Origin of the sequence: Puniceibacterium confluentis (genome assembly GCF_007923445.1) — a bacterium.
Lineage (GTDB): Bacteria > Pseudomonadota > Alphaproteobacteria > Rhodobacterales > Rhodobacteraceae > Puniceibacterium > Puniceibacterium confluentis.
In genome coordinates, this window is sequence record NZ_VOJI01000007.1 from 1 (window position 1) to 115,343 (window position 115,343).

The window sequence follows — 115,343 nt, forward strand, 5'->3', positions numbered from 1 at the left end:
GCCGACGCCAATGGCGCAAGGTCCATCTGGCCATGGACCCGGCCACATCCGGCATCCGTGCCGTGGAGTTCACCCCCGGCCGCGACGGCGACAGTCCCGTGCTGCCCGATCTGCCCGGCCAGATCCCAGAGGCAGGGCAGATCGCCAGCGTCACCGCCGACGGCGCCTGCGACACGCGCCGCTGCCACAAGGCCATCATCGAACGGCAGGCCATTCCGATCATTCCGATCCGCAGGAACGGGCGGCTATGGAAGGAGGACTGCCCGGCGGCACGCGCCCGAAACGAAACCCTGCGCGCGACGCGATATTACGGCAGGGCTTTCCGGAAACGCTGGACGGGATACCACGCCCGCAGCCGCACCGAGGCGAGGATGCGCTGCCTGAAAGCCATCGGCGAGCGCGTCATGGCAAGAGACCCCGACCGCCAGACCGCCGAAATCCACATCCGCATCGCCCTTATAACCACTTCAACGCCCTCGGCAGCGCCGAGACCGTCCCTGTGGCATGACGTCAGTGGGCTAAGGGGCTGTCACCCCTCAAGCGCGACTTGCGCAACAACACCCATCGAACACCATCCGGACCGCACGGGTGCAAAAATCAGGCGCGTACCGATTTGCCAATTCACTTTTTTTCCTAACCGTCATCCTTGCGTAACTTGACGGTCTCCTGCAGACCCGGGGCGATTCACAGGCGCCTTAAGACTCTTGGCATCAGACACTTCCATCCCGCCGAATGCGGACCGCCATTTGTAGATGGTCGCATCGCTGACACCGTGCATGTGGCGCACTCCTTTGCACCAGGGCCAGCTAGATGCTTTTCAAAATCGCAAAGATTTGTTCTTCGTTGAAAAGGTTTCTCTTCATCGTCTGTCTGCTCGGTTCGAGAACAGGCTGATCCTGAACGCCGGACTTTCCAGGGGAGCAGGTCACAGGTTGAATGCACCTGACCCAGTCCGGCGATCAGGTCTCGTATCTGTCCCGTGGGCGCTGACGTCAGGCATTCATCAAACTCAAGGCCGCTCAACAGGTTTGGGCGCTGGGAAAGATGGTCGAATACCGTGAACCGACATGCTCTACTCGCCGGTCGGATGAAGGCGACCGCTGCGACGGAGGTGCATGTAAGGGTTGCGGTGTGCGTAAATGTATCTCGCTAAAGGGTAAATTTCCAAGCTCCTTGTGACTTCGCCCGGGTCTCGCGAAGCGTGGAAATGTCTTTTCAGATCGCCGCATCTGGTCGTTTCGTCGGGCCATCTGCGACGAAAATGCCATATTACAAGAGGTTTTTCGCGCTTTTAGCGGCTGTCAACCTGATTGCTTCCCGCGGCGCCGGGACAAACCGTTTCCGATCGCGACACGGTTAATCCTCGCTATCGAGGAAGGATGCCGCCTAAGGTCTTACGAAGTTTGTCCAGCTGTGTTCGAACAGATTCTGTTTCTAGTAAAGTTTAATCATTAAAAGGATTTCTCAATGGCCGACGGGATTATTGCGCCGTTCGATTATCTGTTCGACCTTGAGAATCGCGTCTGGGCCTCGCTTGGTTCTCTTGACAGTGCGGCTCTGGTCGCTGCTACGGACAACGGCACGTTCAGCGCCTTTTCGCTTTGGTCGGTCACGCCGTCCTCCGCCGGAGTGTCCAATTTCGTAGAGGTTGACCCGGCCACCGGTGATTACGAACTGCGCCTCGATCCGGATGACATGGCCGTCCACGATATCGGTGTGCTCAGCAGGACAGATCAGTTCACCTATGACTTCACTTTCGACACCTCGGTGGCCAACGCCCCTCTGACAGTCGCGCTGCTGATCAACGGCACGACGGTACAGTTAGCGTCCGTGACCTATGACCCTGCGACGCCCAATGCGGCCATGGCGTCATTTGACATCTCAGGCGTGAACCTGTCTGCCTTCCGTCCCGGTGTCTCTCCGGTCAGTCTGAAAATCACCAACGCCGACCTGACCGCCGTCCTGCTGGACAACTTTGCCGTAACCGGGGCAACTCTCGACACGCTCGAGGCCATCGGCGAGGATGAGATCCCGCTGGCGGATGCCCCCGGTGCGCCGACCGTCAGCGTCACGACCGCGGATTTTGCCACGCATCCCGAGGAGGTTCAGGCAGCTCTCGGTGGATTGACATTTGTGGTCGGTGATGTCGATGCGGTGAGCGGCGCGTATTTCTGGACATTCCAGGCGCCGCCATTCCTGTTCGACTTTGTGCCTCAGGGCGACATTCTGCAACTGGACATCCTTATCACCTTTCCAACGGCCAGTGGCCCGCCGATCGAACGGACCGTCACCATCGGAGTCACAGGCCGCAACGACCCGCCAGATGCCGACAACCAGAACTTTACCGGCGTTGCCAAAACCCCGTTTCACGGGCAACTCGACGGCGCGGATGTTGATGGCGACACGCTGACATTTGCGCTGGTGACAGACGCCACGGATGGAACGGCCACCGTCAACCCCGACGGCAGCTTTGTCTTCACGCCGGGGGGCGGATTTTCAAATTTCGACAGAATTACGTTTCGGGTGACCGATGCCAACGGTGCGTCGGTCGAACGCACTGCCGCCTTTTACGAACATTTCTTCGACCTGTCCGATCGCAGCTGGCCGAGCCTTGCCACTCTGGACAATGCCGCGTTGGTTGCGGCAGCGGACGACCCGGCATTCGATGGCTTTTCGCTGTGGCGGGTGGCGCCTTCCGCCGGCAGTCTTGCCGCCAATGCCGCAACGCCGGGCGATTTCGAGCTTGAGTTGCTGGCGACCGGAAGCGCGGTACATGCCATCGGGGTTCTGAACCCGGATGTGACCGAGAGCTACGAGATCGGGCTGGAAGCCAGTGCACCGAATGCCGACCTGACACTGGAACTGCTCGTCGACGGCGTGGTCGTGCAGGCCCGTGCCGCCACCTACGAAGCCGGGGCCGAAACCGCCGCAAGCGCCGTGTTCGATCTGTCGCTTCTGGACCTTTCCACCTACACGGTCGGTGTCACGCCTGTCAGCTTGCGGGTGACCAACAACGATGCCGCCAACGCCGTGCGGCTGGACAATTTCGCGGTGGCCGGTGCGACTTTCGCCCAGATCGAAGAGATCGGATCAGAGACTTTCGACGCCAGCGGTTTGACCGGCACCGTGCGCGTGTCCGAGATCGCCGTATCCCAGCAGGGTGCGGGAACGGCAGCCATTTCGACCGAGGCACTTGCAGCCTTTGCAGTGCACCTCCTGGATGCGTCTGCCGGGCGATTTTCCTGGAATTTCTCCGCGCCCACCGGCCTTTTTGATTTTGTGCCGCTCGGGCAGTCCGTGGTTCTGGAATACACCGTACGTCTCGAAGACGAGGACGGCGTGTTCGTCGAAGAGGTTGTGCCGCTGACCATTGTCGGCAGCAATCAGGCGCCCGAGTCGACATCCGCCCCCCGCGATACCGCCGAAGATGTCGCGATCACCGGAACGCTTGTGGCCTCTGACGTCGATGGTGATGCCCTGACCTTTGCTCTGGTCGATGCCTCCAGGGATGCAACGGTCACGGTCGCCGCCAACGGCACCTATACCTACACGCCCAAGACCAATGCCAATGGCGTCGATACCTTCACCTACAGCGTGACCGACAGTCACGGCGCCCGTATCGAACGGGATTTCACCGTCAATGTGTCGGCGGTCAACGATGCGCCGTTGAACCTGTTTGACCGCGACATCGCTCAGGCGGCCGAACTGAACGTGAACGGATCCGTGCGGATCCCGCTTGCCGCGCTGAAGCTGTCCGACCCGGACGCCCCCGCCACGCTGACAGTGATCTTTGATTCCGCCGGAGCCGGAACCTTCACCTTTGTGGGCCTGACCGATCCGAGCATCATGGTGAACGAGGTCGCGGGCGTTGCAACGCTGACCGGAGCCCCTGCGGCGCTCAACGCCTATTTCGCACGCGTCGGGGCCGCGGCCAGCTATCAGGACACCTCGGCCACCGAGACGGTGATCAATGTCTCGGTGAGCGACAACGGTGCCACCGGCACGCCGGGACCGCTGGTGACGCCGCTTGGCACGGTCATCATCACGCTCGATTCCGCACCCGTGGCAGGGGATGACACCCTGTCCGTCACCGAAGACCTGCAGATCGCAGGGGATCTGCCCGGCATGGATCCGGATGGCGATCCGCTGACCTTTGCACTGGTGACCGGTCAGGGACCGGCTAATGGCACACTGAAAATCAAAGCGGATGGCAAGTTTACCTACATCCCGGACCCTGGCTACATCGGCGACGATTTCTTCGACTTCAAGGTCTCGGGCGGCGGGGCCTTTGACATCGGGCGCATCACCCTGAACATCACTGCCGCCGATCCCGGCGCGCCGCGCGTCTATGCCGAGAATGCCCGGGTGAAGGAAGACGGGACGCTTGCCGACACCTTGCAGGCCTTTGTCCCCGGCGGTGCGACGCTGGGCTTTGCGCTGGATGCGGTCGGTGGACCGACCAAGGGCACGGTGACGCTGGCGGCTGACGGGGCATATCAATACATCCCGTTTGCCGATGCCAATGGCACCGATTCCTTCCGTTACGTGGTCACGGGCCCCTCGGGCACGACCACGGCCACAGCCATCATCACCATCATCCCGCAGCAGGACGCGCCGGTCGCGTTTGCAGGCACTGCCGTCGCCGACGAAGACGTGTTCTTCACCGGCCAGTTGACCGGCACGGACGTCGATGGCGAAACCCTGACGTTTGCCCTTGCCGCGGGGGGCGAGCCTGCATCGGGGTCGGTCACGATTCTGGCGGACGGGACGTACTCCTACACACCGAACCCGAATTTCTTTGGCGAGGACAGGTTCACATTCACGGTGACAGACGGAATCGACACTGCGACCGAACAGGTGACCATTACCGTCAACCCGGTGAACGATGCGCCTGTTGTCGCGAATGACAGCTTCGAGATGGACGAGGACGGCACGGTCACCCGCGCCATCATCGCTTCGGACATTGACGGCGATGTGCTCGGCTTTGCCCTGGGCACGGCGCCGACCCGTGGTGCGGTCACGATCAATGACGACAACACCTATTCCTACACCCCGTTCGAGAACCAGAACGGCAGCGACAGCTTTACGCTGACGGCCTCTGACGGAACGGATGTGACCACGGCGGATATCAGCGTCGAGATCCTGCCGGTCAACGATGCGCCCGAGGCCACCGACGACTCTGTTGTCACGCGCGAGGATCAGAGTGCCGTTCTGAGCCTGATCGACAATGACACCGATGTAGATGGCACTGATCTACTGAGCGTCTTGTCGGTCGGACCCGCGGACAACGGTGTGACCTTGCTACAGGGCGACGGCACGGTGCTTTACACACCGGACGCGGATTTCTTCGGTATCGACACCTTCACCTACCGTCTGAGTGACGGCAACGGCGGCACCGCTGCAGGTTCGGTTCGCGTCTTTGTGCAGTCGCAGGGTGAAATTCCGGTGCTTGGCACCGACAACGACGATGTGTTTGAGGTCCGCGATTCCCTGGGACGCGACCGGGCGTTTGACGGGATGGATGGCTACGACACGGTGCAAAACACCCGGCGTGGACGTGACTTCAATCTCACCGAAGCCAGCTTTGACAGCATCGAAGAGCTCGACGGCAACGGTGGCGCCATTGTTGTAGACGAAGACGGGCGGCTCGACCTGTCGCTGGTGTCGCGCGTGACCGATGTTCCGCAACTCCAGGGGCGCGGTGGCAACGAGACGATCTTTGGGTCGCAGGACGATGACCGTATCGAAGGCAAGGATGGCCAGGACGCGTTGTACGGCGAAGGCGGCGATGACACCGTCGTCGGCGGCGACGGGGCCGACCTGATGGAGGGCGGCGAGGGCGACGATTCCTTCGAGATCGCGGGCCGCGACGGCGAAGGTGACACCTTTGTCGGCGGGGCGGGCACGGATACGATCCGCAACACCGACCGGAACCACTACCTTTATCTGACCGGCGCACAGTTCGACGGGATCGAGGTGCTCGACGGCAACGGCGGAGACATCCGGGTTGGCCAGGATGGCACACTTGATCTGTCGGCGGTCGGCACATTGGTGGGCGTGCCGCAGATCCGTGGCAGCTCAGGCAACGAGACCATCACCGGAACCGCCCTTGCCGACCGGATTGACGGTTACCGGGGCGATGACATGCTGTCCGGCGGCGACGGGAATGACACCGTCGTGGGCGGAGACGGCGCGGATGTTCTGGACGGCGGCACGGGCGACGACCTCTTCGAGGTCGACGGCAGCGAGGGGCAGGGCGACAGCTTTGTCGGCGGCGATGGAAATGATGTTGTCCGCAACACGCATCGCGGCCGCGATCTGTATCTGACCGGTGCGACCTTTGACGGCATCGAGGAAATCGACGCCAATGGCGCGGCGATCAGGGTGGCGCGCGACGGCACGCTGGATCTGCGTGAGGTCACCGCATTGACCGATGTGGAGCAGATTCTCGGCGCACAGGGCGATGAAACGATCACCGGATCGCAGGGGGACGACCTCATAGATGGCGAGCAGGGGCATGACACCGTGATCCTGCCCGGGGTTGTGGCGGATTTCGAGATCGAGATCCTGAATTCCGGCCATGGACCCGACCATTACCACGGCAAGGGGCACTCGCATGACGACACCCGCGTGATCGTTTCCGGGCCGGACACCGGCACCGACGATCTGCAGGACATCGAAGTTGTGGTTTTCGACGACTACACACTCTTCCTCGACGGGCGCAACAACCTCCCGATCACCCGGCCGGATGTCTTTGTGACCGATGAGGACTCCGGCTTTGGCCTCACCGATGCGGACCTGCTGCTGAACGACTACGACCCGGACGGTGACACCTTTGCCGTCACATCCATCACGAGCGACGCTGTCGAGGTGACCCGCACGGCGACGGGTGACATCACGCTGGATCCGGCCGGTGGTTACGAACACCTCGCTCAGGGCGCGACCACAACCGTTACCGCGCAGTATACCATCGAAGATGCCCACGGCGCCGTGGGCACGGGAACCATCCTGCTCGAAATCACAGGGGTCAATGACGCCCCGGACGCCGACGACGATCAGGCCGAGACGTCCGAGCAGATCGTGGTCAGTGCCAATGTGCTGGTCAATGACACCGATGCTGACGACAACGCGGTGCTGCGCGTGGTTCAGGTGAATGGCCAGCCGATCACCAGTGCGATCACGCTCGCCTCTGGCGCCACCGTGACAATGACGCCCGAGGGCGATTTTATCTATGATCCCGGCGACAACTTTGCCAGCGTTGCGCTGGGCGACACCGCAACCGACAGCTTTTCCTATACGCTGACCGACGAATTCAACGCCACCTCGACCGCGACCGTCACCCTTGCCATCCACGGCGACAACGACGCCGTCACCGCGCTGCCCGACAGCAACGAAGGCACCGCCCGGCGGGTCCTGTTCCAGGATGCGGCAAGCGGCGTGCTGGCCAATGACAGCGATATCGACATCGGCGACACCCTTCAGGTTTCGGGAATCGCGGGCGGATCAGACCGCCCGGGCTACGTTTTCCGGGACGGCGCGTTCGAGCAAGTCACGCGGTTCGCGGCGGCCGGGGATACCGGCGGCGAATTTGCGATCCAGGCGGACGGGGCGTATGTCTTTGACGCCGGAACCGACTTTGACGACCTGTTTCAGGGGCAGTCGCGCACCACATCCGTGACCTATTTCGCCAGCGACGGAAACGGCGCGCAGGATTCGTCGACGCTGACGGTGACGGTCCATGCCAGCGAACTGGCACCGCCCGATCCGTCAACCGCGCCGCCCTCCGGCCCGCCCGATGGCAGCCGGATCCTGACGGTCGAGGGAGACTTTGACCAGTTGGGCGGTGTCGATGTCCTTGAGGAGCTGGCCCGACGGTTGAGCGGTGACGAAAGCATCGACCTCGACACGTTGTTCGACCTCAATCTCGTTGACATTGATACGACGCTCGAAGTCGCCTTTGACCCGACAACGGGAGTGGCCTTTACCGCGACCGACAACAATCCCGGATCCGATGCGATCCTGACCAATTTCGGCGATGAACTTCAGACCGGCGCCGATTATGTCCTCGGCAAGGTCAATCCGTTCATCACCTCGCCGACAAGCCCGGTGTTCTTTGGCCCGACGTTTGATCTGCTGGCGACGATCCAGGCGCAACTTGGCTGGGACATCTCGGCCTCGACCCTGGGCAAGACGGCGGTGTTCCAACCTGCCGCCTTTGATCTCTTCATTCCGCAGGATGCCGTGGAAGAAAACGGCCAGTTCCAGATCTACACCGGCGATATCACCAACGGCACGCCGACTTCGGCGGTGCAGACCGTCGGCCTGGGCGATATCCGGGTAGACGCCGGATTCGCGCTGGCCGAACTTCAGGTCAGCGACGTCGGTTTCACCATCGGCACGCAGGATTTCCTCGGTCTCGACCTTGACGGCATCTTTACCGGCTTTCTGGGTCTGGCTGGCGAAATCGACCTGCTGGAAGCGGCCGGAGACCTGTCGCCGGTGCCACTGGCCGGAACCATCTCGTTTTCGGCCCGGGATGTGATCGACGGCATCGCCACCATCGGCGTGAGCGAGTTCACGACCGCCATCGCATCAGGCGACGCAAAAGAGATTGCACAGGTCGTCCAGCGCGCGGTCACCGCCATTGGCGAGGTCGCGTCGACCACTTACCCAATTTACAGCGCAGAGCTGCGCGCCTCGGAACTGCTGACACTGGTCGACCGGGCAAAATTCAACGAATACGACGGATACTTCGACGACGGCACCGGCTTCTTCGAAGTGACCGACACTGACGACGAACTGATCGAAATCACCCGTTCAGAGGTGGAATCGGTCATCGACTTCAACGGCATCGACGACATCATCGAAGACCTGAGCCAGCTGCTGGGGGAAGACGGGTTCACCGTCATGGACGGGCTGGTGATCAAGGCGACCCTGCCCATCGGCAACATCGAAGAGATCGAAGGTTTCGGCACCACCGATGGCGCTGGCCTACCGGTCGTGGCCGGGGCGCAGGGCGAGCAGACGATTGCCGTCGAACAGGTCACGCGGCTTGTCGGTGTCGAACTGGATTTCGAGGCTCTGGGTCCGGCTTTGGCCGAACGCGCGATTGATCAGGCGATCGAAAAGGCGCTTGTCGCGCCGAACGCATCCACGCCAATGGTGATCGGCGCCGGGCTGGGGGCCAAAGTCGCGCTTCTGCTCGGTCCCGAGCTTCGGGACTTTGTCGAAGACGGGTTCAATTCAAATTCACACATCAAGCCGCTGGCTCTGGTGGCGGCAACCTTCAACCCGCTGATAAAGCTGCTTAACGGCATCAGCGACTTGGTGAACGAGATCCTGTCCGCTGTGGGTCTGCCCACCATTCCGCTGATCCCCGAGCTGACCGAAAACAATCTCGAAAGCGCCTTCGATACCGTGATGGACAGCCTGGGCAATGCCATCGTGGGGGCGTTGACCGGGTTTGCTTCGGTGGCCGAGGATGTGCTGGACTTTCTGGCCAACAATCCGCTGACAGAAGCCATTGACGCGGCGCTGAACGTGGTAAAGGGCATTGTGACCGGCGGTGTCGGTGGCGCATTGAACGCCTTGGGCGATGCCATCGACACTGTGGGAAGTTCCCTCGGTTTGGGCGGGGCGCTGAACTTTCTCAACAAGATCATAGAGGTGGCCAACTCGGGCGTGACCGCCGTTGCCGAATTCGACAACATTCTGAACAGCCTGTTTTCCGAGCTGGCAGGCTCGGTCGCGGATTTTGCGGATTTCCTTGAAACCGGCGTCGATACCTTTGTCGATACCATCAAGAACATCGCAAAGGGCGTGGAACTGAACATCGCGGCCGAATTCAACCTGTTCGATTTTACCGTCGATGCAGGGGTCGATCTGGTCCAGATCGCAACCTTCAATCCCTATGACGTGACCACCACCTACAATGTCGGCGGCTTCGAGGTCGAGACAGGTCTTGGCCGCGCGGCCACCTTTACGGCGGCCGGCGGCGCAGGCGAAACTCTGGAAGGTCAGGTCACATATGCGTTCGGCGGCGAGGTCGATTACGACTACATCCTGCGGCTCGAGGTAACTCCGGACCTGACGATGTACGGCTTTTCCGTCGATGGCGCGCTCACGCTGGGCGATCCCGAAGACCCACGCCAGAGCACCAACAACACGGTGTCCTTTGACTATGCCGGAGTGAAGATCACCGATGACTTCGGCTTTGATGAACTGGGCAGCCTGCCAATCACCGAGCTCTTTGACGATGCGCTGATCGAGCTGCCCTTCGGGCTGGCCGAAGATGTGGCCGCGTTCCTGTCCGATCAGCTTCGGGCGGGGCTTGGCAGCCTTGCGGGTGACAGCGCGGGTCTGGACTTCAACGAAATCCGCCTGTTCACGGTCGACGGGGTCGATGTGCCCGCCGAACAGTTCACCACGATCACCGACACCTTCAATGTCCAGATCGGAGGCATTGCCCCGACGTCCATCGGCAATCTGAATTTCTCGGAAGATGCGACCGCCGAACTGTCCGACATCAACCTTCTGGACATCGACGGTGTCGACGGCACCCTGTCGCAGGTCGCGGGATCGGCGCTCAACATCGACAGCTTCATCAGCCTCGAAACCGGCGGTCAGGTCTTTGTAAACCGGGCCGGTCACGTGGTCTTTGACGCTGGCGGCGACTACGAAGCGCTGGCGCTGGGCGATGTGGCATCCACGGATGTCGAATTCTCGGTCGATGCCCCGGACGGACTGCAGAAAGTCTATATCGCGACAATCGTGGTCAACGGCGAAAACGATGCGCCTGTGGCGCTGCCGGGCGAACAGGTGATGACCGAAGGCGGCACGCTGACCTTCGATCCGCTGGCCAATGTCACGGATGTCGACAACGGCGCCATTCTGCGCCTGGTCGCGGCCAGCAGCGAACATGGCGCTGCCGCGGTGGTGGATGGTCTGCTTCAGTTCACGCCCGAGGTGGATTTCTTCGGCGACGCCACAATCGACTACGTGGTGCACGACGAACATGACGCCCCGGCGACCGGCCGCGTCACGGTTTCGGTGTCGGGAACGCCTGACCCGGTCACCGCCGTCGCCGACGTTCTGGATGCGGCGGAGAACGGCATATCGGTCATCGACGTCACAGCGAACGATTACGAGCCCGATGGTGATGTGGTGCGTATCGTGGGGTTTGACCAGCCGACGCAGGGCACACTCAGCCTGACAACGGACGGCGCGCTGGCGTTTGATCCTGAAGGGCTGTTTGAAACCCTCGCCGTGGGCGAGGTTGCCACGCAGGTCGTGACAGTCACGGTCGCGGATACTGACGGGCAGTCCACCGAAACCCTGACCATCAATGTGCAGGGGGCCAACGACGCGCCTGTCGCCGTCGACGATCAGGCGGCAACCTGGGAGGACAGGCCGGTCATCTTCGAACTTGCCGGCAATGATTCCGACGTCGACAACGGTGATGCCCTGCGCATCACATCTGTCGGCACTGCTGAGCACGGTCTGGTCGAGCTTCTGACCGATGGCACGGTCCGCTATACGCCGGATCGGGATTATTTCGGCGACGATGCCTTTGCCTATACCGTCAGCGACGACCAAGGTGGCGCGGATACGGGCACCGTCTCGATGTTGATCTGGGCGCAGGGTGAAATCCCGGTGCTGGGCAATGGCGACAACAACGTCTTTGATATCCACTACGATTCGGGCCGCGATCACGCCTTTGACGGCATGGCGGGCTATGATGTCGTCCGCAATACCAGGGTACGCCGCGACACCAATCTCACCGACGCCAGCTTTGAAAGCATCGAAGAGATTGACGGTAACGGCGGCGACATCACCGTCGATTCCGGCGGGTGGCTGGATCTGTCCATGGTCGCGACTCTGACAAACGTGGCGCGGATACTGGGCCGGGACGGGAACGAGACGATCACCGGTTCGCAGGACGATGACCGGATCCTGGGCCGCAAAGGCGAGGATTCGCTGTTCGGCGTCGGCGGCAACGACACCATGACCGGCGGCGAGGATGCCGATCTGATCGACGGTGGCGACGGAGACGACCTGTTCGAAATCGAGGATGACGACGGCGCGGGCGACACCTTTGTGGGCGGAGCGGGAACGGACACCATCGTCAACACCGATGCCCGCCATGATTTCGACCTTGCGAATGCGCAGTTCCACGGGGTCGAAGTGATCGACGGCAACGGCGGCGAGATCCGGGTGGGCCGCGACGGCGTGCTGGACTTGTCCTCGGTCGGGACACTGACCGACGTCGAGAGGATCCGGGGCGCTTCCGGGGACGAGACGATCATCGGCACGGATGGCGACGACCTGATACTCGGCGACCGCGGCGCGGATGTGCTTGGCGGTGGCGCGGGCAACGACACGATCGACGGTGGCTACCACGCCGACCGGATGGAGGGTGGTGACGGCGACGACGTGTTCACGATTGGCGGCAAGCATGGCGTCGGGGACACCTTTGTCGGCGGCGATGGCCAGGACGTGATCCGCAATACCAAGCAGGACCAGTCCTTCCACCTGACCGGAGCGGTTTTTGACGGCATTGAAGAGATCAATGGCAATGGCGGCGAGATCCGGGTGGGCCGGGACGGCGTGCTGGATCTGTCAACCGTGGCCGTTCTGACCGATGTCGCGGGCATCCGCGGCAACTCGGGGAATGAAACGCTCACCGGCTCTCAGGGTGATGAGGTCATCGACGGTGAAAACGGGTTCGACACGGTGATCGTTCCTGGGTCGGTGGTCGATTTCGATATCGAGGTTCTGGACACGCGGCACGACCATGATCATGGCAACGGTCATCGTCACGACGACACCCATGTCATCGTTTCTGGCCCGGATACCGGAACCGACACCCTGCTGGACATCGAGCAAATCGTGTTTGACGACTACACGCTTTACCTTGACGGCCGGAACAACGCTCCGATCATCCGCGCCGATGCCTTCGGTACCGACGAAGACACCGCCTTGCTGCTGACCTATGCCGATCTGCTGGCCAATGATTACGACCCCGATGGCGACCCCTTCGGGATCACCTCGGTCAGCAGTGCCGACGTCGCGGTTCTCTTCGACGCGGCAGGCGGGATCACGCTGGATCCGCGCGGCCTCTACGACACCCTGGCCCAGGGGGCATATCAAGACGTCACCGCGACCTACACCACTGCGGATGCCCACGGGGCCGTCGGTTCGGGCAAGATCAGCCTCGTGATCACCGGTGTGAACGACGCACCTGTGGCCAACAGCGATTCCGGCGAAACTACCGAACAGATCATCGCGACCGGCAATGTGCTGGGCAATGACACCGATGTGGACGATGGCGCAACGCTGCGGATCACCGCGGTCAACGGACAGCCGATCACAACACCGATCACACTGGCCTCCGGTGCGATTGTGGTGATGACCTCCAAGGGCGATTTCGCCTATGATCCGGGCGACAATTTTGCCAGCGTCTCGCTGGGCCGCACGACAACCGACAGCTTTGTCTACACCCTGCGCGACGAACACGATGCCGAGTCCGAGGCGACGGTCTCGATCGTCATCCACGGTGACAACGATCCGGTCAGCGACAGCGATGAAAGCTACGCGGTCGAAGCCGCGGGCGCTCTGACGGTTTCTGCCGCCGAAGGATTGCTTGCGCCGGGCAACGCATTTGACATCGACGCCCACGACGTGCTGCGGATCGTGGATGCCGACGGGGTGACGCCGTTTCTGGGCGACAACGGCGGCACCTTCTACATCAATGCTGACGGGTCTTTCAGCATAGACACGGGAACCGATTTCAACGGTCTGGACCGGGGAGCAACGCTGACCACCTCGGTCACCTACAGGGTGACGGACGGCAACGGCAGCTTTGACACCTCGACCCTCAGCCTTGTCGTGACCGGATCGCGCTTTGACCCCTTCACCGAGGACGAGCCGCGGTTCGACGAGGAATTCGGCCCCGACGACTGGGCCGCACTGCAACCGATCCTGGTGGAAGGCACCTTTGAACAGCTTGGCGGCGTCGATGTCGCGACCGAACTGTTCTCGGACCTTGTCGGGGCCGAGGTCGATCTGGCGACGATCTTCGACTTCACCTTCCTGAACGTCGACAAGACCATCAGCTTTGTCTCGCTGCCCGGCAATGCCTTTGACGTGACCGTGACCGACAACGGATCCGAAACCCCGCTGCCCGGCTTTGACAGCGCCATCGAAAGCCTCGAAGGCGTCGCCGGACGGTTCCTGCCGCTTGATCTGGGGCCGGTGACGGTCAAGCCGACCTTCGATCTAGATATCGAGCTGGACATCAACTTCGGAATTGACGTGGACCTGCCCACCCTTGGCAAAACCGCGTTTTTCCAGCCAATACAGCTGACCCTTCTCGCGCCGAGCGAAGTTGCGGCAAACCAGGCGTTCATTCTGACCTCGGGCGATCTGACCAGCCTGAGTCCGGAAACCGTGATGGAAACCATCGGACTTGGCTCCTTTGCCATCAACAGCGCGTTTTCCATCGCCGACAGCACGATCAGCCAGCTGGGCTATGAAGTGGCCAGCAGCAATGTCGACGCCATCGGCCTGGAACTGGATGGGCTGGCCGGGCAATCGCTCACCTTCAATGCCGAGCTGCGGCTGGGCGATATCGTCGAACAAACCAAGGAGTTCGTCCGCGCCATCGTCGAGGATGTCACCGGCGTCTTCGGCCAGGTGTTGCCCTTCGATCCCGAAGAGGTATTCGACACCCTGATGTCCCTGGACGTGACCAAGGTTGTGAGCAACATCATCACCGGGGTGGTGGATTTCGAAGCATTGATCGAGCGGGTGCAATCGTCGGACGCTGCGACGGCGCTGACGGCGGTGGGGGATCTGGTTTCGGCACTGTTGCAGGAGCCCGAGGATCCGGCACCGCTGGCCAAGATCGACGTGGACGGAGTCGAAGGTGCGGCCACGGCAGTCGAGCTCTACGATCTGTTCCGGCGCGGTCTGTTCAACGAATTCGACCGCTTTGATGAAAACAACGTCGGTCTCTTCACGCTTCCGGTTGTCGATGATGCCGGTGCCCCCACGGGCGCGACGGTCGAGGTCAGCGCGCAGCAGGTGATCGACACCATGGATCTGCTGGGCATTCCGGACCGGATCGAATCCGCGGTGGATGCGCTGGGCGGGGCCACTTTCAGCCCGTTCGACGGAATTGAGGTCACCTTTGCCATGCCGGTCGGCAACCTCGACATCATTGACGGTTTTGGCGAGGACAGCGCCGGAGTGCCGATCACCGCACCGCAGACCGGCACCCACAGTATCACCGTCACGCAGGAAACCGCGCTGGTCTCGACCTCGATCGACTTTGAAGCCGTGGCACTGAGCCTGGTGGATGCCCTGCTGGACGCCACGGCGGACTCCAGTCCGCAGGCCAGAGCGCTGCAAACCTATCTCGGCGTCGCCACGCAACTGGCGGCGGCGGCTGAACAGGGGATCATCGCAGAGCTGGAACTGGATCCGGCGAAACTGGTGCAGACGGCAGTGAACGGTGCCGTGGACGCACTGAACGCCGCTGGCGACGCCATCGACTCGATCATTCCGGGTGGCGATACCTTTGGAGATATCCCGAGCATCGGCGAGGCGGACACGCTCGAGGCGATCGACGCCTTTATCGACACGACCGTGGGGGCCTTCACCCGCGCCTTTGACATGGTGTCGGATCTCATTGAGGGCGTGGCCGATTTCCTGGGCCAATTCCTGTCCGGCGGTGCCATGACGCTGAATGCAATCGCGGATATACTTGGCGTGGCCACCGGTCTTGTCGGTGATGCGATACAGGGCGCGATCAACACTCTGAACAGCGTTGCCGATTTCGGCATCACCATTCCGCTGCTCGTTACCGAAATCGAGATCTATCCCTTCAGGGACATCGTCCAGGTGCCAATCGACCTGCTGAATGGCCTGAAGTCAGGGGTGGACGCGGCCAACCGGGGTGTCGATGCCATCGGAGATTTCGCGGATGAAATCCAGACGGCTGCCAATTCGCTTACCGACTTTGAAATGGGTGACGAGGTGCAGCGAGGCCTGGAAGAATTCGCCGATTTCCTCAAGGATCTGACACGCGGCGCCTATCTGGGGGCGGAGTTGCAGGCTGACATTCTCGAAGCGACGATGGATGCCAGCCTGAGTGTGGTGCAGGAGGCAACCTTCGATCCCAACGAAGTGACCGTTGACTATGCCATCGGCGGGTTCGAGATCGGCACCGATCTGGATAAGGCCGTTGGCCTTTATGCATTGGGTGGGGCCGGCGATCAGATCACCGGCACCGCGACCTACAATTTCTCCGGGAATGTGGATTACGAATATTCTCTCAAGCTCGATCTCGATCCTCACTTCCAGTTCCTCGAGACCACAATTCTGGGTCAGCTTCTGGTCGGTGACAGCATCAACGAAAGCTTCAGCGAAGATCTCACCCTGATCGAAGTGCGCGACAAGGAAACGTCGGCGGATCTGCCGGACGATGGCGAGGAACGCCTTGTCGATCTGCAGTTCAACTTCACCGCAGCGGTCACACAGGCCGTCGAAGACGCATTCGCAGCCAGCCTGGGCACGCTGGTGCCCACGGATCTGGACCTGGGTGACGGTGACGTGTTCCTGTTCCGGGTCGAAGACGTGGATCTGGGCGAAGATCGCTTTCTCCCGATCACCCAGGATTTCACAGTGGACCTCCTCTGATCCGGGGCGTGGTCAACGCCCAAGAAGGGACAACAGCGAGCGGGGCAGTGCAGGGCGGCATTACGGATATCGCTCGTGCCATCGGCGGTGACGCTGGCGGTCACCTGCTCCGCCGAAAGCTGGCCAGGGGGTCCGACAACGCGGACGCCTCCATTGCATGGCGGGCTGACTCCGGAAGCGGCTTGGGAGACCCACGGCCCGGGCCTGAAAGCCGCTGCTTGATGTGAATTCAGGGCATCGCTCATCGCGGCCGAAGTTTGGTCCGTCAACCGGGACAATCCTAGAACCGGACCGGGTCAAGCTGCTCGACCGGGGAAACCGGGAAGTGCGACGGGTCAATGAAGCTTTCCGCCGCGCGTCGGCTGCTTCTGCTCTCGTGCGCGCAGGCAGGCACTGTCGGCCAGCGGGGCGGGCACCATGTGTCCAGTCAACACACCGCGCGTATGGCCGGGGTCGCGCCATTGATGGGCAGGGAGGGGACCGCCATGGCCCGGCTTTCGCCGGAGCGACCGATGGCCTGCAAATGTTCCTGCGGACGGGGTGGGAACAGGGGTGATCAACGTCGGCCTGCAGCGGCCCTGGTCGATGGTCGGGCGGATGTGGACGAAGCCGGAGTGCCGGTGCCCGTCGTCGCCCGCCGGAGCAGCAGCCTCAGGCGGGCAAAACTGTTGGCTGTGCTTGTTCCTTCCGCCTCGGCCAGAAATGCCTCCAACTCCGGCCAGGCCTTGATCGCCTGATCCAGTAGCGGGTCACTCCCCTCGCGATACAGGCCTGCCCGTATCATTTTTTCGGACCTGGAATAAGCGCCCAACAGGTGCCGGGCCAAAGCGATCTGCTTGTTTTCGTCCTCGTTTGCCGCTTCGGGAAGGCTGCGAGACACGGACCGGAGAACATCCACAGCCGGAAACCGCCCGCGTTCCGCGATCTGCCGATCCAGAACCACATGCCCGTCCAGGACACCGCGCAGGATATCGGCAACCGGCTCTTCCATATCTGATCCGGCCACCAGAACACTGAAAATAGCGGTGATATCACCCATCCCGGCGATGCCTGGCCCGGCCCTTTCGGCAAGCGCCATGATCTGGTGCGCGGTTGAGGGCGGATAGCCACGCAGGGCCGGTATTTCCCCTGACGCGATGGCGACCTCGCGGTGCGCTTCGGCAAAGCGCGTTATGGAATCCACTAGGTAGAGCACGTGTTTGCCGGTGTCGCGAAAATGCTCGGCAATGGTCATGGCCGCCTGCGGGCAGCGCCGTCTTTCCAGCGGCGAGCGGTCCGAAGTGGCGGCCACGACCACCGCCCGCGCCATTCCCTCGGGTCCGAGAACGTTGGTCACAAAATCGCGCACCTCCCGTCCGCGCTCGCCGACCAGAGCGAGCACCACCAGATCGGCCTGCATCCCACGGGCGAACTGCGCCAGCAAACGGGATTTGCCCACACCCGAACCGGCAAACAGACCGATACGCTGCCCCTGCGCCACCGGCAGCAAGGTGTTGAAGGCCGACAGCCCGGTTTCAAGCCGCGCGCCAAGCCCACGACGTCTTGCGGCCGGAGGAGGGGTCGCGCGAAACGGGCGCCGCTGCACGCCGACAGCCAGTGGCGGCCCGTCGAGGGGCACGCCGTAGGGGTCGATCACCCGCCCGATCCAGGCGTCGCACGGGGCGAGCGTCGGCGGCCCCAGCACCGCAACCCGATCGCCCTGCGAGACGCCTTCGATCCCGGAATCGGGCAGCATTCCCACCAGATCCTCCCGGATACGCAGGATTTCGCCGCTCAGAGAGTCGCCTGTGCGCCGCAACAGCCGCACGCGGTCACCGATTGACGCGAGATGCGCCAGACCCCGCACCCAGATCACCGTACCGTCCACCGAGAGCACCCGGCCCACGGCCCGCACACTTTGCAATGCGTCCAGTTGCCGGCGCAGGTCCGCTATCTCGAGTCGCTCCATCGTCCGATCCCTTCATCTCCTGAACACAGTTTTTAAAGGAATCAGAGTTAAGCCTTGGTTGAAGATGAGCAAAATCGAGGGAGAAGCCCCGGTGTTTCAGAATTTGACAGTCTTGAAAACCGCCATGGCCCTGGCCCGCCATTCGGGCACGCAACAGGCGGCCAGCGCGCAGAATATGGCCCATTCCGACACACCGGGTTATCGTGCCCGCGATGTCCTGGGATTTGCCGAGATGATGCGGCAGCGGTCGGGGCCGGACCTGCAGCGGGCAACGCGCCCGGGTCATTTGGCGGGGCAGACCGAGACCGTCGTTCCAACCACAGAACGCCGCCAGTCCGCGGATCCGAACGGCAACAGCGTCTCTTTGGAGACAGAGATGCTGATGGCCGTGGATGCCAAGCGCGCACATGACATGTCGCTGGCAATCTACCGCTCCAACCTCAACATCCTGCGCACCAGTCTTGGTCGCGGCTGAATGCCGGGGGGCCCATGTCCGATTTTTCAAATGCCTTATCCACCTCTGCAAGCGGATTGCGTGCGCAGGCACTGCGCTTGCGTCTGACGTCGGAGAACATCGCCAACGCCGACACGCCCGGCTACCATCGCAAGACGGTTCCCTTCAATTCCGAGGTCGATGCGCGCACGGGCGCCGCAGTGGTTGAAACCGGGCGAGTCAATCTCGACCGATCCGACCTGGAGAAGATCCATGATCCGGCACACCCCATGTCGGATGAGAGCGGAAATTACCACGGGTCCAACGTCGATCTCATGATCGAAATCGCCGATGCCCGCGAGGCGCAGCGCAGCTACGAGGCAAATCTGAAGATGTTCGATCAGGCCCGGCAGATGTCGTCGAGCCTGCTTGATCTGCTGCGCCGCTGACATGAACCTGAATGGAGACCAGCATGGACGTTCGTTCCCTTTTCGCCGCACAGACCTACGCGGCATCCCGCCCCGCCACGGAAGCACAGCCCGACACGGCGCCGCCGAAGCCCGAAGGTTCCATCGGGCACATTGCCACTGAATTCGCGCAGACCCTGCGCAACGGGGAAGAAGCCGCGCTGGCGGCGATGACCGGTGATGCAGACCCACACGCGCTGGTGCAGGCGCTGGCGCAGTCCGAAATCGCGGTAGAGGCCGCGGTGACCGTGCGCAACAAGGTTGTCGAGGCGTACCAGGAAATCCTCAGGATGCCGGTCTGACATGCTGACCGAAGCAATATTTTTCGACACCCTGCGTCAGGGGCTGTGGATCGCCACGATCACGTCGGTTCCGATCCTGTCGGCGGCGCTGGTCGCGGGCGTGACCGTGGGCCTGTTCCAGGCTCTGACCTCGATCCAGGAAATGACGCTGACCTTTGTGCCGAAACTGGCCTGTATCGTTGGTGTTTTCTGGGTCTCGATGAGCTTCATGACCGAAACCCTGGTCGCCTTTTTCCAGGACCAGATCATCCCGATTATTGCCGGAGGCTGAACATGGAAACCGCAGGTTATACCACGCTGACCCGACAGTCGGGCCTGATGCGTGAAATGCAGGTGATCGCCAATAACATTGCCAACACCGCAACCACGGGTTTCCGCCAGGAGGGGGTGATCTTTTCCGAGCATGTGGCGCGAACCGATCTTGGCAGTATCTCGATGGCCACGGCGCAGATCCACAACACCTCGACACTTCAGGGCACGCTGACGCAGACAGGCGGGCAGTTCGACATCGGCATTCAGGGCGAGGGCTTCTTTCTGGTCCAGACGCCGCAGGGAGAAAGGCTGACACGGGCCGGGGCGTTCAGCCCCAATGCCGACGGCGACCTGGTCACCCCGGACGGGCATCCGGTGCTGGACCCCGGGGGCGCGCCGATTTTCATCCCGCCGGACGCCACAGACCTTGCCATTGCCCAAGACGGCACCCTCAGTTCGCGGGGCAGGCCGCTCGGCCAGATCGGCGTGGTACAGCCGGTCGATTTCAACGGCATGGTGCGTCAGGACGGGACCCTGTTCGAAAGCACGGACGGCTTCGATCCGGTGGTGCAACCCAAAGTGATGCAGGGATTTCTCGAAGCCTCGAACGTGAATGCGGTCGGCCAGATTGCCCGGATGATCGAGGTGCAGCGCGCCTACGAGATGGGGCAGAGCTTTCTCGAGTCAGAGAACCAGCGCATCACGGATGCGATCAAGACCTTCATAAAGTGAACCCACAAGGAGCCGTGACATGCGAGCACTGAAAATTGCCGCGACGGGCATGAGCGCCCAGCAGATGCGGGTCGAGGTCATCTCGAACAACCTCTCGAACATGAGCACGACCGGCTACAACGCGCGGCGCGCCGAGTTTTCGGATCTGCATTACCAACAGCTGATGCGGGCCGGGACGGTGAACGCCAATGATGGCACCGCCCTGCCCACCGGCGTACAACTTGGGCTGGGGGTGCGGCCCGCTGCCGTGTCGATGCAGCTCGCGCAGGGCTCACTGTCTGCGACAGGCGGCGACCTGGACGTGGCGATCGAGGGCTCGGGATATCTGGAGGTGACCCTGCCATCGGGGCAGGCGGCATTTACCCGCGATGGCGGGCTGAAACGCAGCGCCGAGGGATTGATTGTCACGTCAGACGGCTTTGCGGTGGCACCGGAAATCACCATTCCCAACGATGCGCGCAGCATCTCGATCAACGGTTCGGGTGAGGTCTATGCCTATTTCTCCGGAGCTGCCGAGGCCCAATTGCTGGGGCAGTTCACCATGGCCGGTTTCACAAATGCCAAGGGGCTGGAGGCAATCGGCTCGAACCTGTTCACCGAGACCGAGGCGTCGGGACCGGCCCTGGTGACAACGCCCGGTCTCGACGGGCTTGGCACGTTGCGGCAGGGCTACCTCGAGGACAGCTCGGTCGACGCCGTGCGCGAGGTGACCGAACTGATCGAAGCGCAACGCGGCTATGAACTGAACGCCAAGGTCATTTCCGCCGCCGACCAGATGTTGGGCGCAACGACGCAGATCCGATGACCGGCCGCGCTCTGGCTCTGGCCTTGTTGCTTGCGGGGGCGGCGCAGGCGGACGTCGTTGTCACGAACCGCACCGTCCGGGCGCAGGAGATCGTGACAGCCGACGCTCTGGGACTCATCCAGGGGTCTCTGGCCGCCGGATTTTCGGATCCCCTGGACGTGGTGGGGCTGGAGGCGCGCGTGTCGCTTTACGCCGGACGCCCTGTTCTGCAGGCCCATGTCGGCCCCGCGGCGCTGGTCGAGCGCAACCAGATCATCCCCCTGATCTTCGAGGAAGGCGGCCTGCGCATCACTTCCGAGGGCCGCGCCTTGGACCGCGGCGGCCTCGGGGAACGAATCCGGGTGATGAATCTGGCCTCGCACACCACCTTGTTCGGCGCCGTCCGGCCAGATGGCGCGGTCCAGATTTCGCAATGACCCCAACAGTGAAAGCACAGACCATGATGCCCAAGCCCCTGATCGCCCTTGTCGCGGCGGTTCTGCTATTTTCCGGATGCAGCCGCTTCGGGCATATCGGCCGTGAACCGAAATTCACGCCCGTTACCGCAGGTGCGCAGCATGATGCCATGGTCTATGCCAGTCTGCCTCGCAGTCTGCCGGGAGAGAACGGCATCAACCGGGCCAGTCTTTGGGACGGCGGGCGTCAGTCGCTTCTGGGGGACCGGCGTGCGATGAACCGGGGCGATATCCTGACGGTGGTGATCGAGATTGACGACAAGGCCGAGATTTCCAACACCACCGCACGCTCGCGATCCGGGTCCGAAAGCCTGGGGATACCTGATCTGTTCGGCGTGCCGGAACGTGTCAACCAGTCCATCACCGACGGGGCATCGCTGGATTCGGCGGTCGCGCTGGACAGCGCCAGCCAGTCCCGCGGCGACGGATCGGTCAAACGCAACGAAAAGCTGACACTGCGCGTCGCGGCGACCATCACCGAAGTGCTACCGAACGGCGTGCTGGCCATCCAGGGATCACAAGAAGTGCGGGTAAATTTCGAACTGCGCGAACTGTTGGTGACCGGCTTCGTGCGACCTGCGGACATCTCGCGGCAGAACGAGATCACCTATGACAAGATCGCTTCCGCCCGCATTTCCTACGGCGGGCGCGGGCAGATTTCGGACATGCAGCAGCCGCGGATCGGCCAGCAGGTTCTTGATGCCATCCTGCCCTTCTGAAGGAGTTCAAAGATGCAAAAGCTGTTGCCGATAATCCTTGCCCTGATCGGTATCGGCGGCGGCGTCGGGGCGGGCATCCTGCTCAAACCCGCCGCGCCTGAAGCGGCGGCGCTGGCCGATAACTGCATTGTCCCCGAGGCCGACCCAAATGCCGAAACCGCGCCGGACGCAGTGGACACCGCGACCCGGGATTACGTCAAGCTGAACAATCAGTTTGTGGTGCCCGTCATCGCCGATGGCCGGATTGCGGCGCTGGTGGTCCTGGCGCTCAGCCTTGAAATCGAAAATGGCAGTTCCGACGTGGTCTATCAGCGTGAACCCAAGATCCGGGACAGCTTTTTGCAGGTCCTGTTCGATCACGCCAATGTCGGTGGATTCGAAGGCGCTTTCACCGAGTCCAACAAGCTTGATCCCTTGCGCCGCATTTTGTTGGCAACGGCGAAGGACACTCTTGGCGGCATTGTCAGCGATGTTCTGATCACCGAAATCAACCGCCAGGACTCTTCAACGCGGCTCTGAACCACAAAGCAGGGAACGACTCCCGCGATGCAAATACGGGCAAAAATATGCCAATTTTTTAATCAAGCAGTTGCCGGGGTGTGGCGAAACACACTGTGTCACATTTACATTTCGCCGCGAGTCAGCACCGCTGGGGCATGGCTGACCGTCTTTCCGTAATCGTGGTCGAAAACGACAGAGACCGCGCGCTGCTCATTGTGGACAGCTTGCGCGAGGCCGGTGATTTCGACATCCATGTCATCGGAGAAGCCACCGGTCTTGGGCGCAGGGTCAAGGCGCTGTCGCCGGACATCGTGCTGATCGACATTTCCAATCCCTCGCGGGACATGCTCGAGGAACTCGCGCTTGCCTCGGGTCCGATGGAACGCCCGGTGGCGATGTTCGTGGACCGCTCGGATGACGGCATGACCAAGGCGGCGATCGAGGCAGGCGTGTCGGCATATGTGGTCGACGGGCTGAACCCGAAACGGCTGAAGCCGGTGCTCGACGCCGCCATCGCCCGCTTCCATCTGTTCCAGCGCATGCGTACCGAACTGATCGAGACAAAGCGCGCACTGGAAGAGCGCAAGGTGATTGACCGCGCCAAGGGCATGCTGATGCGGGCCCGCGGCATCGACGAGGAACAGGCCTACGCCCTGTTGCGCAAGGCTGCGATGGATCAGGGCAAGCGGGTGGCGGACGTTGCCCAGGCTCTGGTCACCGCTGCGGGCCTGCTGGGATGAAGAACGCCGTGCTTTCCGTCGGGTTCATACCGCTTCTGGACGCCGCCCCGCTGATCGTGGCGCAGGAGATGGGCTTTGCCGCAGAAGAGGGGATCACGCTCGATCTTGTGCGCGCCCCGTCCTGGTCAAGTTTGCGCGACATGCTGAGCTATGGCCGTGTCGAGGCGGCGCATATGCTCTCGCCGGTGCCGGTTGCCGCGGCCCTCGGGCTGGGCGGAACGCAGGCGCCGCTGGCGGCGGTGTCGGTTCTGTCGGTCAACGGCACGGTTATCGGTGTCAGCAATGCGCTGGCGGAACGGCTGCGCGACGGCGGGCACAACTTTGCCTTTGACGATGCCCGCGGCGCAGGCAATGCCTTGATCCGGGCCGCCGTGCCCACCCTGCGCATCGGGGTGCCGTTTCCCTTCTCGATGCACGCGGAGTTGCTGTATTACTGGCTGTCGGCGCTGGGACTGCCCGCGCCGCAGAATGTCGATATCCGCACGGTGCCGCCGTCACTCATGGCGCAGGCGATTGACGCGGGCGAAATCGACGCTTTCTGTGTTGGTGAACCCTGGGGGTCGATCGCGGTGGAAAACGGCGTCGGCTCGCTGCTGCTGCCGGGGGCCGCGATCTGGGCCTGCGCGCCGGAAAAGGTGCTGGCCGTGCGCAGCGACTGGGCGGACACCGAACCGGCGTTGCTTGGCCGGTTGATCCGCGCGGTCTGGCGGGCGGGGCGCTGGCTGGGGGATCCGGCGTCGCACACTCTGGCCGCCGAACTGCTGGCGCGGCCGCTTTACCTTGACCTGCCCGCCGAGATTCTGGACCGGTCGCTGACCGGCGGGCTGGTGATCTCTCCGCGGGGCGAACAGCGGCAGACGCCGGGGTTCATCGAATTCCATTCCGGCGCCGCCAGTTTCCCCTGGCGGTCGCAGGCGCAGTGGATCGGGTTGCAACTGGCCTCGCGCACCGGGCTGGACCGGGTTGCCTCGGTCAAGACCGCAGAGGGGGTGTTTCGCAGCAATCTGCACCGAAATGCCCTGCGCCAGACCAGTGCCGAACTTCCCGCCGCCTCGTCCAAGATCGAAGGCGCGCTGGGCGCCCGCACCACCCTGCACGCAGAATCGGGCCGGATAACGCTCAATCGCGACGTGTTCTTCGATGGCCGCATTTTTGACCCGGCGCAAATCGAGCGATGAAAAATTAGGCAGTTTTGCCGGGAAAATGCTGCACCGCCGCAAAATTGCCGCTCAGACAAAATTTGCATTTGCCAATCCGCGCCGCTCTCGGGCATCAGGGTCGTGTAGGCAGGCAATGGCGTCCGCCACGGAATTCTCCCAGAGATTTGGGGTTATCTGAGCAAAGCCGCTCGACCTCCGCGACTTCTGTCGTGGTGAGTCAGCGGCTTTTTTGTTTTGCCCGGGTCTCCGCCTCTCTGAGGTGCCCGGTCGTCTGAAACGAGGGAACATACCCATGAAGAAGATCTTTCTCACGCTTGCGGCCACTACCGCCCTGGCCAGCCCGGCCTTTGCCGAGATGCTGGAGCTGGAAAAGGACGAACTGAAGTTTGGCTTCATCAAGCTCACCGACATGGCGCCGCTCGCCGTCGCATATGAACAGGGCTATTTCTTTGACGAGGGCCTGTTTGTCACCCTCGAGGCCCAGGCCAACTGGAAGGTGCTTCTGGATGGCGTGATCGGCGGTCAGCTGGACGGCGCGCACATGCTGGCCGGCCAGCCGCTGGCCGCAACCATCGGTTATGGCACCGAGGCGCATATCGTGACGCCGTTCTCGATGGACCTCAACGGCAACGGCATCACCGTTTCCAACGAGGTCTGGGAAATGATGAAGCCGAACATCCCCACGATGGACGATGGCCGCCCGCAGCACCCGATTTCGGCCTCGGTGCTCAAGCCGGTGATCGAGACGTTCCGCTCGGAAGGCAAGCCGTTCAACATGGGCATGGTGTTTCCGGTGTCGACGCACAACTACGAGCTGCGCTATTGGCTGGCCGCCGGTGGCATCGCACCCGGCTACTATTCGGACGAGAACGTGACCGGCCAGATCTCGGCTGACGTTTTCCTGTCGGTGACGCCGCCGCCGCAGATGCCGGCGACAATGGAAGCCGGAACCATCAACGGGTATTCGGTGGGTGAGCCCTGGAACCAGCAGGCTGTATTCAAGGGCATCGGCGTGCCGGTGATCACCGACTACGAGCTGTGGAAGAACAACCCGGAAAAGGTGTTCGGCATGTCCGCCGAATTCACCGAAGCCAACCCCAACACCACGCTGGCCGTGACCAAGGCGCTGATCCGCGCCGCGATGTGGCTGGATGAAAACGACAACGCCAACCGGGAAGAGGCCGTCGACCTGCTGTCCCGCCCGGAATACGTCGGCGCGGACCGCGAGGTCATCGCAAACTCGATGACCGGCACGTTCGAGTATGAAAAGGGCGACACCCGCGACGTTCCCGACTTCAACGTCTTTTTCCGGCACCACGCGACCTACCCCTTCTACTCTGACGCGGTCTGGTATCTGACGCAGATGCGGCGCTGGGGTCAGATCAGCGAGGCCAAGCCCGACAGCTGGTACGACGAGGTGGCGAAGTCGGTCTACAAGCCCGAAATCTATCTCGAAGCGGCCCGGATGCTGGTGGACGAAGGTCTGGCGAACGAGGCCGACTTCCCCTGGGAGACCGACGGCTACAAGGCGCCAACACCCGCTGCGGATGTCATCGACGGCATTGGCTATGATGGCCGCACCCCCAACGCCTATCTCGAAAGCCTGCCAATCGGTCTCAAAGGTGAGCAGATCGTCGTCGGCAACGAAGTGCAGGGCTGATGTCCCGCCGGGGTGCATCCTGAGCGTGCACCCCACCCGCCGACCCCCGGGGGGCGTTGTCTCCGCGCCACCGCGCCGAACCAAAGGACAGCCCGTCCCGACCACCCACGACCCAGACCCCGATTTCAGAGGACCAGAGAAATGACAACCGTCGATCCGGACTTCGCCGCGTCCGAGGCCAAAGAGGCCCGCCGCGCCCGCCTGTTTACCCGTATCAACAAGGCCGACGCCTGGTTTCAGGTCCTTGGACTGGCCTGGATCACCCCGGTTCTCAAGGCCGCCGCCGGCGACAACCCAAAGGGTCAGATGTCCGAGATCTGGCGCCTGCTCGGGGTTCCGCTTTTGGCCATCGTGCTGTTCCTGATGGCCTGGTCGACGCTGGCGCCGACGGTGCAGACCTCGCTCGGGGCGATCCCCGGACCTGCCGCCGTCTGGGAAGAGGCGGTGAACCTGCACGAGGACGCTCTGCGCAAGGGCGAGAAGGAGGCACAGTTCTATGACCGTCTCGAACAGCGCAACGAAAAGCTGATCGCCGCGGGCCGCGCCGACGACGTCAAGGACATCGCCTATACCGGCGCGCCGTCATATTATCAGCAAATCTGGACCTCGATCAAAACCGTGTTCTTCGGGTTCCTGATCGCATCCGCCGTCGCCATCCCGCTGGGCATCGCTGCAGGCCTCTCGCCCACGGCAAACGCCGCCCTGAACCCGCTGATCCAGATCTTCAAGCCGGTGTCGCCGCTGGCGTGGCTGCCGATCGTCACGATGATCGTCTCGGCCGCCTATGCCACCAATGACGGGTTGTTCTCGAAATCCTTCCTGGTCTCGGCGATCACGGTGACGCTCTGTTCGCTCTGGCCGACGCTGATCAACACCGCGCTGGGCGTTGCCAGCATCGACAAGGATCTGGTGAACGTCTCCAAGGTGCTGAAGATGAACACCTACACCAAGATCACCAAGCTGGTGCTGCCCTCGGCGCTGCCGCTGATCTTCACCGGGCTGCGGTTGTCGCTTGGTGTGGGCTGGATGGTGCTGATCGCCGCCGAGATGCTGGCGCAGAACCCCGGGCTTGGCAAATTTGTCTGGGACGAATTCCAGAACGGATCGTCGCAGTCGCTGGCCAAGATCATCGTTGCGGTGCTGACCATCGGCATCATCGGCTTCCTGCTGGACCGGGTGATGTTCGCGCTGCAATCGCTCTTCACCTTCTCGAACAACCGGTGATCTCATGAGCATTCTCAAATTCTCCAACGTCTCCAAAAGCTTCGGTGAGGGTATCCACCGCGAGGACGTGCTCAACAATATCGACCTCGAGGTGCAGGAAGGCGAATTCCTGGTCCTGCTCGGCTTTTCCGGCACCGGCAAGACCACGCTGATCAACCTGATGGCCGGCCTCGAGGCGCCGACCAAGGGCAGCCTGTCGTTCAAGGGCAAGCCGATCACCGGTCCGGGACCCGAGCGCGGCGTGATCTTTCAGAACTATTCACTGATGCCCTGGCTGACGGTGGCCGGCAATGTCGGTCTGGCCGTGGACACGATCTTTCCGGACATGTCGCGCGCCGACAAGGCCGCCAAGGTCGAACACTATGTCAAGATGGTCGGCCTGGGCCATGCCATGCACCGCCGCCCGGCCGAACTGTCAGGCGGTATGCGTCAGCGGGTGAACGTCGCCCGGGCACTGGCCATGAGCCCCGAAATGCTGTTGCTGGACGAACCGCTGTCGGCGCTGGACGCGTTGACCCGGGCCAACCTGGCGGATGAGATCGAACACATCTGGGAGGCCGACAAGAAGACCTGCGTGCTGATCACCAATGATGTGGACGAGGCCATCGTGCTGGCGGACCGGATCATTGCGCTGAACCCGGACGGCACCCTGGGCGCAGAGTTCCGGGTGACCATCCCGCGCCCGCGCGAGCGGACGGCGATGAACCACAACGACACCTTCAAGGCACTGCGCGCCGAGGTCACCAAGTACCTGATGGACGTCGGCATCGAGGCCAAGGTCGAAGGCACCCGCCTGCTGCCCAACGTGACGCCGATCCACGGTGTGCCCGCGGCGGTGAAAGAGGCGCAGGAAGGCATGATCGACGACCGCTTTCTCGACTTCAGCCAGCTGCACAAGATCTACCCGACGCCCAAGGGCCCGCTCACCGTGGTCGAGAATTTTGACCTGAAGGTGAACCGCGGCGAATTCATCAGCCTGATCGGTCACTCGGGCTGTGGCAAATCCACCGTGCTGACCATGGCCGCCGGGCTCAACAGCATCTCCAAGGGTGGTATCCGTCTGGATGGTCGCCACGTCGAAGGCGCCGATCCCGAACGCGCCGTGGTGTTCCAGTCGCCCAACCTGTTCCCCTGGCTGTCGGCCAAGGAGAACGTCGCCATCGGCGTCGACAAGGTCTACCCGCGTGCCAGTCAGGCCGAGCGGCAGGATGTGGTCGAATACTATCTCGAACGCGTGGGTCTTGGCGATGCCATGGACCGCAACGCCGCCTCGATGTCCAACGGCATGAAGCAGCGCGTCGGCATCGCCCGCGCCTTTGCCCTGTCGCCGAAACTGCTGCTGCTCGATGAACCCTTCGGAATGCTCGACAGCCTCACCCGGTGGGAGCTTCAGGAAGTGTTGATGGAGGTCTGGTCGCGCACCAAGGTCACCGCGATCTGCGTCACCCATGACGTGGACGAGGCGATCCTGCTGGCCGATCGCGTGGTGATGATGACCAACGGACCGCAGGCCACCATCGGCAAGATCACCGAAGTGAACCTGCCGCGCCCGCGCACCCGCAAGGCACTGCTCGAGCATCCGGATTATTACGAATACCGCCAGGAAGTGCTGGATTTCCTTGAGGAATACGAACACGGGCACAAGCCCAAGGGCACCAAGCCCGGCAACCAGGAAGCAGCCTGATGGACACGCTTATGGACCCCGCTGTCAGAACCTTTGTCGAAGTGATGGAGATCTGGGTGCCCGAAGGTGATCGTCTGGTCCCCGGTGGCGGTCACTACGGCAGCCGCAGCGCCTTTGCCGAGGCGTCGCGCAAAACCAGCTTTGCCCGAGGCGAGGGGTTGCCCGGCAAGGCCTGGGCAGAAGAACGCCCCATCGTGCTGAAAACCTTCGAAGGGTCGTATTTCCAGCGCACCGAAGCGGCCGCGGAGGCCGGGCTGACCAGTGCGGTCGCGATTCCGGTCTTCGCCGGTCGCACGCTCAAGGCGGTGCTGGTGGTGCTGTGCAGCGACGACGCCGACCGGTTCGGCGCGATCGAAGTCTGGGCGGAAAACGCCGGGACCCTGACGCTGGACGACGGGTATTACGGCGCCGCACGGCAGTTCGAGGAAATATCGCAGCGCACGACCTTCAAGCGCGGGCAGGGGCTTCCCGGCAGTGTCTGGTCTTCGAAAACACCGATACTGATGCGGGATCTGGGGCAGGGCTATGGCTTCATGCGCTCGGAAAGTGCCGGACGTGTCGGGCTGAACACCGGGCTGGGGCTGCCGGTCCCGACGCCGGATGGCACGATTTACGCCCTGACGCTGCTGACCGCCAGCGGCACACCCATCGCCCGGCGCTTTGAAATCTGGGACGCCCGCGCCGCCAAGGTCGGCGCACCCGGCAAGGCCGTCCTGACGGACGGGATCTGCGACCGGACCGGCCCGCTCTGGGACTTTGAAACCGACCGGATGGTCGCTGCCTGGCAGGGGCCGGTGGGCCGCGCCCTGGGCAGCGGTCTGCCGGTGATTGACACTGGTGCCGGAGCGGCCGGCTACGCCTCGGTGGTCGCATTGCCGATCCATCGCGGCGGCGAGCTGGCGCATATCGTCGCCTGGTATTGCTGAGGAGTATGAACATGCAGAAACTCGTTGTGATCGGCGCAGGAATGGCCTCTGGTCGTGTGCTGGAACACCTGTTCGAAACCGCCCCCGACGCCTATGACGTCACCCTGTTCAACGCTGAACCGCGCGGCAACTACAACCGCCTGATGCTGTCGCCGGTCCTGTCCGGCGAGAAAAGCTATGCCGAGATCGTCACCCATGACGACGACTGGTACAGCGCAAACGGCGTCACCTGCCGCTTTGGCGAAGCCGTGGTCAAGATCGACCGCGACCGCAAGGTGGTGGTCGGCCAGAACGGCGAAGTGCCTTATGACAAGCTGGTCATCGGCACCGGATCCGCGCCGTTCATCATCCCGCTGCCGGGCAAGGATCTGCCCGAAGTGATCACCTACCGCGACCTGGATGACACCAACGCGATGATCGAGGCCGCGGCCAGACCCGGCAGCCGGGCGGTGGTGATCGGTGGTGGTCTGCTCGGGCTCGAGGCCGCGGCCGGTCTGCGGATGCGCGGCATGGAAGTCACCGTGCTGCACCTGATGGGGCACCTGATGGAACGCCAGCTTGATGAGGCGGCGGGCTATCTGCTCAAGAAGGACCTCGAAGACCGCGGCATCACCGTGCTGACCCGGGCATCGACCAAGGCGATCCTCGGCGACGGCAAGGTCGAGGCCGTGCTGCTCGAGGACGAGACCGTGCTGGAGGCGGATCTGGTGGTGATGGCCGTCGGCATCCGCCCCGAGACCCGTCTTGCCAAAGACGCGGCGCTGGCTGTGGGCCGCGGGGTCGAGGTCAACGCGCAGATGCAGACTTCTGACCCGGATGTTCTGGCACTGGGCGAATGTGTCGAATTCAATGGCCAGCTCTTCGGTCTTGTCGCGCCGCTCTACGATCAGGCCAAGGTGGTCGCCAGCACGCTGCTGGCCGAGCCTGCAGCCTTTGTGACCAAAGAGCTTTCAACCAAGCTCAAGGTCACCGGCTGCGACCTGTTTTCGGCCGGGGATTTTGCCGAGGCCGAGGATCGCGAGGACATCGTCTTTCGCGATCCGGCCCGGGGCGTCTACAAGCGCCTGGTGCTGAAAGAGGACCGTCTGATCGGCGCTGTGATGTACGGCGACACCGCTGACGGCAGCTGGTTCTTTGGTCTGATCAAGGACGGCACCGATGTCTCGGAGATGCGCGACACGCTGATCTTCGGACCTGCCTACCAGGGGGGGGCCGCAGTGGACCCTTTGTCGGCCGTTGCAGCCTTACCGGCTGACGCAGAAATCTGCGGCTGCAACGGCGTGTGCAAAGGTCAGATCGTCACCGCCATCGAAGGCGGCGCCACCGATCTCGGGATGATCAGGGCGACCACAAAGGCGTCTGCCTCCTGTGGCACCTGCACCGGCCTGGTCGAGCAGGTTCTGGCCGTCACGCTGGGCGACGACTTTGTCCTGCCCGCAGCGCAGTCGGTCTGTGGCTGCACCGACCTCACCCACGAGGACGTGCGCCGGTTGATCAAGTCGCAGGCGTTGAAATCCCAGCCCGCCGTCTGGCAGGAACTGGGCTGGTCCACGCCCAACGGCTGCCATGTCTGCCGCCCGGCGATCAACTTCTATCTGCTGGCCGACTGGCCGCTGGAATACCAGGACGACCCGCAAAGCCGTTTTGTCAACGAACGCAACCACGCCAACATCCAGAAGGACGGCACCTATTCCGTCATGCCGCGGATGTTCGGCGGCATCACCACCGCGGCCGAACTGCGCGCCATCGCCGATGCGGCGGACAAGTACAACGTGCCCACGGTCAAGGTCACCGGTGGCCAGCGCATCGACCTTCTGGGCGTCAAGAAAGAGGACCTGCCGGGCATCTGGTACGACCTCAACGCGGCCGGCATGGTCTCGGGACATGCCTATTCCAAGGGGCTGCGCACGGTGAAGACCTGTGTCGGCACCGATCACTGCCGCTTTGGCACCCAGGACAGCACCGGGTTGGGGATCAAGCTGGAAAAACTGCTCTGGGGGTCGTGGACGCCGCACAAGGTCAAGCTGGCCGTGTCGGGATGCCCGCGCAACTGTGCCGAGGCAACCTGCAAGGATGTCGGGATCATCTGCGTGGATTCGGGCTATCAGGTTGGCGTCGGCGGCGCGGCGGGCATGGATCTGAAGGAAACCGAACGTCTGTGCGACGTGCCGACCGAGGAAGAGGCGCTCGAGGTCACCGCGGCCTTTGTCCAGATCTACCGCGAGAATGCCAAATACCTCGACCGGCCCTACAAGTGGCTCGCGAAAGTCGGCCTCGACTGGGTCAAAGCCCAGGTTGTCGATGACCTCGAGAACCGCCGCGCGCTCGCCGCACGGTTCGAACTGTCCCAAACCGTCTACCGCAAGGATCCCTGGGCGCCGCTGGCTGCAAAGGCGGAAAGCTTTGCCCCCCTTGCTGACCTTACCCTGGAGGCTGCGGAATGAGCTGGATCGATATTGGCGCTCTGGACGACATCCCGCAGCGCGGTGCGCGGGTGATCAAGACTCAGGTCGGCTGTGTCGCCCTGTTCCGCACCGGCGACGATCAGGTCTTTGCCGTGTCGGACACCTGCCCGCACAAGGGGGGGCCGCTGTCCGAAGGCATCGTGCATGGACACAAGGTCACCTGCCCGTTGCACAACTGGGTGTTCTCGCTGGAAACCGGCGAGGCGCAGGGCGCCGACAGTGGCAGCATCCCGACCTATCCGGTTCAGGTCGAGGCGGGCCGGATTCTTCTGGACGCCACGACGCTGGCCAAGCGGAGCGCGGCGTGATGGATGGCGCGGGCCTTCCCGAAACCCGGTCGACCTGTCCCTATTGCGGGGTCGGTTGCGGTGTGCTTCTGCGTGCCGACGGGCAGGGGGGGCTGATGGTGCGGGGCGATCCCGACCACCCGGCCAACAAGGGTCGGTTGTGTTCCAAGGGGCTGGCGCTGGGGGAAACCGTCAGCACCCGGGGCCGGTTGCTGTCGCCCAGCATCAACGGTCAGGCCGCAGACTGGGACACCGCGCTGCAAACGGTGGCGGAGAGGTTTTCTGCCACCATCCGCGACCACGGACCGGATTCCGTCGCCTTCTATGTCTCGGGCCAGATGCTGACCGAGGATTATTATGTCGCCAACAAGCTGATGAAAGGCTTTATCGGCTCGGCGAACATCGACACCAACTCGCGGCTGTGCATGGCCTCGACCGTCGCCGGTCACCGCCGCGCCTTTGGCACCGATACCGTGCCCGGAACCTATGAGGATCTGGAAGAGGCCGATCTGGTCGTCCTAGTCGGCTCGAACCTCGCCTGGTGCCACCCGGTACTGTACCAGCGGCTTGCGGCAGCGAAACAGCAGCGCCCCGAAATGAAGGTCGTCGTGGTCGACCCGCGCCGCACCGCGACCTGTGATCTCGCCGACCTGCATCTGCAGCTGAGGGCCGGCACCGACGTGGCGCTGTTCAACGGTCTGCTGTCGGCGATTTACCACGGCGGCGTGGTCGACAAGGCCTATGTTGCCAACGTCGACGGCTTTGACGCGGCACTGGCGGCGGCGAGCATTGACCACATGGACGAAACCGGGTTGAACCGCCGCGATATCCGCGCCTTCTTTGACCTGTTCCTGCGCACCGACCGCACCGTGACGGTGTTCAGCCAGGGGGTCAATCAGAGCTCGGCCGGGGCCGACAAGGTCAACGCCATCCTGAACTGTCATCTGGCGACGGGGCGCATCGGTCTGCCCGGCATGGGGCCGTTTTCCGTGACCGGCCAGCCCAACGCCATGGGCGGGCGCGAGGTTGGCGGGCTGGCCAACATGCTGGCCTGCCATCTGGATATCGAGAATGCCGATCACCGCCAGGCCGTGCGCGGTTTCTGGGATTCCCCGGCCATCGCCGATCATGCCGGTCTCAAGGCCGTGGACATGTTCCGCGCTGTCGGACGCGGCGAAATCAAGGCGCTGTGGGTCATTCATACCAACCCCGCCGTGACCATGCCCGATGCGGACGCGGTGCGCGCGGCGATCAAGGGCTGCGCGTTTACCGTGGTCAGCGATATCACCGGGGCGACCGACACCGCGCGGCTGGCGCATGTGCTGCTGCCCGCCGCCGCCTGGGGTGAAAAGGACGGCACCGTCACCAATTCCGACCGCACCATCAGCCGCCAGCGCGCCGTGATGCCGGCACCCGGACAGGCCCGCGCCGACTGGAGCATTCTGGCCGAAGTGGGCCGCCGCATGGGCTGGCACAAGGCGTTCGACTTTGAAACCCCCGCCGAAATCTTTCGCGAATACGCCGCCCTGTCGCATATCGCCGGGCAATTCGACCGTGATTTCGACATTTCAGGCCTGTCCGGCATTTCCGACCAGGATTACGAGGCGCTCGCCCCCACCCGCTGGCCAGTGACCAAGACCCGCCAGGGCGGACGTTTTTTTGCCGACGGCAGCTTTTATTCACCGAACGGCAAGGCGCAGATGCTGGCGCTGCAATACCGCCCGCCGGCGGCGCGCACCGGTCCGCGCTTTCCGTTCCGGCTGAACACCGGCCGCATTCGCGACCAATGGCACACGATGACACGCACCGCCCTGTCGCCGCGACTCTCGGCGCATCTGGCGGAACCGTTTCTGGAAATTCATCCCGATGATGCCGCCCGCACCGGATTGGGCCCGGCCTCGCTGGTTCAGGTCACCAGCCCTGTGGGATCGGCCATTCTGCGCACCCTGATCACCGACCGGGTCCGCCCGGGTGAAGTCTTTGCTCCGATACACTGGACCAGCGACACCGCCCCCTCGGCCCGCATCGACGCTGTGGTTCCCGACGTTGTCGACCCGGTGTCCGGTCAACCCGAAAGCAAGGCAGCCGTGGTCGCGCTCGCGCCGTTTCTGGCGGGCTGGTACGGATTTGCGGTGTCCGCAGCGCCAATGTCGCCGTCCTCGGACTACTGGGCACTGGCGCGCACCCCCGGCGGCTGGCGTGCCGAACTGGCGGCCAGCGGCGCGCCGCAGGACTGGGAAACCTACGCCCGCGTCCTCTTTGACCTGCCGGAGGCTGCCGTTCAGATCGTCGAGGATGCCGGTCGCGGTCTGGCGCGCCTTGCCTTCCATCACGACGGCCGGTTGCTGGCGGCGCTTTTTGTCGCCCCGGAGCCGGTGGCGGTGATGCGCGACTACCTGGTGACCCTGCCGGGCAATGCGGCCGAGGCCGTCCTCACCGGCCAGAGCCCGGCAGACATGCCCGATCCCGGCCCCATCGTCTGCTCGTGTTTCGGCGTCGGCATGAACACGATCCTCACCGCGATCGAGTCGCAGGTACTGACCACTGTCGACCAGATCGGCGTGGCGTTGCAGGCGGGCACCAACTGCGGCTCCTGTCGCCCTGAGCTGACCGCCCTGCTCGCCCGTGGCCAGGTGCGCGAGGCCGCCGAATGAGCCTCGCGCCATATGTGCGCATTCTGGGCCGTGGCCCGGGGCGGTCGCGCGGGCTGAGCCGTGACGAGGCGGCAGAGGCGATGACGGTTGTGCTTGAAGGCAAGGCCGCACCAGAGGCGACCGGCGCGATGCTGATGCTGCTGCGGATGAAGGGGGAAACCCCGGACGAGATCGCGGGCTTCGTGACCGCGGCGCGCGCGACCATCCCAAGTCTGCCGCGGCCCGCGCTGGATTGGCCCAGCTATGCCGCCGGGCGCACACGCGGCCTGCCGTGGTTTCTGCTGGCGGCCCGTCTGGTGGCGCAGGCGGGGTATCCGGTGCTGCTGCACGGCTGGAACTCGCACCAGCAGGGTCATGCCTGCGTGCGGGGCGTGCTGGGGCATGCCGGGATCGTCGCAGCCACGCCCGCGACGTTGTCGGAAACGCTGCAACGCGACAGGATCTCTTACCTGCCGCTGGAAAGTTTTGCACCGCAACTGCTGGGCCTGTTGCAACTGCGCGACGTACTGGGCCTGCGATCCTGCATCAACACCGTGCTCCGCGTGCTCAACCCCGCGCAGGCCGCCGCCGGAGTGCAGGGGGTGTTTCATCCGCCGTACCGCGAACTTCAGGCCGATGCCGGGGTGCTTCTGGGCCAGCAATCGCTGACCATCATCAAGGGCGGCGGCGGCGAATTCGAGCGCCACCCCTGCAAGGCGGTGCAGGCCTATGGTCTGCGCGACGCGACCCGGTGGGAAGCAGCGTTTGACGCGCTATTGCCGGAAACCCGCAGGCTGAACGACGGGGCCGACGACCCCGCCCGCCTGGCGGCATTGTGGAACGGCACCCTGGACGACAGCTTTGCCGAACGGGTCGTCACCGGAACTGCGGCACTGGCGCTGCACACTCTCGGGGTGCCGGAGGCCGACACCACCGCGCAGGCCCTCTGGGCCGATCGCTGCCGCAGCAAAGCGGCCTGAAGGAGACTCTGCCATGAAAAGCTTTCCCATGTTCATCCGTACCACCGGCCGACGGGTTGTCATTGCGGGCGGAGGAGAGCAGGCGGCGCAAAAGGCGCGGTTGATGCTGAAGACGGATGCGACACTGGTGCTGCTGGCCACGACACTCGAGCCGGAGTTGCAGGCTTTGGTGGCCGAGGGCCGTGCCCGCCATCAGCCGGGCCCGATTGCCCCCGCGAGTTTCCGGGGCGCGGCGATTGTCTTTGTCGCCACCGGCTGCCCGGGCATGGACGCGGCGCTGCATGCACTGGCGCAACAGGCCGGCGTGCCGGTGAACGTGGTCGACCAGCCGGCGCTGTGCGACATCACCACACCGTCCATCGTCGACCGCGATCCGGTGGTGGTGGCCATCGGCACCGAAGGCACCGCGCCGGTTCTGGCCCGCGCGATCAAAACCCGGATCGAAGAACAGCTTGACCCGCGCCTGGGCAGCTTTGCCGCCTTGGCGGGCCGTCTGCGCGACCGGGTTGCAGCCCGGGTGCCACGCGAGGGGCGCCGCGCCTTCTGGCGCTGGGCGTTGCTCGAGGCGCCCTGGCAAAGTCACAAGCGGGGGGCCGAGCGCGAGGCGGCGCAGATGCTGAAGGACGCCATCGAACAGGGCGGCGCGGTGTCGGCGTCCCACGGCGGACAGATCGCGCTGGTTGGTGCCGGCCCCGGTGCGCGTGACCTGCTGACCCTGCGCGCGGTCGAACGCCTGCAGGAGGCGGATGTGATCTTTTACGACCGGCTGGTCGATCCGGCGGTGCTGGAACTGGCGCGGCGCGATGCAGAACGGGTGTTTGTCGGCAAGGTTGTCGGCGCCACCGCCTGGCCGCAGGAGCGGATCAACGCGCTGATCGTTGCCGAGGCGCTGAAGGGGCGGCGTGTGGTGCGGCTGAAATCCGGCGACCCGGCGATCTTTGGCCGCGCGACCGAGGAACTGGACGCCGCCCGCGACGCCGGGATTCCGATCGAACTGGTGCCCGGCGTCACCGCCGTGTCCGGGGCGGCGGCGGCGATGGGCCGTTCGCTGACCCATCGCGGCGAGACCGACACCCTGATCCTGACCACGGGGCAGTGCCGCGACGGTGATGCCGCTCCTGACTGGCACCAACATGCCCGGCCGGGCACGGCGCTGGCGTTCTACATGTCCGTCGGCCATGCGGCCGAGATCACGGCATCGCTGATGAACACCGGCATGCCTGCAAGCCTGCCGGTCACCATCGCCGTCAAGGTGACGCAGGAGGGTGAACGCTTTGTCGACACGACCGTCGGAAACCTCGTGAAAACACTGACGTGCGAAGGCATCCGCGGCTGCGCGGTCATCATGATCTCCTGGCCGAAATCGGTGGCGGCCGTGGCGCAGGCCCCCCTGCGGCTGATGGCCTGATCTACCTTTCCTGCGGGCGGGCGCGACTAGAGACGTCGGCCCAGCGCGCCGACTGCCCAGCTGACAAAATCGCGCAGCATGGTGTCGCTGGCGGCGTCAAAGGCGCCGATCAGGTCCGTGATGTCGCTGGTCGGTGACTGCGCCGAGGCGGCAAAACTGCGGGCTGCCACAATCTGTACATCGCTTTCCCGCACAAGGCTGACCGTCATCCGCAGCCGCACCGTCACCGGCTGATCCGGCTCCGCAATCTCGGCCTGGAAATCCGTCACCTCGGTGACAATGGCATAATCGCCACCTGCACCCAGGGGTCGGCGACTGACATAACGCAGCGCCTGCGTCGCTTCGAGCGACCGCAACATCAATGTCTGTACCATCACCGGCAGCTCTTCGCTCCAGCGGACTTCGGGCAGGTACTGGGCCTGATAGGGGTCGGGACGGATCATGATGCGGTCGGTCTGAAGCGCGCCGCCGGTGGTCGGGGTCTCGATTGTCACCGACACCGGCAGCGCTGCCCCGCGTGCCACCGGAATGTCGCCCGGAGCGCGCAGCTCGTAGACATTCAGCGGCGTGGTGGCATCTGTCAGCGCCGAGAGGGCGGAGCAGCCGTTCAGCGTCAGCAGGGCCAGGCAGATCGCGGCGCTGCGCAGGCCGCAGGAGGAATATATCATGAAATGTCTCATCGTCTGAATTCCGGAGTCGACTTGTTCAGAAAGAACCGCGCCGGGTCGCGCTGGATGCTGGTGGTCAACCGGTCAAGATTGTCGATCAGGGTCCGCGTTTCCTGCGCCAGCCGACTGTATTGCGGCAGACCCACGGTGGCAAAATCTGTCACCGCACTGCCCGAGGCGCCGACCACCCGCTGCAGTTCGGCAAAGGTCTGTTCGGCGGCGCGGGCGGCGGATCGCAGGTCCGCGGACACCGCGGGGATGTCGGCGGCGACCAGGCTGATGGCGCCGTTCAGGTTGGAGATGGCGTCGCGCAGGTCGGCGGTGATGGCGGATACATCGTCATTGATCACCCGGTCCGCGCCGTCAAACGCCCGCCGGGCGGCGCCCAGGGCATCCTCGCCGACCACAAGGGCCGAATTGACGGCGGTCAGGGTGTCATTGGCGTTGGCAAAGGTTTCGGTCACGGTGTTCAGAGTGACTTCGGCCGTGGCGCTCAGCATCTCGATCCGGCCCGAGGCGCCGGAAAGGTCTTCGCCGACCTTGGCGATCACCCGGTTGGCGGTCGCCGTGGCGGCACGGATGTCAGCGACGATGGCCGGCATGTCGTTTTCTGTCACCGCGTTGACCGACCGCATGGCGCGCGTGGCATCGTCAATCATCACCCGCGCCTCGGCGACGAGTTCGGCGCCGTCCTGTTCCACCAGGTCCTCGAAACTGATGGCGGCACTGTCCATGGTCACCAGGGTGTTTTCCAGATTGGCGATCATGACTTCGGTATCCGCCAGAATCTTTTGCGCCTCGGTCAGGCGGGCGGTGGCGGCAAGTCCGGTGGCGTTGAAGGTGTCCAGTGTCCGGCTGGCATCCTCGCCGATCCGTGTCACCTGAAGGCGCAGGTCACCCGCCGTCTGTTGCAGCTCGGAGGCAAGCTGCGGCAGGTCATTGGCGAGGAACGCATCCGCCGTGTTCAGAGTGCCCGTCGCTGCCGTCAGCGTCATCGACCCGTCGGCCAGAAGCCCCTTGGCCTGTTCAGCCAACTGCGCGATCGAGCCCAGCGTGGTGTCTGCGGTGTTGAGAACCTGGGAGGCGTCGCTGGTCAGGGTTTCCAGCGTGCTGTTGAACCGGTCAATCTGTTCGGCAAACCCGGAAACCGATGCGGTCACATCGGAAAAGCTGCGCAGCGTCGTCGAGAAATCGGCTGACGCGGCTTCGACATTCCGCAGGATGTGATCAATGCGGCCCAGGTTTTCATCGGTGAGGATCGCGCCCAGGCCCTGCACCACCCGAAGTGTTTCCGTCAGGATCTGCGGCGCATCCTCGGACAGTGTCTGCAATACGGACCGGCCCGGCGCGATATGGGGTATGAGGCCGGGTTCGGGATCAATCAGCGCCGCACCGGGGGTGCCGGCGCTGATGCCGACATAGGACACTCCGGTCACGCCCTGGGATTCGATGGTCGCGACGCTGTCGGCCCGCACCGGGGTCGCGGCATCGACCTCGAGCCGCACGGTGATTGTACCGTCGCGCTCGGGGGACAGGCGCACATCGACCACCTGACCCACCGGCAGGCCGCTGAACCGCACGTCCGAAGCGTTGGACAGCCCGGACACAGAGGTGAAGGAGACGTCGTAGTAAGAGAACTGCTGGTCCAGTTTGACCTGTGCAAACCACAGGAAGAAGGCGGCGATGCCGGTCAGGCCGACAAGGGTAAAGAGGCCGATCAGCAGATAATTGGCGCGGGTTTCCATCTCTCAGCGGTCCCCCGGACCCTTGGCGGACGCATCCGCCGCACGCGCCCTTGGACCATGAAAATACTCGTGTACCCAGGGATGATCCACTCGCAGCATGTCCTTCATGGTTCCTGTAACCAGCACTTTGTTTTCCGCAAGTACCGCAATGCGGTCGCAGGTGGCGTGCAGGGTGTCAAGGTCATGGGTGACCAGAAACACAGTTAACCCCAGTGACCGGCTCAGTCCATGGATCAGCGTGTCGAAATCCGCGGCACCGATGGGGTCAAGCCCCGCCGTCGGTTCGTCCAGGAACAGCAGTTCAGGATCCAGTGCCAGCGCCCGCGCCAGCCCGGCGCGTTTGCGCATGCCGCCCGACAGTTCCGACGGAAACTTGTCTCCTGCGAGATAGGGCAGGCCGACCATCGACACCTTGAGATCGGCCAGCCGACCGCGCAGCCCGGGGTCCAGCCCCGGAACGGCGCGCATCGGCACCTCGACGTTTTCGCGCACGTTCAGCGAGGAAAACAGCGCCCCGTCCTGAAACATCACCCCCCAGCGCCGTTCCAGCGCAACGCGGGTGTCCTCGTCCGCTGTGCGCACGTCGGTGCCCAGCACCTCGATTCTGCCCGCCACCGGTGTCTGCAACCCGGTGATGGTGCGCAAAAGCACGGATTTTCCGGTGCCCGAACCGCCGACCACGCCCAGAATCTCGCCCCGGTGGACATCCAGATCCAGCCCGTCGTGGACCACATGCCTGCCGAACTGGTTGCGGATGCCGCGCAGGCGGATGATCACGTCACTGTTCGGGGGGCTGTCCATCCTCAGATCCCGATCTGTCCAAAGACAATGGAAAACACCGCATCCGCGACAATCACCGCGAAGATCGCCGTCACAACCGCGTTCGAGGTCATGCGGCCCAGCGATTCCGCATTGCTTTTCACCTGCATTCCCGCGTGACAGCCGACAATGCCGATGATCACCGCAAAGAACGGCGCCTTGATCATGCCGACGAACACATGGCTGACATCGGTGCCTTCCACCAGCCGGGTGGTGAACATCGCCGGTGAAATGCCAAGGTCGATCCAGGCCATCAGCCCTCCGCCGAACAGCCCCATCAGATCAGCGACAAGGCCCAGGATCGGCAGCATCAGGACCAGTGCCAGAATGCGCGGCACAAACAGCGTCATCGCCGGATCCAGACCCAGCGTGCGCATGGCGTCGATCTCTTCGCGCATCTTCATCGACCCGATCGCGGCGGTATAGGCCGAAGCCGTGCGTCCGGCGACGACAATTGATGTCAGCAGGATGCCCAGTTCGCGCAGGATCGAGATGGCCAGCAGGTCAACCACAAAGACCTCGGCGCCGAACTGGCGCAGCTGGGTCGCCCCCTGAAAGGCCAGCACAACCCCGATCAGAAAGGACATCAGCGCCACGATCGGCACCGCGCGCAGACCGACATCCTCGCAGTGGTGCACGAGGGCGGTCAGGCGGAATTCGGACGGGTGGCGCAGGGCGCGCCCGAGCCGGGACAGAAACAGGCCGTAGTAGCGGATCAGATCCAGAACGAATTGCGCCGCCTGGGTGACCGCGCGACCCACGGTTTCAATCCTGTCGCGCAGCGATGTCCGCACCGGCGGTTGGCTCTCGATCCGGGGCAGGGCGTCGGTGACCGTGCGCAGCAAGCTGGCCACCTTGTCGGATGCGCCACAGACTTCGAAACTCTGCCCGGCCTGTTCGATCCTCAGTTGCAGTGTTGCCAGTGCCCAGGCCGCCGAGGTGTCGATCCGGCCGACAGCGGACAGGTCTGCCTGCACCGGGGATGTTGCGGCGATTGCGCCAAGGCGTTGCTCGAGCTTGGTCACATTCGCAATCAGGAAAGCACCGCGCAGCACCACCCGGGTCATGTGTTCCGAAGAGGTGATTTCGATTGACTCGTCGGAAACTGGGGACATCGGGAAACGCGGAACCTATGCGAAAGCGCTTTGTGCCCGAGTCCTAGCACGGGTTGCCGTCAAGGGTAAGGCGGGTTAGGCCCGGTCTGAAATCCCGGCCCATGTGGGAAAATAGCCAGAATAATTGCAACCCACAGGACCAGAATGCGTTGCGCATGTTATAAGCGCAAAAAAAATGAGGCCCAATTCGTGCAGTTTCCACACCGTTTGCCATGTCATTTTCTTCGCAGCTTGTTTGGCCTCATGCTCGTCCTGGGACTTTGGGTCGCGGCAACCGCGCCGGTTCTGGCACAGGGGCTGCTGCCTTCGACGGCCGTTTCCGACAGTGCCGACACCGGCGCCGAAGCCACGGCAGAACCCGATCCGCTGCAGAGCCTTCTCGAGGTGCTCAAGGACGATACCGCCCGTGAGAAACTGATCTCCGAGCTGGAAAGACAGTTGCCCGAGGCCGTTCCCGCATCCAGCGACTCTTCAGCGGGCGCGGATGCGGGCAATTCGATCGAAGACAGCATCGTCTCGCTGGGCGGGCGGATTGCGGTGATCACCCAGACCATCGCGGAAAAGATCGCGTCACAGGCGATTTCGGCCTGGAACAGCCTGCAGGGCACCGGCAGCGTGTTTGACGGCTTTCAGGGCGGAGAATTTGCGGTGCTGCTGGAAGCCGGGCAAAGCCTGCTGCTGGTCATCGTCCTGACGGTGGCGGTGTTCCTGACGCTGAGGACATTGACGATTCCGCTGTTCAAATCGTTTGGCAATCGGGCGCAGGACGGGACATTCATCGGCAATGCTCTGCGTTTTGCCGGCTCGGTTCTGATTGATGCCCTGACCGTGGTGGTGGCCTGGGCCATCGGCTATGCGGTCACCCTCCTTGCTCTGGGGGAATTCGGTCAGATCGGATTTCGCCAGACGCTCTATCTCAACGCCTTCCTGCTGGTCGAACTGGTCAAGGTGGCGATGCGCGCAGTGCTGTCGCCCTCCTCTGGCGGGCTGCGGCTGATCCCGATCAGCAACCGCGCCGCGCGGCACCTGAACCGGCTGGTCAACGTGGTGGTCAGCATTCTGGGCTATGGGCAGCTGCTTGTCGTGCCGCTCATCAATCAGAACGCGTCGTTTGCGGCCGGACTGGCGATTTCGGCGCTGTTGTCGGTGATCGTGCTGCTGTGCCTGATCACCTCGGTGATCATGCATCGTCAGGCGGTGGCCGGCTGGTTGCGCGACCGCATGGCGCCGCCGCCCGTCGTGGCCGACACCGGTCCGGAGGACCCGACCGATACCGGCCCGGACATGCTCGACGAAACCGAGCGGCGGATTCAAGGTGCGATCGGACCGTTGGCGCGGCACTGGCACTGGTTCGCACTGGCTTATCTCGGGTTCATGTTCATCGTGGTGATGAGCCAGCCCACAGACGTTGTGACCGCATATCTTGCCGCCTCGGGCAAGATCGCGCTGGCGGTGCTGCTGGCGTCGATGATCACCGGCGCGCTGTCCAAAACCATTTCGAACGGCATCTACCTGCCCGAAGACCTGAGCCGGAAGCTTCCGCTGCTGCAACCCCGGCTGAACCGCTTCATTCCGCGCGTACTGCTGCTGCTGCGGTATTTCGTGGCGGCGCTGGTGGTGCTGTATATCTTCAACATCATCGGTCTGATCGGGCTGCGCGGCTGGATGGAAAGCCAGATCGGCCTCACGCTGACCGGCACGGCAGTTTCGGTGTTTCTGGTGTTGCTGGTTGCCTATGCGATCTGGCTGGCGATGACCTCCTGGGTCGATTTCCGGCTGAACCCCGACTACGGATCGATTCCGACGGCGCGGGAAAGAACCCTGCTGACCCTGCTGCGCAACGCAGCGACGATTGCGATCTTCGTCTTGACGCTGATGTTCTGCCTGTCGGAAATCGGGCTGAACATCGGGCCGCTCCTGGCATCCGCGGGGGTGCTGGGTCTGGCCATCGGCTTTGGCGCGCAGAAGATGGTGCAGGACATCATCACCGGGGTCTTCATCCAGTTCGAGAATGCAATCAATGTCGGCGATGTGATCACCGTCGGCGGCACCACCGGCGGTGTCGAAAAGCTGACGGTGCGGTCGGTGTCGCTGCGGGATGTGAACGGTGTCTTCCACATCATCCCGTTCTCGTCCGTGGATATGGTCAGCAACTACACCCGCGATTTTTCGTATTTTGTCTGCGACATGGGCGTCGCCTACCGCGAGAATGTCAGCGAGGTGAAGCAGGCAATGCTGGACTGCTTTGACGAACTGCGCAGCGATCCCGAGCAGGGTGCGCTGATCACGGCGGATCTTGAATGGTTCGGGCTGAACGCCTTTGGTGACAGTGCGGTGATCTGCCGGGCGCGGATCAAGACGCTTCCGGGCAGTCAGTGGGGGGTGGGACGCGCCTATAACGAGATTCTCAAGCGGGTCTTCGACGAGCGCGGCATCGAAATCCCGTTCCCGCATCAGACCATCTACTTTGGCGAGGCCAAGGACGGCAGCACCCAGCCCATCCGGCTGGCCGAGCCGGGTTCGCCCAAGGCAGGGACAGCGGCGGCCGAAGCGCCGGAAACATCCGCGGAGTCGTCGCAGAACAAGGTCGAGACACGGCTGGCCACAGATGCGGATGATGGCGACAGCTTTGATGACCGGTGACTGCACGCCGATTTGAAAGCGACAGTCCGGTGCAGGGCGCCGGACTGTCGCTCTCCGGGCGCCGTTCACCGAGAAATCATTGAGCGCGGGCGCCGCGATCCCATATGCTGAGGCAAAGCACTTGAGAAAGGTCTGCCGATGCGCCTGGGTCCTTCGTTCATTGGCGCAGTGGCGCTGGTCCTGCTGAGTGTCACCGCCGGCCGCGCCGAAGAGCGTGACGCGGTTCGTGTTTACATGTTTGCCAACAGTCTGGTGCACTACCTCGAGGGTGGGGCAGACACCAACGTTCCGGTCTGGTTGCAGCGGCTGGCCCGGGCCGATGGCCGGGTTCTGGCCGTGGATGGCCAGTGGGGCACGCTGCGCGACTTTACCCGCACCCTGCCGCCCGCGCCGAACTGGAGCATCGCCGGTGTGCCAGCGGCAATCCCCCGCGGCCGAGACTTTGCCAGTGCCGGGATCGACACGGTTCTGATCAACCCGACGAATTTCATCCAGTATCAGTCGGCGGACCGGCCCTATGACGGCGACAATCCTGCGGGCGCCACACCGGTGACGGCCACGCTTGGGCTGCTGGACTGGATCGCCGGTGCCGCGCCGCAGGCCCGGGTGATCGTCTACGAGGGGTGGTCAGACATGGCCGGGCGGATCCGCCGCTTTCCCCCGTCCCGGTCGGAGCTTGCCGATTACCACACCTTCAACCAGGGCGCGTATCAGGACTGGTACGTCGACTATGTCGCGCATCTGCGCGAGCAGCGGCCCGGACAGGACATTTCCCTGTTGCCCGTCTCGTCGACCCTGTCGTCTCTGATGCAGGACGGGCCGCTGGCGGATCTGGATGCCACGGTGTTTTATTCCGATGACGCCCCGCATGGCACCGCCAACCTGTATTTCCTTGCTGCCCTCGTGACCTATGCCGGGCTTTATCACGCGCCGCCACCCGCCGATTTTGAGGTCCCCGACACCCTTCACCCTCGGATCGCGGCGCACTACGGCGCACTGCGCCAGCATATCTGGGACCGCATCAGCCCGGGCCTGACGCAGGCCTTCGCGCCGACGCCGCGCGACAGCGCCACATCGGTGGACAGGGCGGCGCTACAGCCTGCGGCCACGGACACCGGCGCGCCCGGCGCGGAAACAGCGGCGGTGATGCCCGTCGCCGGGCCCGACAGCCGCCGGGATATTCCGGCGCTTGCGATGGGGTTGAACGGCATTTCGGATTGGTCGACGCAACATCCGTTTCTGGATCTGATGAAAACCGCCCGGCCCTGGGTCGGGCACCTGCCCGGGCAGTGGGGGGGCGTGGGCGCGGAGGAGCTGCGCGCCGGGGGCCATCTGTCGCCCGAAGGCTGGCCGCTGCGCATGCCTCCGGGTGTCGACCGGCTCGAAGCGGTCCTGTTGACCGATCAACCGGTCGAGGCGGTGCATCTGCGCGGGGATTATGTGCTGCGGTACGACGGAGAGGCGCAGATCAGCCTGACCGGTCGGGCCAGCCGGGTCCACAGGACTCCGGGGCAGATCAGCTTTCACTACGAACCCGGCGAAGGTCTGGTGGGTGTCTCGCTGAGTGCGGTCAACGAGGCCGACCCGATCCGCAACATCCGCATCCTGCGGCAGGACATGCTGCCGCTGTGGGAAACGGGCGTGCTCTTCAATCCCGACTGGATCGCCCGCATCAGGGACCTGCGCGCCGTGCGCTTCATGGACTGGATGTTCACCAACGGCGCCTCGGCCAAATCCTGGGAGGACCGTCCCAGAGTCAGCGATTACACCTATGCCGCGCGCGGCGTGCCGGTGTCGGTGATGCTGGCACTGGCCAACCAGATCGGCGCCGATCCCTGGTTTTCCGTACCGCACATGGCGGATGACGCTTATGTCCGCGCCTTCGCGACGCAGGTGCGCGACACCCTGGATCCGCGGCTCAAGGTCTATGTGGAATACTCCAACGAGGTTTGGAATTTCCTGTTTCCACAGGCCCATTGGGCCGGAGAGCAGGCCGTCGCGCGCTGGGGCGAGAGTGAAACCGGCTGGATGCAGTTCTATGGTCTGCGCGCCGCACAGGTGATGGACATCTGGACCGGGGTGTTCGGAGCCGAAGCCGAGGATCGGCTGGTGCGGGTGATTTCGACCCACACCGGCTGGCCGGGGCTGGAGGAGTCGGTTCTGCAATCGCCGCTCGGGTTTCTGGAACTGGGGCACATGCCGCAGGACAGCTTTGATGCCTACGCCGTCAGCGGATACTTTGGCCATGAGATCGGCGGGCCGGACATGGCGGCGCAGCTTGGCGGCTGGCTGGACGCTTCGGAAGCGCAGGCGCGGCAGGATGGCGCAGCGCAGGGCCTGCGCCGGGTTGCCTTGCGCGAGTATGTCAGCGCGCACCGGTTCGACGGTGCCATCGAACCGGTCATCGGGGCGCTGCGCGACGGATCGGTGCGGGAAATCCTGACCGAGATCTGGCCCTATCATGCCGACGTCGCCCGCAAGTCCGGACTGGAGCTGATCATGTATGAGGGCGGCAGTCATGTCACCGCCCATGGCGATACGGTGAACGACGACCGGCTGACCGGGTTTTTCACCATGCTCAACTACACACCACAGATGGCGGCGCTGTACGGCGACCTGTTGACCGGCTGGAGCGCGGCGGGTGGGCACCTTTTCAACGCCTTTGTCGATGTCGCGGCCCCCGGCAAATGGGGCAGCTGGGGGGCGCTGCGGCACTTGAGCGATGCCAATCCGCGCTGGGACGCGCTGATGGCCTTTGACGTCGCCGCGCCGGATGGTTGGGAACACCGGGACGCCGCTGCTTTCGCGGACGGTGTGCTGCTGTATTCCGGCGCGGTTGCCGCTCGGCTGGAGGGCACCGCGCAAGAGGATATCCTGATCGGCGGACCTGGTGCGGATACGCTGGTCTCGGGGGGCGGTGCGGATCACCTGAACGGCGCCGAGGGGCAGGATCTGGCGATCCTGCCGGGGCAGCCGTCTGATTACGAGATCACCACGGACGGTGCACGTACGCTGGCCCGCGGCCCGGACGGCGTGACCACCCTGATGCATATCGAAGCCGTGCAGTTTGCAGGAGCTAAGCCTGACGGGCAGTGATGCCGCCGGAGGCGCCATTCGGGACGGGAGCGGCCACCCGGGCGATTTCGGCCGCAAGCGCCGCCGCGCCGGCCTTTGTGGTAAATCGGGCCTCGATCCGCGCCCGGCCGCCTGCCGACAGGCGCACCGCAGAGTCGGGGTCGTTGGCCAGATCGCGGATCGCCTGGGCCATGGCGCGGGGATTGCGCGGCGGCACGAGTTTTCCCGACACCGCATCGACGATCAGTTCCGGCACGCCGCCGGCCTCGGTGCCGATGGTGGGCACAGCGCAGGCCATTGCCTCCATGTAGGCGACACCCAAAGGTTCGTGCCAGCTGGCAAGCGCAAAGACATGGGCTTCGAAAAGCTTGTCACGCACTGTGTCGGCGCTGACGGCGCCCAGCAGTTTGACATGGTCGCGCAGATGCAGATCCTTGAGCGTCTTTTCCAGCACCGGGCGATACCCCGTGCCGCCGGCATCATCCTCGCCGGCAATTTCAAGCCGCACGTCCACGCCCTGATCCAGCAGCAGCCGCATGGCCTGCATCAGGTCCTGATGCCCCTTGACCACATTCAGCCGCCCGCAGCTGAACACCTTGACCGGCTTGCCGTGCACGGGCGGCACATAAGGCGCGGGACGGCGCAGAACGTCGATGTCCACCCCCATCGGCTGCACCACCAGCCGGTCGGGCAAATACCCGGCAAGCGACTCCTGCACCTCTGCCAGAAGCTGCTCGGTGATGATGGTGGCAAAGGCGGCGCGCTGCCATTTGAAGCGCTGGCCGGGGCCGTAATCCGACAGCGGACCGTGCAGGGTCAGCGAATAGGACGGCCCCCCCATGCGCTGTGCCAGGGCCGCGATGATCGCCGCCCGGCCGCAGGAGTGCACATGGACGTGGTCGAGCTCCTGCGCCCGCGCGTGGTGCAGCAGTTGCTGGGCTGCCGACAGGGTCAGCGTCACGTCCCTGGCGAATGTCGCCCCCCCCTGCGCCATCCAGAGCGGCAGGCCGCGCGGTGTCAGGCGACCGATCGCGGCGAACATGGCCGACACGTCGGGCTTGCCCAGATAGGTCGTGCGCGCGATCGCCTCTTGTGACCAGCCATGCGAAATCAGCTTGTGCGGCGGCAGCGTCGTCGACAGAATGTCGACGTGGTGACCCAGAGCCTGGAGCGCCTGAATTTCACGCCAAAAAAAGATGTGGGTCTGTCCCGGAAATTGCGGCACAAGATACCCGATCCGCAAAGGATGTCCCAAACCGTCGGCCTCTGATGATTTCCCGCCGCAGCAGCGCGACATCTGGTGACAAATTTTAGACGTTTTCATCATTTGGCCATAGTTAGCAGTCATGGCGATGCGCGGGAGGCAGTGAATTTTTAGAATGTGTGGCCCGTTTGGTACGATCCATGAATGATCCCCTTGCCGACAGAGTCCCGTTGCTGTCCGTCATCCTGCCTGCCAGCAACGAAGAAGCCCTGATCGGGGCCTGTCTCGGGGCGGTCCTGGCCACGGACTGGAGCGCCCCGTTCGAGGTGGTCGTGGTCGCCAACGGCTGCCGGGATCGCACGGTTTCCGTGGCGCGGGCGATGGCGTCGGACTTTGCCGCACGCGGGTGCGCGCTTCGGGTGCTCGACCTGGCAGCGGGTGGCAAACTTGGTGCGCTCAATGCCGGTGACGCCGCCGCGCGCGCCGATGTCAGGGTCTATCTGGATGCCGACGTGATCCTGGGGCGGCGGGTTCTGCCCGAGCTGCATGCCGCTTTGGACGCGGCGGCGCCGCGTTATGCCAGCGGCACGGTCCGCATTCCGCGGCCAGAGACACTGGCCAGCCGCGCCTATGCACGGATCTATACCCAGGTGCCCTTCATGACTCATGGCGTTCCGGGCTGCGGGTTGTTCGCGACAAACGCGGCGGGTCGGGCCCGCTGGGGTGACTGGCCCGACATCATCTCGGACGACACCTTTGTGCGGTTGAACTTTGCGCCCGGCGAACGGCACGAAGTGGCGGCCGCATACGACTGGCCGCTGGTAGAGGGCTGGTCCAATCTGGTGCGGGTCCGGCGCCGTCAGGACATCGGAGTTCGGGAGGTGGCAAAGCTCTATCCCGAGCTGATGCGCAACGACGACAAGCCGGCGTTTCCGATCCGGCGCAAGATTGCGCTTGCCCTGCGCGATCCCCTGGGGTTTGCCGTCTATGCGGGTGTCGCCCTTCTGGTGCGGCTGACCCCTGGGCAGGCCGCCGATTGGAGCCGAGGAAGATGAGCGCAGTCCTGTTTGCCAAGTTCAGCGGCACGTCCCTGACGGCCCGCGCGCTGCGCAGTTCGTTTCTGACGCTGGGCGGCTTTGGCTTCAGCCAGATCGTGCGGCTGGCCTCGAACCTGATCCTCACGCGGCTGCTGTTTCCCGAGGCCTTCGGGATGATGGCGCTGGTGATGGTGGTGATGCAGGGACTGATGAATTTCTCGGACGTCGGTGTCACCCCCGCCATCATGCAGAGCAAGCGGGGCGACGACAGGGATTTTCTTGACACCGCCTGGACCATTCAGGTGGTGCGCGGTTTCTGCCTCTGGGCGGTTGCCTGTCTGCTGGCCTGGCCGATGTCGCTGTTTTACGACGAACCGCTGCTGATGTGGATCGTGCCGGTGTCGGCGGTGACGCTGATCATCGCCGGGTTCAACCCGACGCGGCTGGACACCGCCAACCGGCACCTGATGCTGGGCCGGGTGACGTTCCTGGACGTGTTTGTCCAGCTGTCCGGCGTGGTCAGCGCGGTGCTGCTGGCCTGGACCACCGGATCGGTCTGGGCACTGGTGATCAGCGGCCTCATCAGCCAGACGGTTCAGCTGGTGCTTTATACCCGGTTCCTGCCCGGCGATCACAACCGCCTGCGCTGGGAACGTGCGGCGGCGGACGAGTTGATCAATTTCGGCAAGTGGATCTTTCTGTCCACCGTCTGCGGCTTTTTCATCAGCCAGGGTGACAAGATCATCGTCGGAAAATACCTGCCGCTCGACCTCTTCGGGGTCTATAACATCGGCTATTTCCTGGCGAGCTTTCCGCTGCTTCTCGGGGGCATGATGACCCGCAAGGTTCTGATCCCGATTTACCGCGAACGCCCGCCGCGCGACAGCCGCCGCAACTTCATCGAGCTGCGCAAGATGCGCTGTGTGGTCACCGGTGCGCTGCTGCTGCTGGTCGCGGTGTTTGCCACGCTGGGGGTCTGGCTGGTCGAGGTCATGTATGATGCCCGCTATGCCGCAGCCGGGGCCATCGTGGTGGTGCTGGCCTGCATGCAGATGCCGCAGATCCTTGTCCTGACCTATGATCAGGCGGCGCTGGCGGCGGGGGATTCACGGCGGTTCTTTGTGCTGGCGCTGGCCCGCGCGACGCTGATGGTCGCCTGCCTGCTGGTCGGACTCGAGTTCGCCGGGCTGATCGGTGCCGTGGTCGCGCAGGGGGTGGCCACGGTGCTGGCGTACCCGGTGGTGGTCTGGCTGTCACTGCGCACCGGCGCCTGGGACCCGCTGCATGATCTGGGATTTGCCGTGGCCGGCGCGGCACTGGCGGCCGGGGCGCTGTGGTGGAACTGGTCCGCAGTCATCGCATTGGCCGGGGCGGCGGCCTGAGCAGGGCCAGACCGGGTGGCCCCGACAATGCCGCCGTTCGGCGGTATTGTCGGGGCGCGGGAAACAGCGGCAGCGCGAATGCCGCGAAAATCGGGCTTTATTGCGGGGATGTCTAAAATCTGCCGCAATTCATCCCCATTTCCGGACTATCCGGGCAGTGTTTACGAGGCGGGATTGTGTATATGTCGGCAGATCTGGAACAGGCGACTTCAGGTGATACGGACATCGCTATCGTCGGCATGGCCGCCCACCTGCCAGGCGCCGCCAACATCGCCGAATACTGGCGCAATCTGCGCGACGGAGTCTCGTCGATCCGGCGCCTTTCCGAAGAGGACCTGCGCGACGCCGGGGAATCGCCCGGGCTGATCCGACACAAGAATTATGTCCCCTTTGCGGCGCCGCTGGACGGGTTCGAGCTGTTTGATGCCGAGTTCTTCGGCTTCAGTCCGAAAGAAGCGGCTATCATGGACCCGCAGCACCGCCAGTTTCTGGAAACCGCCTGGGAGGCGCTGGAAAACGCCGGGCATGTGCCGGACAATTTCGACGGCTCGGTGGGCGTCTTTGCCGGCTGCGGCATGGGCAGCTACTTCTACTTCAATGTCTGCTCGAACCCGGATCTGGTGGACAACACCGGGATGTTCCTGCTGCGCCACACCGGCAATGACAAGGATTTCATGACCACCCGGGCCAGTCATGTGTTCGACCTGCACGGCCCGTCGATCAACCTTCAGACCGCCTGTTCGACCTCGCTGGTGGCCACCCATTACGCTGCGCAGGCGCTGCTGAACGGCGAATGTGACATGGCACTGGCGGGGGGCGTGACCATCGAACTGCCACAGGGCCGCGGTTATCTCTACAAGGAAAACGAGATTCTGTCGCCGGACGGCGCCTGCCACGCCTTTGACCATCGGGCGCAGGGCACGGTCTTTGGGTCGGGTGCGGGTGTGGTGGTGTTGCGCCGACTGGCCGACGCCGTGGCCGACGGCGACCACATCTGGGCGGTGATCAAGGGGACGGCGGTCAACAATGACGGCGCGGCCAAGGCGGGTTACCTTGCGCCGTCGGTCGACGGTCAGGCGCAGGCGATTGCCGAGGCGCAGGCCGTGGCGGGGGTGAGTGCCGACACGGTGGATTATGTCGAATGCCATGGCACCGGCACCTATCTCGGCGACCCGATCGAGGTGGCCGCCCTGACCCAGGCCTTCCGCGAAACCACCGACGCTGCGGATTTCTGCCGCCTTGGCTCGGTCAAGACCAACATCGGTCACCTTGACACGGCCGCCGGCGTGGCCTCGTTGATCAAGACCAGTCTGGCGCTGCACAACCGCCAGATGCCACCCTCGCTGGGCTATGAGGCGCCGAACCCGGCGATTGCCTTTGACGGATCGCCGTTTCGCGTCAACGACCGGCTGTCCGACTGGCCGCGCCGCGGCGGTCCGCGCCGCGCCGGCGTCAACAGTCTCGGGGTTGGCGGCACCAACGCCCATGCCGTGCTGCAAGAGGCGCCCGACCGCGCCGCGTCAGAGGCCAGCGACTGGCCCTTTCAGATCCTGACCCTGTCGGGGCGCAGCAAGCAGGCGCTGGACGACAATGCCCGCCGTCTTTCGGCGCATCTGCGCGCCAACCCGGACCAGCCGCTGGCCGATGTGGCCTTTACGCTCAAGGAAGGGCGCCGCGCCTTTGAAAAGCGCCGGATCATCGTCGCGGAAACGGCGCAGGAGGCCGCGCGCCTGCTGGATGAGGACACCCCGCGCCGGGTTCACAGCCACAGCGCGCTGGATGCGCCTGACGTCGCCTTCCTGTTTCCCGGCGGGGGGGCGCAATACGTCGGCATGGCCCGGGATCTGTATGAAACCGAGCCGGTCTTTGCCGATTGGATGGATCGCGGTCTCGAGGTTCTGGCCGAGATTGACGACGCCGATATCCGCGGCCTCTGGCTGCCCGCAGAAGAGGACCGCCAGCAGGCGGATGCCGCCCTGACGCGGCCCTCGCTGCAACTGCCGCTGATCATGATCGTCGAATATGCGCTGGCCCGGCTCTGGATGAGCTGGGGCGTTCAGCCGGCCGCTCTTGCCGGGCATTCCATGGGCGAAAACACCGCCGCCTGCGTGGCCGGCGTGCTGTCGTTCGAGGATTGCATCGGCCTTGTCCACCTGCGCGGACGGCTGTTTGATACCGTGCCTGCGGGTGGCATGCTTTCGGTCGGACTTCCGGCGGACCGGCTGCGCCCGATGCTCGGGGACGATCTGGACCTCGGGGCCGTCAATGCGCCCGAGCTCAGTGTCGCATCGGGGCCTCAGGCCGCGCTGGACGCGCTTGAGGAACAGCTGAAGGCGCAGGATATCGAGTGTCGGCGTATCCCCATCGACATTGCCGCGCATTCGCGGATGCTGGCCCCGATCCTGCATGAATTCCGGGCCTATCTTCTGTCCATCGACCTGAGCCCGCCAAGGATCCCGCTGACATCCAACCGCACCGGACTGATGATGACCGACGCCCAGGCCACCAGCCCGGACTACTGGGTCGAACACCTGCGCGGCACGGTGCATTTTGCCGACTGCATCGGCGCACTTGCGCAGGACAACCGCATCTTTCTCGAGGTGGGACCGGGCAAGGCGCTGTCCGCGCTGGCCCGCCAGCACGGTGCGGTGCCGGGGCAGCAGGTGCTGTCGTCGCTGCGCCACCCGGACGAGGATATCAGCGACGACCGGTATCACCTTGAAACCCTTGGCCGCCTCTGGGCACTGGGCGCCGATGTCGACTGGACACAGATCTGGGGTACGGCGCGGCGGAACCGTGTGCCGCTGCCGACCTATGCCTTTCAGCGGGCCCCCTATTTCATCGAACCCGGCACGGCGCAGACCGAAGCCGCGCCGCAATACCTGATGCGCAGCGACGATGTCGCCGGGTGGGGCTGGCAGCCGGTCTGGCGCCCCCGCAGCGCCGAGATCGACGTCGATGTCGCGCACAATCTGGCGGATGCAGAGCCGCAGACTTGGCTGATGTTCATGGATGATGCGGGCATCGCGCAGGACTGTGCAGCGCTGTTGCGCGGTGCGGGCCATTCGGTGGTCGAGGTGCGGCCCGGAGACACGTTTTCCTGCCTCGATGACGAGTCCTATGTGATCGCGCCCGAGCGTGGGCGCGAGGGGTATGACCTGCTGGTGCAGGACATGCAGGCGCGCGGCCACGTGCCGACGCGGATCGCGCATTTCTGGATGGTCACCCGCGACGAATCCCATCGCCCGGGCTCCAGCTTTTTCCACCGGGTGCAGGAGCAGGGGTTCTATTCCCTGCTGTTTCTGGCGCAGGCCGTCGCCGACGAAAACCTGCCGCGTCCGCTGCATCTGTCAGTGATCACTAACGGCGCCGCGCAGGTTCGGGATGAACCGCTGCCGTATCCGTCGAAGTCCACCATCGCGGGCCCGGCCCGGGTGATCCCGCGGGAGCTGCCGGGGCTCACTGTCTCCACGCTTGATGTCGTCCTGCCACAACGGAAACAGGCGCGGTTCTGGAACGCCGACGGCGCAATGCGGGCGCTGGAGACCGCGCGGCGGGCACTCTGCCATCAGGTTCTCGAAGATCTGCTCTCGGCACCGGCGGACCGGATCGCCGCGCAGCGCGACCGCCGGTTCGAATGTGTCATGCGCCCGCTGCGTCTGAGCGCGACACAGATGCCGGTGTTCGTGCAGGGCACCTACCTCATCACCGGCGGATTCGGCGGAATCGGCCTGACACTGGCCAAGAACTTTGCCCGGGCCGGGGCCAACCTGATCCTGGTCGCGCGCCATGACCTGCCCGCGCGCAGGCTCTGGCCCGACTACCTTTCCCGGCACGCGCCGCAGGATACCATCGCCCGCCGCATCCGGGCGGTGCAGATGCTGGAAGAGGCCGGCGCCACGGTGATGTCGGCGGCGGCCGATGTCTGCAACCTCGACCAGATGCGGCGCGTCCTGGACGACGGGACCAGGCGTTTCGGGCCGATCACCGGCGTCATTCACGGCGCCGGGGTGATCGCGGATGCACCGCTGCTGACCAAATCCCCGGCTTCGGTCGAGGATGTGTTCACACCCAAGATCCACGGCGTCGAAGTGCTGGATCAGCTGTTCCCCGACGGCACGCTGGAGTGGATGGCGCTGTTCGCCTCGTCCTCGACCGTGACCGCGCCTGCCGGACAGGTGGATTACGTCGCCGCCAACGAATATCTCAATGCCTTCGCCCGGGCACGGGCCGGCGGCCGGACCCGGGTCACGGCGATCAACTGGGGCATCTGGAACGAGGTCGGCATGGCCGCAGAAGCGGTTGCGGCCCGTTCCGGTGAAATCCCGAAGGCACCGGTGGCCGACGCCGGTGTGCCGCTGCTTGATCAGGCGACCTTTGACGATGCGGGGCACCGGCTGTTCACTGCGCGCTACAGTGCTGACGACTGGATCATCGACGAACACCGCACCGCCCAGGGCGATGCCCTGCTGCCCGGCACCGGTTATCTGACGCTGGCCGCCCACGCGTTGAAGGCGCAGCGGGAAACCGGCGCGTTCGAAATCCGGGATCTGACCTTTCTGCGCCCGCTGATGGTGCCCGGCGACGGGACCCGTGACATCCGGCTGCGGCTGAAACGCGGTGACGCCGGTTACGGGTTCGAGGTGCTGGGCGACGTCGTCCATCAGGGACGGCCCGGCCATGTCCTGACCGCCGAGGCGACGCTGGCTCTTGTGCCGCTGCCACAGCCCGCGCGGCTGGACCTGCCCGGCATCCGCAAACGTTGCGGGTCCGCCCAGCACGCCGCCGACGGCGGCAAGTTGCGGACCGCGCAGGAAGTGCATCTGAAATTCGGTCCGCGCTGGCGGGTTCTGGACACCCGCGCACTGGGGCAGGGCGAAGGTATCGTCGATCTGTCGCTGCCCCTGGCGGCGCAGGACGACACGGATTACCTGCTGCACCCGGCGCTGATGGACATCGCCACCGGCTGGGCGATGGAACTGATCCCGGATTACACGCCGACTCATCTCTGGGTGCCGGTGTCCTATACCCGGGTCCGGGTCCATCACCCGCTGCCCGCGCGCATCGTCAGCTGGGTGCGCAGCGCCGCCGAGAACCGCAGCGATGGCGAGAGCGCCAGCTTCGACATCACTCTTGCCACCCCCGACGGCACCGTCTGTGTCGAGATCCTGGGGTTTTCCATCCGCCGACTGGCCGACAGCAGCATCCTGCGCGCCGCGCCGCGCCTGACCAGTGCCGAGGTCGAATTCGACACTCCGGTGAATGGCCAGAGCCAGCCGCTGTCCCCGGCCGAGGAGCGGCTGCAACACAACCTGTCACAGGGGATCCTGCCGGCAGAGGGTGCCGAGGCTTTTGCCCGCGCTCTGTCGCTGGGCCTGCCGCAGGTCGTGGTATCGTCGATGGATATCGATGCGCTGACCCGCCAGACCGCGAAGTCCACCGAGGCAACGGGCGCCACGCAAAAGTTTGACCGCCCGCAGCTGGACGGCGATTATGCGGCCCCGGAGACGGACATCGAGCGCCAGTTGGCAGGCTTCTGGCAAGACCTGCTCGGGGTGTCGGACCCAGGGGTCGAGGACAGCTTTTTTGACCTCGGGGGTCACTCCCTGATCGCCGTGCGGCTGTTTTCCATGGTGAAAAAGGCCTATCGCATCGAATTTCCGATCTCGATCCTGTTCGAGGCGCCGACCATCCGCAAATGCGCTGCGCTGATCGCCGAGCGGACAGGGGCAAGCAATGACGCGGGAGCAGCGCCCAGGGCCACCGGGCCGGAACGCCGGTACAAACATCTTGTGGCGATGCATGACGGCGAAGGCGGGGCGCGGACGCCGTTCTTCCTGGTCGCGGGGATGTTCGGTAATGTTCTGAACCTGCGGCACCTGGCGCATCTGCTGGGCGCCGACCGGCCGTTCTATGGTCTGCAGGCGCGTGGGCTCTATGGGGATGAGGCCCCGCATCAGAGCCTGGCCGCGGCCGCGCGCGACTACATCGCCGAAATGAAGCAGGTGCAGCCTCAGGGCCCGTATCTTCTGGGCGGCTTCTCGGGCGGCGGCATCACTGCCTATGAAATCGCTCAGCAGCTGGAAGCGATGGGCGACGCCGTGTCGCTGGTCGTGCTGCTGGACACGCCGCTGCCGCAACGCCGCCCGCTGAGCCGCAGGGACAGGATGCTGATCCAGCTGCACGAAATTCGCCGCAAGGGCGTGACCTACCCCTTTGTCTGGGCCCGCAACCGGATTCGCTGGGAAATTGCCAAACGGCGCGGCACCCCCGGCCAGACCGACACCCAGCACAGCTTTCACAATGCCGAAATCGAGGCTGCGTTCCTTTCTGCCGTGGCGCAGTACAGGATGCGCCCGTGGGATGGCCGGCTGGTGCTGTTCCGTCCACCGCAGCACGGCACCTGGACCGTGTCCGGAGGCCGGCTTGTCGACAGTCAGCGCGCCTATGTGCTGTCGGACAACGACTGGGGCCAGTATGTGCCCGGCGTTGATGTGCACGAAGTGCCCGGCGATCATGACAGCATGGTGCTGGAGCCCAACGTCCGGGTGCTGGCAAGCCTGATGAAAGAGGCGATCCTGACGGCCGAGGCCGCGTTTGACCACAAGGGTGAGGTATTGCAATTCCCCGCCCGCGCGGCAGAATAGCCCATGTCAAAGCCCCGTGTCCTGACCATCGTGCTGAATTACCGCACCGCAGAGATGACACTGCGGTCGGTTCAGGCCGCCTGGCGGGAAATGGCAGGGCTCGACGGCGAGATCATCGTCGTCGACAACGACTCGCAGGACGGTTCCTTTGAAACGCTGCAATCCGGTCTGCGCGCCCCCTGGGCGCAGGGCGCTCCGATCCGCCTGGTCGCATCCGCTGTCAACGGCGGCTTCGGTGCGGGCAACAATGTGGGGATTCGTGCAGGTCTCGGTGACGGCAGCCACCCGGATTATGTCTATATCCTGAACTCCGACGCCTTTCCCGGTCCCGGTGCGATCCGGCGGCTGATCGACCATCTCGAAACCCACCCGGAGGCCGGGTTTGCCGGCAGCTACATCCACGGCCCCGAAGGCGATGCGCATGTGACCGCCTTCCGCTTTCCCTCGATCCTGTCCGAGCTGGAAGGTGCCGCCCGCCTTGGTCCGGTCTCGCGTCTGCTGGAGCGTCACAAGGTGCCGCTGGGGGTGCCGGACACCACGCGGCGGGTCGACTGGCTCGCCGGGGCGTCGTTGCTGATGCGCCACGACGTGCTCGACCGGATCGGGCTGTTTGACGAGTGCTTCTTTCTGTATTTCGAGGAAACCGACCTGTGTCTGCGGGCCGCCCGCGCCGGATTTCAGACGCATTATGTCCGCGACAGCCACGTCGCACATATCGGTTCGGTCTCGACCGGGATGAAGACCTGGACCCGGATGCCCGGCTACTGGTTCGACAGCCGCTGGCACTATTTCTCGAAGAACCACGGCCGCGGCTATGCCGCACTGGCGACGCTCGCCCATCTCGGCGGTGGTCTGCTCTGGCGGGTGCGGCGGCTGGTCCAGCAGAAGCCCGCCGCCGATCCGCCAAAATTCTTGCGCAGCCTGTTGATCCATGACCTCGCATTTCTGTTGCGGCGCCCCGCCGCGACCGGGAAGTTCCAAGGCCCTGCGGCCCGGACGGTGATCGGGGCCAAAGCGGAGTGATAACCATGACCCCCATGACCTGTGTTGTGATCGGCAATGAATCCCTGCTGGTGCAGTGTTGCGAAAAGCTGCTGGAGCGTGGCCACGCAATCGCCGCCGTGGTGACCCGCAACCCGGAAATCGCCCTCTGGGCGCAGGGCCGCGATCTGCGCAGCGTCGCGCCCGGTCCCGGTCTGGCCCGGCGCCTGCCGGATGCGCCGTTCGACTGGCTGCTCAGCATCGCCAACCTTGATATCCTGCCCGCCGATGTTCTGAGCCGCCCGGTGCGCGGAGCGGTCAACTTTCACGATGGTCCGCTGCCGCGCCATGCCGGGCTCAATGCGCCGCTGTGGGCACTGATCGAAGGCGAAACACGTCACGGCATCACCTGGCACATGATCAGCGGCGGCGTGGACGAGGGCGATGTCCTGACCCGGCGCGGCTTTGACATTGCGGATACCGACACCGCGCTGACCCTGAACGCCAAGTGTTTCGAGGCTGCGATCGACTCTTTCGGCGAGCTGATCGACCAGCTTGAAACCGGCAACCCCCAGCGGTGTCCGCAGGATCCGAGCCAGCGCCGCCTGCACGCATTGGCCGACCGTCCGGCGCATGGCGGCTGCCTTGACTTCACCCGCCCCGCCCGCGAACTCGAACGCCTGGTACGGGCGCTGGATCACGGACGTTACTGGAACCCGCTCTGTACCGCCAAGTTCTGGATCGACGGCAGGTTCTGGCATGTCGGCGCGGCGCAGACCGGCACCGAAATCGGCGCGCCCGGCACGGTGCTTGCCGTCACTTCGGACCGGCTGACACTGGCCTGTGGCACGGGATCCCTGATCCTAAGCGACCTGCGGCACCGGGATGGCACGCCCGCCGATCCGGCGCAGGTCTGCGCCGTCGGTGATCTGGCCGGCCTGCCGGAAACAGGCGACCTGCGCGCGGTGGCGCAGAACGACAGGTTCTGGCGCGCCGGGCTGGCGGACCTGCTGCCGGTCGAACTCGCCGGCGCGGCGACAACCGATGCCCCGGCCCGACCCCAGAGCCTGCGGCTTTCGGGTGTCAGCGCCGAGGTGGTGGCGATCTGGGCCGCGCGGCAGGGTGACAGCGTCGGCTGCGCCATCGCCTACGCGGACGCCGCGCTGTCAGACCTGTCGCGCTCCGGCCTGGTCCTGCCCTGGGTGCCGGTGCGCCTGCCCGGGGCCGCCACAGTCACGGATTTCCGCGAGGGGCTGACACAGGCGATTGACGGCGTGAAACGACGCGCGGGCATTGCCGCGGATCTGCCGCTGCGCGACCCGGCGCTGGGCTGGCCCGCGACCCCGGACATCGGCCTGTCCGAGGGCGGCGGAATGATCGCGGGCACGGTTGTGACCATCGCGCCGGACACGGGCCTGCTCTGGTTCGACGCGGCCAGACTGGCGCCGGACCACGCCGCGCTAGTTGCCGCGCGGCTCGAATTCCTTGCGGCGCAGCTTTGCTCGGACACTGATCTTGCGACCCTGAGCCTGCTGCCCGAGGCCGAACGGGATCTGGTGCTCAACCGCTGGAACGTGACCGACACCGAGGTTGCGCCGCAGACCATGCACCGCCTGTTCGAAGCCCAGGTCGCCCGCACCCCCGAGGCTCCGGCCCTGGTGTTCGAGGGCACGACGCTGAGCTATGCACAGCTCAACGCCCGCGCCAACCGGGCCGCGCATGTGCTGATGCAGATGGGTGTGACACCCGACACCGTTGTCGGCCTCTGCTGCCGCCGCTCCATCGACCTGATGGTTGCCGCTCTGGCGATCCTCAAGGCCGGGGGGGCCTATCTGCCGATGGATCCATCCTATCCGGCCGACCGCCTGGCGCATTTCATCGCCGACAGCGGCGCACCGGTCATCGTCACGCAGTCCGCGCTGGTCGCCCAATTGCCGCCGCAGGACGCGCAGCACTTGCTGATCGACCGCGATCCGCGTCTGGACACAGCGCCCGAGACCAACCTGCCAGAGACCAGCACCCCGGACCACCTGGCCTACCTGATCTATACCTCCGGCTCGACCGGCACGCCCAAGGGCGTGATGATCGAGCACCGCAATGTTGCCAATTTCTATGCCGGGATGGATGCCTGCGTGGCCGAGCCCGGCGGCACCTGGCTGGCGGTCACCAGCCTGTCCTTCGACATCTCGGTGCTGGAACTGTTCTACACCACCGCACGTGGGTTCAAGGTCGTGCTGACCTCGGATGAAGATCGCGGGCTGATCTCGAACGGGCCGCTGCCGACATCCGGCGGCATGGAATTTTCGCTGTACTACTGGGGCAGCGACGACGGCCCCGGACGTGACAAGTACCGCCTGCTGCTGGAAGGGTCGAAGTTCGGCGACCAGAACGGGTTCTGTGCCGTCTGGACGCCGGAACGCCACTTTCATGCCTTTGGCGGTCTCTATCCCAATCCGTCCGTCACCGGCGCCGCCGTGGCTGCCGTGACCCGGAACATCGGTGTGCGCGGCGGCAGCTGTGTCGCGCCGTTGCACCACCCGGCCCGGATTGCCGAGGAATGGGCCGTCATCGACAACCTGACCGGCGGTCGGGCCGGCATGGCCATTGCCTCGGGCTGGCAGCCCGACGATTTTGTCCTGCGCCCCGAGAACACGCCGCCGGAAAACAAGGCCGCGATGATCGAGTCAATCGAGACCGTGCGCAAGCTGTGGCGGGGCGAGGCGGTGGCCTTTCCCAAGCAGGATGGCACCCTGCACGAAGTGGTGACACAGCCGCGTCCGGTGTCCAGGGAACTGCCGGTCTGGGTGACCACTGCCGGCAATCCCGACACCTGGAAAGAGGCCGGTAATCTGGGGTGCAATGTTCTCACCCACCTGCTGGGCCAGACGGTTGAGGAGGTCGCGGGCAAGATCACACTCTATCACGCTGCGCTGCGCGCGGCAGGCCACGACCCAAAGGACCACAGCGTCACCCTGATGCTGCACAGCTATCTTGCCGGGACACGCGAGGAGGCCAAAGAGATCGCCCGCGAGCCGATGAAGAATTACCTGCGCTCGGCGGCCGGTCTGATCAAGCAATATGCCTGGGCCTTCCCGGCGTTCAAGAAACCCGAAGGGGTGACAAACCCGTTCCAGCTTGACCTTGGATCGCTGGAACCGGAGGAGATGGACGGTATTCTGGATTTTGCCTTCGAACGCTATTTCAACGACTCCGGCCTGTTCGGCACTGTCGAGGATGCGCTGGAGCGCACAGAAGCGTTGAAAAAGATCGGTGTGACCGAGATCGCCTGCCTGATTGACTACGGCATTGCCACCGACACCGTGCTTGAGGGGCTGAAGCCGCTGGCGGAGGTGCTGCGCCGTGCCAACCTGAACCGCTCGCTGCCCGACGACGACCATTCGATCGCGGCGCAGATCCTGCGGCATGAGGTGACGCATCTGCAATGCACGCCGTCGATGGCCCGGATGATCGCGATGAATGACGAGGCGCGTTTCGCGCTGGGCCGGGTCAGGCACCTGTTTCTGGGCGGCGAACCGCTTCCCGGCGCGCTGGTGGCGGAATTCGCCAAACTCACCGATGCCAGCATGACGAACATGTACGGCCCGACCGAGACGACAATCTGGTCCTCGGTGGAACCGGCAGCACCGCAGGACGGCGTGGTCAACATCGGCCGCCCCATAGCCAATACACAGCTTTACGTGCTCGATGCGGCGCGGAACCCCGTGGCCGTCGGCACCCCCGGCGAGCTTTGGATCGGCGGTGACGGTGTGACGCGCGGCTACTGGAACCGGGACGAACTGACCGCGGAACGCTTTTTGCCCAATCCGTTTCATTCCGGGCGGATGTACCGCACCGGCGATCTGGTCCGCCGTCGCGCCGACGGCCGCATAGACTTTGTCGGGCGCGTCGATTTTCAGATCAAGCTGCGCGGCCACCGGATCGAGCTGGGCGAAATCGAGGCCGCGATGGAGTCCCGTTCCGCGATCCGCCAGGCGGTGGTTTCGGCCCGCGAGGATACGCCCGGCGACATGCGGCTGGTCGGCTATTACACATCGGACGCGCCGGTCGACGAGACGGCTTTGCGCGCGGCGCTGGGGCAGGGGATGCCGGAGTACATGGTGCCGCAACGGCTGATGCGCCTCGATGCCTTTCCGCTGACGCCGAACAAGAAGGTCGACCGTGGCAACCTGCCAAAGCCGCTGCCAGCCAAGGCCGCCGCGGCGCCGCTGGTCAAGGTCGCCGAAACGGCAGTGCCGCACCCCGCTGCGGGCAAGGGGTCGCCCGACACCGAAGTGCGTATTGCCGCCATCTGGTCTGACGTTCTGGGGGTGCAGGGCATCACCGGGCGCGACAGCTTCTTTGACCTTGGCGGGCATTCCCTGCTGGCGGTTCAGGCGCACCGGATGATCCGCGACAGACTGGGGGCGGCGCAGCTGTCGATCACCGACATCTTCCGGTTCCCGCAGCTTTCGGCGCTGGCCGCACGTGTTGCGACGCTGACTGCAGGGCCCGAAACCGGCAAGGCCCCCGCCGCTGAGCCCGCCGCCGCGAACGACCGGGCTGCCAGCCGCAACGACGCAATGGCCCGGCGGCGCGCCATGCGCGCGCGGCGGAGCGCCTGAGCTATGCCGCTGGATGCTTTGCAGGCCTTGCTGGACGAAGCGCGGGGCGACATCCCGGCCTGGATCTCGATTGCCCTCGCCGACCCTGCCGAACCGCAGGCGCCGCTTTACCCGATCGAAGAGGCCGCCGTTGCCCGGGCGATTGTCACGCGGCGGTCGGAGTTCGCCGCCGGACGGCACGCCGCACGCCGCGCGATGTCCGACCTTGGCCACCCGCCAGAGCCGCTGCCGATGGGCGAAGACCGCGCACCTGTCTGGCCGGCCGGGCTGACCGGAAGCATCAGCCATATCTCTACGGCCTGCATCGCGATGAGCGCGCGGACCGACCAGGCCCGCGCAATCGGCGTCGATCTGGAAGTTTACCAGGATTTTCCGCCGGAAACCGTGCCCGAGGTCGCCAAACCCCGGGAAACCGCGCTGTTCGACGATCCGAAACTGATTGCCGTCCGCCGGATCTTTTCCGCCAAGGAGGCCGGCTACAAGGCGCAATATGCGCTCAGTCGCACCGTGTTCGGCTTTGACCGTCTGGCCCTGTGCCGTTCACCGCGCGGGGATCTGGCTCTGAAATTCACCAATGACGCACCGCCATTCCGCAAGGGTGACCTGCTGCGCCTGCGGCAGTGGGTTGGTCACGGCCTGATCCTGTCGCTGGTCACGCTTCCGGTGCTGCACAACGCGATTCCAAAGGTGTCCTTCTATCGCTAGAGTGCGACCCGGTCGGCGCCGCGCGCCGCTGTTGTGCCCCAATTTCCCGCCTGCGAATCGCTGCATCGCGTTCATGCATCACGCTGCTCGGCGCCGGTTTCCGGCACGGCCCGTGCACCGGTGACAGCCGTTCCGGACGTGTTTTCCCCGGTCCGCAGACAATCGCGCCATACACTGCCGATTGCAGCGACCTGCGCGTCCGATTGTGGCGCAAATGTGTTCCCGGTCCCGGTTCTGGAAATGAACTGTTTCCAGTAAGATGCCGGAAGGGTCATGGCAAAAATAAGGCAGGCGGACTACATTGTGTCATGAAAGAGGCGCGGTTGCGGCATCTCCCGGTCCAGACCCGGGAATATCGGAACCAGCCGCTTTCTGACGCATCGGGGGGCCTTTGCGGGAGCAAGTGAATGAACCAGTTTCAATCTTTGGGCGAGGTCCTGGCCGCGTTCCGCCGTCGCTTCTTGCTGATGCTCGTCATTGTGGCCCTTGGCTGTGTGCTGTCGCTGAAATTCGCGCTGTCGCAGGACAAGTTGTACGAAGCCGCTGCCGTCGTACAGATCGAAGAGTCGCGGATTCCCGACAGCCTGGCCGGCCCGGCGGCCCAGACCACGGGTTCCGCCCAGCGTGTGCGCCTGATCGAACAGCGTCTGATGGCCCGCGACAACCTCGTCCGCATCATGGAAGAGCACGACCTGTTCAACAAGGATCCCAGCCTTGGCATCAACGAACGGGTCTACCAGATGCGTCAGGCCGCGTCGGTGCAGGAAATCGTGAACGGCGCCCAGAGCTGGCAGCCTGGCGTGACGCCCACCGGTCTGATCATCAAGGTCCGTCTCGACGATGCGCAAAAGGCGGCGGATCTGGCGAATGAACTGATGTATTCGGTGGTAGAGCAGTCGCGCCAGCGCGGTGCCAACCGGGCACGCGACACCAACGACTTCTTCGCGCTCGAAGCCCGCCGCATCGAAGGCGACATCACCGCGATGGAAAGCCGGCTTGCGACGTTCAAGGAAGCCAACTCGGACAGTCTGCCGGCCGGCATCGCCATGCTGCGCGATCAGATGCGGACACTGCAAGAGGCTGACCTGAACCTCGACCAGGAAATCATCACCATCCAGAGCAATGCCGCGCGCCAGCGCGAAGAGGTGCTCGACCGCCAGATCGCATTGCTGCAGGAACAAAAGGCCCTGATCGCGCAGCGTCTGTCAGAGATGGACGCAACCATTGCGGCCGGCCCGGAGGTCGAACGCGAGCTGTCGACGATGGAACGCGAGCTGACCCGCCTGCGCGACCAGTATTCGGTGATCACACGGCGTCAGGCCGAAGCGGAGATGGGCCAGCTGCTTGAAGACCGCCAGCAGTCGGACCGGTTCGAGGTTCTCGAAACCGCGCTGGTGCCGGAATTCCCGGTGTCACGCAGCCGAAAGAAGACAGCGCTGATGGGGGCTGTGGCCAGCGTGCTCGTCGCCATCGCGGCTGGGTTCGTGGCCGAACTGCTGAACCCGGCGATCCGTACGGCGGCACAGATGGAGCGTATGCTGGGCATCCAGCCGGTTGTTTCCATCCCCTACGTGCAGAGCCGTCGCGAGCGGGGCCGCCTGCGCGCATTGTGGCTGACCGGAATTCTGGCACTCCTGGCCGGCCTTTATGCGGCTGTGAAATATGGAGCAAGTCTTGTTCCCCACCTCGGGATGTTCGACCGCTTTCTGCCGCGCAGCACACAGCTGTAATCCGCCCGCGCCGACAACCCGCGCAGGCGAAACGGTCCGATCAGGGTCTGGTCCGGTGTCAGTATTTGTATTTGCGCACTGTCGTGCCTTCGGCCTTGTTCAGGATCACCCCCAGCAGCGGCGTGGAGTCACCAAGGCGACGCTCGACTTCCTTGATCTCGGCCTTCGTGGTCAGACCTCCGCCCACAACCAGAAGCACGCCGTCATATTGGGCCCGGAACGCGATGACATCGTCGAAGTATAGCGCCGGCGGGAGGTCGAAGAGAACCACATCCGGCCGCAGCCTGGCTTCGGTCTCGCGGAGCGCGGCGGCCGTGCGCGGATCCTGCAGCAATTCTGACGCATAGGATTCCGTGGCGCCGTTGAAACCAAAGGCGATGGTGCGCCCGCCGTGGAAGCTATTGGCGCCAAGACGCTGGAAATGTCGCTCCGGCGTGATGTCGCCGCGCAGCAGGTCCCCCATCACGCCGGGATCCTTCACCCCGAAAACCTTGTGCAGACTTGGGTTTCGCAGATCCATATCGACCAGCAAGGTGCGGCAGTTCTCTTGCCGCGACAGGCTGATCGCGAGGTTCGCGGCGGTGAATGTCTTGCCGCAATCCTTGGTCGGCGAGGTGATCGCAACGCGGCGCCACCCATTGTCCGCCAGTGCCTGCAACAAGCGGGTGCGCAGCACGTCAAAGCTTGCATGCGCCGGATCGTGGCGGCTTGCCGTGATGATGCGGTTGCGGTCGAGCAGCCGTTCGTTGACCTGGAACTCGTCCATGCTGGCCCAGATGTCGTCTAGAGACGGTGCCGCTGTGACAGGCGCAGCCTGCCGTGCGCCCAGCGGAAGCGGGCGACGCGTGTGCGGTTTCGACTTCGGCTTGGCCTCGAGGGATCTTTCCGCTGCGGCCTTGTGTTCGGCCTCAAGGCGCCGGACCTGGTCCGAAGTCTGCTGTTGTGCGTGTTTCTCGGCCTCTCTCCGGGCCTGCGCCTCGGCCTCTGACGCCAACTCTGCCGCATGCCGGGCCTTCGCCTGCGCCTGCCGTTGCTGGTCCGCCACCAACTCGGCCTGTGCGCGGGCAGCTTGGCGGTCGGCCTCAATTTGAACCCGGGCCGCCGCCCGTTGCGCCTGGGCCTTTGCCTCTGCCTCGCGCTGGGCCTTTTCGCGGGCGGCACGTTCCTCGGCCTTGCGCTTTGCCTCTGCCGCTGCGGCAGCCTCGGCACGCTCGGCACGCTCGGCCTCGATGCGCTGGGCCTCGGCGCGACGCCGGGCTTCGGCCTCCGCCTCGCGCTGTGCCGTTTCGCGGGCGGCACGTTCCTCGGCCCTGCGCTTTGCCTCTGCCGCTGCGGTGGCCTCGGCACGCTCGGCCTCGATGCGCTGGGCCTCGGCGCGACGCCGGGCTTCGGCCTCTGCCTCGCGCTGTGCCTTTTCGCGGGCGGCAAGTTCTTCGGCCTTGCGCTTTGCCTCTGCCGCGGCCTCGGTGCGCTCGGCCTCGGCACGGATTGCGGAAGACTCGGAGTCGGGTGCGGCGGTCGTCGGACCGGCACTCTCGTCGTAGGGTCGCCGTTTGCGACGGAATTTGCGGCGTTCGATCATGGTCATGCTTCCGTGCTCCGGGTGCGCAGGGGGACCGACGTGCGCGCCGGACACACGCCCCGGACCCGTTGAGGCACTGGGCCATCCCTCTGCATCAGTTCGTTCATATCACGATCGCCTTGAACATGCGCCGTCTTGGGACGGTCCTGTTTCCTGCTCTGCCGACCGAGTTACAGCAGAGAACTTGGGCAGGAATAAGTCGCTGCCGGGGGGATTGTTGACAGAACGACCCCAAACCATCGCCCAAACCCTCAGTAGCCGAAGAGATTGGCGCGCGTGATCGCCTTGTCAATGAAGGCGGCGCGGTCACTTTCCGGCTGCCAGCCCAAAAGTGCCTTGGGGTGGGCATTCACGAAGGGCGAAAAATGCGCGCGGCTCTTCCAGTCGGCAAGCGACGGGCGCACTTCGCCGCTTCGGCGCAGCACCCGGGTCTTGAGCAGATACTTGACCGCGTCCGACGCATAAAAGGCATGAAGGTTGCCGGAACTCACCCGCAGCTTTGCGCCCAGCGTCTGGTGGATGGCGTCGAAGTAATCCCGCGCCGACAGCATCGGTTCGCCGATCAGGTTGAAACTCTGACCCAGTGCGGCGTCGGGTTCGATCATCCGCACCAACCCGTCGGCCACGTCGTCAATCAGGACGAAGGGCAGGATATTGGTCCCGCGGCCCCAGATCCGCACCGCCCCGGCGCCATGCCAGCGCCCGATTCCCCAGTGTTGCAGCGGCCCGCCGGCCCCGACGACGATGCCCGGGCGGGCGATCACCAGAGGCAGGTCGCCTTTGCGGTGCATTTCGGTCAGTTGCCGTTCGCATTCGGCCTTGGAGCGGGCGTAAAGGTTGCGGTCGCGCATGTCGTCGGGAAACCCGGTGGTCTCGGTGATGCTGCGGGCCGGGTCGGACATGTCGTAGCTGGCAATCGTGCCGGTGTAGATCAGGCGCCGTACCCCTGCCGCCTGCGCCGCCTCGGCGATGCCAACCGCGACGCCGACGTCATTTTTCAGCGCGCCGTCCCAGGTCTTGTCCATGGATTTGGCGAGGTTGAACACCACGTCGATGCCCTGCATTGCCCGGCGCAGTGCGTCGCCGTCGTAAAGCGACACGCCCAGGGTTTCGACGCTGTCGGGCAAATCGGGAAAGGGACCGCTGCGCCCGCGGCTCAGCACCCGCACGTCGCGGCCCTCGGCCACCAGTCGCCGGGTCAGCGCGCGACCGATAAAGCCGGTGCCGCCGATCACCATCGCCGTCGGTTTCGGCTGCCGGGTCTGTACTGCCGGTGCGGCGACGCTCAGCGCGTCCTGCGGGGCCAGCGCCAGCGCGTCGTCCAGTGCCTGCATCACCGTCACGGCCCGGCTGCCCGAGAAACGCGGGTCTGCCTCCTGCCCGTTGCGCAGCGGGGCATAGACACCGCTGTTCATGCCGCGAAAGCTCAGGCCGTAGGGCGATTTCGTGTTCAGGGACAGGGCCTGCACCCGGGCGTTGCGCAGCCCCTCGCGCAAATGCTGCCAGCTGTGGTCCAGCTGCCGCCGCAGCGGATTCACCACCAGGTCCGAGGCGTTCTCGCGGTCCAGGATCAGCGTGTCACTGGCATAGTCCAGCCGCGCCCGCGCGGTCGAGCCGCGCACCGTGACCGAGCGGTCATCCATCGTCTCGACCAGCGACAGGGTGAACACCAGATCCACAGCGCCCGCCCGTGCCAGGATGCGCCAGCCCTGCGGCCGCAGGTCGTTTCCCGGCAAGGCGACGGGTTTGGAAAACTCGACCCGGGTGATTTCGGGCGGCCCGAACAGATCGACGGCAAAGCCCATGAGGTGCGGACCCAGTTCCAGCAGCAGGTTTTTGGGTTCGCGCAGCAGCCACAGTCCGAACGGCCCCGATCGCAGCGGCGCCAGCGGGAAACACCAGTTGATTTCCGCCCCCGAGATCCGGCCCAGCTCGCCGCTGGCGATTTTCTCTTTCAGCCGCAGATAGGACGGCATGCCCAGAAAGTTGTGCCCGGCGTGAAACCGCTTGCCCGCCGCCTGTGCGGCGGCTTCGATCTCGCGGGTCTGTCCGGCGCTTTCGGCCACAGGCTTTTCGACCAATACGTGCAGCCCGCCCGCCAGGCACCGGAGCGCCAGTCCGTGGTGCAGGTGTGGCGGGGTCAGGATATGCACCGCATCGCAGACCCCGGCGGCCACAAGATCCTCGACCGAACCGAATGCCTGCGCGCCACAGGCCTCGGCCAGCCCCTGCGCCGCCCCGGTCGAGACATCGCAGACGGCGGTCAAGGTCACGCCCGGAGTCGCCTTCAGCGCATCGGCATGCCAGGTCGCGATATAGCCGGCGCCGATCAGGCCGACGCGTATGGTGTCACTGGACATGATGTCCCCTCTTATTTGTATTCGATGATGCGCATCGGCGCACGGGCCAGACGGCGCAGGTGAAACCGCGCCATGCCCAGCAGATTGGGAAATTTCGACAGCACCAGCAGTACGCCCAGCTTCAGTGCGTCGCCCGGCGGCACGCCGTCACGGCGCAGCCCCTGTACCGAGCGGACATAGTTCAGCTCGTACAGCCCCAGCACCAGCAGTGGCAGCCACCAGACCAGCACACCGGACAACAGGACGGCCAGTGGCAGGGCAAAGCCATAGAACAGTACGCGGCGGCGTTCCGTGACAAAATACTCGGGATGCAGATAGCCGACCTGGGCAAAGCCGTGGCCGGTGCGCACCGCGCGCTGCCACCACTGCCCAAAGCTCTGCATGTCGGCATCATGCCGGGTCATCGCCAGCGGCAGCCGTTCCAGCCGCCAGCCCGCCTTGCGCAGACGGGTGCAGAATTCATCGTCTTCGGCGGCGATCACCGTGGGGTCGAACCCGCCCACCTGCCGGAACGCTGCGGTGCGCACCAGCATGTCGCCGCCACAGGCCAGGATCTCGCCTGCCGGGCGGTGCCATTCCCAGTCGCAGATGCGGTTGTAGGGGGTCGCCCCCGGGTTGATCTCGCTTCGCCAGCCGGTGACCATGCCGACCTGCGGATGTGCCTCGAGATGCGCGCGCCCGGCGTGGATCCAGCCCGGTTCCAGCACGCAATCGCCGTCGATGAACTGCACCAGATCGGGACTGTCGCCTTCGAGCGCCGCGAAACCGGCGTTGCGCGCCCGCGCGGCGGTAAAGGGCTGCGACAGGTCGAGCAGCACCACCTCGGCCCCGGCGGCCCGGGCGGCATCGACGCTGCCATCCCCGGACCCTGAATCCACGTAAATCATCCGCCGGGCCTGACCCTGCACCGCGCCAAGCGCCGCAACCAGCCGGGCGCCCTCGTTCCGTCCGATCAGAACCACGTCGACCGTGCTCATGGCGCTGCCCGCACGGGGCGTTTGCCCGGTGGCTTGCGCCCGGCCGCAGCGGCGCGGAACAGCTCCGACAGCCAGGCTGCCTCGGTTTCGGAATCATAGTCCGTGGCGACCCGCGCCCGGCCCATCTGCCCCATGCGTCGGCGCAGGTCCGCGTCACCCAGCACCCGGAGCAGTGCGTCGCGCAGCGCGGCAGCATCGCCGGGCGCCACCAGCAGGCCGCTTTCACCGTCGCGCACCAGTTCCGGCACCCCGGCGATGCGGGTGGTGACCACCGTCACTTCGGCGGCCATCGCCTCCATCAGCACCACCGGCACCCCTTCGGCAAAGCTGGGCAGCACAAAGATGTCGGTGCTGCGCAGGGCTTCGGTCACTTCCGCCTGCGACCTGTATCCCAGAAATGCGGTCCGCTCCGCCACCCCAAGTGCCTGTGCATGCTGTTCCAGTGCCGCCCGCTCGGGTCCGTCGCCGATCAGGGTCAGCCGCAGGTCGGGACAGGCCGCCGTCAGCCCGGCCAGGGCTTCGAGCAGCACCGGCACGCCCTTGACCCCGGCCAGCCGCCCGACAAACAGCAGCCGGGTGCCGTCGCGGGCACCGGCGCCATAGCGGGCGGGGGACACGGCGCAATGCACCACGGCGAACCGGTCCCAGTGCGCGGGGGCGGCAAAACACATCAGCTGGGCACGGGCAAAGTCGCTGATGCAGGCGACAAAGCTGGCCCGCGCCGCCTTTTCATCGATGCGCCAGTGGTGCGGTTCGAAAAAGATGTCCGGCCCGTGGATGGTAAAGGAATAGCGGATGCCCGACAGTGCACCGGCCAGCATCGCCACGGTGCAGGAGGCCTTGGCGATGTGGTTGTGCAGATGGTCTATGCCCTGTCGCGCGAGTTCGTCGGCCAGCACCCCGGCTTCGGCGAAATAGATCAGCTGATAGACCCGTCCGCGCAGCCCCCTGGGGGCGGTGCGCCAGGCCAGCGCCAGCGCGCGGAAATACCGCCCGGGATCGCGCAGCCAGCGGCCATGTGCCCGCAGGGCCCGTCGCGCGTCCTTCAGCGCCTCGAGCACATGAAAGGTGCCGGCCTGCTCGCTGCGTTGTTCCGGGCCGACCAGATGTTCCGGCCCGGTGCGGCGGATCGAACAGGTCAGCACCTCGTGCCCAAGAGCGCGCAGGCAGGCCACCTCGCGCTGGATGAAGGTGTCCGAGGCGCGCGGATACTCGCCGGTCAGGTAGGCGATCTTTGGCAGGTTCATCGCTCGCCCTCGGCAATTGCCTTGGCGAAAAGAACCTCGAAGGACCGTGCCTGTCGCCCGCCCAGGGTCCGGCGCATCCGGCGGTTCGAGTATTCCAGCGGCATCATCCGCGCCCGCAGCACCGGTTCGCGCAACAGACCCGGCAGCCGGTCCGCCATTGGCGCCAGCGCCCGTGCGACGGGAACCAGCAGTTTCCAGGGCAGGGGGATCATCCGCCGTGGCCAGCCCGAGCGGCGCATTGCCATCAGGAACCGGGAGCGGTCGGGCAGATCGTCGTCCAGAATGTTCAGCGCCTGCACGCCGCCCGGATCGGTGTTCGCGCCCAGAACCAGTGCCCAGCCGACCCGGTTCACATGCACCACCGGAACAGCACCGCTGGTGCCGATTCTCACCAGCAGCGGCCCGAGCCCGACGCCAAGATGCGCATTCCACAACCGGTCGGGCCCGAAGACCGCGCCGGGCCGCATCAGCCAGAGGCCAAAGCCGTCCTGCGCCGCCGCCGCCCGGCACAGATCCTCCTGCGCCAGCTTGCCCGCGACATAGGCGTCGCGCGGGGTGGTCTCGGGCGGGCAGTCCTCGGTCAGGGTCGCGCCGGGCGCCAGCGTCATGGTGTCATAGACCGCGATCGAGCTGACCAGCACCAGCCGCCGCACCTTGCTGCCCTTCATCGCGGCCAGCACCGCGCTGGTGCCGCCCACGGAATCGGCGGTGTGTGCGGCGGCGTCGCCGCCCAGGTGCGCTGCGGCATGGACCACCGCGTCGACGCCGGTCATGGCGTCCCGCAGGATGGTGACGGCATCGGGCGCCGAAAGATCGCAGCGCAGTACGGTGATCCCGCTGTCCCGCGCCCAGATCCGGGGGGGCGAAGACCGGACCACGGCGACCACCGGCAGGCCTTTTTCCCGCGCTTCGCGCACCGTGGCCTGGCCGATGAACCCGGCCGCCCCGGTGATCAGAATCCGGTTCATTTCGCCCATGGCATCGGCTCCATCGGATCGCAGCGGGTGGTCATGGCCTGTGCCCCGGCATGGTCTCCGGCGTTCTGGATCGCCAGGGTCACTTCTGTCAGGTGCAGCGCCATGTCGTTGGACAGCCGACAGGGGCGACCCTCTGACTGTGCGTCCAGCATTTCGGCCGGTCCCAGCATGAAATTCATCGCCGCCGCGCCCCAGCGTCCGACTTTGGGATGGGTTGGTCCCTTCAGCCGCAGCCGACGCGGAAAGGGGTGTTCCAGCAGCCGTCGCCGCAGGGTCAGCCGCCGGGCAAAGCGCACCCTTGCCGCATTGTCCCAGGCCGCATCGACGCTGAGCACGCCTGCGTCGCCGGTGATGCGGATCTGGTGATTGTGCGGCGCGACGATCGAGCAGGTCAGGCGCGTCACCGGGCCGTTTTCAAAAAACAGTGTCGCGACGGAAAAGTCGGGCGCCATCACGCCTTCGGCGGCGTCACACTTGCGCGGCACCACTTCGGCCGAGGCAGCAACAACGGTGCGGACCGATCCGAACCAGGCGATCAGCCACCCGAGGTAGTATCCCGCATGTTCCAGCGTGCAGCCGACCCGGAATTCATCGACATAGGGCCAGGGCGCCCCGGTTTCCGACAGCCATTTGCGGTAGGCCGCCTGCGGGATGAACCCGTCGTCGAGTTCGGCATAGACCAGTCGCGGCGTGCCGGCGATCCCGTGGCGCAATGCATGGCCCAATGTCTGCGCGGCTTCGCCCAGAACCGAGCAGGGGGCGGAGGCAAGCATCAGCCCGCGGTCCGCCGCCAGGGCGTGCAACGCGCGTGCCTGCCCCAGGTCCATGGCCAGCGGCTTTTCCGAATAGACCGACAGGCCGGCCATCAGACAGGCGCGGTTGATGGCGTAATGCGCCGCCGGGTTGGTCAGGTTCAACACAATGCCGTCACGCGGCTGGTCCGCCAGCACGGCGTCCAGACTGGCCTTGGCAGGAAGTTTCCAGTGGCGGCAGAAGGTCGCGAGCCGCGCGCTGTCCTGGTCGTAGACACCACAGACCCTGATCCCCGGCATCACCGCCAGCGAGCGCATGTAGAGATCCGCGACAAAGCCGCAGCCGATCAGGGATATCTGCTTCATGCGCGCGTCCGGGTCCGATGCGGGCGACACCGGTGCACGGTGCAGGGACGGGCCCGCGGGCCCGGGTTCCTGCGGTACAAAGGGATGCCATGAATGTTCGTCATCCTGCCTCGGTTTCTCAGAATCGCGCGCTCCTGCAAGGCCTGTTTTAGACGCAAAAACGTGGCGCGAATTTGTCAGAACATTAGAAACACCTTGGTTTCTGGCCGATCCGGTAGACAATGCAAGACTGTTGCCGGGGATCGTACACAGTTTCGCGCGCAATAACGCATTTCGCTTCTGTGCGCGGGCATCTTTGCGGTAGAAATGTGGCAAGAGAGGGACCATGGATCTTTTTATCAAATCTCAGCGCATCCACATCAACGTGCCCAGCTGGGCCGCTCTTGAGGAACGCGTGGCCGACAGGCTCGCCCGCCGCGAAGGCTTTGCCCTTGCCACCATCAACCTCGATCATCTGGTCAAGCTGCGCACCTCGGACACGTTCCGCGCCGCCTATGCCCGCCACGATCTCGTTGTTGCGGACGGCAATCCGATCGTCTGGATGTCCGAACTGGCCGGCAAGCCGGTCGAGCTGATACCCGGTTCCGACGCGATCCTGCCGCTGGCGCGGATTGCGGCCCGTCAGGGGGTCTCACTGGCGTTGGTCGGCAGCACCGAAGAGTCGCTCTCCGCCTCGTCCGACTATCTGACGGACAAGGTGCCGGGACTGAAGATCGCCGTGCGGGTGTCGCCGCCCTTCGGGTTTGACCCGCAGGGCGCCGCGGCCCGCGATGTGCTGCGCCAGGTCGAGGAGTCGGGCGCCGGTCTGTGCTTTATCGCCCTGGGTGCCCCCAAGCAGGAAATGCTGGCGGCGCTGGGCCGCGAGATCACGCCGGGCGTCGGCTATGCCTCGATCGGCGCCGGTCTCGATTTCTTTGCCGGAACACAGGCGCGGGCGCCGCTCTGGGCGCGGCAGCTGGCCATGGAATGGCTCTGGCGGGCCCTGTCCAGCCCGCGTCGGCTCGGGCCGCGTTACCTGCGCTGCATGGCGATCCTGCCGCGGGAAATGGCCAATGCGCTGATGCAGCGGCTGTCGGCAAGACACACCTGACCCCGGGCACTGCCGTCACGATGCCGCCCCGGGGCGGTGTGCGGCTTATTCCTCGGGGCGCAGCAGCCGCGGCCTTGGCCCGGCACGCAGCAGGACCAGATCGCGCAGGCGTCCTTTCAGGCCCCGGGGCGGCAGGATTTCGCGGTCCTGTTCGAACACGGCGCCGTTCAGTCCGGCCTCGCAGCGCAGCCCCAGTTCGACGCCCCAGCGCGCGGCCAGCGCCGGGTCCAGCCCGTCGCTGATGCCCATGCGGGTGCGCAGCATTCCGGGCATCCAGTCGCCGATCACGATGCCGGGAAACCTGTCACCCAGATCCGCCACCAACGCCCGGGTCAGAACCCGTGCCGCGCCCTTGGACACCGCATAGGCGGATGAGGTCGGCAGCGGTGCAATATCCGCAAATGTCGCGACATTGACGATGCGCCCGCGCCCGCGTTCGACCATGCCCGCCAGCGCGGCGTGTGAACAGGCGACCATCCCGCCGAGATTGCTTTCGACCGTCGCCATAAAGCTTTCCGGCGTCTCGGCGAGAAAGTCCCGGCGCGGATAGACGGCCGCATTGTTGAACAGCAGCGCCACCGGGCCGTGCGCCTCGGCAATCTGCGCAAAGGTGCTGCGCACCTGGCCGGATCTGCCCACATCCAGTGCCATCGGGTGAAACCGCCGCTTCCGGGTCAGCGCCTGGGTTTCCTCGAGCGCGGCGCTGCGCCGTCCCAGACCCACCACGTCAAAGCCCAGCGCCACCAGCCGCAGCGCCAGGGCGCGCCCCAGACCCGAGCCTGCGCCGGTGACAACCGCCACGCCATCGTCCGGGGTCAGTCTGCTCATCGTCCCTCTTCCAGTATCACGTCGGCCACCCGCAGTGCGTTGGCGGCGATGGTCAGGCTTGGGTTCACACCCATCGAAGTTGGCATGAAAGAGGCGTCAACGACAAAAAGATTGTCGATCTCATGGCTGCGGCAGTCGCGGTCGAGCACCGAAGTGCGCGGATCCTGCCCAAAGCGCAGCGTCCCGCAGGGGTGGCCATAGTTCAGCTCGGGCCCAACCCCGAGGAACGCCGTCCGGCTGCCCCGGAACGCCCGTTTGATCGCCCGGCGGAAGGCGCGGCGCCGCCGCAGAAGTTCGGGGTGGAAATCATAGGCAAAGCTCAGCCGGTCGGGGTGATCGCGGTCCCAGGTGACGCGGTTGTCGCGATAGGGCAGGTCCTCCATCAGGCCGACAAAGATCTTGGCCTGACCAAAGAACCGGGCGGCCATGGCTGCCGGAATGCGCGTCAACGGGCGCAGCGCCCGGACCCGGCGCAGGGCGGACCGTTCGAGCATGTTGTTGAGATAGAACACGATCTCTCCATAGGCGGCGTCGATACCCATCGCCTGTACCGTGCCGAACCTCTGTCCTTTCTGGTGATAGAGGTCACGCAGCGAAATCGCCTTGGACGGACCGCCCGCCGGAGTGCCGCGTTTCGGCCAGATGGCCAGCATCTCGTTCAGGTGGAACATCAGGTTCCGCCCCACCATGCCGCTGCCATTGCCGGCGCCTTCGGGCCAGACCTCGGTGGCCGACGCCAGCAGCAGGCGCGGCGAATTCAGCGCACCGGCAGCGAGGACATAGCGGTGCGCACGAAAGGTCAGGACCTTGCCGTCGTGGACGGCCTCGACCCCGTCGATCTGATGCCCGGCCCCGAGCAGGCGGCGGACTTCGCAGTTGTCCAGCAGGGTTGCGCCCGCAGCCAGCGCCGGTTCCACCCCGGCAGAGCGGCCGTCCATCTTGCAGGGCAACGGGCATTTGCGCCCGAGACAGCTTTGGCAACCGGGCAGCCGTTCGATGGCGGCATGCAGGTGATAGGGATGCAGCCCGCCGGTCTGAAACGCCATGAACAGCGACCGGTCGGCGGGCGACATCTCGGGCGGTGCCCGCAATGGCCCGGGCGGCTCTGCGGACAGGGGATCGGGCGTGCCCGACAGGCGGTAGAGCAACGCCGCGCGATCGTACCAGGGCAACATGGCGTCATAGCCCACCGGCCAGCCTCCGGTCGGGTGCGGGCGCGGTTCGGAGGTATCCAGATCGTGCCGCTCGGGGCGCTCCAGCGTCGCGGCGTAGAACACGGACGACCCGCCGACGCCCGATCCCAGCGGGGCGTAGAACGACGCCTCACGTCCATTGATCGTCGCATGCACCGGGTCGGGCCAGTAGCCGCGCGCCAACCGGGCTTCGGGGACAAAGATCGCATCGCTCAGACCCTGGGCTTCGGTCCGGTAGCCTGTGGGGCCCTTTTCCAGAAACAGCACCCTCTGCCCGGCCTCTGCCAATGCCCGGCCCAGTGTGCCGCCGCCGATCCCGGTGCCGATGACGATCACGTCCCACCTGGTCTCGGTCAGCGGATGGCTCATGTGTCCCCCCTCGGGCCGAAGACAGGCCGAAACAGGTCGCTGAGGGCCCTTGAGCCCGCGTTGGTCAGGTGATTGTTGTCAAAGTAGAACCCGGAGCCGCCGTGCACCGCCGAACAGAGGTCGTCGGAACAGAGCGGCCCCCAGGTGTCGATCCAGCGGATCTTGCCTTCGTCAGCCAGTGCGCGGAACGGGGCTTCGGCGACCGCCACCCGCGACTCGACCTCGGCGCGCGCGACCGTAGGGACCGTCACCACCGGAGCGGCCAGCGGCCAGCCGGTGTGAGCCGCCTCGCGCGCGGCCAGCCGGGAATCGTATCCGGGGATTTCGGGCACCTGGCGCAGCACGTCCACTTCGTCAAAATGCTGGTGCAGATGTGCGACCGTATTGCGCAGGGCCCGGGCCAACAACTCGCTTTGCGTCAGGTCAAGGTTCAGCGGGCCGGTCGTCGGGTACAGGGCGATCCTGTTCGCCGCGTCCAGTCCGACACCTCTGCCGGTGGCATAATAGCTCCAGCGCGCGATCAGCAGCACGCGGCGCAGTTCGTCCATCCGCCCAAACGCCTGCTTGATCTGCAGATTGGCCTGGGTGCAGGCGGTGTCCTGAGCCAGGGTGGCAGCGTTTTCGACCTTGCGCAGGTCAAAAACCGGCGGGCAGCCTGCGTGCCAAAGGATGAGGCCGGGGGTCCCGGCCTGCCAGGCCGCCTGATCCAGACCTTCCTTGAAGGCCCGCACATGGCTGTCCCCCCAGACCAGAACCTGCGGTGCGCCCTCGGGGCCGATCGGGCAAACTTCGAGTCCGCTGAGCGGGCCCTTGTCGGCCACACGGCAGCGGCTCCAGTCCTGCAGAAAGTCCCCGGCGGCAGTGATCTGCACCCGCGCCTCGGGCCGGAACCGCCCGGGCAGGCCGTCGCGCAGATAAACCAGCGATCCCAGTGCCAGCAGCACAGCGGAAGCCAGCGCCGCCGTGCCAAGCACACTGACCCCCGACAACCGCGACGCCTGGCGCACAGGCTGTTCGACATAGCGCCAGGACAGATAGGCCAGCCCGACTGAGAGGGCCATCCAGACGGCCGGTTCCACCGGGTTGGCATACTGTCCGCGCAGGTACAGCGACAGCACCAGCACCGGCCAGTGCCACAGGTAGAGCGAATACGAAATCAGCCCGAAGAACACGGGCACGGGGTGTCGCAGCCAACGGTTGACGGCACTGGGCGCGCTCAGGTTGGCAAGGATCAGCAGCGTCCCCGCCACCGGCAGCAGCGCCTGCACTCCGGGAAACCCGGGTCCGGGCTGGATCGCGACCACGGCGGCAAAGACAAACAACAGCCCCAGCCAGGACATTGGGACAGACCGCAGTGCGGGACGTTCGCGTCGCTGCATCCAGATCGCCAGCACCACACCCGACAACAGCTCCCATGCCCGGAACGGGAACAGGTAAAAGGCGGCAACCGGCATCGTGTCGCTGAACAGCGCCGATGCGGCAAAGGAAGCGGCGCAGACGGCGGTCAGAACCGGCAGTAGCAGGGCGCCGTGGCGCGCCAGCAACAGGATGACCAGCGGCAGAAAGACATAGAACTGCTCTTCGACCGACAGCGACCAGGTGTGGAGCAACGGTTTCTGATCCGAGGCGGAGTCGAAATATCCCGCGCCGCGGTAAAAGTAGACGTTGGACAGGTAGACAACCGAGGCGATCAGGGTCTTGCCGTATTCGCGGAACTCGAAGGGCAACATCAGCGCCCAGCCCACCAGCGTTGTCACCAGCGCCATCACAAAGAAGGCGGGCGCGAGCCGCCGGAACCGGCGGATGTAGAAACGCCACAGGTTCAGCGTGCCGCGATCCCAGTATTCCCGCCACAGGATGCCGCCGATCAGATATCCCGAAATGACAAAGAAGATGTCGACGCCGACAAAGCCGCCGTCGAGTATCGGCAGCCCGAAGTGATACAGCACGACCGCCAGAACCGCGACAGCGCGCAACCCGTCAATTTCGGGGTGATAGGGCAGGGGGCTGGGGGCGGGCCTTTGCATCTCAGGCCGTCGCTCGGGCGCACTCTGGGGGCAATACACTGGTCACTGATCTTCCATTTCGCAACGATGCGCCACTCGCCCCCGGGTTTTGCGCAGTGCGTTCTTTAAGAATAACAGACGCTTTGCTGTCAAGCGCCCAAAGGTCAGGAACCCGCGTGACGACCGTACAAAGGCACATACCACACAGTTGCAGCGCAATTGTGACGCGCCAGGGCCGCTGCCGCGGCTGCCAGAGGGTCGGGGCGATGTCAGAAAAAGTCTGGCCTGGGCCCGCGGTCCAGCACCCAGTCGTACACCCGGGCCACCTGAGCGGCCTTGCGCGACCACAGGAAATGGCTTTGTACCCGTGCCCGGGCGGCAGCGGCCACCGGCTGGATGGCTGCGGGATTGCTGGCCAGGCCGGTCAGTTCGGCCTGGAACCCCCGGACGATGTCGGCCCGGCTGCCGCAGGCAACCTTGTAGCCGGTGCCCGGCACCACCAGTTCGCCGGGACCGGCGTAGTCCACGATCAGCGGCGCCACCCCCAGTGCCATCGCTTCGAGCACGACGCCGCCGCCAAATTCGCGGATCGACGGAAACGCCAGCAAATGGCACGAGGCCATCACATTCTGCACCGACTCGTGCGGCATCCAGCCGTGAAAGGTGACCGCCGCGCCGTAGCGCTCTGCCTGCCGACGCAGCGCGGGCATCATCGGGCCGTCGCCGATGATATCGAGCGTCATGCGTTCCTGTGCCAGCAGAAGCCCGGCGGCCTCCAGCAGCATGTCCGCCCCCTTGTAGGGCACCAGCCTGCCGACAAAGCAGGCGCGCAGCGGCCCGGTTGCAGGTCTTGCCACCTGCGAGAACCGCAGGGGATCAATGCCGTTCTCGGGCAGGTAGATCACCTTGTCCGCATGCTGTCCGGGGACTTCGCCGGCGGTGTGGCGCGACCCTGCCAGAATGGCCGAGGCATGGCGCAGAGTGGCGTCGCGGCCGGGCAGGGCCTTGTAGGCGCCGCGCAGATAGCTCAGCCATTCGCGTTCGCGCCGCCGCTCGGCGTCAAAGCCCGGCGGCCAGGGCACGCCGCCATTCAGCGGTCCGAGAACAAACGGCACCCCGGCGCGGGCGCATTTGCCCGCCAGCGGTGACGATATCGTCGGGCTCAACGGGGTCACCCGGTGCACGATGTCCCAGGCGCCGCCCTGGATCTTGGCGCCGAAGTGACGCCAGACCAGATGTTCGAACCACGGATAGCTCAGCGCGTTGATTGCCTGGACCATGGTCCAGCCCTTGCCCTCGCCCATCCGCAGCTTTTCCGCGATCTTCCACATCGGTCGCGCCAAGGCTTCGGAATCGATGGCGGTGAAATCCTGACCTTCGATCCAGCCTGCCCGCAGGAATGCGTCGCGATTGCGCACCTGCGTGACCACATGCACATCCGCGACGTCGCGCAGCGCCCGGGCCATCGACCAGCCGACCAGCGGGACGCTGACCCATTCCGGATTGGCGGCTTCGGCGATCACAAGCACCTTGGGGCGGGCGTCAGGCATCGGATCTCACAGGATTGACTGCCATTTCAGCGCATCGGTATCGGCCTGCTTCAGCCGCTGGGACTTGAGCACTTCGGCATAGCCGGTCAATGCCCCGACCACCAGCCAGGTCAGCGGCGTCAGGGTCGCATTCGGCAGCATGTCGAAGATGTTGACCGCCAGGATCAGCGACAGCGGCGCGATGAACGGTGAGACGACGTCTTCTCGCATCGCCACCGCTTCGCGCCACAACAACAGCAGCGGCAGCAGAAGCAGCCCGAACTCGGCCAGATAGCCGACCCAGCCATAGATCCCGATCAGGATGATCCAGCGCCCGTCGGTCACCGTCAGGATGTTGCCCGTGTTGGGGTCGAGGATATGGTTGCGCCCCCAGCTGCCCCAGCCGAACACCGGCTTGAGATAGGCGCGTTCCAGCAGCGTGTTTTCGTTGTCGAAACGGAACTCCAGCGACGCCGCCCTTTCGGGATCGATCGCCGCAGCCTGCGCCAGAAGCTTGTCCTGCGGCACCAGATCGGCGCCCTTGAGGACGGGATAGGCCACCGCCAGCGCCCCGATCAGGATCGCCACGCGAATCTGCATCACCGTGCCCAGAAGCACGACGCAGGGCACCAGCGCCACCGCAAAGATCAGGGCCCCCAGCGACTTGGCCAGGACCAGCACCACCGAAAGATAGGCTGCCGCCAGCAGCAGGGAAATGTTGTGCGACTTGTCGTTGCGCCACAGCGCAAAGGCGCTGACCGCCGCCGTCATGGCAAAGAATGCGACCCACAGCCCGTGATACAGAAACACCACCGGTCGGAAGCCGCCCGCGCGGATCGATTGGCCAAAGAAGTGTTGGTAGTAGCCGTAAATCCAGTTGTTGAGCTGCGGTGACAGCCTGATTTCGATCAGCATGGGAACCGAATAGACCAGTCCGCCGATCATCAGCGCCAGCATCAGATCCTTTTGCGCGCCGCCATTCGCCAGATGCTGCCGCGCCAGCAGAAACGGCAGGATCAGCAGGAACTGCTGCAACGCCAGAGCGACGGCATCCTTGGGGCCCAGCCCGGGCAGACCGATATTGCCGTAAAACACCGGTTCGCCATTGGTGGCCACAGTCAGCATTGGCGAAAAGACAAAGATCAGCACCAGCGCGCGGCCCACCAGCGTCTGCGGCAGCAGCGAGGCGGGTCGGCCATAAATCCACAGCGACACGAGAAAGGCCGTCAGCGCCGGAATGTTGTGCTTGTTCAACGGCGGCAGCAGCGGCAGGTCGAACACCGCCGGGCTTTCGGGCAGGAACAGATAAGCCCCCAGCAGCGACGCGATCAGAGCCCGCTGTGCCGACAGGCGGTTGAACAGAGCAACCGTCACCAGTGGCCAGAGCGCCAGCATGAGAAAAGCAAAGGGGTTTGGCATCCCGACGCAGAAAACCTTTTGTCCACCACGCTCCGCAGGCCCCCCAAGACCCCGGATCGCTGTGTCCACCCTATCCGGCATTGCCGCATATGTCCCGGGTTTCTTGGAAACATGCGTTCAGGGGCATTATATGATGACATTATAGCCGCGTTCGGACCGGACCGGTCTGTCCGTGCCACGCTTCTGCCCGATTGTGATGCCACACGTCCGGCCCAGCGATGTGTTGCCAGTTGAAGGGTGCCCATGACAAAAGCCGACCGCCTGCGCATCGCCTATCTGTGTGACATCACTCCGCTGAACCGCAACCTCTATTCAGGCGGCAACGCGCGGTTGTACGATGCGCTGCAGAAACATGTCGGCGATGTCTCGATATTGTCGAACAGCTGGCACAGTGCCGAACCGGTCCGCCGTCTGATGCATGCCCTGCCCGAAGCGATCAACATCCGGGCCCGCTGGCGCACGCATCTGGCGCTGGCCCGGCTGATTTCGCGCGGGGTGCAGCGCGAACTGGCGCAGGGGCGCTATGACGTGCTGTTCTGTGCCTACTCGATCCAGTCGATGTTCCGGGTCGAACCGCCTTATCCGATCCTCAAGGTCTTTACCTCGGATGCCACCCAGACCACGTACCGCAATTCCGAAATCGGTTCGTTCCACAAATCCGCGATCCGCGCGTCGCGCCTTCTGGACCCGATGATTCAGGGCGCGGAAAAACACGTGTTGCGCAACACCGACCTGCAGCTCTGGCCCTCGACCTGGCTGAAATCCGCGGCGGACAAGCTGTACGGGCTGGGCGACACGACGTCCAAACATGTGCCCTGGGGCGCCAACCTTGCCACCCCCGCGCCACGAATCACGCCGACGCCCATTGCGCGCAACGCACCGCTGCGGCTGATCCTGATCGGCCGCAACTGGTGGGCCAAGGGCGGGCCGGTCGCGTTCGAGACGATGAAGGCGCTGCGCGCCCGCAACATTGATGCCCGGCTGACTGTGATCGGCTGCCAGCCGCCCGATTTTCATCTGAACGAATTCGTCACTGTGCACCGACAGCTCGACAAGGGGGTTCCGGACCAGCTCGCCCTGTTCGAAAAAACCCTCGACCGCGCCCATTTCATGGTGATGCCGTCGTATGAATCCTACGGGTTCGCCTTTTGCGAGGCCTCGGCCTATGGCGTTCCGTCGCTGTGCCTGCGGGTGGGCGGCGTGCCGATCCGGGACGGCATCAATGGCCATGCCCTGCCGGTAACTGCCACGGTGGAAGATTTTGCCCGCCGCATCGAATTCTACCTCGACAACCCCGATGCCTACTGGGCCATCAGTCAAAGCACCCGCCAGGAGTTCGAGACCTCGCTGAACTGGGATGCCTGGGGCAAGCGCACCGCCACCCTGATTCACGAGGCGCGCGCCGCCCGTGGCCTGCCGTCTGCGGACGCCGCCTGAACTGGTCTTAAGCTGGCATCGACACTGGCCCTATCCGCCGCCCTGCTGCCCGACTACCCTGCGATCCAATGCGCCGCCATTTCGCGCCGCCCGCCGCTTATGGGGACACCGAGCATGAAAATGACCACCGAAGAAGCCTTCGTCAAAACGCTCCAGCGCCACGGCATCGAACATGCCTTTGGCATCATCGGATCGGCCTTCATGCCGATTTCGGACCTGTTCCCGCGGGCCGGCATCCAGTTCTGGGACTGCGCCCACGAAGGGTCCGGCGGGATGATGGCCGACGGCTACACCCGCGCCTCGGGCAAGATGTCGATGATGATCGCCCAGAACGGCCCCGGCATCACCAACTTCGTCACTGCCGTGAAAACCGCCTACTGGAACCACACGCCGCTGCTGCTGGTGACGCCGCAGGCCGCGAACAAGACCATCGGCATGGGCGGGTTTCAGGAGGTCGAGCAGATGAAGCTGTTCGAGGACATGGTGGCCTATCAGGAAGAGGTGCGCGACCCGTCCCGTGTCGCCGAGGTGCTGAACCGGGTGATCCTTCAGGCGAAACGGGCTTCGGCCCCGGCGCAGATCAACATGCCGCGCGACTACTGGACCCAGGTGATCGACATCGAGATCCCCGAAGTGGTGGAATTCGAGCGCCCGTCCGGTGGCGATGCCGCCATCGCCAGGGCGGCCGACCTGCTCTCCAAGGCCAGGTTCCCGGTGATCCTCAACGGCGCGGGCGTGGTGCTGGCCGGTGCGATCCCCGCAACCATCAAGCTGGCGGAAAAGCTCGCCGCGCCGGTCTGTGTCGGCTATCAGCACAACGACGCCTTCCCCGGCGGCCATCCGCAATTTGCCGGTCCGCTGGGCTATAACGGGTCCAAGGCGGGCATGGAGCTCATCGCCAAGGCCGACGTCGTGCTCTGTCTCGGCACCCGGCTCAACCCGTTTTCGACCCTGCCGGGCTATGGCATCGACTACTGGCCCAAGGATGCCGCGATCATTCAGGTCGATCTGAACCCCGACCGCATCGGCCTCACCAAGAAGGTCAGCGTCGGCATCGTCGGCGATGCGAAGAAGGTGGCCGAGGCGCTGCTCTCGCGGATCGAGGATCCGGCGGATGACGCGAAACGCGACCGTCTCGACCTGATCGGCAAGACCAGGTCGCAATGGGCGCAGCAGCTTTCGAGCATGGATCACGAGGACGACGATCCCGGCACCACCTGGAACCAGCGGGCCCGCGACGACAAGCCCGACTGGATGAGCCCCCGCATGGCCTGGCGCGCCATTCAATCGGCGCTCCCGCGCGAGGCGATCATCAGTTCGGACATCGGCAACAACTGCGCCATCGGCAATGCCTACCCCAGCTTTGACGAGGGCCGCAAATACCTTGCGCCGGGTCTGTTCGGCCCCTGCGGCTATGGCCTGCCCGCCATCGTCGGCGCCAAGATCGGCTGCCCGGACGTGCCGGTGGTCGGCTTTGCCGGCGACGGCGCCTTCGGCATCGCGGTGACGGAACTCACCGCCATTGGCCGGTCGGAATGGCCCGCGATCACCATGGTGGTGTTCCGCAACTACCAGTGGGGTGCGGAAAAGCGCAACTCGACCCTGTGGTACGATGACAACTTTGTCGGCACCGAACTGGACGACGGGGTGAGCTATGCCGGAATCGCCCAAGCCTGTGGGCTGAAGGGGGTGCAGGCCAAGACCATGGAGGGGCTGAAACAGGCGCTCGCCACCGCGATCACCGATCAGATGCAGCACGGCAAGACCACGCTCATCGAGGCGCTGATCAATCAGGAGCTGGGCGAGCCGTTCCGCCGCGACGCGATGAAGAAGCCGGTCTCGGTGGCCGGTATCTCGGCGTCGGACATGCGCCCGCAGACCGTATGAACCGGTGAGCCGCAGGGCCGTCCTTGTGCTCAACGCCGGGTCGTCGTCGATCAAGGCGGCCGTGTTCGATGGCACGCTGACCGAACGGCTTGGCGCCATGGCCGACGGCATCGGGGCACCGGGACAGGGCAATCTGCGCTGTGGGTCGACGCGGGCCGTGCGCGACCTGCCGGACCATGCCGCCGCCCTGGGCGCGCTGCTCGAGGCACTGGCCGGTCAGGGCTATGCGCTGTCCGATTTTGCCGCTGCCGGGCACCGGGTGGTGCATGGCGGTGCAGCGTTGACCGCGCCGGCGGTCGTCACTGCAACGGTGATGGCGCAGATCCGCGCCTACATCCCGCTGGCGCCGCTGCACAATCCGCACCATCTGGCCGGCATCGAGGCACTGTCGCTCCGCGCACCGGCACTGGTGCAATGCGCCAGTTTCGACACGGCGTTCCATGCCACCAATCCCGAGGTGGCACAGCGCTATGCGCTGCCCGCCGCCTTTGCGGCACAGGGCCTGCGCCGGTACGGATTTCACGGGCTCAGCTATGCGGCGCTGTGCGAGGCATTGCCGGCCCTCAGCGGGGCGCCTTTGCCGCGTCGGCTGCTGGCCTGTCACCTGGGCAACGGCGCCAGCCTCTGTGCCATACGCGGCGGTCGGTCGGTGGCCACCACAATGGGGTATTCGCCGCTCGAGGGGCTGACCATGGGCACGCGGGTCGGCACGCTTGACGCCAACGCGGTTCTGGATCTGGCTGCGCGCGACGGTATCGAAGCCACCCGCCGCCTGCTGAACTTTGACAGCGGATTGCGTGGGTTGTCGGGCGGCACGGCGGACATGCGGGCGCTGCTGGCGGACCCGTCACCCGAGGCGCGGTTCGCGGTCGAGCACTTTGTCTACTGGATCCTGCGCCACGCCGGTTCGATGATCGCGGCGATGGAAGGCGTAGACGCCATCGCCTTCACCGGGGGAATCGGTGAACATGCCGCCGCCCTGCGCCAGCGGATCCTCGAGGGTCTGCACTGGACCGGGGTCCGCCCTGCGGATGGCGCCACCGGCCCGGCACTGCATCAGCCGGAGTCTGCCGTCAGCGCCTGGTGCGTCCCCGCCGCCGAAGAACGCCAGATCGCCGCCGATACCCTGACATTGCTGAATGCCGGATGAGCGAACACATGTCCTCCCGCATCCCGAAATCCGGAACAGGTGTACGCCATGAGGCTGGTTCAGTAGAAAATTCTGGTCCCGTCGATCGCGATCCCCTAGCGTCCCGGAACAGGCATCACGAAGGTAAGGCATGGCCCTGAAGCAGCCCCGCATCGACACATCACCCAAGGTCTCGGACGAGGTCCGCAAGACCACGTGTTACATGTGCGCCTGCCGCTGCGGCATTGATGTGCACCTCAAGCAGGGGGTCGATGGCAAGAAACATGTCGCCTACATCGAAGGCAACCGCGATCACCCGGTGAACAAGGGCGTGCTCTGCGCCAAGGGCTCTGCCGGCATCATGCAGCACAACGCGCCCTCGCGGCTGCGCGCGCCGCTGCGGCGGACCGGCCCGCGCGGATCCGGCGAATTCGAAGAGATCACCTGGGACGAAGCGCTGGAAACCGCGGTGAGCTGGCTGAAACCGCTGCGCGAATCCGCGCCGGAAAAGCTGGCCTTCTTTACCGGGCGCGACCAGTCACAAAGCTTTACCAGCTTCTGGGCGCAGAACTTTGGCACCCCCAATTATGCCGCACACGGCGGGTTCTGCTCGGTCAACATGGCAACCGCCGGAATCTACACCATGGGCGGCGCGTTCTGGGAATTCGGTCAGGCCGACTGGGAATATACCAAGCTGTTCATGTTGTTCGGCGTGGCCGAGGATCACGATTCCAACCCGATCAAGATGGGCCTGGGCCGACTCAAGGCACGGGGCGCCAAGATCATCGGCGTGAACCCGATCCGCACCGGCTATAACGCCATTGCCGATGAATGGGTCGGCATCACGCCAGGCACCGACGGGCTTTTCATCCTGTCGCTGATTCACGAGTTGCTGAAGGCCGGCCAGATCGACCTGGACTACCTGTCGCGGTACACCAATGCTCCGGTGCTGCTGAACGGCGACGCCAAATCGCCGGATTATGGCCTGTTCCTACGGGACGCGGCGGGCAAGCCGCAGGTCATCGACCGCACGACCGGCAAACTGGCGCCGTTCGACCAGAAAGGTGTGCGCCCCGACCTTGCGGCCAAACACCGCCATGCAGGCATCACCCACCGTCCGGTGATGCACCTGCTAGCCGAACGCTATCTCGACAACAAATACAGCCCCGAAGCAGTGGAAACCCGTTGCGGCATTCCCGCCGCCCGCATTCGCCGCATCGCCGCCGAGCTGGCCCAGACGGCGTTCGGCGAGCCGGTGATCCTGGACCGCCCCTGGACTGACTTTCGCGGCGAGCGGCACCAACAGATGGTGGGCCGCCCGGTCAGCTTTCACGCCATGCGCGGGGTATCGGCCCACTCCAACGGATTCCAGACCGCCCGGGCCCTGCACGTTCTCCAGATCCTGCTGGGCAGCGTCGAAACCCCCGGCGGGTTCCGCTTCAAACCGCCTTATCCCAAACCCCCCGAGGCGCACCCGACGCCGCATTGCCATGCGAAGCCGAATTGCCCGCTGGACGGTCCGCACCTTGGCTTCGTGCGCGGACCCGAGGATCTGGCCCTGCTTGAAGACGGCAGCCCGGCGCGCATCGACAAGGCGTTTACCTGGGATAACCCGATGTCCGCGCATGGCCTGATGCACATGGTCATCTCCAACGCGCACGCGGGCGACCCGTACCGGATCGACACGCTGTTTCTTTACATGGCGAACATGGCCTGGAATTCCTCGATGAACACGCGCGGCGTGATCGAGATGCTCACCGATACCGACGCGGACGGGAGCTACAGGATTCCCAACATCATCTATTCCGACGCGTATTCCTCGGAAATGGTGGCCTATGCCGACCTCATCCTGCCCGACACCACCTATCTTGAGCGGCACGACTGCATCTCGCTCCTCGATCGCCCGATCTCCGAGCCCGATGCCGCGGCTGATGCCATTCGCTGGCCGGTGGTGGAACCGGACCGCCCCGGTCATGTTGGGGTGCGCGCCTTTCAGTCGGTGCTCTGCGACCTGGGCCATCGTCTCGGCCTGCCCGGCTTTGTCAGGGACGACGGATCGGCAAAATATGCGGATTACGCCGATTACATCACCAATCACATGCGCAAGCCCGGAATCGGCCCGCTGACCGGCTTTCGCATGGGGCCGAGCGGTCTGACACACGGACGCGGCGAGCCGAACGATGCCCAGATCGACAGCTACATCGGCAACGGCGGGTTTTTCGTCGCGCATGTTCCGCAAGAGGCAAGCTATTTCAAACCCTGGAATTCCGCGTATCAGGACTGGGCGGTGTCCATGGGATTTTACGACAGCCCGCAACCCTATCTGTTTCAGATTTATGTTGAACCGCTGCGCAAATTTCAGCTCGCTGCCGAAGGGCACGGGGCACGGCAGCCGCCCGAGCACCTGCGTGGCCGCATCGCCCACACCTTCAATCCCCTGCCGATATGGTATCCGCCACTGTCGGACGGGCACGAGGATCCGGTCGAGTACCCCATCCATGCTCTGACCCAGCGACCCATGGCCATGTATCATTCGTGGGGGTCGCAGAATGCCTGGTTGCGGCAACTGCACGGTCACAACCCGTTGTACCTGCCCACCAACCTGATGAAACAGCACCGGCTGCGGGATGGCGACTGGGTGCGCGTCATTTCGAGTCACGGCGCGATCACCGTGCCCTGCGCACATATGGCTGCGCTCAATGAAAACACGGTCTGGACCTGGAATGCGATCGGCAAGCGCAAGGGCGCCTGGGCGCTTGACAGGGATGCGCCCGAAGCGACCAGAGGTTTCCTGTTGAACCATCTGATTCACGAACTGCTGCCCCCGAAAGGCGATGGGCTGCGCTGGGCCAACTCGGATCCGATCACGGGTCAGGCCGCCTGGTTCGACCTGCGGGTTCGGATCGAGAAATCCGCCCCTCCGGAGGAATCCCAGCCGGTCTTTGCAGCACAGGTCTCGCCCGTGCCCCCGGCCGCCCGCGGCCTCCGCTGGAAAGTCGGCCAATGACGGCGCGCCAAAACTTTTCGCAAAAGTTTTGCCAAAAGTCTTTTCAAGACTTTTGCGCGGCGGCGCCATGTGCACGGTGTCGGCCCCACGTCGACAAAACGCAACGCAAACTCTGCACAATCGGGGAAAAATGACCGAGTTGCCCGCCACCTCGACCCGAAAGCTCGGGCTTGTGATCGACCTCGACACCTGTGTCGGCTGTCACGCCTGCGTCATTTCCTGCAAGGGCTGGAACACTGAAAACTATGGCGCACCGCTGTCGGATCAGGATCCCTACGGCGGCGACCCATCCGGCACTTTCCTGAACCGCGTTCATTCGTACGAAGTTCTGCCGGACACCGGCCCTGCGCAGCTCGTCCATGTCCCAAAATCCTGTCTGCACTGTGAAGACGCCCCCTGCGTCACGGTCTGTCCCACCGGCGCGAGTTACAAGCGGGTCGAGGACGGCATCGTTCTGGTCAACGAAACGGACTGTATCGGCTGTGGCCTCTGCGCCTGGGCCTGTCCTTACGGCGCGCGCGAACTCGACGCCGCCGAAGGTGTGATGAAAAAATGCACCCTCTGCGTCGACCGGATCTACAATCAGAACCTGCCCGAAGTGGACCGCGAACCCGCCTGCGTGCGGACCTGCCCGGCCAACGCCCGCCATTTCGGTGATCTGGCCGATCCGGACAGCGCCGTTTCCCGGCTGGTGGTCGCGCGGGGTGGGATGGATCTGATGCCCGAGCAGGGCACCCGGCCGGTGAACAAGTATCTGCCGCCGCGCCAGAGGGACGCCTGGGCCGACACGTCGGTCCTTGCCCCCTTTCTGACCCCGGTGGCAGAGGAGCCGCGCGGGTTCCTGGGCTGGCTGGACAAGGCTCTGGACAAACTCTGACATGCATCCGGCTCCGTCGATCATCGCATTTACCACGTTTTCCGGCCTTGGCTTCGGATTGCTGTTCTGGCTTGGAGTCGACCCGACGCCGCCGAAAGGCTGGGTCGCCTTCGCGTTTTTCTGCATCGGGTTTGCGCTGGCCGTCGGTGGCCTTGCCGCTTCGACACTGCATCTGGGCCGCCCCGAGCGCGCGCTCAAGGCCTTCAGCCAATGGCGCAGCAGCTGGCTGTCGCGCGAGGGCTGCTGTGCGGTTGCGGCGCTTGGCGCCATGGGGGGGTATGGGGCCTGTCTGATCTTTGCCGGGCTCAATATCGCGCCGCTGGGGTGGCTGGGTGCGGCGTTGTCGCTGCTGACCGTCTTCACCACCTCGATGATCTACGCCCAGCTCAAGAGCGTGCCGCGCTGGTACAGCCGCTGGACCCCGGTGCTGTTTCTCAGCCTGTCGCTGGCAGGGGGGGCGCTGCTGTCAGGCCGGGTGATCATGGCCATGGTGCTGATGCTGATCGCAGGAGGCGTCCAGATCTGGTGGTGGCACCGGGGGGACGGCGCCCTGCGCGCCTCGGGGACAACTTTGGGCACAGCCACCGGACTGGGCGGAAGAGGCGAAGTGCGTGCCTTCGAGCCGCCCCACACCGGCACCAATTATCTGCTGCGCGAAATGGTCTATGTCGTCGCCCGCCGCCACGTGCTGAAACTGCGGGGACTGGCGCTGATCCTGATGCTGGTACTGCCGGTCGCGCTGCTGCTTTTGCCGTTCCACCACATCTCGGCTGCCCTGGCTGTGCTGTGCCACATCGCCGGCGTGCTCATCTCGCGCTGGCTGTTCTTTGCAGAGGCCGAGCATGTCGTGGGGCTGTACTACGGCAAGCGTTAGGGGCTGCTGTCCCTGCGACATCGCCAGCGGCGTCTCGGGACGTGCGCGCCTTTAGAGCACCTGCTTTTTCTTGCGTGCCCGCGCCAGAGTGAACAGGCCAGCGCCGACAATGATGGCCGCACCCAGCGCCACGTTCGGTCGCAGCGTTTCCTGAAACACCAGCATGCCGATCCCGGCGGTGAACGGCAGCTGGAGATAGGCAAACGGCTGCACTGCGCTGGCCTCGGCGGCCTCATACGCCTTGATCAGCAGGAAATGCCCGCCCGCCCCGGTCAGACACAGCACGGACATCCAGACCCAGTCCGGGCCGCTCATGCTCTGCCAGTAAAACACGCCGATGGCGGTGGCCAGAACCGACCCGACCGTCCCGGTCCAGAAAAAGCTGGTGGCGGCGGTGTCCTTGCGTGCCACGTAGCGCGTGAGCAGGCCATAGAGTGCGAACATCAGCGCGGCGACCAGCGGAATGATGGCGTAGGGCGAGAACACGCCGCCGTCCGGTTGCAGAATGATCATCACCCCGACAAATCCGATGCCGATGGCAGACCACCGCCGCCAGCCCACATGCTCGCCCAGCACCGGCCCCGACAGCGCGGCAATCAGCAGGGGATAGCAGGCAAACACCGCATGGCTTTCGACCAGCCCGAGGTAGACAAAGGCGGTGATCATCACCAGAATCTCGGTGGTCAGCAGGACCCCGCGAAAGGCCTGGACCAGGGGCTGATCGGTGCGTGCGGCATTGCGCAGCCCGCCTGCCTGGCGCGCCGCGAGCGTCAGCACGAAGGCCGCGAAGAACCAGTAGCGGATCATCACCACCATGTAGACATTGTACTGTCCGGCCAGATGGCGCGAAATCGCGTCCTGCACGGCGAACACCAATGTGGTTGCGACCATCAGCAGGACGCCGCGTTTCGTGTCGTTACTGGTCATCCGGGCAGGGCTTTCCGTGTGGGAGAAGGTCGGCGGCGCCTTTGCGCGCTGCGGTCATGTGACGCTTGCGTCCGTATCCCGGGATCCGGGTGACCTCAAGCCCTGCGGCCTGCAGCGCGCGGCGGACATGGCCCGCGGCGGAATAGGTGGCGGCGGTCCCGCCCGGACAGGTGTGTTCTGCCACTTGTTTCAGCAGATCCGGTTCCCAGAGCTCGGGATTTTTCGCCGGGGAAAACCCGTCCAGAAACCAGGCGTCGGCCTTCTGGGTCCATGCTGGCAAGCTGGTGCGGGCATCGCCGGGGATCAGGCGGAACCGCAGATCAGCCAGGCTGACGTCCGTTGACCCGTCGCGCCAGTAAGGCGCCAGTTCGGCGGCGATCTGCACAACCTCGGGAAACGCCGACTGCGCCCGGATCATATCGGCCGCGGGCAGCGGAAACGCTTCGAAAGTGGTGAAATGCAGGGTGCCGGTCTGTCCGCTGCTGCGCCACAGGTGCAGCGCGGCCAGCAGGTTGAGACCGGTGCCGAACCCCAGCTCGGCGATGTGGAAACCGTCCCGGAACCGGTCGGGCAGGGCGTTCCCGGCCAGGAACACATGACGTGTTTCCGCCAGCCCGTTGTCGAGCGAATAATATGGATCGTCAAAGCGGGTCGAGACCGGCACGCAGCCATCGCGCCAGTTCAGCGGGTTCTGGTCGGGCATCTGGGAATACTCTAGGTGTCTGCCCGGGATATGCAGAGGACAGCGCACAATGGCAAGCATCGACGTGACCGTTCGCGGGGCCGGGATCTTTGGCCTGTCGGTGGCCTGGGCCTGTGTTGCCCGCGGCGCCCGGGTCCGGCTGGTGGATCCCTTCGGTGCCGGGTCCGGGGCCAGCGGCGGCATCGTCGGCGCGCTGTCACCGCATGTCCCCGAAAACTGGAATGACAAGAAGGCGTTCCAGCGCGATTCACTGCTGATGGCCGAAGAGTTCTGGTCCCGGGTCGAGACGGCGGGCGGAACTTCGGCGGGTTACGGGCGGCTGGGTCGATTGCAGCCGGTGTCGGATGCACGAACGCTGGCGCTGGCCCACGACCGCGCGGTCGGGGCGCAGCAGCTCTGGCTGGGTCAGGCGGACTGGCGGGTGGTCCCGGCGGTCGGGGGCTGGGCTCCGATGTCGCCGACCGGCCTGCTGATCCACGACACCCTGTCGGCACATCTGCATCCGCGCCGGGCGGTGTCGGCTCTGGTTGCCGCCCTGATGGCGCGCGGCGTTTCCGTCGCGGCTGACGGTGCGGATGCGGGGGCCGTGGTCTGGGCAACGGGCTGGCGCGGATTTGATGCCCTGTCACAGGGACGGGCGCGCCCCTTGGGTGTCGGGGTAAAGGGGCAGGCGGTTCTGTTGCGCCATGCGGCGGCGGGTCAGCCTCAGTTGTTTGTCGACGGGCTGCATGTGATCCCGCATCTGGACGGCACCGTGGCCGTCGGGTCGACCAGCGAACGCGAGTTTGACGCAGCGGACACGGTGGACGCGCAGTGTGACGCCTTGCTTGCCCGCGCTGTCGCGGCATTGCCGGTTCTGGCAGGCGCCGAGGTTGTCGAACGCTGGGCCGGCGTGCGTCCCCGCGCCCGCAGCCGCGCACCGATGCTGGGCCACTGGCCGGGACGGCCGGGGCATTTCGTCGCCAACGGCGGTTTCAAGATTGGCTTCGGCATGGCGCCGAAAGTGGCCGAGGTGATGGCCGATCTGGTGCTGGAAGGGCGCGATGCCGTGCCCGAGGGATTTCGGGTCGAGGCGTCGTTCTAGGGGGCCGAGGCTGCATCCTCGGGACGCGGCGCGCTCCGCCCGGTGTCGCTCAGGGCCTGGGCGATCAGGGCAATGCCGTCTGGAATGCGACTGACCGGAATCGAGCTGTACGCCAGCCGGAAATAATTCCTCGGCGCCTCTGCCCCGTTGAAGAAGGGAGCGCCGGGTTCGATCAGCACTTCGCGTCTGTCAAGCTCTGCCGCCAGCACCGTGGTGTCGACATGCGGTGGTGCCTGCATCCAGAAGCTGGAGCCGCCATGCGCCCCCCGTCCGGCAATCTCGAGCCCGTGCCGGGCGATGGCGCTCTCCATCACCTGCCGCCGCTCTGTCAGCGCCCGGGCGGAACGCCGGATCAGGGCATCGTAATGCCCCAGCCGCAGGAAGTGGGCGGCGGTCCGCTGGATATGTCCCGGCGGGTGACGCAGGACCGACGCACGCAGCGCCCGGGCTTCGGCAATGAATTCGGCGCTGCCGACCAGATAGCCCAGCCGCAATCCGGGAAACAGCGACTTGGAAAAGCTGCCGACATAAATCACGCGGCCATCCTCATCCAGACTCTTGAGGGCAGGCATCGGTGGCTGGAGATAGGACATCTCGAATTCGTAATCGTCCTCGACAATCAGCGCGTCCAGTTCGCGCGCCCGCGCCAGCAGGGCATTGCGGCGCGGCAGCGGCATTGTGGCCGAAGTCGGACACTGGTGGCTGGGGGTGGTAAAGATCACATCGGTTTCGTCGGGCAAGGCCTCTGGCGGCAGACCATGCGCGTCGACATCCACTGGAGCCAGCCGGCACCGTGACTGGGTCAGGATATCGCGCAGCGCGTGGTAACAGGGGTTCTCGATCGCGGCCAGCCGACGCTGGCCCAGCAGCACCTGGGTGGTCAGCCACAGCGCATTCTGCGCGCCCAGCGTGATCAGGATCTCGGACGGTGCGGCGACGATTCCGCGGCGCGGCAGGGTGTGGCGCGCGATGAAGGCGACGAGATCGGGATCATCCTGGTCATAGTAATCCCGCGTCAGCGCGTTGAAATCCCGTGCCCCCAGCGCCTGCATCGCGCAGAGACGCCAGTTGGCGTGGTCAAACAGGGCCGGATCGGTCTGCCCATAGATGAACGGATAGCGGTATCGCGCCCAGTCCTGCGGTTTGACGGGGGTGGCGCCGCCGGTAAACCGCGTGGCGATGGCGCGCGACCAGTCGACACGTTCCTCGCGACGGGGCGGGGCGGGAAACCGTGGTGGCTCGGGCGCATTGACCGACACAAAATAGCCCGAACGCCCCCGCGAGGCCAGGTAGTCGTTGGCCAGGAGTTCGGTGTAGGCCAGTGTCACGGTGATCCGGCTGACCCCCAAATGGGCGGCCAGCCGTCGGGTCGAGGGCAGCTTTTCACCACACCGGAAGCGGCCCGACAAAATCCCTTCGGCGACCATCTGCTGAATGCGCGCCTGCAAGGTGCCCTGGGACTGGGCGCTAAGGAAAAAGGTTTCGACCGGGATGGACATCCCTCTGACGATAGTCTGGTCTTAAGATCTGCGCAATCTGGACCGATGCGCGGCGGAGCGCGTCGGCCTCCTCAGACCCCGGCCTTCTCCGCCGTCTCAGCCCATGCTGGTGTGGTCCTTGCGGGCCAGGGCGCGGCGGGCATCGTCGCGCAGGCTCCACAGCGCGATTGTTCCCCAGGCCACGCAGTAGAACGTCCCGATCCCCAGAACATAGATGCCGGGTATCGGTCCGATTGCCGCGCGCTCGGCCAGTTGCGGCAGCGTGGTCAGCGGAGTTGGATGCACGATCAGTTTGCCGACATAGGCGGTGGTCTGGATCAGCAGGATCCAGAAATAGCTGCGACGGATCCGGCGGCCAATCGCGACCGCCATCGAGACGTGATAGCGCGGCGCCCAGTAATCGTCAGCCAGCTGGCGCTGCCAGCCGTCTTCCATGTGCAGATCGCCATCGTGCAGCATTGGGGCGAAAAAATGGATCTCCATCCACCGGCAGCGGGCGCGCCACACATTGAAATAGCGGTAGCGCCTGGCTTCGAGCATCAGGAAAAAGATGATCAGGATGCCGACCAGAACCAGCGGCAAGGGCGAGGCCTGGGGCGAGGAAAACGCAATCGACAGGGCGATGCCAAGCGTCACGACCGCCCAGTTGGTCGTCGTGTCCAGCCGGGTCCGCCAGATCGTCGAGCGATATACTTCGCCACGGTAGAGGTGCGCGATGGCACCGATCTCGGCGGCATCAAGCTTTTTGCGTTCGAACAAGCTCCCTACCGACATCACGCATTCCCCCACCCCAGCGTGCCATGATATCTGCTTAAAAAGCAAGCACTTCGGAGGCCGCAGCGGCGGTGCCGCGGGAAAGAGGCGTCGCTGGCATGTGCCGGGGCGTGAAACGGCCTGTGCGCCCGCGCCGACTCTGGTTCAGCTCAGGACGAGACCTGTTCGCGCAGGATCGAAGCGGTGAGAGAGATCATCAGGTAAATGCCGGAAAAGATCAGGAACGCCAGCATGGTATTCTCGAATTTGCGCGGATAGCTCGCATCTTCGGAGGCCACCGGAACCACCGATGTCGTCAGATACCGCGCCTGGCTGTCAGCATCCCGGCGCGCCTGTTCCAGACGTTCCAGTGCGGTCTGCAGCATCATGTCCCGCGTTGCCAGGTCGGCCTGCGACAACTGGATCTGAATCGCCAGTTCACCCAGCGAGTTTTCACCCGTCGCGGCCGAGGTCATTTCGGCGTTGAGCTCTGCCAGCAGCGTCTCGAGCCGTCGCACATCCCCCCGCGCGCCCTCGACCCGCGACGCGTTGGGGCGCGCGTTGTCGAGCAAGGCCGCGAGCTGCAATTGTTTTTCCTGCAATTGCACTTCGATGTTGTTGACCTGTCCCCGCAGCGCCGCGATCCGGCCTTCGGGGTCCACGATTGACCCTTCCTGCTGCAACCGTACAAGCCGCTCCTGCGCCTCCATGCGGTTGACCTCCGCGTCGGCCAGTCCGGCCTCGGCATCAATCACCGCATTCGAGCGCTTGCGCAGCGACAGGTTGTCGACCCGGTCCTCGGCATAACTGATCAGGGCGCGGGAAAATTCCGCAGCGGTTTCGGGGTCGGCGGCGGCGATCTCCATCTTGATCACACCTTCGGTCGGATCATACCCGATCTCGATGTTGCGCTTGTACAGCTTGTAGGCTTCTTCGTTCGAGGGGTCTTTGCCCAGCCGCTGAATCGGGTCGATCCAGTCCTGCGTGAAGTGCGCCTTGAAACCTTCGTCCTCGTCCAGCCGCAGCATGGCGTCCTTGGAGGTCAGATAGCTCTGCACGGCGATGGCGTCCTGATTGGTGGCGAACTGGGTGCCGGAAAAAAGGCTGCTCATGCCGCCGCCACCACTCTCGGCCTTGAGGATCAGGAATTCGGATTTGGTGGCGTACATCGGCGTCGCCACGGCATAGAAATAATACCCCGCCAGAATCGTCGGCAGAAACACGAAAAATGCCAGCCGGGTCAGCAGCAACAGCGACTTGCGGCGGCGGCGGCGGGCCAGATCCTGCTGGATCCGGCCAATTTCCGCCATCCGCCGTTCGGCCGGGCTGCCGACTTCGGTCGACGGCAGGGTCTGTTTGGCGGTCTGAATGGTCTGCGGCAACTGCACGCGCCCGTCGGAGCGCGCGGGCAATCCCGGTTCGCTGCCCGGTGCGGTGCTTTCGTCCTGCGGGACAACGAGTTCCAGCATGTTGGAGCGCTGAAACGGATCAATTCCACGGCTGCGCAGAAGCCGCACTGCATCAAAATCCGATGTCGGCGCCAGCCCGTGTTTCTGCGCCACACGTCGCGCCATGCGCAACTGGCGCCCGGTGAGCCCCTCCTGGCGGATCGCCTGCATGTCCGTCTCGCCAGCCACCTGTTTGGCAGAGGAAACGTCGCCCGCCAGCGGCGTGCGGGCCTCGGGTTCCGGTTGCGCCGGCCCCCCCGTCACAGGCGCGGGACCCGCAGGCGGAGTGGCCGCGACAGCCGACGCGGTCTCGACCGGCGCTGGCGGTTGCACCGCCTCGGGCTTGCCGGTGCCGTCAGACGCCGTCGAGCGGCGGATGCGAAATTTCTTAGCCTTGGGTTTCATAGTCATAGAGCTGTTTCGCTTCTTCCAAGGTTTCAAACATGTGCAGCCTGCCATCCATCAGAACGGCCGCCTTGCGGGCAAATTTTTCCAGAATCGCGGGCTGGTGCGATACGATGATGATCGTCGTGGTGCGCAGCCGTTCCGCCAGAATATCGCCCGCTTTGCGGTTGAACTCCACATCCGTCGAATTCGGCATGCCTTCGTCGATCAGATAAATATCGAAATCCAGCGCCAACATCAGCGAAAAAGTGAACCGCGAGCGCATCCCAGAGGAGTAGGTGCCAAGCGGCTGGTCAAAGTATTCCCCCAACCCGCAGAGCCAGCGGCAGAAGGATTCGACATAATCCGGATCCAGACCATAGAGCCGGGCTATGAAGCGGGAGTTTTCCATCGCCGAGTGTTTGGAAATCACTCCACCCATGAACCCCAGCGGAAAGGATACCCGGCATGTGCGGCGGATTTCGCCTTCGTCCGGCTTTTCAAGCCCTGCCATCATGCGGATCATCGTGGTCTTGCCGGTGCCGTTGGGCGCGAGAATTCCAAGAGATTCGCCGAGATCGACACGGAACGACGCCCGGTCCAGGATGACCTTGCGCTGAGATCCCGTCCAGAAAGACTTGCTCACATTGTCGAACTCTAACATTCACTGGTCCTGGCACTGCTCTGCCGCGCTCTTATCCGAGCTGGTTTGCGGCCGTCTTAATGGTAAAATTTGTTGATAATATGACTGTTTTTTCAAGGAAATGGCAATCATCTCTCTGTGACGGGCCGCTCGGGCAAACTGACCTTCGCCACGGGCCGCACAGCTGATTTCGCAGGGTCAGGTTCGCAGTGTACGCCCGCCTCCCGTGTCGCTTGGATGCAAGAATGCTTTGAAGTCCGGCGACCGCAGGTTACCTTTCCTGCAGATGCAACCATGGGAGTGGATCCATGACACATACGCGCCGCACATTCCTGCAGGCCGCCGCGATGAGCGCGGGAGCTGTGACCGTCCTGCCCTATTCCGCCCGTGCCGCGGCCCACGCCAGCGACATGTTCCCCACACCGGCGGGGGAGATCACCGTCCATCCGGTGGAACATGCGTCCTTCGTGATGGAGACACCGGCAGGAGTGATCTGCTGCGATCCGGTCGGTGCCGCATCGCTCTACGAAGGCCTGCCGGCGGCGGACATCATCCTGGTGACGCATGAACACGGGGATCACTACAATGCGGACACCCTGACCGCGTTGATGGGCGGGCAGACCGCTCTCCTGACAAACCCTGCCGTCCATGACCTGCTGCCCGAGACCCTCAAATCCAGAGCCAGCCGTATCGGCAACGGCGAAAGCATTGAAATGGCGGGCCTGAAGATTGACGCCGTGCCGGCATACAATTTCACCGAAGGGCGCACCAATTTCCACCCGAAAGGCCGCGACAACGGCTATGTCCTGAGCTTCGATGGCTTTCGGGTCTACATCTCGGGTGATACCGAAGATACCCCGGAAATGCGTGCGCTTGCAGACATAGACATCGCGTTCCTCTGCATGAATTTGCCGTTCACGATGGATGCTCAGGCCGCCGCCTCGGCGGTGGCTGATTTCCGGCCGGACTATGTCTACCCCTACCATTTCCGGGGTCGCGACGGCGGCACCCAGGATCCGGCCGTCTTCGCCGGGCTGGTGAGCGACGCGGTCGAGGTGAAGATCGCGAACTGGTATCCGAACGGGCTCGGCTGACCTGGAGTCCTTGTCTGCCCGAAAACGGTTCCATACCTGTCGGGGGCTCCGCCCCCGGCGCCTTTGGCGCCTCCCCCGGAGTATTTGAAAAGAGAAGAAACAGTGGACCTGCCCTGCAATTCTTCTCTTTTCAAATACTCCCGCCGGAGGCGTCCCGGCTGCAAACCTCTTCGCCTGGGTCTAGAATGTGGACAGTCGTTGAAAGCTCATTGAAATATGGGCGCGGCGGATCAGGGCCGCGGCGTGCAGGTCGTGCGCTCTGAGTGCCGTCTCTGTCTGTTGCATTTCCTCCAGAAAGATGGCGCATTCTTCGGCCAGATCGAGGCGGGGAATTGCCTTGAGCCAGATTCTGGCAGTGCGGAAATAGAGCCGTTCGGCAACGTCGCGCAGGGCATCGTTGCCGCTGAGCGACAGACCGAAGCGATGATAGTCCATGTTGAGTCCGGCAAAGACACGCGGATCGGGACAGGCGACCAGTGCATGGCCGCGCGCGACGAAGTCTTTTATCTCGTCAAGCGTCGCCGCGGTTGCGGGGCGCGGCGACAGGTGTCCGGTCAACTGCGCCAGTTCCAGCCGCAGGGCGTAGGTCTGCGCCAGCTCACCGATCTCGACGTCGGTCACCAGTGTTCCGACGCCGTGGCGCGACACCACCAACCCCTCGTCTTCGAGGCGGGCAAGTGCCCGGCGCAGCGGTGTGCGTGACGTCCCGAATTCCGACGCCAACGCCTCTTCGGACAGGCGGGTGCCGGGCGGGTAGTCGAGCAGGCAGATGCGGCTGCGCAGTTCGACGTAAAGACGCAGGTGGCGGCTGGTGGCCTCACTCATGCCGCGCAGCTTTCTCCGAGACCCCGAAGCATGGAGAGGCAGTCCGAGAGTTGCGCCCTGCTGACGTATTCGTCCGGCTTGTGTGCCTGCGCGATCGAGCCGGGGCCGCAGACCACGGCGGACATGCCCAGTTGCTGGAACAGCCCGGCCTCGGTGTTGAAGGGCACCACATCGGCGGTCTCGCAGCCTGTGAGGGCCGCGACCAGCGTGCGGGCCATGTTGACCTCCATCGGTTCCAGCCCGATCACCTCGCCGATCACCTGGGTCGAGATGTCGGCGCGCGGACTGACGGCGCGCATGGCGGGCAGCAATTCGGTTTCGATGTAGGCTTCGAGCATTTCCTTGACGAATTCCGAATCGCCATACTGGACCGGGCGCATTTCCCATTCGAGTTCGGCCTTGCCGGGAATGACGTTGTGCGCGTGCCCGCCGTGCAGCCTGCCGATGTTCACCGTTGTCCAGGCCGGATCGAACCGCGATTCGCGGGGGGCGCGGCCCTTGAGTTCCTCGGCCAGTTCCATCAGGCGGGTGGCGTATTTCACCGCATAGGCCACGGCGTTCACGCCACGGTCGGGGTTGGATCCATGGCCTTCGAGCCCGGTGAAGCGGGTGGTATATTCGCAGCACCCCTTGTGCCCTTCGATGATGCGCATTTCGGTCGGCTCGCCGATGATGGCAATCGAGGGACGGAAACCGCGCTTTTTCAGCTCGGGAACAAGGGATTTCGCGCCGATGCAGCCGGTTTCCTCGTCATGGGTGAAGCAGAAGTGTATCGGCCGCCGCAGGTTGTGGGTGCTGAAGGGGCCGGCCATGGCGAGGGCGGCAGCGATGAAGCCTTTCATGTCGCATGTGCCGCGCCCCATCAGGAAATCGCCGCGCGTGAGCAGTTCGAACGGGTCCGAAGACCAGTCCTGATCGGTCACCGGCACCACGTCGGAATGGCCTGACAACAGGATGCCACCGTCGCAGTCGGGCCCCAGGGTGCCAAACAGGTTGGCCTTTTTGCCGGTGGTGTCATGGAACAGTTCCACCCGTGCGCCCGCGTCTTCGAGAAGGGTGGCCATATGCGCCATCATTTCGATGTTCGGATCGACCGAGACAGTGGGGTAAGCGATGAGATCGGCGAGGATCGCTTCGGTCCGGGTCAGGAGGCTGGTGTCGGAAAGGCGCATGTCTACCTGTGTCTGGAAAAAGATGTGGCGGAGGGGCGGGGCGGTCAGTCCTTGATAAACATCTTGCGGGGTCGGTCACAGAAGGTTTCTGCCGGGCCGTCGTCCTTGATGACGATGGATTCGGTGATTTCCAGACCCCAGTCGGCCATCCACAGCCCTGGCATGAAATGAAAGGTCATGCCGGGTTCGAGAACGGTTTCGTCCTCGGCCCGCAGCGAGATGGTCCTTTCGCCCCAGTCCGGCGGATAGCTGAGGCCGATGGGGTAGCCACAGCGCGCGCCGCGTTCGATCCCGGCCGATTCCAGCGGTGCCGCAAGGGCGTTGGCGATGTCGCAGGCGCGGTTGCCGGCGCGGGCGACCTCGAGCCCGGCTTCCAGCCCCTCGACCAGTGCGGCCTCGGCACGCACAAAGATATCCGATGGCTGACCAAGAAAGATCGTGCGGCAGAACGGTACGTGATAGCGCCGGTAACAGCCTGAAATCTCGAAGAACGTCGCCTCGCCCTTGTTGAACGGCCGACCGTCCCAGGTCAGGTGCGGCGCTGCGGCATCCGACCCCGACGGCAGCAGCGGCACGATGGCGGCATAGTCGCCCCAGTGTCCGTCGGCACCCATGATCGCGTCGCGCTGGACCTCGGCCACCACCGCGTTCTTGGCGACGCCCGGTTCGACCCGTTCCAGCAGACCGTCGACGATCTTTTCCGAGATCCTGGCGGCACGGCGCATGAACACCAGCTCTTCCTCGGATTTCACGCCACGCTGCCAGTTCACCAGCGCGGTGGCGTCAATCAGTGTCGCATTCGGCAGTTCGGCGGCGAGCGTCATGTACGCCTTGGCGGAGAAATAGTAATTGTCGAGTTCGACGCCGATGCGCTGCTTGTCCAGTCCCATGCCGATCAGCCGTTGCGCCAGATCCTGCATCGGGTGGCGCTCCGTGGATTGCACGTAGTTGTCGGCATAGCCGATGCAGCGGTCATCGCCCATCCACACGGTGCGGATCGCGCCGTTGCTGTCTTGGTTGCGTCCCCACCACACCGGATCGGCGTCGGGCAGCACCAGAACCCCCTGATGCACGTAGAACGACCAGCCATCGTAGCCGGTGAGCCAGGCCATGTTCGAAGGGTCGGTGACCCACAGCAGATCGACGCCCGCCCGGTCCATGGCGGCGCGGGTCTTGGCGAGTCGGCGTTTGTATTCGCCTTCGCTGAAGGGCAGGTCTTTGGCAAAGCGGTGGTTGAGCATCTGGCATCCTTGAAGAATTTGTGACGCGGCTGTTCCTTTGGTGCCTGAATGTGCACAACTTGGCCGCAAGAAAAGCGACATGGCCCTGACGCTTGTGGGACAGTCGCCTATTTTGCTGGCAAAAAGCCTGTGTTGTGTGGTTGATGCCGTCCTGGTTGTGCACAACTTTCGTCCCGGTTTTGCCACCCGGGGGCAATGATTCTGGATCGGCGGGCGCATGATTTGTCGGCACTCAGCCGGGGGCGGAAGGGTGCGGGGCAGGCTGAAGGGGGCATTTTGCCAAATGTTCCGGGCGATTTGGCTGCGGGACGCCAGGAATCTGATCAAATGACCTGTTGTGCCCGCAATTCCGACAGAATTTTCGCAAGGCAGTTGCAACGCGGCCTGTCACGGGGTTTAGTCATGAGTATGACAGCGGAAAAAATCCGCGGAACAAACAGGGAGCCAGTCTTTGACAGATATGGCAAATCAAGATGCGTTCGTTGCCTTCGAACGCGTTCAAAAGAGCTATGACGGCGAAACGCTGGTCGTCAAGGATCTCAACCTGAGCATGCCCAAGGGTGAGTTCCTGACCATGCTTGGGCCGTCGGGGTCTGGCAAGACGACCTGCCTGATGATGCTGGCCGGATTCGAGACCGCGACCCACGGCGCGATCAAGCTGGACGGGGTGTCGATCAACGACATCTCGCCGCACAAGCGTGGCATCGGCATGGTGTTCCAGAACTACGCGCTGTTCCCGCATATGACTGTGGCCGAAAACCTGTCCTTCCCGCTGGAAGTGCGCAAGATGGGCAAGTCGGACCGGGAGGCCAAGATCAAGCGGGCCCTGGACATGGTGCAGATGGGCGCTTTTGCAGGCCGTCGTCCGACTCAACTGTCGGGTGGTCAGCAGCAGCGGATTGCCCTGGCCCGGGCACTGGTGTTCGAACCCGAGCTGGTGCTGATGGATGAACCACTGGGCGCGCTCGACAAGCAGCTTCGCGAGACGCTGCAGTTCGAGATCACCAACCTGGCGCATGATCTGGGTATCACCGTGGTCTACGTGACGCATGACCAGACCGAAGCGCTGACCATGTCCGACCGCGTCGCGGTGTTCGATGACGGCCGCATTCAGCAGCTGGCCCCGCCCGACGAACTGTACGAAAAGCCGCAGAACAGCTTTGTCGCGCAGTTCATCGGTGAGAACAACGCGCTGGACGGCACCGTTCAGGACATCAGCGGCGATCGCTGCACCGTGCGGCTCGACAGTGGCGATTTGATTGATGCGCTGCCGGTCAACGTCTCGAAGTCGGGCGAAAAGACCCGGGTTTCGATTCGTCCCGAGCGGGTCGAATTCAATCCTCAGCTGGGCCCGGATGCGCACACGCTCGAGGCCGAAGTTCTGGAATTCGTTTACATGGGTGACGTGTTCCGCACGCGGCTCAGAGTGGCGGGGCGGGATGACTTTGTCGTCAAGACCCGAAACCGTGCCGACCAGGTGCGCTGCGCCCCGGGCGAGAAGGTCAGGATCGGCTGGTTGCCCGAAGATTGCCGCGCACTGGATGCGCCATAGACTTCACCGAATATCGCGCGGCTCTGCCCCTGTGGGTGCGGCGGCACGGTGAACAAGAGGGTCCGGCCGTGTGTGCCCGTCACCCGGACCCCTAACTGCAGACGGGCAGTGTAGGGAGACTGCAATGAAATTCAAAAAGACACTTATGGCGACTTCGGCTCTTACCGTGGCTGCCGGTGCTGCATTCGCGGCGTCGCACAGCGACATGGCCGACAGCATGACCATTGTCAGCTGGGGGGGCGCCTATCAGTCGAGCCAGCAGAAGGCCTATTCCGAACCGTACGTGGCGATGCACCCCGAAGTTTCCGTGACCTGGGACGAATCCTCGGCAGAGGCGGTGGCCAAGCTGCGCGCCATGAACGAAGCTGGCAACATCACCTGGGATCTGGTCGACGTCGTTGCGGCAGACGCCATCCGTCTGTGTGACGAAGGCCTGGCAATGGAATACGATCCCGAGGAACTGCTCGCTGCGGGCGATGACGGCTCTTCGGCCGAGGATGACTTTGGTGATCTGATCGTCTCGGATTGCTATATTCCGCAGATCGTCTATTCGACCACATTCGGCTATCGCACTGACATGGTGCCCGAAGGCGTCGACGCCCCCAGCCAGATCTGCGACGTGTTCGACCTGGAAAAGTATCCGGGCAAGCGTTCGCTGGAAAAGCGTCCGATCAACAACATGGAATGGGCGCTGCTCTGTGACGGCGTGGCCAAGGAAGACGTCTATGACGTTCTGGAAACCGCGGAAGGTCAGGACCAGGCACTGGCCAAGCTGGGCACCATCAAGGACGAAGTGATCTGGTGGTCCGCAGGTGCCGACACGCCGCAGCTGCTGGCCGATGGCGAGATCTTCATGGGTTCGACCTACAACGGCCGCCTCTATTCGGTCATCGTCGAGCAGAACCAGCCCGTCGGCATGATGTGGGACGCTCAGGTGTTCGACCTGGACGGCTGGATCATCCCGACCGGTCTGCCCGCAGACCGTCTGGCCCGGGTCCAGGATTTCGTGAAGTTCGCGACCGACACCCAGCGCCTTGCGGATCAGGCCAAGTACATCTCGTACGGTCCGGCCCGTGCCTCTTCGGCGCCGCTGGTGCCCGAGGACATGAAGCAGCACATGCCGACCGATCCGGCCAACGCAGGCAACACGTTCCTCTACAACTACAGCTTCTGGGCTGACTACCGCGACGACATCGACGCGAAGTTCCAGTCCTGGCTGGCCAAGTGAGGCACGCGGCGGCGGGGTGATCCCGCCCTGCCAAAGCTCTTTCCGGCGGCTCTTTCACGGGGCCGCCGGACCACAAAAAGAATAAGCTGGGGACGGATAATGCCAAAAGGCGATATCATCGGCCATATCACGGTGAACAATCCCGACGCATACGCAGAGTTTGTCCGGCGTGACACGCCGACACTCGACGGTTGTGGCGGCAAGGACGTGGTGGCCGGTCCGAAGTCCCCGAAGATGTGGCGCACGATCGTCACGTCGCCATCGAATTCCCGGATCTCGAAGGCGCGCAGCGCGCCTGCGCCGACCCCGCCTGTCTGGTGGTCGCCGAAATCCGTCGCAAAACCGCAAGCAGCACAATCAATCCTGTCGAGGGGGTGTAAATGACCGACGCAACAGCCGGAGCCGTACCCGCCAGCAAGGACGCGAAGCCGGGCCAGATGGTGGCCGCTGACGGGCGCCCGCTCAAGGAAAGCCTGAACCGCGCGCTGCGCCTGCAGAAGATGCGGGCGCTGATGCTCATCGCACCGCTGTTGCTGTTTGTCCTGCTGACGTTCATCGCGCCGATTGCCGATATGCTGTTCCGTTCGGTGCAGAACGGCATCGTCTCGGAAACCCTTCCACGTGCGACCGCCGGCCTGTCGGACTGGGATGCGACAACCGGCGATCTGCCGGATGAAAGTGTCTATGAGGGTCTGTATTACGATCTGTTCATTGCCGCCGAGCGCAAGCTGCACACGCGGCTGGGATCGCGGCTGAATTATGAGATGACCGGCATGTCGTCGCTGTTCCGGCAGTCCGGCCGGTCGCTGGACGACATCGGGGATGTCTATTTCGACCAGTTCAAGGATCTGGACAAGAACTGGGACGAGGCGGAACCCTGGGCCGCCCTGATGGGCGATGCCGACTGGCTGCAAGAGATGCAGGCCTGGAAGAAGGCCGACGGCGAGATGCCGGAATTCGAACTGGCCGACGGCATGGAAAAGCTGCTGCCGCGCACCGCCGAAACCTACGCCGCCTTTGCAGTATTCGCCCAGGTGGACGAGGGCAAGAGCCTGCTCAAGGAAGAACCCTGGGTTCTGGTGCACACCGCGTTGTATCAGGATCTGATGGCCAAGGATGTCTCGGGCTACAGCGGGCCGCAGGCCGAGATGCTGAAGGCTGCGGATGCCGCGGTCAGCGGGTTCGAGTCGGTGACATTCAAGGACGGCATGAATGCAATCGACGACGATTGGCTCAGCCATACGGTCTGGCAGACGATCAAGACCTACAGCCCGGAATTTACCAACGGCTATTTCCTGAACGCCGTCGACATGCAGAAGACTCCGGACGGCCCCGAGTTCCGTAGCGAAAACCAGCGCATCTACGGGCTGTTGTTCAAGCGGACGATGTTCATGTCTCTGATGATCACCGGCAGCTGCATCCTTCTGGGGTATCCGGTGGCCTGGCTGCTGGCAAACTTGCCGATGCGCACCGCGAACCTGCTGATGATTCTGGTGCTGCTGCCGTTCTGGACCTCGCTGCTGGTGCGGACATCGGCCTGGAAGGTGATGCTGCAACAGCAGGGGGTGATAAACGATGTCCTTGTCTGGTTGGGGTTGGTGAATGATGCCGACCGACTTGTGATGATCAACAACCAGTTCGGCACGATTGTGGCGATGACGCATATCCTGCTGCCGTTCATGATCCTGCCGCTCTACTCGGTGATGCAGACCATTCCGCCGAGCTATCTTCGGGCGGCCAAGTCCCTGGGCGCGACCAACTGGACGGCGTTCTGGCGGGTTTATTTCCCGCAGTCGGTGCCGGGCATAGGGGCGGGCAGCATCCTCGTGTTCATCCTGTCCATCGGCTATTACATCACGCCCGAGATTGTCGGCGGCACCACCGGGACGTTCATTTCGAACCGGATCGCCTATCACATCTCCAGCTCGCTCAACTGGGGTCTCGCGGCGGCACTGGGGACGATCCTGCTGGCCGTGGTTCTGGGGCTGTATTGGGCCTATGACAAGATTGTCGGCATCGACAACGTGAAGCTGGGGTAACGACATGGCCAAACTCATACTCACAGACATCAAGAAACAGCCGCTGTCCTTTACCCTGCCTGTCGTGGCTGCCGCGGGTGCCTTTGCCGGCCTGTTCATCGGAACGGCGCAGGGGTCGGGCCTGCTTGGCATCGTGATCGGCGCTCTGCTGATGGCCGGTCTGGCCTATGCCGCACTTGAACTGCTGGATCGCTCGCAGGAAAAAATGGTCCGCTATGGCATCGCGGCCCTGTTTCTTGTCGCGGGCTTCCTGTTGGGCGGGCTGCCGGGACTGGTTGTCGGTGGCCTGTTCGGCTGGTTCTTCGGCTGGTTTGTCTATTGGGTCGGCGAGGGGCGCTACCGTGCCAAACTGCCCCCTTACCTGACCGCCGGACAGGTGCTGTGGCACTATGCCTTCCGGGTGATCTGCGGCGCGATCTTTGTGTTTCTGATCACGCCGATCATCGTGGTGATGCCGCTGTCCTTCAACGCCGAGAACTTCTTTACCTTCACGCCGGAAATGCTGCGATTTGATCCTGCGGGCTACAGTCTCAAGCATTACCGCGACTTCTTCACCTCGAACGAGTGGCAGTCGGCATTGCGCAATTCGCTGCTGATCGCACCGGCGGCGACGATCCTGTCGGTGACGTTCGGCACGCTGGCGGCCATCGGTCTCAGCCAGCCGCATGTGCCGTTCCGCCGGGCGATCATGGCCATCCTGATCTCGCCGATGATCGTGCCGCTGATCATCTCGGCTGCGGGCATGTACTTTTTCTACTCGCGCGTCGGATTGCAGGGCACCTACCTGGGCGTGGTGCTGGCGCATGCCGCCCTGGGCATTCCCTTTGTGATCATCACCGTGACGGCCACGCTGGTTGGCTTTGACCGCTCGCTGACCCGTGCGGCGGCCAACATGGGTGCGAACCCGGTCACCACCTTCTTCCGGGTGCAGATGCCGCTGATCCTGCCGGGGGTGATTTCCGGCGGGTTGTTCGCCTTTATCACCTCGTTCGATGAGGTGGTCGTGGTGCTGTTCGTCGGCTCGGCCAATCAACAGACGCTGCCCTGGCAGATGTTCACCGGCCTGCGCGAACAGATCAGCCCGACCATCCTGGCCGTGGCAACGATCCTGGTGGCCGTGTCGATCTGCCTGCTGACAGTGGTCGAAATCCTGCGCCGCCGGTCCGAGCGCCTGCGCGGCCTCAGCCCGGGCTGACCCGCCTCGAAAGGCGGAATGAAAACGGCCCCGGGGAAAACCCGGGGCCGTATGGCGTTCTGGCGCTGAGGAAGGCGTCCTGTCAGCTGCGCACGAGCTTTTCGTAGGCTTCGGAAATCTCGCGGGTGATCGCGCCGACCTCAAAGGTGAAATCGCCGATCTGTCCGACGGGGGTGACCTCGGCAGCGGTGCCGGTCAGCCAGCACTGCTCAAAGCCTTCCATCTCTTCGGGCATGATGTGACGTTCGTGCACCGTGATGTTGCGCTCTTTCAGCAACCCGATCACCGTCTGCCGGGTCAGGCCGTTGAGGAAGCAGTCGGGCAGCGGCGTGTGCACCTCGCCATCCTTGACGAAAAAGATGTTGGCACCGGTCGCCTCGGCCACATAGCCGCGGTAATCCATGAACAGCGCATCCGAGCAGCCCTTGGCCTCGGCGGCGTGTTTGGAGGTGGTGCAGATCATGTAGAGGCCGGCGGCCTTGGCATGCACGGGGATGGTTTCGGGCGACGGGCGTTTCCATTTCGAAATGTCGAGCTTGGCGCCCTTCATCTTGGCATCGCCATAGTAGTTGCCCCAGGCCCATGTCGCGATGGCCAGCCGGACCGGGTTGCGCGCCGATGAGACGCCCATGTCTTCTCCGGCGCCGCGCCATGCCACGGCCCGCACATAGGCGTCGGTAAAGCCATTGGCCTCCAGAACGGCGGTCTTGGCGGCTTCGATCTCGTCCACGGAATAGGGGATCTTGAAGTCGAGGCAGCTGGCGGAAAAGTGCAGCCGTTCGGAATGTGCGCGGGATTTGAAGATCTTGCCGTTGTAGGCGCGCTCGCCTTCAAACACGGAACTCGCGTAGTGCAGACCGTGGGTCAGCACATGCACCTTGGCCGAGCGCCAGTCCACCAGTTCGCCGTCCATCCAGATCTTGCCGTCGCGGTCATCATAAGCCCCGGTCATAGCGCTCTCTCCTTGCTCGCAATTTTGCATTTGTTGCGCTACATACGTCCGAGTCGGACATAAAATTGCGCCAAAACTGCGATTCGCTACCAGTTCGGGGTTGGAATGTCAACAAGGCTGACTTAAAGTGCGCACAGGATACAGAGTGCTGAATATTTGAACTGCGGACCGGGGTGACCATGGCAGAGGTGCAAAGCGCACAGATACACGGGGGCGAAACGCTTCTGTTTCTCACCGACGAACAGCTGCGGCAGGGCATCGAAGCGATGTTTTTTGCCTATCGCGGGTTCACGGCCGACCCGGATCTGATCCTGCAGGAAATGTCTTATGGGCGCGCGCATCACCGGGCGATCCATTTCATCCACTGCGCACCGGGCACGACGGTCAACAATTTGCTGGCCATTCTGGGTGTGACCAAGCAATCCTTGAACCGCGTGCTGCGGACGCTGATCGAAGACGGGTTGGTCGAAAGCCGCGTCGGGCGAATGGACAAACGGGAACGCCACCTGTTCCTGACCGAGACGGGGCAGGGGCTTGAGCAGCGGCTGTCGGATGCGCAACGGTCACGCATGCGCGCGGCCTACCGCCAGGCAGGTCCCGATGCGGTGGCCGGGTTTCGCAGGGTTCTGGAGGCGATGATGGATTCCGAGATGCGGCGCCAGTACAAGAGTCTTCGGGAGGGGCGGGGATGAGTGAGACCGACGCCCACCTTCTGATCGTCGACGACGATGAACGCATCCGCGGATTGCTGCAGAAATTCCTGATCCGCCAGGGGTTTCTGGTGACCGCCGCCCGTGATGCCGGTCATGCCAGACGGATTCTCCTGGGCCTGGATTTCGACCTGATCGTCCTGGATGTGATGATGCCGGGAGAGGACGGCGTCAGTCTGACCGCCGCCATCCGCAAGACCAGCAACACTCCGATCCTGCTGTTGACGGCCAAGTCTGGAACCGAGGACCGGATCGCCGGGCTCGAGGCCGGCGCCGACGATTACCTTGCCAAGCCGTTCGAGCCGAAAGAGCTGCTGTTGCGGATCAACGCGATCCTGCGGCGGATGCCGGAGGTGACAACCAGAGAGGTCGCGCCCAAGCTGCTGACGCTGGGACCGGTGCGCTATGACATCGAACGTGGCGAGATGTGGCGCGGCGAAGACCTGGTGCGGCTGACCGCGACCGAAAGCCAGTTGATGCGGATATTCGCCGCCCGGCCCGGAGAGGCGGTGAGCCGTTCGAGCCTGGTCGAGGATCTCGGCCGTGATCGCAGCCAAAGCCAGGAGCGGGCGGTGGATGTCCAGATCACCCGGCTGCGCCGCAAGATCGAAAGCGACCCCAAGCAGCCGCGCTACCTGCAGACGGTGCGCGGCTCCGGCTATATGCTCGCCCCGGACTGACCCGGTCGGAGGGGTTGCTCCCCTCAGGCTTTCGGGTTTTGCTTTGGCTTCACGCCGATCGGCAGACCGCGACTTTGACCGTGCCAAGGACAGGACTTCATGACTGCATTGATCACCCACGCCGACTGTCTGAGCCATGTGACGCCGGACGGCCATCCGGAACGGGTGGCGCGTCTCGAGCATCTGCTGCACGCGCTGGAGCCACTGCCGCTGACCCGGGTGACCGCGCCGCTGGCCAGCGATGACGACCTGCTGCGCATCCATCCGCAAGCGTATATTGATCGCCTGCGCGTCAGCCTGCCGAATCGCGGGTTTCACCAGATCGACGGCGACACCTGGCTGTCGCCCGGTTCCCTGAACGCCGCCCTGCGCGGCGCCGGTGCGGTGATTCAGGCGGTGGATATGGTTCTGGCCGGGGACGCGCCGAACGCCTTTTGCGCCATCCGCCCGCCGGGGCATCACGCGGAGCGCAGCACCGCCATGGGGTTCTGCCTGTTCGGCAATGCCGCGCTGGCGGCCAAGCATGCGCTGGACCACCACGGCCTGGAGCGCGTCGCAGTGGTGGATTTCGATGTGCACCACGGCAACGGCACCCAGGATCTGCTGTGGGACGAACCCCGCGCGCTGACCATCACCAGCCAGCAGATGCCGCTCTGGCCCGGGTCGGGCCGGGCCGACGAGAGGGGGGCGCACGACAACGTGATGAACCTGCCGCTGCCGCCCGAAAGCACTGGTGCGGACATGCGGCAGGTCTATGAGGCGCAGGTGTTCCCGCGCCTGCGTGATTTCAGGCCTGACCTACTTATCCTGTCGGCCGGTTTTGATGCCCATCAGGACGACCCGCTGGCGCAGCTCAACTGGACCACCGCCGATTTTCGCTGGCTCACAAAGACCCTGTGCCAGCTGGCGCGCGAGTTGTGTGGCGGTCGCGTGGTCTCGACACTCGAAGGCGGCTATGATCTTGAGGCGCTGAGCGCGGCCGCGAAGGCCCATGTCGAGGAATTGTTGGAGGCGGCGAAATGAGCCAGACACCGGTGGAAGAAATGAGCTTTGAGCAGGCCATGGCCGAACTCGAACAGGTGGTCGGTCAGCTTGAGCGCGGCGATGTGGCGCTGGAAGATTCGATCAAGCTCTACGAGCGCGGCGCGGCGCTGAAAAAGCGCTGCGAGGCCAAGCTGAAGGAAGCCGAGGAAAAGGTCGCCGCAATCACCCTGGATGGTGATGGCAACCCCAAAGGTGTGACCCCCGTGACCGGCCTCTGACAGGTGTTCCACCACGACCTGCTGACGGCTGGCACCACGCTTCAGGCCGGATTCGACCAACTTTTCGCTGATTGGCCCGATCTGCCGGTGGTGCATGGCATGCGCTATGCGACCCGTGGCGGCAAGCGGTTGCGCGGCTTTCTGGTGCTGGAAACGGCCCGGTTGCACGGGGTCGACCCGGGCCGGGCCCTCTGGCCCGCGCTGGCGATCGAAGCGATCCACGCCTACAGCCTAGTACATGACGACATGCCCTGCATGGACAACGATGCGTTGCGGCGGGGCCAGCCGACGGTGCATGTGCAGTGGGACGAAGGCACGGCATTGCTGGTGGGGGACGCGCTGCAGGCGCTGGGCTTTGAATGGGTCGCGCGAACCGAGGTCGGGCCCGCAGAGGTGCGCGCGGACCTGGCGCTGTCACTGGCGCAGGCCAGCGGCGCGCGGGGCATGGTGTTGGGCCAGGCGCTGGACATCGCCGCGGAATCCGCGCAGTCACCGCTGAGCCTGCCCGAAATAACCGCCCTCCAGCAGGGCAAGACGGGGGCGCTCTTTTCCTGGGCGGCCGAGGCAGGGGCGCGACTGGCGCAGGCCGACACCGCTCCGCTGCGGGCCTATGCCCAGGCTTTCGGTCTGGCGTTCCAGATCACCGACGACGTGCTCGACGTGACCGGCGATGCGACCCGCGTCGGCAAGGCCGTGGGCAAGGATGCCGCCGCGGGCAAGGCGACCTTTGTCTCGCTGCTGGGACTGGCGGGCGCCCGGAACCGGGCACAGGAACTGGTGGAAATGGCCTGTGATGCGCTATCTGTGTACCCGGACGGGGCGGAAAACTTGAAGCAGGCGGCGCGCTTCGCTATCTCCCGCCAAAGCTAGGCTCACAGGTCCGCCGCCAGAAGGAGACGCCATGTCGTCGCAACCCAACACACCGCTGCTGGACAAGGTCCACTCTCCGTCGGACCTGTCGCACCTCTCGGATGGCGATCTGCGGCGGCTGGCGGACGAATTGCGGGCTGAAACCATCGCGGCAGTGTCGGAAACCGGTGGCCATCTGGGCGCGGGTCTGGGCGTTGTCGAACTGACCGTGGCGCTGCATGCGGTGTTCGACGCCCCGCGCGACAAGATCATCTGGGACGTCAGCCACCAGTGTTATCCGCACAAGATCCTTACAGGGCGCCGCGACCGGATCCGGACGCT

General features: G+C 64.5%; 77 protein-coding genes and 2 pseudogenes (1 of these 79 running past the window's edge). 51 read left to right on the forward strand and 28 right to left on the reverse strand.

The window, feature by feature from the left end; all coding sequences use genetic code 11:
* Positions 1-508 (forward strand): annotated as a pseudogene (locus FOY53_RS09535) (IS5 family transposase); the annotation flags it as partial.
* 186 nt (positions 509-694) lie between these two features.
* Here the strand turns inward: FOY53_RS09535 and FOY53_RS23645 are convergent.
* Positions 695-863 (reverse strand): annotated as a pseudogene (locus FOY53_RS23645) (transposase); the annotation flags it as partial.
* A gap of 604 nt (positions 864-1,467) precedes the next feature.
* Here FOY53_RS23645 and FOY53_RS09545 point away from each other — a divergent pair.
* Entirely contained in the window at positions 1,468-16,701 is a 15,234-nt protein-coding gene (locus tag FOY53_RS09545) for a cadherin-like domain-containing protein (RefSeq protein WP_146588169.1), read from the forward strand.
* Between the two features lie 556 nt (positions 16,702-17,257).
* On the opposite strand, the gene FOY53_RS09550 is transcribed toward FOY53_RS09545, so the two are convergent.
* On the reverse strand, positions 17,258-18,649 hold the full coding sequence (locus FOY53_RS09550; protein ID WP_146588171.1) for a FliI/YscN family ATPase: 1,392 nt from the start codon (positions 18,647-18,649) through the stop codon (positions 17,258-17,260).
* A gap of 64 nt (positions 18,650-18,713) precedes the next feature.
* Between FOY53_RS09550 and FOY53_RS09555 the strand changes: the two genes are divergently transcribed.
* The 20 genes from FOY53_RS09555 to cysG all read left to right on the forward strand — a co-directional run bounded on the left by FOY53_RS09555 (position 18,714) and on the right by cysG (position 38,482).
* Positions 18,714-19,124 (forward strand): FlgB family protein, encoded by a 411-nt coding sequence (locus FOY53_RS09555; RefSeq protein WP_342784077.1) that lies wholly within the window; start codon positions 18,714-18,716, stop codon positions 19,122-19,124.
* A 14-nt stretch (positions 19,125-19,138) separates the two neighbouring features.
* The gene (gene flgC / locus FOY53_RS09560; RefSeq protein WP_146588172.1) at positions 19,139-19,531 is read left to right on the forward strand and encodes a flagellar basal body rod protein FlgC; all 393 of its coding nucleotides are present in this window, start codon (positions 19,139-19,141) and stop codon (positions 19,529-19,531) included.
* Between the two features lie 23 nt (positions 19,532-19,554).
* Complete coding sequence (gene fliE / locus FOY53_RS09565; protein WP_146588174.1) at positions 19,555-19,851, forward strand: flagellar hook-basal body complex protein FliE; 297 nt, start codon at positions 19,555-19,557, stop codon at positions 19,849-19,851.
* 1 nt (position 19,852) lies between these two features.
* A complete protein-coding gene (locus tag FOY53_RS09570; protein ID WP_146588176.1) occupies positions 19,853-20,122 on the forward strand; it encodes a flagellar biosynthetic protein FliQ in 270 nt (89 codons plus the stop codon).
* Positions 20,123-20,124: 2 nt separating this feature from the next.
* On the forward strand, positions 20,125-20,835 hold the full coding sequence (locus FOY53_RS09575; protein ID WP_146588178.1) for a flagellar hook-basal body complex protein: 711 nt from the start codon (positions 20,125-20,127) through the stop codon (positions 20,833-20,835).
* A gap of 19 nt (positions 20,836-20,854) precedes the next feature.
* Positions 20,855-21,640: a flagellar basal-body rod protein FlgG gene (flgG, locus tag FOY53_RS09580; protein ID WP_146588180.1), complete on the forward strand. Its 786-nt coding sequence runs from the start codon at positions 20,855-20,857 to the stop codon at positions 21,638-21,640.
* Positions 21,637-22,056 (forward strand): flagellar basal body P-ring formation chaperone FlgA, encoded by a 420-nt coding sequence (gene flgA, locus FOY53_RS09585; protein ID WP_146588182.1) that lies wholly within the window; start codon positions 21,637-21,639, stop codon positions 22,054-22,056. Before flgG ends, flgA begins: the two co-directional genes overlap by 4 nt.
* A gap of 26 nt (positions 22,057-22,082) precedes the next feature.
* Complete coding sequence (gene flgH, locus FOY53_RS09590; protein WP_146588185.1) at positions 22,083-22,814, forward strand: flagellar basal body L-ring protein FlgH; 732 nt, start codon at positions 22,083-22,085, stop codon at positions 22,812-22,814.
* Between the two features lie 12 nt (positions 22,815-22,826).
* Positions 22,827-23,333, forward strand: coding sequence for a flagellar basal body-associated FliL family protein (locus FOY53_RS09595; RefSeq protein ID WP_146588187.1), 507 nt, complete (start codon positions 22,827-22,829; stop codon positions 23,331-23,333).
* Between the two features lie 137 nt (positions 23,334-23,470).
* A complete protein-coding gene (locus FOY53_RS09600) occupies positions 23,471-24,055 on the forward strand; it encodes an ANTAR domain-containing response regulator (protein WP_146588189.1) in 585 nt (194 codons plus the stop codon).
* Positions 24,052-25,233 carry a CmpA/NrtA family ABC transporter substrate-binding protein gene (locus tag FOY53_RS09605; RefSeq protein WP_146588191.1) on the forward strand — a complete coding sequence of 394 codons (1,182 nt, stop codon included), beginning with the start codon at positions 24,052-24,054 and terminating at the stop codon, positions 25,231-25,233. The genes FOY53_RS09600 and FOY53_RS09605 overlap by 4 nt, the downstream gene beginning before the upstream one ends.
* Positions 25,234-25,507: 274 nt before the next feature.
* On the forward strand, positions 25,508-26,875 hold the full coding sequence (locus tag FOY53_RS09610) for a CmpA/NrtA family ABC transporter substrate-binding protein (RefSeq protein ID WP_146588193.1): 1,368 nt from the start codon (positions 25,508-25,510) through the stop codon (positions 26,873-26,875).
* 141 nt (positions 26,876-27,016) lie between these two features.
* Positions 27,017-28,099: an ABC transporter permease gene (locus FOY53_RS09615; protein WP_146588194.1), complete on the forward strand. Its 1,083-nt coding sequence runs from the start codon at positions 27,017-27,019 to the stop codon at positions 28,097-28,099.
* Positions 28,100-28,103: 4 nt separating this feature from the next.
* Positions 28,104-29,783 carry an ABC transporter ATP-binding protein gene (locus FOY53_RS09620; RefSeq protein WP_146588196.1) on the forward strand — a complete coding sequence of 560 codons (1,680 nt, stop codon included), beginning with the start codon at positions 28,104-28,106 and terminating at the stop codon, positions 29,781-29,783.
* On the forward strand, positions 29,783-30,709 hold the full coding sequence (locus FOY53_RS09625) for a GAF domain-containing protein (RefSeq protein WP_146588198.1): 927 nt from the start codon (positions 29,783-29,785) through the stop codon (positions 30,707-30,709). Before FOY53_RS09620 ends, FOY53_RS09625 begins: the two co-directional genes overlap by 1 nt.
* An 11-nt stretch (positions 30,710-30,720) precedes the next feature.
* A complete protein-coding gene (nirB, locus tag FOY53_RS09630; protein WP_146588200.1) occupies positions 30,721-33,153 on the forward strand; it encodes a nitrite reductase large subunit NirB in 2,433 nt (810 codons plus the stop codon).
* On the forward strand, positions 33,150-33,482 hold the full coding sequence (gene nirD / locus FOY53_RS09635) for a nitrite reductase small subunit NirD (RefSeq protein WP_146588202.1): 333 nt from the start codon (positions 33,150-33,152) through the stop codon (positions 33,480-33,482). The genes nirB and nirD overlap by 4 nt, the downstream gene beginning before the upstream one ends.
* Positions 33,482-36,115 (forward strand): nitrate reductase, encoded by a 2,634-nt coding sequence (locus FOY53_RS09640; protein ID WP_146588204.1) that lies wholly within the window; start codon positions 33,482-33,484, stop codon positions 36,113-36,115. The genes nirD and FOY53_RS09640 overlap by 1 nt, the downstream gene beginning before the upstream one ends.
* Entirely contained in the window at positions 36,112-37,074 is a 963-nt protein-coding gene (locus tag FOY53_RS09645) for a glycosyl transferase family protein (protein WP_146588206.1), read from the forward strand. Before FOY53_RS09640 ends, FOY53_RS09645 begins: the two co-directional genes overlap by 4 nt.
* A gap of 13 nt (positions 37,075-37,087) precedes the next feature.
* A complete protein-coding gene (cysG, locus tag FOY53_RS09650) occupies positions 37,088-38,482 on the forward strand; it encodes a siroheme synthase CysG (protein ID WP_146588208.1) in 1,395 nt (464 codons plus the stop codon).
* Positions 38,483-38,508: 26 nt separating this feature from the next.
* On the opposite strand, the gene FOY53_RS09655 is transcribed toward cysG, so the two are convergent.
* From FOY53_RS09655 to FOY53_RS09670, 4 genes are read right to left on the reverse strand one after another with little or no spacing between them, the layout of a single operon-like run.
* Positions 38,509-39,162 (reverse strand): ABC-type transport auxiliary lipoprotein family protein, encoded by a 654-nt coding sequence (locus FOY53_RS09655; protein WP_246107342.1) that lies wholly within the window; start codon positions 39,160-39,162, stop codon positions 38,509-38,511.
* Positions 39,159-40,895: an MlaD family protein gene (locus FOY53_RS09660; protein ID WP_146588210.1), complete on the reverse strand. Its 1,737-nt coding sequence runs from the start codon at positions 40,893-40,895 to the stop codon at positions 39,159-39,161. The genes FOY53_RS09655 and FOY53_RS09660 overlap by 4 nt, the downstream gene beginning before the upstream one ends.
* Before the next feature lie 3 nt (positions 40,896-40,898).
* Positions 40,899-41,696: an ABC transporter ATP-binding protein gene (locus FOY53_RS09665; protein WP_146588212.1), complete on the reverse strand. Its 798-nt coding sequence runs from the start codon at positions 41,694-41,696 to the stop codon at positions 40,899-40,901.
* A 2-nt stretch (positions 41,697-41,698) separates the two neighbouring features.
* Positions 41,699-42,829, reverse strand: a complete 1,131-nt coding sequence (locus tag FOY53_RS09670; protein WP_146588214.1) for an ABC transporter permease — start codon at positions 42,827-42,829, stop codon at positions 41,699-41,701.
* Positions 42,830-43,072: 243 nt separating this feature from the next.
* Between FOY53_RS09670 and FOY53_RS09675 the strand changes: the two genes are divergently transcribed.
* Together FOY53_RS09675 and FOY53_RS09680 are read left to right on the forward strand one after the other, a co-directional pair.
* Positions 43,073-45,472 carry a mechanosensitive ion channel domain-containing protein gene (locus FOY53_RS09675; RefSeq protein ID WP_146588216.1) on the forward strand — a complete coding sequence of 800 codons (2,400 nt, stop codon included), beginning with the start codon at positions 43,073-43,075 and terminating at the stop codon, positions 45,470-45,472.
* A gap of 138 nt (positions 45,473-45,610) precedes the next feature.
* Positions 45,611-48,568: a calcium-binding protein gene (locus FOY53_RS09680; protein ID WP_146588218.1), complete on the forward strand. Its 2,958-nt coding sequence runs from the start codon at positions 45,611-45,613 to the stop codon at positions 48,566-48,568.
* Here FOY53_RS09680 and epsE read toward each other — a convergent pair.
* On the reverse strand, positions 48,549-49,790 hold the full coding sequence (gene epsE, locus FOY53_RS09685; protein WP_146588491.1) for an exopolysaccharide biosynthesis GT4 family glycosyltransferase EpsE: 1,242 nt from the start codon (positions 49,788-49,790) through the stop codon (positions 48,549-48,551). The genes FOY53_RS09680 and epsE overlap by 20 nt on opposite strands.
* 161 nt (positions 49,791-49,951) lie before the next feature.
* Between epsE and FOY53_RS09690 the strand changes: the two genes are divergently transcribed.
* From FOY53_RS09690 to FOY53_RS09720, 7 genes are all read left to right on the forward strand, one after another.
* On the forward strand, positions 49,952-50,806 hold the full coding sequence (locus FOY53_RS09690; RefSeq protein ID WP_146588220.1) for a glycosyltransferase family 2 protein: 855 nt from the start codon (positions 49,952-49,954) through the stop codon (positions 50,804-50,806).
* Positions 50,803-52,170: an oligosaccharide flippase family protein gene (locus FOY53_RS09695; RefSeq protein WP_146588221.1), complete on the forward strand. Its 1,368-nt coding sequence runs from the start codon at positions 50,803-50,805 to the stop codon at positions 52,168-52,170. Before FOY53_RS09690 ends, FOY53_RS09695 begins: the two co-directional genes overlap by 4 nt.
* A 182-nt stretch (positions 52,171-52,352) precedes the next feature.
* Positions 52,353-58,817 (forward strand): type I polyketide synthase, encoded by a 6,465-nt coding sequence (locus FOY53_RS09700; protein ID WP_186766561.1) that lies wholly within the window; start codon positions 52,353-52,355, stop codon positions 58,815-58,817.
* A gap of 3 nt (positions 58,818-58,820) precedes the next feature.
* Positions 58,821-59,840, forward strand: coding sequence for a glycosyltransferase family 2 protein (locus FOY53_RS09705; protein ID WP_146588224.1), 1,020 nt, complete (start codon positions 58,821-58,823; stop codon positions 59,838-59,840).
* A 5-nt stretch (positions 59,841-59,845) separates the two neighbouring features.
* Positions 59,846-64,420, forward strand: coding sequence for a MupA/Atu3671 family FMN-dependent luciferase-like monooxygenase (locus tag FOY53_RS09710; protein ID WP_146588226.1), 4,575 nt, complete (start codon positions 59,846-59,848; stop codon positions 64,418-64,420).
* Positions 64,421-64,423: 3 nt separating this feature from the next.
* Complete coding sequence (locus FOY53_RS09715) at positions 64,424-65,125, forward strand: 4'-phosphopantetheinyl transferase family protein (protein ID WP_146588228.1); 702 nt, start codon at positions 64,424-64,426, stop codon at positions 65,123-65,125.
* A gap of 407 nt (positions 65,126-65,532) precedes the next feature.
* The gene (locus FOY53_RS09720; protein ID WP_146588230.1) at positions 65,533-66,855 is read left to right on the forward strand and encodes a GumC domain-containing protein; all 1,323 of its coding nucleotides are present in this window, start codon (positions 65,533-65,535) and stop codon (positions 66,853-66,855) included.
* Between the two features lie 58 nt (positions 66,856-66,913).
* Here FOY53_RS09720 and FOY53_RS09725 read toward each other — a convergent pair whose 3' ends face one another.
* The 6 genes from FOY53_RS09725 to FOY53_RS09750 form a co-directional block, all read right to left on the reverse strand.
* Positions 66,914-68,443: a CpsD/CapB family tyrosine-protein kinase gene (locus FOY53_RS09725; protein WP_246107344.1), complete on the reverse strand. Its 1,530-nt coding sequence runs from the start codon at positions 68,441-68,443 to the stop codon at positions 66,914-66,916.
* A 245-nt stretch (positions 68,444-68,688) separates the two neighbouring features.
* On the reverse strand, positions 68,689-70,797 hold the full coding sequence (locus tag FOY53_RS09730) for an NAD-dependent epimerase/dehydratase family protein (RefSeq protein WP_146588232.1): 2,109 nt from the start codon (positions 70,795-70,797) through the stop codon (positions 68,689-68,691).
* 11 nt (positions 70,798-70,808) lie between these two features.
* Positions 70,809-71,774: a glycosyltransferase family 2 protein gene (locus FOY53_RS09735; RefSeq protein ID WP_146588234.1), complete on the reverse strand. Its 966-nt coding sequence runs from the start codon at positions 71,772-71,774 to the stop codon at positions 70,809-70,811.
* Positions 71,771-73,021: a glycosyltransferase family 4 protein gene (locus FOY53_RS09740; protein WP_146588236.1), complete on the reverse strand. Its 1,251-nt coding sequence runs from the start codon at positions 73,019-73,021 to the stop codon at positions 71,771-71,773. The genes FOY53_RS09735 and FOY53_RS09740 overlap by 4 nt, the downstream gene beginning before the upstream one ends.
* A complete protein-coding gene (locus FOY53_RS09745; RefSeq protein WP_146588238.1) occupies positions 73,018-73,998 on the reverse strand; it encodes an NAD-dependent epimerase/dehydratase family protein in 981 nt (326 codons plus the stop codon). Before FOY53_RS09745 ends, FOY53_RS09740 begins: the two co-directional genes overlap by 4 nt.
* The gene (locus tag FOY53_RS09750; RefSeq protein WP_146588240.1) at positions 73,986-75,116 is read right to left on the reverse strand and encodes a Gfo/Idh/MocA family protein; all 1,131 of its coding nucleotides are present in this window, start codon (positions 75,114-75,116) and stop codon (positions 73,986-73,988) included. The genes FOY53_RS09745 and FOY53_RS09750 overlap by 13 nt, the downstream gene beginning before the upstream one ends.
* Before the next feature lie 325 nt (positions 75,117-75,441).
* Here FOY53_RS09750 and FOY53_RS09755 point away from each other — a divergent pair, with 325 nt between their 5' ends.
* A complete protein-coding gene (locus tag FOY53_RS09755; RefSeq protein ID WP_146588242.1) occupies positions 75,442-76,206 on the forward strand; it encodes a WecB/TagA/CpsF family glycosyltransferase in 765 nt (254 codons plus the stop codon).
* A gap of 45 nt (positions 76,207-76,251) precedes the next feature.
* On the opposite strand, the gene FOY53_RS09760 is transcribed toward FOY53_RS09755, so the two are convergent.
* The 5 genes from FOY53_RS09760 to FOY53_RS09780 all read right to left on the reverse strand — a co-directional run bounded on the left by FOY53_RS09760 (position 76,252) and on the right by FOY53_RS09780 (position 83,550).
* Entirely contained in the window at positions 76,252-77,034 is a 783-nt protein-coding gene (locus tag FOY53_RS09760; protein WP_146588244.1) for an SDR family oxidoreductase, read from the reverse strand.
* The gene (locus FOY53_RS09765; RefSeq protein WP_146588246.1) at positions 77,031-78,596 is read right to left on the reverse strand and encodes a GMC oxidoreductase; all 1,566 of its coding nucleotides are present in this window, start codon (positions 78,594-78,596) and stop codon (positions 77,031-77,033) included. The genes FOY53_RS09760 and FOY53_RS09765 overlap by 4 nt, the downstream gene beginning before the upstream one ends.
* Positions 78,593-80,623 carry an acyltransferase family protein gene (locus FOY53_RS09770; RefSeq protein WP_146588248.1) on the reverse strand — a complete coding sequence of 677 codons (2,031 nt, stop codon included), beginning with the start codon at positions 80,621-80,623 and terminating at the stop codon, positions 78,593-78,595. Before FOY53_RS09770 ends, FOY53_RS09765 begins: the two co-directional genes overlap by 4 nt.
* Before the next feature lie 248 nt (positions 80,624-80,871).
* On the reverse strand, positions 80,872-82,152 hold the full coding sequence (locus FOY53_RS09775; protein WP_146588250.1) for a glycosyltransferase family 4 protein: 1,281 nt from the start codon (positions 82,150-82,152) through the stop codon (positions 80,872-80,874).
* A gap of 6 nt (positions 82,153-82,158) precedes the next feature.
* The gene (locus FOY53_RS09780; RefSeq protein ID WP_146588252.1) at positions 82,159-83,550 is read right to left on the reverse strand and encodes a hypothetical protein; all 1,392 of its coding nucleotides are present in this window, start codon (positions 83,548-83,550) and stop codon (positions 82,159-82,161) included.
* Positions 83,551-83,793: 243 nt separating this feature from the next.
* Between FOY53_RS09780 and FOY53_RS09785 the strand changes: the two genes are divergently transcribed.
* From FOY53_RS09785 to FOY53_RS09810, 6 genes are all read left to right on the forward strand, one after another.
* Positions 83,794-84,987 (forward strand): glycosyltransferase family 4 protein, encoded by a 1,194-nt coding sequence (locus tag FOY53_RS09785; RefSeq protein ID WP_146588254.1) that lies wholly within the window; start codon positions 83,794-83,796, stop codon positions 84,985-84,987.
* Between the two features lie 114 nt (positions 84,988-85,101).
* Complete coding sequence (gene xsc, locus FOY53_RS09790) at positions 85,102-86,874, forward strand: sulfoacetaldehyde acetyltransferase (RefSeq protein ID WP_146588256.1); 1,773 nt, start codon at positions 85,102-85,104, stop codon at positions 86,872-86,874.
* A gap of 4 nt (positions 86,875-86,878) precedes the next feature.
* On the forward strand, positions 86,879-88,024 hold the full coding sequence (locus tag FOY53_RS09795; RefSeq protein ID WP_146588258.1) for an acetate/propionate family kinase: 1,146 nt from the start codon (positions 86,879-86,881) through the stop codon (positions 88,022-88,024).
* 130 nt (positions 88,025-88,154) lie between these two features.
* Entirely contained in the window at positions 88,155-91,010 is a 2,856-nt protein-coding gene (locus tag FOY53_RS09800; RefSeq protein ID WP_146588260.1) for a molybdopterin oxidoreductase family protein, read from the forward strand.
* Between the two features lie 130 nt (positions 91,011-91,140).
* Positions 91,141-91,887 carry a 4Fe-4S dicluster domain-containing protein gene (locus FOY53_RS09805; RefSeq protein ID WP_146588262.1) on the forward strand — a complete coding sequence of 249 codons (747 nt, stop codon included), beginning with the start codon at positions 91,141-91,143 and terminating at the stop codon, positions 91,885-91,887.
* A 1-nt stretch (position 91,888) separates the two neighbouring features.
* Positions 91,889-92,761 (forward strand): dimethyl sulfoxide reductase anchor subunit family protein, encoded by an 873-nt coding sequence (locus FOY53_RS09810; protein WP_146588263.1) that lies wholly within the window; start codon positions 91,889-91,891, stop codon positions 92,759-92,761.
* A gap of 51 nt (positions 92,762-92,812) precedes the next feature.
* Here the strand turns inward: FOY53_RS09810 and FOY53_RS09815 are convergent, their stop codons facing one another.
* Together FOY53_RS09815 and mnmC2 are read right to left on the reverse strand one after the other, a co-directional pair.
* A complete protein-coding gene (locus FOY53_RS09815) occupies positions 92,813-93,688 on the reverse strand; it encodes a DMT family transporter (RefSeq protein ID WP_146588265.1) in 876 nt (291 codons plus the stop codon).
* Entirely contained in the window at positions 93,678-94,391 is a 714-nt protein-coding gene (gene mnmC2, locus FOY53_RS09820) for a tRNA (5-methylaminomethyl-2-thiouridine)(34)-methyltransferase MnmC2 (RefSeq protein ID WP_146588267.1), read from the reverse strand. Before mnmC2 ends, FOY53_RS09815 begins: the two co-directional genes overlap by 11 nt.
* A gap of 49 nt (positions 94,392-94,440) precedes the next feature.
* On the opposite strand from mnmC2, the gene FOY53_RS09825 reads away from it, so the two are divergent.
* Positions 94,441-95,475 (forward strand): NAD(P)/FAD-dependent oxidoreductase, encoded by a 1,035-nt coding sequence (locus FOY53_RS09825; RefSeq protein WP_146588269.1) that lies wholly within the window; start codon positions 94,441-94,443, stop codon positions 95,473-95,475.
* Here FOY53_RS09825 and pdxR read toward each other — a convergent pair.
* The 4 genes from pdxR to FOY53_RS09845 all read right to left on the reverse strand — a co-directional run bounded on the left by pdxR (position 95,472) and on the right by FOY53_RS09845 (position 100,223).
* Positions 95,472-96,974, reverse strand: a complete 1,503-nt coding sequence (pdxR, locus tag FOY53_RS09830) for a MocR-like pyridoxine biosynthesis transcription factor PdxR (protein WP_146588271.1) — start codon at positions 96,972-96,974, stop codon at positions 95,472-95,474. The genes FOY53_RS09825 and pdxR overlap by 4 nt on opposite strands.
* Positions 96,975-97,070: 96 nt before the next feature.
* Complete coding sequence (locus FOY53_RS09835) at positions 97,071-97,748, reverse strand: DUF2270 domain-containing protein (RefSeq protein WP_146588273.1); 678 nt, start codon at positions 97,746-97,748, stop codon at positions 97,071-97,073.
* A 149-nt stretch (positions 97,749-97,897) separates the two neighbouring features.
* Positions 97,898-99,586: a KpsE/RkpR family capsule polysaccharide export protein gene (locus tag FOY53_RS09840; protein ID WP_146588275.1), complete on the reverse strand. Its 1,689-nt coding sequence runs from the start codon at positions 99,584-99,586 to the stop codon at positions 97,898-97,900.
* Positions 99,564-100,223, reverse strand: a complete 660-nt coding sequence (locus tag FOY53_RS09845; RefSeq protein WP_146588277.1) for an ABC transporter ATP-binding protein — start codon at positions 100,221-100,223, stop codon at positions 99,564-99,566. The genes FOY53_RS09840 and FOY53_RS09845 overlap by 23 nt, the downstream gene beginning before the upstream one ends.
* Before the next feature lie 287 nt (positions 100,224-100,510).
* Between FOY53_RS09845 and FOY53_RS09850 the strand changes: the two genes are divergently transcribed.
* Positions 100,511-101,296 carry an MBL fold metallo-hydrolase gene (locus FOY53_RS09850; protein WP_146588279.1) on the forward strand — a complete coding sequence of 262 codons (786 nt, stop codon included), beginning with the start codon at positions 100,511-100,513 and terminating at the stop codon, positions 101,294-101,296.
* Between the two features lie 180 nt (positions 101,297-101,476).
* On the opposite strand, the gene FOY53_RS09855 is transcribed toward FOY53_RS09850, so the two are convergent.
* From FOY53_RS09855 to FOY53_RS09865, 3 genes are read right to left on the reverse strand one after another with little or no spacing between them, the layout of a single operon-like run.
* Entirely contained in the window at positions 101,477-102,121 is a 645-nt protein-coding gene (locus FOY53_RS09855; protein WP_146588281.1) for a GntR family transcriptional regulator, read from the reverse strand.
* The gene (gene argE / locus FOY53_RS09860; RefSeq protein ID WP_146588283.1) at positions 102,118-103,293 is read right to left on the reverse strand and encodes an acetylornithine deacetylase; all 1,176 of its coding nucleotides are present in this window, start codon (positions 103,291-103,293) and stop codon (positions 102,118-102,120) included. Before argE ends, FOY53_RS09855 begins: the two co-directional genes overlap by 4 nt.
* Before the next feature lie 44 nt (positions 103,294-103,337).
* Complete coding sequence (locus FOY53_RS09865) at positions 103,338-104,534, reverse strand: M24 family metallopeptidase (RefSeq protein WP_146588285.1); 1,197 nt, start codon at positions 104,532-104,534, stop codon at positions 103,338-103,340.
* A gap of 451 nt (positions 104,535-104,985) precedes the next feature.
* Here FOY53_RS09865 and FOY53_RS09870 point away from each other — a divergent pair, with 451 nt between their 5' ends.
* From FOY53_RS09870 to FOY53_RS09890, 5 genes are all read left to right on the forward strand, one after another.
* Complete coding sequence (locus tag FOY53_RS09870; RefSeq protein WP_146588287.1) at positions 104,986-106,086, forward strand: ABC transporter ATP-binding protein; 1,101 nt, start codon at positions 104,986-104,988, stop codon at positions 106,084-106,086.
* 124 nt (positions 106,087-106,210) lie between these two features.
* Entirely contained in the window at positions 106,211-107,314 is a 1,104-nt protein-coding gene (locus FOY53_RS09875; RefSeq protein ID WP_146588289.1) for an extracellular solute-binding protein, read from the forward strand.
* Between the two features lie 191 nt (positions 107,315-107,505).
* Positions 107,506-107,694, forward strand: coding sequence for a DUF1330 domain-containing protein (locus FOY53_RS09880; RefSeq protein ID WP_342784100.1), 189 nt, complete (start codon positions 107,506-107,508; stop codon positions 107,692-107,694).
* Positions 107,695-109,353 (forward strand): ABC transporter permease, encoded by a 1,659-nt coding sequence (locus FOY53_RS09885; RefSeq protein WP_146588291.1) that lies wholly within the window; start codon positions 107,695-107,697, stop codon positions 109,351-109,353.
* A 4-nt stretch (positions 109,354-109,357) separates the two neighbouring features.
* Positions 109,358-110,548: an ABC transporter permease gene (locus FOY53_RS09890; protein ID WP_146588293.1), complete on the forward strand. Its 1,191-nt coding sequence runs from the start codon at positions 109,358-109,360 to the stop codon at positions 110,546-110,548.
* A gap of 82 nt (positions 110,549-110,630) precedes the next feature.
* On the opposite strand, the gene FOY53_RS09895 is transcribed toward FOY53_RS09890, so the two are convergent.
* Positions 110,631-111,500: a branched-chain amino acid aminotransferase gene (locus FOY53_RS09895; RefSeq protein WP_146588295.1), complete on the reverse strand. Its 870-nt coding sequence runs from the start codon at positions 111,498-111,500 to the stop codon at positions 110,631-110,633.
* A 179-nt stretch (positions 111,501-111,679) separates the two neighbouring features.
* Between FOY53_RS09895 and FOY53_RS09900 the strand changes: the two genes are divergently transcribed.
* The 6 genes from FOY53_RS09900 to dxs all read left to right on the forward strand — a co-directional run.
* A complete protein-coding gene (locus FOY53_RS09900) occupies positions 111,680-112,192 on the forward strand; it encodes a MarR family winged helix-turn-helix transcriptional regulator (RefSeq protein ID WP_146588297.1) in 513 nt (170 codons plus the stop codon).
* Entirely contained in the window at positions 112,189-112,890 is a 702-nt protein-coding gene (locus tag FOY53_RS09905) for a response regulator (protein ID WP_146588299.1), read from the forward strand. The genes FOY53_RS09900 and FOY53_RS09905 overlap by 4 nt, the downstream gene beginning before the upstream one ends.
* Positions 112,891-112,989: 99 nt before the next feature.
* Positions 112,990-113,913 carry a histone deacetylase family protein gene (locus tag FOY53_RS09910; RefSeq protein ID WP_146588301.1) on the forward strand — a complete coding sequence of 308 codons (924 nt, stop codon included), beginning with the start codon at positions 112,990-112,992 and terminating at the stop codon, positions 113,911-113,913.
* Positions 113,910-114,152, forward strand: coding sequence for an exodeoxyribonuclease VII small subunit (locus FOY53_RS09915; protein ID WP_146588303.1), 243 nt, complete (start codon positions 113,910-113,912; stop codon positions 114,150-114,152). The genes FOY53_RS09910 and FOY53_RS09915 overlap by 4 nt, the downstream gene beginning before the upstream one ends.
* 18 nt (positions 114,153-114,170) lie before the next feature.
* On the forward strand, positions 114,171-115,022 hold the full coding sequence (locus FOY53_RS09920; protein ID WP_439332539.1) for a polyprenyl synthetase family protein: 852 nt from the start codon (positions 114,171-114,173) through the stop codon (positions 115,020-115,022).
* Between the two features lie 31 nt (positions 115,023-115,053).
* Positions 115,054-115,343, forward strand: partial view of a 1-deoxy-D-xylulose-5-phosphate synthase gene (gene dxs / locus FOY53_RS09925; protein ID WP_146588305.1) — the start only. The gene runs 1,636 nt beyond the window's last position; the window shows 290 of its 1,926 coding nt (coding positions 1-290); the start codon lies at positions 115,054-115,056; the stop codon falls past the right edge of the window.

Bases quoted from the DNA above. Each gene is read 5' to 3' on its own strand.
- FOY53_RS09825 (WP_146588269.1), top strand. From the start codon at position 94,441: ATGGCAAGCATCGACGTGACCGTTCGCGGGGCCGGGATCTTTGGCCTG.
- FOY53_RS09740 (WP_146588236.1), bottom strand. From the start codon at position 73,021: ATGAACCTGCCAAAGATCGCCTACCTGACCGGCGAGTATCCGCGCGCC.
- flgG (WP_146588180.1), top strand. From the start codon at position 20,855: ATGCGAGCACTGAAAATTGCCGCGACGGGCATGAGCGCCCAGCAGATG.
- FOY53_RS09595 (WP_146588187.1), top strand. From the start codon at position 22,827: ATGCAAAAGCTGTTGCCGATAATCCTTGCCCTGATCGGTATCGGCGGC.
- FOY53_RS09640 (WP_146588204.1), top strand. From the start codon at position 33,482: ATGGATGGCGCGGGCCTTCCCGAAACCCGGTCGACCTGTCCCTATTGC.
- FOY53_RS09730 (WP_146588232.1), bottom strand. From the start codon at position 70,797: ATGTCCAGTGACACCATACGCGTCGGCCTGATCGGCGCCGGCTATATC.
- FOY53_RS09900 (WP_146588297.1), top strand. From the start codon at position 111,680: ATGGCAGAGGTGCAAAGCGCACAGATACACGGGGGCGAAACGCTTCTG.
- FOY53_RS09890 (WP_146588293.1), top strand. From the start codon at position 109,358: ATGGCCAAACTCATACTCACAGACATCAAGAAACAGCCGCTGTCCTTT.
- FOY53_RS09605 (WP_146588191.1), top strand. From the start codon at position 24,052: ATGAAGAACGCCGTGCTTTCCGTCGGGTTCATACCGCTTCTGGACGCC.
- FOY53_RS09800 (WP_146588260.1), top strand. From the start codon at position 88,155: ATGGCCCTGAAGCAGCCCCGCATCGACACATCACCCAAGGTCTCGGAC.
- FOY53_RS09700 (WP_186766561.1), top strand. From the start codon at position 52,353: ATGTCGGCAGATCTGGAACAGGCGACTTCAGGTGATACGGACATCGCT.
- flgA (WP_146588182.1), top strand. From the start codon at position 21,637: ATGACCGGCCGCGCTCTGGCTCTGGCCTTGTTGCTTGCGGGGGCGGCG.
- FOY53_RS09810 (WP_146588263.1), top strand. From the start codon at position 91,889: ATGCATCCGGCTCCGTCGATCATCGCATTTACCACGTTTTCCGGCCTT.
- FOY53_RS09710 (WP_146588226.1), top strand. From the start codon at position 59,846: ATGACCCCCATGACCTGTGTTGTGATCGGCAATGAATCCCTGCTGGTG.
- FOY53_RS09905 (WP_146588299.1), top strand. From the start codon at position 112,189: ATGAGTGAGACCGACGCCCACCTTCTGATCGTCGACGACGATGAACGC.
- FOY53_RS09745 (WP_146588238.1), bottom strand. From the start codon at position 73,998: ATGGGCGAAATGAACCGGATTCTGATCACCGGGGCGGCCGGGTTCATC.
- flgH (WP_146588185.1), top strand. From the start codon at position 22,083: ATGCCCAAGCCCCTGATCGCCCTTGTCGCGGCGGTTCTGCTATTTTCC.
- FOY53_RS09690 (WP_146588220.1), top strand. From the start codon at position 49,952: ATGAATGATCCCCTTGCCGACAGAGTCCCGTTGCTGTCCGTCATCCTG.
- pdxR (WP_146588271.1), bottom strand. From the start codon at position 96,974: ATGTCCATCCCGGTCGAAACCTTTTTCCTTAGCGCCCAGTCCCAGGGC.
- FOY53_RS09695 (WP_146588221.1), top strand. From the start codon at position 50,803: ATGAGCGCAGTCCTGTTTGCCAAGTTCAGCGGCACGTCCCTGACGGCC.
- FOY53_RS09855 (WP_146588281.1), bottom strand. From the start codon at position 102,121: ATGAGTGAGGCCACCAGCCGCCACCTGCGTCTTTACGTCGAACTGCGC.
- FOY53_RS09815 (WP_146588265.1), bottom strand. From the start codon at position 93,688: ATGACCAGTAACGACACGAAACGCGGCGTCCTGCTGATGGTCGCAACC.
- FOY53_RS09570 (WP_146588176.1), top strand. From the start codon at position 19,853: ATGCTGACCGAAGCAATATTTTTCGACACCCTGCGTCAGGGGCTGTGG.
- FOY53_RS09725 (WP_246107344.1), bottom strand. From the start codon at position 68,443: ATGACCATGATCGAACGCCGCAAATTCCGTCGCAAACGGCGACCCTAC.
- FOY53_RS09755 (WP_146588242.1), top strand. From the start codon at position 75,442: ATGGATCTTTTTATCAAATCTCAGCGCATCCACATCAACGTGCCCAGC.
- FOY53_RS09550 (WP_146588171.1), bottom strand. From the start codon at position 18,649: ATGGAGCGACTCGAGATAGCGGACCTGCGCCGGCAACTGGACGCATTG.
- FOY53_RS09670 (WP_146588214.1), bottom strand. From the start codon at position 42,829: ATGTCCCCAGTTTCCGACGAGTCAATCGAAATCACCTCTTCGGAACAC.
- FOY53_RS09895 (WP_146588295.1), bottom strand. From the start codon at position 111,500: ATGACCGGGGCTTATGATGACCGCGACGGCAAGATCTGGATGGACGGC.
- FOY53_RS09625 (WP_146588198.1), top strand. From the start codon at position 29,783: ATGGACACGCTTATGGACCCCGCTGTCAGAACCTTTGTCGAAGTGATG.
- FOY53_RS09785 (WP_146588254.1), top strand. From the start codon at position 83,794: ATGACAAAAGCCGACCGCCTGCGCATCGCCTATCTGTGTGACATCACT.
- FOY53_RS09555 (WP_342784077.1), top strand. From the start codon at position 18,714: ATGAGCAAAATCGAGGGAGAAGCCCCGGTGTTTCAGAATTTGACAGTC.
- FOY53_RS09675 (WP_146588216.1), top strand. From the start codon at position 43,073: ATGCTCGTCCTGGGACTTTGGGTCGCGGCAACCGCGCCGGTTCTGGCA.
- FOY53_RS09545 (WP_146588169.1), top strand. From the start codon at position 1,468: ATGGCCGACGGGATTATTGCGCCGTTCGATTATCTGTTCGACCTTGAG.
- FOY53_RS09645 (WP_146588206.1), top strand. From the start codon at position 36,112: ATGAGCCTCGCGCCATATGTGCGCATTCTGGGCCGTGGCCCGGGGCGG.
- cysG (WP_146588208.1), top strand. From the start codon at position 37,088: ATGAAAAGCTTTCCCATGTTCATCCGTACCACCGGCCGACGGGTTGTC.
- FOY53_RS09720 (WP_146588230.1), top strand. From the start codon at position 65,533: ATGAACCAGTTTCAATCTTTGGGCGAGGTCCTGGCCGCGTTCCGCCGT.
- FOY53_RS09770 (WP_146588248.1), bottom strand. From the start codon at position 80,623: ATGCAAAGGCCCGCCCCCAGCCCCCTGCCCTATCACCCCGAAATTGAC.
- FOY53_RS09910 (WP_146588301.1), top strand. From the start codon at position 112,990: ATGACTGCATTGATCACCCACGCCGACTGTCTGAGCCATGTGACGCCG.
- FOY53_RS09575 (WP_146588178.1), top strand. From the start codon at position 20,125: ATGGAAACCGCAGGTTATACCACGCTGACCCGACAGTCGGGCCTGATG.
- mnmC2 (WP_146588267.1), bottom strand. From the start codon at position 94,391: ATGCCCGACCAGAACCCGCTGAACTGGCGCGATGGCTGCGTGCCGGTC.
- fliE (WP_146588174.1), top strand. From the start codon at position 19,555: ATGGACGTTCGTTCCCTTTTCGCCGCACAGACCTACGCGGCATCCCGC.
- FOY53_RS09760 (WP_146588244.1), bottom strand. From the start codon at position 77,034: ATGAGCAGACTGACCCCGGACGATGGCGTGGCGGTTGTCACCGGCGCA.
- FOY53_RS09750 (WP_146588240.1), bottom strand. From the start codon at position 75,116: ATGAAGCAGATATCCCTGATCGGCTGCGGCTTTGTCGCGGATCTCTAC.
- FOY53_RS09915 (WP_146588303.1), top strand. From the start codon at position 113,910: ATGAGCCAGACACCGGTGGAAGAAATGAGCTTTGAGCAGGCCATGGCC.
- nirD (WP_146588202.1), top strand. From the start codon at position 33,150: ATGAGCTGGATCGATATTGGCGCTCTGGACGACATCCCGCAGCGCGGT.
- FOY53_RS09845 (WP_146588277.1), bottom strand. From the start codon at position 100,223: ATGTTAGAGTTCGACAATGTGAGCAAGTCTTTCTGGACGGGATCTCAG.
- FOY53_RS09875 (WP_146588289.1), top strand. From the start codon at position 106,211: ATGAAATTCAAAAAGACACTTATGGCGACTTCGGCTCTTACCGTGGCT.
- FOY53_RS09765 (WP_146588246.1), bottom strand. From the start codon at position 78,596: ATGAGCCATCCGCTGACCGAGACCAGGTGGGACGTGATCGTCATCGGC.
- FOY53_RS09735 (WP_146588234.1), bottom strand. From the start codon at position 71,774: ATGAGCACGGTCGACGTGGTTCTGATCGGACGGAACGAGGGCGCCCGG.
- FOY53_RS09885 (WP_146588291.1), top strand. From the start codon at position 107,695: ATGACCGACGCAACAGCCGGAGCCGTACCCGCCAGCAAGGACGCGAAG.
- FOY53_RS09780 (WP_146588252.1), bottom strand. From the start codon at position 83,550: ATGCCAAACCCCTTTGCTTTTCTCATGCTGGCGCTCTGGCCACTGGTG.
- argE (WP_146588283.1), bottom strand. From the start codon at position 103,293: ATGCGCCTTTCCGACACCAGCCTCCTGACCCGGACCGAAGCGATCCTC.
- nirB (WP_146588200.1), top strand. From the start codon at position 30,721: ATGCAGAAACTCGTTGTGATCGGCGCAGGAATGGCCTCTGGTCGTGTG.
- flgC (WP_146588172.1), top strand. From the start codon at position 19,139: ATGTCCGATTTTTCAAATGCCTTATCCACCTCTGCAAGCGGATTGCGT.
- FOY53_RS09680 (WP_146588218.1), top strand. From the start codon at position 45,611: ATGCGCCTGGGTCCTTCGTTCATTGGCGCAGTGGCGCTGGTCCTGCTG.
- FOY53_RS09655 (WP_246107342.1), bottom strand. From the start codon at position 39,162: ATGAGACATTTCATGATATATTCCTCCTGCGGCCTGCGCAGCGCCGCG.
- FOY53_RS09850 (WP_146588279.1), top strand. From the start codon at position 100,511: ATGACACATACGCGCCGCACATTCCTGCAGGCCGCCGCGATGAGCGCG.
- FOY53_RS09610 (WP_146588193.1), top strand. From the start codon at position 25,508: ATGAAGAAGATCTTTCTCACGCTTGCGGCCACTACCGCCCTGGCCAGC.
- FOY53_RS09665 (WP_146588212.1), bottom strand. From the start codon at position 41,696: ATGGACAGCCCCCCGAACAGTGACGTGATCATCCGCCTGCGCGGCATC.
- FOY53_RS09865 (WP_146588285.1), bottom strand. From the start codon at position 104,534: ATGCTCAACCACCGCTTTGCCAAAGACCTGCCCTTCAGCGAAGGCGAA.
- FOY53_RS09805 (WP_146588262.1), top strand. From the start codon at position 91,141: ATGACCGAGTTGCCCGCCACCTCGACCCGAAAGCTCGGGCTTGTGATC.
- FOY53_RS09705 (WP_146588224.1), top strand. From the start codon at position 58,821: ATGTCAAAGCCCCGTGTCCTGACCATCGTGCTGAATTACCGCACCGCA.
- FOY53_RS09615 (WP_146588194.1), top strand. From the start codon at position 27,017: ATGACAACCGTCGATCCGGACTTCGCCGCGTCCGAGGCCAAAGAGGCC.
- FOY53_RS09775 (WP_146588250.1), bottom strand. From the start codon at position 82,152: ATGCCTGACGCCCGCCCCAAGGTGCTTGTGATCGCCGAAGCCGCCAAT.
- FOY53_RS09715 (WP_146588228.1), top strand. From the start codon at position 64,424: ATGCCGCTGGATGCTTTGCAGGCCTTGCTGGACGAAGCGCGGGGCGAC.
- FOY53_RS09840 (WP_146588275.1), bottom strand. From the start codon at position 99,586: ATGACTATGAAACCCAAGGCTAAGAAATTTCGCATCCGCCGCTCGACG.
- FOY53_RS09600 (WP_146588189.1), top strand. From the start codon at position 23,471: ATGGCTGACCGTCTTTCCGTAATCGTGGTCGAAAACGACAGAGACCGC.
- FOY53_RS09835 (WP_146588273.1), bottom strand. From the start codon at position 97,748: ATGTCGGTAGGGAGCTTGTTCGAACGCAAAAAGCTTGATGCCGCCGAG.
- xsc (WP_146588256.1), top strand. From the start codon at position 85,102: ATGAAAATGACCACCGAAGAAGCCTTCGTCAAAACGCTCCAGCGCCAC.
- FOY53_RS09660 (WP_146588210.1), bottom strand. From the start codon at position 40,895: ATGGAAACCCGCGCCAATTATCTGCTGATCGGCCTCTTTACCCTTGTC.
- FOY53_RS09620 (WP_146588196.1), top strand. From the start codon at position 28,104: ATGAGCATTCTCAAATTCTCCAACGTCTCCAAAAGCTTCGGTGAGGGT.